Origin of the sequence: Paenibacillus sp. PvR098, assembly GCF_017833255.1 — a bacterium.
GTDB lineage: Bacteria > Bacillota > Bacilli > Paenibacillales > NBRC-103111 > Paenibacillus_G.
In genome coordinates, this window is the sequence record NZ_JAFIBU010000001.1 from 3,767,843 (window position 1) to 3,883,185 (window position 115,343).

The following is a 115,343-nucleotide window of genomic DNA, read 5'->3' on the forward strand; positions in this document are numbered from 1 at the left end:
ATAACCGAACAGGAGGAGAGTGTGTATGCGGTGATTCCTCTGTCGGCTGCCCCTGAGATCACATGGTTTGCAAACCGCAGAGACGATGATGCCATGGTCTCTGCCGCTGAATTGTGCCGGGAGCTGCCGGTTGTTCAGCATCAGCACTATGTCCGGTCACAGAGGGTCAGGGAGTATCCGATGCTGATCCGGATGAATGAAGTGTCCTTGCTGGACTCGCCTCACTCGTTTCGGCGGATCGTGGGGGAGAAGAAAGCTGCCGAAGCAGGCCCAGTCCAGGCGGTGATTCTACCTTCAGTCAACCGGCTCTCGTATGATCTGGCACCGGTCTGTAGAAAGCGCTATTCACCGGAAATGGATTTCGTGATGGGCCGGATAAGTGAGCCGAACTTGGCCGCGCTGCTGCAGGAGGCGGCGAAATCCTTTCTGTATCGCAACGATTTGGATGGAGCCTGTGAGAACCCTGTGCCCCGCGTCCGGCTGTATTGCTGCCTGCGTGGGGTCGAAGGAATTCCGGACGGCGCATACCGCTATGACAGTACTCATCATTTGCTCAGGCAGGTACGTCCCGGGGACCATCGGCTCAGGCTGCAGCAGGGGATGTCCCTGGACAATGTGAATCTGTACCAAGTTCCGCTCAGCCTGCATGTGGCGGGGGATAAGGACCATCTTCTTACGTTACTAGGGTACAGAGGCTATCGTATTCAACAAATGGAAGCGGGTATGCTCGTCCAGCGTCTGCTGCTGGCGGCATTCGCCATGGGGATGGGGGGGCATCCGCTTCTCGGATATGATGTGAACTTGTGTGATGAGATCTACCATATGGCCCGGCATGGACAAACGAGCCTGATTCAAGTCCCGGTCGGTCCTTATCGTGATCGCCCCCGATTGTCGGGAGGATTGCATGGTTAAGGTCGGCAAGAAAGCAAAGAGCGGCCCGAATGTGGACTACATTCGAGCTGCTCTTTGTGTACCGATTTTTTTCTACACCCTATTAATAATGAACCGGATAAGGGTAATGGTGGTGATGCGGCCATGGATGGTGATAGAACCAGGGATCATAGTGACCGTGGTGGTGGTGCCATGGATTGTACCAGGCAGGATGGAAGCCATCACAATAGTCTTGATGATAATGGACATGATGATAGTAGTCATGGTGAGGGTCATCGTGATGATGGTAGTCATGATGAGGGGTATAAGTATACGTATGAGTCTGAAACTGCTGCGCGGGTCGGTCAAACTCGGCTGCATCCGCCGGCTCTTGTATGAATGGGTTTTCCTGAATCATATTGTGTCCTCCTTTGTGAACATACTCTACAATATGCTGAAATGAAAAAAAGGGCACTCGTCTACATCAATTGGGCTTGCCCAAAGTCGGTTTTTTCTAAACTGGGGTGCATTCAAGTCGTCGAAGCGCAAAGCTTGAACCCGATATTTTTCTACCCTGTTCCTGATGATTCTCCCCTTACTGAATATGGATCAGGTTATTCTGAATCCGCAAGTAGCTTGGTATTCGGAAGAATCGGAGCGGAATTAAAGGGGAAGGTTGCCCAGAACATCGTTGATGTTCTCCCCGGGTTTTATCCTGCCTACCTTGCCAATCCTGATGCAAAAGGGTTAGTTGACCTTAGAAACAAACTGTTAATTCCATAACCGGCTGCCGTTACATGTAATAAACAAACAGACCTTCCCCGTTGGAAGGTCTGTTTGTTTTGTTCCATCTTGAAATCATACAATGTTTCAGCATGACGGCTATGGTTTATTTATTATGAAGTGCAATAGCTGCGTTTAATTGCGTACCGGAGGTCGTCCAATTGACATAGGCCCCGATGATCTCTCTGACCGCTTTTACTGGAACCATGGTTTTTTCATTAATAATCAGTGGCATGCCCTCGTGATATACTGCTTTTCCGTCAATGGTATAAATGGTGGAGTCGTTCTTTACCGTTATGCTTTTGCCTTGTAGAGTGGCGATAGCTGATCTTGTTGTGCTGTCCCACTCTATCATTCCGCCTAAACCTTCGACAATGTCGCGAAGGGGCACATAGAACTTGTCGTTAATTACAGAAGGCGAAATGTGCGTTCCATTGACATTCACATGGACTTTGAGCGATTCCAGGAAATCGATTTTACGAATGAGGCCGTGTACTCCCTTGGTTCGATCCACGACCTGAGATACTTCATAATCTGTTGCGGCGCTGAGATAAGCATAAGCCACTGCGCGGTTCATTCCCAGTTTGTCTGATAAGAAAGTGATAGATTCACGAACCGCTTCTTTCATCGCTTCATCCAGATCGGGATCCAGACCGATCGGAATCCAGTAATCTTCCGTTTCGGCAAAAGGTTGTGTAAACTCGCCGTTACGAGGAATGGATGGATCGCCATTTTTGAGTACGGTTAAACGTAAGGTTCCACGCAGCGATGCTTCCAATGCGGTTAAAGCGACCTCGCCGTCGCCTTGTGCAAAGTGCGGGTCTCCGGTATAGAAAAGAGCTCCGCTGATTTTAACAGGAAGATAAAGCGTTGATCCTACCCCTAATTCATTAATATCGATATTACCTCCGGTTTCGGTTGGAGGAACCGAATGTATTCTTTCGCTCGAATCTGGTGCTACTCCCATAACACCGAGGAATGGATGGATCGGAAATCTTACCTTCTGATTGTTCTCCGTGGGAAGAATACCGTACCATTTTCCATTGATTTCCTCAATAGGGGTGAAGACGGATACGTTATTATATAATTCGGGATGTTCAGCACTGGCGCCTTCTTGAGGCCCCTTATTTTCCGGGAATTCCCCGGGTAATGCTCCTTTATAGTGTCGGTTCGAAATAACGCCATAAGGCACCCTTGTTTGCAACGACAGAACCTCAACCTTTAATACATCGCCTGGCTCCGCGCCTTCGATCGCAACGGGTCCTGTAACGACGTGAGGACCGTCTTTGTCAAAATCATGCGCGATGGGAGAGGCGGCAATCGCTTTGGCATCCTCCAACACTTGATCTGCTGGAATACCGTGAGATCCAAAATATTGAACCGGATTCCGTCCCTGGTCTTCGACAATACCTTCATGAGAGACCGTGTCGAAGGTTACAGCACTTCCGGAAGGAACGGTCAGTACAGCTTTGCTGTCTCGATTGGGCAGGTGTCCCCAACGAATATTTTCTATGGTTGATGGAACATAATATTGTCCTTCGACTTTTTCCAGTGTAGTGGGTTGAAGCGGCATACTGTTCGCGCTGGCAAAACCAAATGATGGTACGATAAGAATTGTTACCACACCTAACATCATACCTATCCTTGAAGCCTTGTTCACTCTGTTCTTCACACTTTTCCCTCCATTTATGTAATTATTTCTAACACTCATGAAAGGATTATATCGGACAACCTCAAAAATAACAATAAATATTTTAATTCATGTAATAAAACATGACATTTTGATAGAGGGGTATGCTAGGGCGGTAGCATAATCAAATCTTTAATGAATAAATCTACTTAAATGTTGTCAACAGTAATCATGACGAAACGAACTTTTCCTTTGATTGAACATTCAGGCAGCCTGCTTTACGATAAAATCATAAACCCCTGCCCGTATATGTGTAGGCAGAGGCAATTATAAATCAAAGGGGGAAATCCTAGTGAATACAGAGGCAGCGCAGCAGCCTTCTTCCGGAGGTATTCGGGTGGCCGTACAACGCTTCGGTCGATTCCTGAGCGGTATGGTGATGCCGAATATCGGCGCTTTCATCGCATGGGGATTGATCACGGCTTTATTTATTCCAACGGGTTGGATTCCAAACGAATATTTGGCTAAGCTGGTAGGCCCTATGATCACTTATTTGCTTCCCGTTCTTATAGGGTATACCGGGGGACAAATGATTCACGGTTCCCGCGGTGGAGTGATCGGTGCTGTAGTAACCATGGGAGTCGTGGTAGGTGCGACGATCCCAATGTTTCTGGGGGCTATGATCGTCGGACCGGCTTCGGCGTGGGTTTTGAAGCAGTTTGACAAAGCAGTGGAAGGCAAGATCCGTTCCGGCTTTGAAATGCTCGTCAATAACTTTTCGGCTGGTATTATCGGGGCCGGGTTGGCTCTGGTAGCGTATACGGGAGTGGGCCCGGTCGTTCAAGTCATCAGTAATATCTTGGCAGCGGGTGTTCAATTCTTGGTCAATGCGGGACTGCTTCCGCTGGCGAACGTCCTGATCGAGCCGGGTAAAATTCTTTTCTTGAACAACGCGATCAATCATGGTGTGTTGGGTCCCATTGCTTTGGATCAAGCGGCCAAAACAGGACAATCGATTATTTTCATGCTGGAATCGAATCCCGGACCAGGACTGGGTATCCTGCTGGCTTACTGGTTGGTAGGTCGCGGTACGGCGAAGCAATCCGCTCCCGGCGCAGCGATCATCCACTTCTTTGGCGGAATCCACGAGATTTACTTCCCTTACATTTTGATGAATCCGCGGTTGATTTTGGCTGCAATTACAGGTGGTGTAGTCGGAACGTTCACCTTCGCTTTATTTAATGCAGGTCTGGTCGCCACAGCATCGCCGGGGAGTATTTTCGCTTACATCGCTATGGCGCCAAGAGGCGGTTTGTTCCCTGTACTGGCCGGCGTGGTGACGGCAACGGTTGCTTCGTTCCTGGTAGCTGCTCTTCTGCTCAAAACGAGCCGTAAAGATGAGCAGGAAGAAGATTTGGAGCAAGCGGCTGAAAAAATGAAGCAAATGAAAAATGCAGGCAAAGCCGAAGCTGCAGTTGCCGAAGCTCCAGTTGTTGAGAACAAGAAGTCTGAAGTGAACAAAATTGTATTTTCTTGTGATGCCGGGATGGGTTCCAGCGCAATGGGGGCTTCCATTTTGAGAAAGAAAATGAAAGCAGCCGACGTAGATGTAACCGTCATTAATACGGCGATCAGTGAGATTCCACAGGATGCGGATATCGTGATCACGCATAAAACCCTGACGGATCGCGCCAAAGGGCAAGCGCCGAATGCTGAGCATATATCGATCGACAATTTCCTGAAAAGCCCGGAATACGATGAACTCGTCAAACGGTTGAGCTAATTAAAGCGAAGTATTGTAACGCTGGCATTCTGCCGGCGTTATCTCCATTTTGTTAAATAGGGGAGCTGTCCGTGATGAACGTTTCCAACAGACAACGACAAATCCTGGAGCTGCTGCTGAACCGGAAGGATGAAATCACGGCTGGAGAAATTGCCGCTGATATCAAGGTCAGCACGCGGACGGTTCACAGAGAGCTGCTGGAGTTGGAGAACGTTCTGGCGGCCTATGATGTTTCCCTGCACAAAAAATCCGGTATCGGCATCCAAATTCAAGCAGAGTCGGAACAGCTGGATGCGCTCAAACGGAGTCTCTCCAATATGAATACAGTGGAATATTCGGCAGATGAACGAAAAGCGCTGATGCTTTGTACGCTTTTAGAAGCCGATGAACCGGTGAAGCTGTTTTCCTTGGCGCACAATCTGCAAGTTACCGTACCGACGATCAGCAGTGATTTGGACGACCTTGAAGAATGGATTCAGAAAAGCGGCTTGACGTTGGTTCGGCGAAGAGGGTATGGCGTACAGCTAAACGGTCCTGAAGCCAATAAGAGAAATGCCATATGCCTGCTGGCACGAAAGCATCTGGATGATTCCGACTTGTTCGGGAAAATCGCTATCGGACCGCATCATCCGCTGACCGGACGGCTCCTTGCTATGGTAGGTAAAGACCATTGGATGAATGTGGAGCATGCGCTGTGGCAGCTGGAAGAAAAATGGCCCATCGAGCTTTCGGAGGGGGCTTATACTGACCTCTTGATCCGATTGTCTGTAGCGATCACAAGAATCCGGCAGGGCAAGGAGATCGAACCGGCTTGGGAGCTGCATTCCGGCCAAGAGACGGCAGTCGATAGCATGACGGCCAAGGCTCCAATGGTCTTGCAATTATCCGAAGCGCTGCATCTTTCTTTGCCTCCGGAGGAAGCCTCTTATATAGCAGAATTATTGGATTGGGATGGAGAGGTCCATCCCAACCGACTGCTCCCGCAAGATGATATAAGCTTGATGGAGACGGTTCAACGACTCATACGCTACATAGAGAATCAAGTCGGCGTACCGCTAAGTGAAGATCGTTCCTTGAGGGAAGGGCTGCTCAAGCACATTGAGCCGGCCTTCCAGCGGATTAGGGGAGGCGCACACATTCGTAATCCGCTCCTCTCCCAAATTAAAAAGGATTATGAGCTTCTATTTGGCTTTATCCGGCAAGGGGCAGATGAAATCATCACTGGATTCGTTGTCCCTGATGAAGAAATCGGATTTCTCGTCTTGCATTTCGGCGCATCCATGGAACGTCTGAAGCAGTTTTCCCGTAACGTCAAGGCGATTGTGGTATGCACCAGCGGTATTGGGTCCTCGAAGCTGTTGGCCATCCGATTGGAGAAGGAGCTGCCTCAAATCGAGATTGTCGGGAATGTGTCTTGGTACGAAGCTGCCAGAACTCCAGAACAGGCATATGATTTAATCATTTCCACCGTGGACCTTCCTTTGGAGCCGGGGAAATACTTCAAGCTAAGCCCTCTGCTCACGAAAGAAGAGACGGAAAAACTGCGTCAATATGTTCAAACCATCACCTTAAAGCGGGCTCCCGTGGACCTTCCCGGGCCTAGGCAGGGGACTCCGTCATTAGAGCGTTTACGCGGTCTTAAAGCCTATTTAGACGAAATGGTATCCCTGATGGACGATTTTAAGGTGTTTCACTTGGCGAACCATTCGGACCTGCAGTCAACGCTACAGCAGGCTTGTGATGCGGTTAGCAGGGATGGGGCTTGGGAGAGAACCGAACCGATCGTCGAGCAGCTGCTGGAGAGAGAACGATACGGGACTCAGGTGATCCCGGAAACCGGGTTGGCTCTGTTTCATACAAGAAGTGAGCTTGTCCGAAGACCGATGCTGTCTTTGTTTCGGCTAACCGAAGCATTGACCTTGGACTCTGAGCATCCCACGCAGGTCCGCGAGCTGCTGCTCATGCTTGGGCCGCGGGAGCTTTCCAAGGAAGGTCTGGAAGTCCTAAGTGAGATCAGCGCTTTGCTGCTCCGGCCGGATATGATCCGGATGCTAGAGAGCGGGACCACGGAGCAGATTAAGCAATTTATATCGAATGAGCTGGCAGTTTTTTTTGAAAATAAAACCGAAATGGGGAGAGTTACCTAAATGAGTATCTTATCGAAGGACAAAGTGAAACTGAATGCCAAAGCCCAGGACAAATTTGAAGCGATTCGCATGGCCGGACAGCTTCTCGTCGATGCGGGCCACGCTTCTGCCGGATATATTGACTTAATGATTGAAAGAGAGCAAACCCTGTCTACCTATATGGGTGGAGGGCTGGCTATTCCTCACGGCACCAAGGATTCCAAAGAACTCATACGTTCCACGGGGCTGTCGATCATACAATTTCCCGAAGGTGTCGATTTCGGTGATGGAGAGAAGGCTCATTTGGTAGTGGGTATTGCCGCGGCAGGAGACGATCATTTGGAAATTTTGACGAATGTGGCGATGATTTGCTCGGATGACGATAACCTGGAGCGCATCCTTAAAGCATCTTCGGCTGAAGAGATGATCGGTATTTTCGAAAGCGGGATGGAATCATGAAGGCCGTTCATTTCGGAGCGGGTAATATCGGCAGAGGCTTTATCGGACTGCTGCTATCGAGGTCAGGCTATGAAGTTTGCTTTATAGACGTCAATGACACGCTGGTCTCCCAATTGCAGCAAAGAGGCGAATATACAGTGACCTTGGCCAACGAAGCCCATGACTCTGCGGTAGTGAGCGGTGTTACGGCGATCAATGGAAAAGACCTGGATCAAGTAGCAGAAGCTGTTGCAAATGCGGACCTTGTCACTACGGCTGTCGGAGTGACGATACTAAAGCACATTGCCGGAGGGATTGCCAAAGGCATTGAACAACGGCTTTCGCGCTCCAGCGCCCCTCTGCATGTTATTGCATGTGAGAATGCGATCGGCGGAAGCTCGCAGCTGAAAGAGCATGTCTATTCCCAATTGAGCGAAGAAATCCGCGGTAAAGTGGATCAATACGTAGCGTTCCCGGATGCTGCGGTGGATCGGATCGTTCCTATCCAGCATCACGAGGATCCGCTTAAAGTAACGGTGGAGCCATTCTATGAATGGGTGGTTGACCGTTCAAGAATGATTGAGGGTTTTAACGAAGTCAAAGGAATTCACTATGTGGATGAATTGACGCCTTATATTGAACGGAAGCTCTTTACCGTCAATACGGGGCACAGCACTGCTGCTTATCTTGGATACCTGCACGGCTTCTCCACGATTCAGGAATCGATGGCGGATGTGGGGATTACATCGCGGGTCCAGCAGGTGATGGAAGAAACTGGCGAAATGCTTGTAAAAAAGTACGGTTTTGATCCGGAAGAGCATATGGGGTATATCCATAAAATTTTGGACCGCTTCCGCAATCCTTATTTGACGGACGAGGTCGAACGCGTGGGACGTTCTCCTATTCGTAAGCTATCTCCGAACGACAGGTTAGTTCGTCCGGCTCTCCAAGCGTTTGAGCTAGGGATACAGCCGAATCATTTGGCGCTGGCTATGGCGGCTGCCCTGTTGTTCGATAACGCAGAAGATCCGGAAGCCGTTGAACTGCAGTCGGCTATTCAAGCCTTAGGGATAAACCAGGCTGTGACTCAATATACAAGCATCCCGGAAGAGCATCCAGTACATGCGCTGATCCTGAATCATGTTCATCAATTGAAGCAAAAAGCTCATTCGTAGGGAAAGGACTGTTCACCATGTCGAATTTGTTAACGGGTATTGCTGCTTCTCCCGGCTTCGCTATTGCCAAAGCTTACCGGCTGAAGGCCTCGACTTATGTTCCTGTCCGAAGCGAAGTGACAGATACCAAGCAGGAAGCACAACGCTTTCGGGAAGCCGTCGAGCAGGCTAAACAGGAATTGGAATCGATTCGAGAGCTGACGGAAGCGAGACTCGGTTCCCAGAAGGCTGAAATTTTTGAATCGCATTTACTTTCGCTCGAGGATCCGGATTTCATAGATGTCATTCTTGATAACATCGTGCAGGAAGCAATCAATGCAGAGTACGCGCTTCATGAGGTTTCACAAGCTTTTATTGAGGCGCTGCTGGCGATGGATAATGAGCTGTTAAGAGAACGCGCCGCCGATGTACGCGATGTATCCGGGCGCTTAATGAGCGGATTGCGCGGGGAGAAGTATACCACCGTCTCGGATATTGCAGAGGAGTCTATTATTATAGCCGAGGATCTCTCCCCCTCGGATACGGCACAGCTCAATTTGGATGTGGTGCGGGGTTTTATTACGGAAATCGGAAGCCGTACGTCCCACTCCGCGATCATGGCCCGTTCGTTGGGTATCCCGGCCATCGTCGGTGTCGGAGCGAGCGCAGGAGAGATTACAGCGGGTGTCACCGTCATTATGGATGCCGTAGAAGGCCGTATGGTGGTTGATCCGAGCGAAGAGGAATTGGAAGCTTACCGTCAGAAGAAGGAACAATACGAAATCCGTCAGGCCGAGCTGAGCAAGCTCAAGGATCAGCCCACGATTTCCAAAGACGGCCGACAGGTAGAGCTCGCAGCCAATATCGGCAGTGTGGAGGACATGCAGAAGGTGCTCGATAACGGCGCTGAAGGCATCGGATTGTTCCGGACGGAATTTTTATATATGGGACGGAGTTCATTTCCTACGGAAGAGGAGCAATTCAAGGTCTATAAGTATGTGCTTGAAAAAATGGAGGGCAAGCCGGTCGTTATCCGTACACTGGATATCGGTGGCGACAAGGAGCTTCCATATCTGGAGCTTCCTAAAGAGAGCAATCCTTTTCTTGGCCTGCGTGCCGTTCGTCTTTGCCTCGATCGGCAGGATTTATTCCGCACGCAGCTGCGCGCACTTCTACGGGCAAGCCGTCACGGCCAACTGAAGATCATGTTCCCGATGATTGCTGTTCTCGAAGAGCTTTTGGAAGCCAAGCGTCTGCTTCAAGAAGAGAGAGACAAGCTTGTCCAAGAAGGCCAAGCGGTAGCTGACCACATCGAAGTAGGAATGATGATCGAAGTGCCTGCAGCGGCGCTTGCGGCAGATAGCTTTGCCCAAGAGGTCGATTTCTTCAGTATCGGGACGAACGATCTGATTCAATATACAATGGCTGCAGACCGGATGAACGAAACCGTATCGTACCTGTATCAACCGTGTCATCCTTCCATTCTCAGACTCATTCAAATGGTTATTCGCGCGGCTGAGCGAGAGGGCAAGTGGGTCGGCATGTGCGGGGAGATGGCCGGCGATGAAACGGCGATTCCTCTGCTGCTGGGACTAGGGCTGCATGAGTTTAGTATGAGCGCCAGTTCCATTCTACCTGCCAGAGCGCTGATTCGTGAGCTTGTTCAAGAAGAATGGGTCGCTCACGCTGATCGTGCGCTCGCGATGAGAAGCCAGAATGAAATCAAAGAGTATGTTCATATGCTGACAAGGAGTGATTCTAAGTGACATCCCAAACCTTTACTGTGCTCAATCCTTCCGGATTTCATGCACGCCCTACGAAAATGTTCGTTCAGACCGCCAGCACGTTCCCGTGTAAAGTGAATGTGATTAAAAATGGTAAGAAAGTGAACGGAAAAAGCTCGTTAAGCATGCTTACGCTAGGGATTGCCCTGAATGACGAGGTTACGCTGGAGACCGACGGAGAACAAGAAGAGCAGGCGCTTCAAGAATTGGGCGAGCTGTTGGTCAAGATTTACGAGGAATAGCAGTGACATAACTGCACCTAGGATTACAAAGTACAAGCCACTGTGAAGTAATTCTTACCTGGCTAAGGACACCATTATTCGATGGTGTTCTTTTTTATTGCTGATTTTTTGTCCGTTTGTTACTATTTACCTATGTGTCAATTTAACAATAGGAGAAGAGAACGGCGGAAGGGGAATTTCAGCATGAAGGGCAGATCCATACTTTGGTTTATTGTATTAACCGTATTCGCTTTACTTACTGCGTGTACTCCAGGAGAAAAGGCTCCTAAAGCGGCAGAAGAGGAGCCGGCCATATGGATGTTTAAAAAGGGAGAGAAGGATTCGAAGACAGGAGAATTATATGTAAAGCGCATGAATCAGGAGCCGGAGAAAGTGGCCAATGAGGTTGCAATTGGGAATTTTGTACCGTATCCTGACGCGAAAAGAGTCCTATTTTTGGATGGCGAAAATAATCTATATGCTTGGGAGACCGGGAAAGAAAAGGAGAAAGTGGATAGCGACGTCCAATTCCATTCCATCGAAATTTCGGCGGATGGACAAAAAATATATTATTTAAATTCGGATCAAGCTTTATATGTCCTTGAGAAGGGAAAAGAAAAATCTAAGCTCGGCAGCGAGGTATCCAGCTATCGGTTAGCCGGTGACGGCGGTACAGTCTATTATTTGGACGATGCAAGCAGCTTGTACCGAATTCCGCCTGCAGGTGATAAGGAGAAGCTTGCCTCCGATGTAAATTTCTTTGAAGTATCAAGAGACACCAAATCGGTTGTCTATCAGTCGGAGGAGAGCATGATTTATGTTCTCCGTGACCAGGGCGTAAAGTATAAGCTGTCCAATAGCAATGCCGGCGATGCGTATATTTCATCGGATGGCGGCTTTGTCACTTTGACGGATGAATTTAACACGGACAAAGGGTATGGAGAGCTGTATTTGTCGCAGTGGGGTAAAAATGAGTACGCTCGGGAGAAAATCGCTTCCGATATTCGGAATCATTTTATTTCATGGGACGAGAAGTCGGTCTATTACCTCAATAGCGAGAACCATTTATATCAATTCGATATTAAATCGAAGCAAAAAACAAAGGTGGCTTCCGAAATAAATGAATTGGAATTCAGTAAAGACCACCAGCTTTTTGCCTATTTAAATAAGGACGAGGATTTGTATGTTTGGGAAGCAGGTAAAGAAGCTGAAAAAGTAGCTTCTGAAATTAGAACGGTACAGGTCATGGACAATAAAGCCGTATATTATGATGATAAAGACGGCAATATTTATGTAAAATTGTACGGCAAAGAAAAAGCTAAGATCGAGCTTAATGCAGAGGAATACAGTATATCGAACGAGATTTTATATTATGCGACTAAGGATCATAAAATCGGCGTTGTTCTACCGGGAAAAACGGAGGGAACGTTCCTCTTGGAGCAGGTAGAGCCCTATCAATCTATTTATAGCTCAAGGCAATTATTGTATCAAAAATTAGCCAAAATTGAAGACGTATCCGGATATTGGTACAGCGAAGAGGAAAAGGGTTATGTTTTCTTTGAAAAATCCGGGGACCAAGAGATGAAGATGTCTTACTATCATTTGGATGAGGAAGAAATCTTGAAGCTTCAAGTCGACCATAGCGAAGAGGATAAGCTCTATGTTACCGATTTGGAAAATGATGAGCACAGTGCAGTTATTATCATTAACGGCAAGGATCAAATTACTTTAAGCGATGACGACTCGGAGAACATTATTTTTAAACGAAGCTCCAAAGAAGAGCTGGATAAGATGAAAGCTAATGTAGAGGCAGAAAATAAACAAATCTTATCTACATTTGAGAAGAGCATTCGTGCATTAGAGCAAGAAGATCTCGAAGGTTATTTAGCAACGATTGATCAGGATTCTTATGTTTATGAGGAAACTCAAGAGACGATGGCTTTTCTATTTGAAACTTATGATGGTATTAAGTATGAGATCGAAAGCTCAAAGATGATTGAACGCTCTGAGGACGAAGCCGTTGTAGAAGTGGTGCAAATTACGCGAGGCAGCGGCCCAGATTTTGCGGATAATAAGACGGTCACGGAGCATACTTTGATCAAAAGTAGTGACGGCACATGGAAAGTAAGTAATTCTAATGTGATTGATATGGAGTATTTGGAATAGCGGCAAACAAAACCAGCTGTCCCCAAGCAGAATATCCTACAAGGGGACAGCTATGGGATTCCCGGAAATAGGAATACCTTCCGCCTTTGGGCAAGTAACCTATCATGGGCGTGGGGTATGGAAGAGCTTGAAATGGGGTCTGGTTATTACGGTTCTGGGCGATATTCTTGTGATCCTGTTCCGTGAGCCTCTGATCTAGCTATCGCAGCGGATGAATGGACACGCGGCATCATCATGTTCTTTCGTTGGAGAAGCAGAGCGTGGGGGAAAAAGTCTCTGGTGGATCACTCCGGTAAGCCTGAGTCTGAGCCTATGGCAGCCGTCTCCGGTACTTAATAAATAATAGGGCTGACCCTGTTGTGGTCAGCCCTATCTATCATCTTACTGTATTAAATGACGCCTTGCGCGATCATAGCGTCTGCTACTTTGGTAAATCCGGCGATATTCGCCCCCACCACCAGGTTTCCAGGGTGACCGTATTCTTCAGCGGCTTGTACGCTGCTTCTGTAAATGTCTTTCATAATGGCGTGAAGTTTATCATCGACTTCGTGGAAACTCCAAGAATATCTCATGCTGTTTTGGGCCATTTCCAATGCGGACACGGCAACACCTCCGGCATTAGCTGCTTTTGCAGGTCCGAACAGGACGTTATTCTCTAAGAACACATCGATGGCTTCCAATGTGGAAGGCATATTCGCGCCTTCGCCTACGGCTTTGACGCCATTGGCAACCAGAAGCCTAGCAGAAGCTTCGTTGATTTCGTTCTGAGTAGCGCACGGGAGGGCGATGTCACATGGGATTGTCCAAATTCCGTCGCAACCTTCATGATATTGCGCATGAGGATGCTCTTTTACATATTCGCTGATACGTTTTCTCTCAACTTCTTTAAGACGTTTAACCGTTTCAAATTTAATGCCGTCCGGATCATATACATATCCGTTAGAATCGCTGCAAGCGACTACTTTTGCGCCAAACTGGATTGCTTTTTGAATGGCATAAATGGAGACGTTACCGGAACCGGAGATCACAACAGTACTTCCCTCGAAGCCCAAGCCTATGGATTTCAACATTTCTTCCACGAAATAGACCGTACCGTATCCAGTGGCTTCTGTACGCGCCAAGCTGCCGCCGTAACCGATTCCTTTGCCTGTAAGTACTCCGGCTTCGTTACCCCCGCGGATTCTTCTATATTGACCGAACATATAACCGATTTCTCTTGCGCCTACGCCAATATCACCGGCAGGTACGTCGACGTCCGGACCGATATATTTGAATAACTCCGTCATAAAGCTTTGGGTAAATCTCATGACCTCTCCGTCGGACTTGCCTTTAGGGTCGAAGTCGGATCCTCCCTTGCCTCCGCCGATAGGTTGACCTGTCAAAGAGTTCTTGAAAATCTGCTCAAATCCTAGAAACTTAATAATGCTGGCGTTAACGGATGGGTGGAATCTTAATCCTCCCTTGTAAGGGCCCAGGACGCTGTTGAACTGAACGCGGAAACCGCGGTTGACTTGAACCTTCCCTTGATCGTCTACCCAAGGAACTCTGAAGGTAATGATTCTTTCGGGCTCGACAATCCTTTCAAGGATACCGGCTTTCATGTACTTAGGGTGTTTTGCAAATACGGGGACAAGGGAGAATAAAATTTCCTTAATCGCTTGATGGAACTCGTTTTCGTAAGCATTGCGCTTGATTACGGTCTCATAAACTTCGTTCACATACTTTCTTGCTTCTAATTCGTTGTGCTGTGTTGTTTCCAAAGTTGCCATGCTATAACCTCCGTTATTTTATTATCTTCAGGTCAAAAGATTTTACCCCATTCAGATTATTTTTGCATATTTATTTAAAGAAAACAATATGTTTTAACTCAAAAATGTAAGTGGTTAATTAAGGAAAGCTGAGAGGCATATTTTCTAACATCATATGTTATGAACTGTAAAAAATATGTGGATATTTTTTACATGTAGTGTATAATTTATATAGGTACACTATATATGTGCCGAATAGCGTTTGGATACAGGTTGGAGGCTGCTGCATTATGCGAAATGTGATGTCGTTTTTAAAGCCATACCGAATAGCGATCATCATTGCTCTGTTTTTAATGCTTGTCGAGTTAATGGTGGAGCTGCTGCATCCGCTGCTGATGGCCAAAATCATCAATGAAGGCATTATGAAAAAAGAACTCTCCGTTGTGCTGCGATGGGGAGGAATCATGGTAGGCATTTCATTGCTCGGGTTTGCCTCAGGCATTATCAATTCGTTCTTTGCGGCCCATGTCAGCCAAAGCTTCGGGCTCGACATTCGAAAAAGCTTATTTGCGAAGGTTCAGTCGTTTTCGTATGCCCGTTTTCACCAGTTTGCCACCTCTACTTTAATTACGAGAGTCACAAGCGATGTAACCCAGCTGCAAAATATTGTGTTTGCGGGCCTGCGTATTATGATGCGCGCTCCTTTGTTTATGATATTGGGTATGGTCATGGCTTTAACGGTGCACTTTCAATTGGCTTTTATTTTAGTGGTCGTCATTCCTCTCCTGCTCGTTTTTATGGCAGTTATGATGAAGAAGGGATTTACGTTGTTCCGTTCCGTGCAGGAACGCCTAGACCATGCTAATGGAATTGTCCGCGAAAATTTAATGGGAATCCGATTGATTAAAGCTTTCGTGAGAGACGGTCACGAAATGAAGCGCTTCTCGAATGCCAATGAGGATTTGATGGACCGCACAGCCTCGGCTTTGAGGCTGATTGAGCTGACGATCCCGATGCTGCTCTTGGTAATGAATTCGAGTATATTATTCATCCTTTGGTACGGCAGTTTGGAAGTGAATGCGAATCATGCAAATCTTGGCGAAATCGTTGCGATTGTCAATTATGCGACTCGGATTACAGGCTCGTTTTCGGTGGTTTCGATGATTATGATGATCCTATCTCGGGGTAAAGCTTCGGCAAATCGAATTTCGGAAGTACTCGCAGCCAAGGTAGACGAGAAGGATTCCGGCCCTAGGGAGTCGGCTCATCGTGTAACGGAAGGCAAGCTTGTTTTTAAGGAGGTTTCGTTTCAATATCCGGGGACTTCAGAACCGGTCCTCAAGTCCGTCTCGTTTACTGCCCAGCCCGGCGAAACCGTCGCTATTCTAGGAGCTACAGGCTCGGGGAAAACTTCCTTGTTTCAGCTCATACCACGTCTGTACGAGGCGAGCGGCGGAACCCTCCTCATCGACGGCACCGATATCCGAACCATGAAGCCGGAAGAATTGCGCGAGGAGATCGGGCTGGTTCCTCAAGAGGCCATACTGTTTACAGGGACGATAAGAGACAATATCCTGTGGGGAAAAGAGGATGCTTCGATGGAACAGGTTATCCAAGCGGCTCAAGCGGCTCAAATTCATGAAACCATTATGAAGCTGTCGCATCAATATGAGACTGTCGTGGGGCAGAAAGGGGTTAATTTGTCGGGAGGGCAAAAGCAGCGTCTTTCGATTGCAAGGGCGTTGATACGCAAACCGAAGCTTTTATTATTGGATGACAGTACGAGCGCATTGGATTTAAATACAGAAGCCAGGCTGCTCGCCGCTTTGAGTACCTTTCCATGCACGAGGCTGATCATTACCCAAAAAATCGGCACGGCCATGAGAGCGGACCAAATCCTGCTTCTGGATGATGGACGTCTGCTGGCCGCGGGAAAACATGAAGCGTTAATGCGGCAATCCGAGCTCTACCGCCAAATCGTTCGATCACAGTTCATTGAGGAGGATACAGCCCATGTTTAACCCTCCCACTCCATTTCAACCGGCGGGAGGCAGGGGGCCATCTGCCGCGCGAATAGGCGCACCGGTCCCCAAAGGAAAGCCCTTCGCCAAACACGGACTGCGTACTCTCAGAAATATATGGACTTATCTTTCCGTTCATCGGAGATTTCTGGTGCTTATTTTCATGATGGTGATCATAAGCTCTTTGCTCGGTCTTCTCGGGCCATATTTGCTCGGCGTAACGATCGATACCTACATGGGAACTGAGCAAAACCAAGGTCTGTTTACCCTTATGATGATCTTGGGGGGAGTGTACCTGCTTCATTCGATATCGACCTGGCTGCAAAATTATTGGATGATCGGCGTTGCCCAACAAACCGTGTATGCCATGCGGTCGGACCTGTTTCGTCATCTGCATAAGCTTCCGGTGTCTTTTTTTGCCAAGCGGCAGCATGGCGAGGTCATGAGCCGGCTCACCAATGATATAGATAATGTGAGTCAGACGCTCAACAGTTCCTTTATCCAATTGGTTTCCAGTGTGCTTACCTTCATTGGAATGATCGGCCTGATGATTTGGCTCAGCATGCCGCTGACCTTGATTACGTTATCGATGATTCCCATCATGGTTCTGGGCATGAAGTGGATTACGGCGCGTACGGGAAAATATTTTAAAGAGCAGCAGCGGAACATGGGAGAGTTGAACGGTTTTGTGGAGGAGGCGCTTTCCGGTCAAAGTGTCGTCAAAGCCTTTTCGCGGGAAGAGAATATGATTTCGGAATTTAATGCGAAAGCGGAAAAATTAAAAGCAGCCGGTTATTGGGCCCAAACCTACTCGGGATTTATCACTAAGTTAATGAACGTATTAAATAACCTGAGCTTTGCGGTGATTGCCGGAGCGGGAGGGGTTCTTGCGCTGCATGATATGGTTTCGATCGGGGTAATCGTTACGTTCGCCGAATATTCCAGACAATTCACGCGGCCGCTGAATGATTTGGCCAACCAATGGAATACGTTTCTTTCCGCGGTGGCCGGGGCCGAAAGGGTGTTTGAAGTGCTGGAGGAGGATGAGGAAGAGAAAGACGAGAAGAAAGCCATATCGCTGTCGGGATTGCGGGGAGACATCGAGTTCGCGGACGTGTCATTCTCATACAATCAGGAAACTCAAACGTTAAAGGGTATGGATTTTCATATTTCTTCAGGGGAGACAGTAGCGTTGGTCGGCCCGACAGGAGCGGGAAAATCGACCGTTGTGCAGCTTCTCACCCGTTTTTATGATGCGGACCACGGTCAAATCTTTATTGACGGGTATGACATCCGTAATATCAAACGGGCGAGTCTTCGCGGGCATATGGGCTTTGTGCTGCAGGACGCTTTTCTCTTTCAGGGGACGATTCGGGACAACATCCGTTACGGCAGACTGGAGGCGACTGATCAAGAAGTGGAGCAAGCCGCCAAGCTAGCTAATGCGCATTCGTTTATCATGAAGCTGCCTGAGCGGTACGATACGGCTGTGCATCATGACGGAAGCGGAATCAGTCAAGGCCAGAAGCAGCTGCTGTCCATTGCCCGGGCCGTCTTGGCCGATCCGTCCATATTGATATTAGATGAGGCGACAAGCAGTATCGATACGATTACGGAGATCAAAATCCAAGAAGCATTATCCCGTTTGATGAAGGGCAGAACCAATGTGGTCATCGCTCATCGGTTGAATACGATCCAAAAAGCGGATCAAATCTTGGTAATTGATGAGGGAAGGCTGATCGAGAGAGGGACCCACGGCTCTCTTTTGAAGGAAAAGGGTTATTATTACGGACTGTTTCACAGCCAATCTCAAAACGAACCGGTGTCTTGAATATCGAATCGCCTTCAAGGCAGTTCGGTACGAAGTCGGCTGCTGCAAGGTAAAACCCCTCATTATTACAAAGGGGTGTTACCTTGCGAGAGGTTTTCCCGGCGCAATACCGAGAGAATGGCCTTCTTGATTTCCTGATAGCCCGTACACCGGCAAATGTTGGACTGCAGCCAATCTTGGATGATTTCATCACTGGCTTGGGGGTGTTTTTGAATTAAGGCATGACAATTCATAATGAACCCTGGGGTGCAGTAACCGCATTGAAAGGCCCCATGGTCGATAAAAGCTCTTTGAATGGGAGTATCCGTCAGCCCTTCAATCGTGGTGACCGGTTTTCCCGAGGCCTCTACGGCAAGCATGAGGCATGATTTCATCGGCCAGCCGTCGACCAGAACCGTGCAGGCGCCGCAGTCTCCATTGAGACAGCCGGGCTTGGCGCCGGTCAGCCCCAGTCCTTCCCTCAGCACGTCCAAAAGAATATCCGCCGGTCTGACGACCACATTCTTTTGTTCCTTATTCACGCTAAGCTCCACCATGACCTTATAAGCATCGATATCCCGCATGCTATTCTCCCCCCAGCGAACGGATCGTTTCCAGCAGTGTGTTTTTCAGGACCCATTCCCGGTAAGCCGCCGATCCGTTGATATCGTCGAGTGTAGGTGCAGGCAAATGGACAAGGGCCTGCTCGATTCTCAGCTTAAGCGGAATCTCCCGCCGGTTTAACAGGTCTTCCATTATCGGTGACCGAAAAGGGAATGCGCATACACCGCTGAAGGCCACCCGAATCATAGAGTTCGTTTGGATGGCGGCTATGGTAACCAACGGATAACCGATAGCGGACACTTTCCGCTTTTTCACCGAAGCATAAGGCATACGGATATAGCTTGAATCGGTGATCGACTGAACCAGAAATTCTCCCTTTTCCAGCCGGAGCTGTCCATTGAACACCTGATGGATCGACACCTGTTTCCACCCTGCGGGACCGGCGACCCGTACTTCACTATCGGTCAATAATAAGGGCAGAACCACTTCCCTATACATCAGGTTGCTGCAAATGTTTCCGCCCAGCGTAATTTTATTTCGGGAGGTCCGGTCGGCAACGCCGGCTGCGGCTTCTCCCAGCAGGGGAAAGGCGCGCACGTCATGCAGCTGAGACAAGCTTAATGCTGATCCGAGAACCAGCTTTTGATCATGGACGGCAAGCGTATTGCATTCGGGAATTCTTTTGATATCAATTACTGCACGAGGTTGAAGAAGATGGATTCTACCCATCGTGATGATTTCTGTTCCTCCGGCATAATAAAGCGGTTCTTTGCCCTGAAGAGCAAGATCATGAAACAGGCGAACAGCTTCAAGCGCGGTGACCGGCTGATAATATTCGAAATTATACGGAATCATGCTGCGCCTCCATAACCGTTTTCCAAACGCACTCGGGAAAAAGGGGAAGCCGGTTGAGAGGGACTCCGGCGGCTCTGGAGAGCGCGCTTGCAAGTGCCGCAGGCATTCCGATCAGCCCATGCTCACCCAGTGCCCGCGCTCCGAAAGGCGCTTCCAAACAAGGATTCTCCACAAATTCGACGACATATTCGGGCTGCTCCCCATAGCGGATAAGATGGTAATTGCGAAGCGAAGGGTTATAAATGATCCCTTCGTTGTCGAAGTGGAAGGTTTCCCGATTGGCGAAACTCAGACCCATACTCATCGCACCTATGACCTGACCTTCGGCAGTCTTCGGATTCAACACTTTACCGGCATCAATCACGGAGACGGCCTTGATCATTTTGTAGGTATACTCTCTGGTATCCAGCTCAATCTCCACCGCCTGCGCCGCCACATTCCATTCCGGTCCGGGATTGCCTTCCCCTGTTTCCGGATTCAGATAGGTCATTTGTCTTTGAATATAATGGCCTTCTCCGATAATTTGTCCTCCGATAGAATTCCCGTTAGGGTACTTGTAGCCGTAACAGATATCTTTGACTGCGATTTGCACGGAAGGATCGGCTTTCACAAAAATATTTCCCCGTCCGAGCTCCAAATCTTCCGGGTCGACCCTGAGCACGCAGGCGGCAATATCCAGCAGCTGGCGTATAGCATCGTCCGCCGCCTTCAAAACCGCGCGTCCGGCCATAAACGTTCCGCGGCTTGCCACGGTTTTCCAATGCTCGGGGGTGATCTGAGTATGGATGGGAAAACGGACATGAATTTGCTCCGGATCCATCCGCATGCGTTCGGCGAGCATCTGCGCGAGCACCGTCTTCGTTCCTGTCCCGATTTCCACAACCCCGGATTCCAAATTCAGGCTGCCGTCGGCATTGAAAGAAACAATAGCTCCTGAGCTGGCGTCCGGATCCATGGAGGAATTTTTCCAGCAGCAGCTGATGCCTTTAGCCCGGACTTTATGAGCGTCCACCCGCCGGACGGTCCAGTCGTCCCATTCGATCAGTATCCGCATTCTTTGCATGCATTCCTGCAAATGGCCGAGATTGCTGGAATTCAGAACATTCCGCGTCGGGCTGGTATCGCCCGGGGCTACGATGTTCTTCATGCGAAGCTCCATAGGGTCCATCTTCAGCTTGTCGGCCAAGGCGTCCATGGCTCGTTCTATGGCAAACGTCAGCTCCGAATGGCCGTATCCGCGGTAAGCGGAAGCATAAGGATGGTTGGTATATAGGGTCAAACAATCGCAGTACAGATTGTCGATCGCATAAGGTCCCGTACAATCTCCTGCCGCTGCTCTGGATACGTCGCTCGATTTGTCGCAATAGGCGCCTCCGTCAAACTGATAGATGATCTCTGCAGCTGTAATTTTGCCTTCTCGCGTACTTCCCAGTTTGACTCTGGCCTCAAGGCCGATATGTGCAGGGGAGGTCACCATATCCTCTTCTCTGGTGTTGACGATTTTGACCTTGCGGCCCCCGACCGCCTTGGAAGCGATATAGGCGATAAGCTCGAGCTGTATGGCCGCTTTCCCACCATAACCTCCTCCAACGAAAGGCGTTTTGACAATAATTTTGCCCGAATCCATGTGGAAATAGAGACCCATGTATTTTTTGACTGCAAAAGGGGCTTGAGAGGAGGTTTCTATGATGATATGGCCGTCCGGCCTTATTTCCGCCAGGGCGCTTCGCGTTTCCATCGCGGCATGATCGGACGGGGGGAATGCCACGCTATTTTCGATGATCGTTTCGCAATCCTTCCAGCCTCTCTCCAGATCTCCCTTACGAATTTTGATGATGCTCGCGATGTTGGTGCCTGGACGGGAGATAACGCCGGGTGCTTTGTCATATTCCCCGAGCTTTTCGTGGACTAAAGGAGCATCAAACCGCATGGCTTCCGTGGGGGAATTCACTACAGGCAGGATTTTATACTGCACTTTGATTAAATAGACGGCTTGAAGTGCGCTAGCTTCGCTGTCTGCCACAACAACGGCAACGGTTTCACCAAAATATCTGACCTTGTCTTTGGCTATAATGGGCCGATCCCGAATTTCCTCGCCTGTCAGCATATCGCAGGCTTCTCCGGTCAATATGGCGCGGACGCCTTTAATCTGCCAGGCTTGGGACGTATCGATCTTTACTATGGCGGCATGGGCATAAGGACTGGTCATCATTCTTGCGTGAAGCATCCCGGCTTCCACGCGATCTCCGGTGTATTTGGCCGCTCCCGTTACCTTATCAAGCGACTCCTTCTTGGGGATACTCTTGCCGATGACCTTCAGGTGATCCATGCTTTCCCTCCCGATTCATTGACTTTACCTTGGGCAGATACCCTGAACATCAGTAAATTATATGAATCCGGAGTCTCTTTAGTACGTTATTTGAATTCACGGGAAGGAAGCGGGAAAAGGGACTCCTTTTATGGAGTAGTTGTGTCATGTTAGTAAAGATGATGCGGGGAGTATTCGACTCGTTGGTTATGCAACGCTCAGATGGACATGACCTTAAATTAATCTAAAACGTTCCAATTGATCCCACAAGCGTTCTTTTTGCAGAATCTCTATTTGCTTCGAACCGATCAAATCAAAGTGGGGAAAAGGATCGCGGTTATGAATATATCTGGGATCTAATCCGTTGGTTGCGCACCATTCAGATAAGCGTTCCAGGTTCGTGCAGCCTACTTTGGTTACCGTATTGATGCCCGGAAAACGCGGCTCCAGCCAAAAGTGGGTTATAAAAGCGATCTCCCCCCTGGTCACAGCTTCTTTCCACTGAGTCAGTTCTTCTCTGGTGATCCCGAATGCCACGGTGCTTCCTCCTTAACCTATCCGGGTCTTCATGATAGATAATGATTCATTATAGCAAGGATCAATGTTGATTGCGATTCGATTCATTGTCATCTGATCGGGACATCGATATGATATGTGCCACCAATATTGTAGCTGTCGGTTCATGGAGTCACTTCCTTCCACAACGTATGCCAGATCAATTGACTCTAAAGGACCAACGCGGCTGCATATTGGACAAATAACGAACAACTTTCGCTAATTGCCGAGATGAAATTGTATAAAATTTCCTTTAGAATAATTGTAGTACTAAGTCCATTGACCTAAAATTAAAGATATCGATATATAATAATGAATAGGGGGGTTAAAATATGGTAAAAAAATGGATGCCGGTATTATTATGTTTCGTGTTGTTGTTTTCTTTTGCGGGTATAGGTGCTGCGGCATCGATTCCTCAAGACTGTGATTCCATTCAAGGTCAAGGCGAATTGTTGTTCTGCTCTTACTCGGCAAAGTACGAGAACGACAACACCCTACTGGTGCAAGGTATGTTCGTTAATGTGGGATCTTCCGTTGTGACGCAGGTAGATAAGTTGAATATTAAGGTTACCGATAAGAATGGCACATTAATTGCTGATGCCGTATGGGAGAAGGACCCGGCCATGATGCAGTTGAACCTGAAGCCAGGTCAAACCCATCTGATCGATCTTCCTTTTGACGGCGCGCTGAAAGGCGACGTTACCACTGTAGATACAAGCTATGAAATGGACATTACCTTAGAGCAGCCAGCCATTCAAGCCAAAGGCAGCATCAACATCTACGTCGATGACAGTCCGGTGAAATCCGAAGTGGCCCCTTTCGTTAAGGATGGCAGTACGCTTGTTCCGCTGCGCGCGATCTTCGAGGCTATGGGCGTTAATGTAGCTTGGGATGGACCGACGCAAACCGTAACGGCAACGGATGACACGAACAAGCTGGTTCTAAAAATCGGGGAGAAGAAGCTGACGATCAATGGAGAAACGGTGACGTTCGATGTGCCTGCCCAAATCGTCGAAGGTTCCACCTTCGTACCGCTTCGTGCTGTGGCCGAGTCCTTGAACTCGTATGTATTTTACGGAAAGTTCGATGATGCCGTAACGATTGCGATTATAAGCAAATAGTAATCATCCTCTTCCATAACATGAAAAAAAGCATCGACCGCACTCTGAAGCGGCCGGTGCTTTTTGCTATGTATTTCGTCCTGTTCCAGACGCTAAGTCCCATTCCTCCGCAAGTATCCCGTAAACGGCGAGATCGATGTAGCGACCATATAACCGCTGGCCTCCGCGGGCGACTCCTTCGAACGTAAAACCCAGCCGCTCCGGCACAGCACGGCTTTTCAGATTGTCTACGCCGGCTCTAATCTCAACCCGATGCAGCCCAAGCCCAAGCTCGTCAAACGCATAAGAGACCATCGCGCGGCAGGCGCGGGTCATGATGCCGCGGCCTTGGTAGGATTCGCCAAGCCAATACCCAATGGACGTGTGCCGGTTCAGTCGGCTGAGTGCATGATGATCGATCGTACCGCACAATTCACCACGAAACAAGATTCCTGCGGTAATGCCTTCCCCTTTGGACCAACGGGTTCGGGCGGACTCGATGAAGGATCGGCTGTCCTGCGAGCTTTTTGTGCTGTCGATCCAAGCCATCCATTCCCTCAGATAGCTGCGGTTCGCATTCGTAAGCCGGAACATCACTTCCGCGTCACCGGGCTCCAACAGCTTTAACTGTACTTCGTGATCGACGATGTACTTAAACATGCACCAGACCTCCTTTGGACGAAGATATCATGCGCAGCCTAGTTTTTTGTGCTACCAACCAAGAGATATGATTCAATATCGAGAAAAACAATGGACCAAAACATTGAAGGAGGAGATAAATGAACAAAGAATTCATTGTAATAAAAAACATAGCGATCCTTGCACCGACTTCAAGAGTATAGGTAATATTCATTAGCGGTGGGATGATTTACCTGAAGGTTGCGATGAAGAAAGACGGGTACACGTAGATCATAAGATATATTCAATGATATCATAGAAGAGAACGGCGAGCCATGATAGCGGGTTACCCGTTGTCACAACGCTCGCCATTTATATAATAGCTGTCCTCCCGATAGGCGATAAAAGCTATCTCCACCTCAGGGATTCCGAGCGAGCGGACATGCATCGTTATCGTCTGCGCTACGCGGTCTCTTATGCTTTGTCCCCGTTCAAACCAAGCGACCTCGATGAAGGGATAGGATTCAACAATCTCCCCATCGAATACAGATGTCGTGTGAATACACTCGATCATAAAATTGTCCGTCCCGCATTCGCAAACGACAGCCAAATCCTCAACTAGGGTTTTGCTGATCAAGCACATTTGCTCCACGGGTACGCCTCTAACGATAATGTGCGGCATGAGTTAGACTCCTTTCGTTATGAAAAAACTCACCCCCTTAGGAGGAGTGAGTTCGAATGATCGGCTGGCCTTTGGACCGCTTTAGTGTCCGCTTGTTGCGGCTAGCCCTACTTTTTCAATCAGGACTTTGCTTTCTTCGTTGAGCCCGATGATGTTCACCTGTTTGTTTAAGTTTTTATATTTGGAGATGACCTTGGAAATAGCGGTCACCGCTGAATGATCCCATACATGAGAATTGCTGAAATCAATGACAATATGGTCGGGATCTTGGGAATAATCAAATTGATCGATAAAATGAGTCATCGTTCCGAAAAATAGTTGGCCGGAAATGCGGTACAGCTTGCTTCCATCCGGCTGCGCTTCTTTTTGCATCCTAATTTTCGCCACTTTCCAAGCAAAAATCACGGCGCTGAGCACGACGCCGGCCATCACGCCTTTGGACAGGTCGTGGGTAACGACTACGATAGCTACGGTGACAATCATCACCAAGGCATCGCTCAGTGGTATTCTCCTCAGACCTGTTAACGACTGCCAATCAAAGGTGCCGATCGATACCATAATCATGACGCCTACCAAAGCAGCCATCGGGATTTGCTTCACGATATCTCCAAGAACGAGAATCAGAAACAATAAGAATACTCCGGCTACGAAGGTCGACAGACGGGTCCGTCCGCCGGACTTCACGTTAATGACGGATTGGCCGATCATGGCGCATCCCGCCATCCCGCCGAAAAATCCAGTAACGAAATTCGCAATTCCCTGACCTTTGACTTCCTTGTTTTTATCGCTCTTCGTGTCTGTCATCTCATCCACGATGGTCGCGGTAAGCAGGGATTCCAGAATACCGACCAAAGCCAGCGACAAGGAGTACGGAAGGATAATCCACAGCGTTTCAAGGGAGAATATCACTTGAGGCAGGTGGAACAGCGGGAAAGAGCTCGTAATTTGGCCCATATCTCCGACTGTTTTAACATTCATCCCAAAGCCGATCACGATCGAAGATACAATAATAATGGCGGCTAAGGCCGAAGGAATGACCTTCGTTAAACGCGGGAGCGTGTAAATGATGATCAACGTCAGGGCCACGAGCGCATACATCAGCCAGCCTTCCCCGACAAAGTGAGGAAGCTGCGCCATGAAAATCAGAATCGCCAATGCATTGACGAAGCCGGTCATGACGGAATGGGGAACGAACGTAATGAAACGCCCGAGCTTAAGCAGACCCATCAGATACTGGATCACTCCGGTCAATATCGTCGCAGCAAACAAGTACTCGACACCATGCTCTTTAACCAGCGTGACCATGAGTAGTGCCATTGCACCTGTAGCGGCGGAGATCATGGCAGGCCTTCCGCCAATGAACGAAATAATGACGGCGATACAGAAAGAAGCATACAAGCCTACCATAGGATCCACACCCGCGATGATAGAGAACGCGATCGCTTCGGGAATCAAGGCTAAAGCTACGGTCATTCCGGAAAGAATGTCCGCACGGGTATTGGAGAACCACGACGTATTCAGTTGTTGGAAATTCAAAGATATATCCTCCTGTATTTAAAATGTGGTTGACTTTTCACTCTCAGAAAAGTCGGGGCCGATGTTCACAAGTCTTCATTATACACATTTTTGTCACATGCCACTAGTCAGTAAATGCCCAAGTAAGCGGTTAATTAGTGAATATTCTTTTACAATCATTGTTTATCTCGCAAAAGTTTATCCAAGATGGAGGAGGCTATTTCACCATGATTTCAAAAATTGCAACCGTAGCCGTATATGTAGAAGACCAGCAGAAAGCAAAAGCCTTTTGGACGGAAAAGGTAGGCTTTGAACTTGTTCAGGAAACTCCGATGGGCCCTGCCGGCAGTTGGATTGAAGTCGCTCCCCAAGGAGCGGAGAGCGCTCTGGTGATCTATCCCAAAAGCATGATGAAAAATTGGGAGGAACAAAAGGCTTCTATTGTATTTACATGCGACGATATTCAAGCGACCTATGACCAAATGAAAGCAAACGGAGTACAGTTTGAAGGCGAACTGCAAAAAATGCAGTGGGGAACCTACGCTACATTCAGGGACGAGGACGGAAATTCGTTTCTACTAAAGGGATGATTTATTACCTCAAACTAAAAGAGGTCCTTTCTCCCGGACAAATTGCCAAGTATGACGAATGGCGTGGTTATACTGGACATAAAGCCAATCTCCAGGATACACCAAATTCTCATCAACATTAGTTGCTTAACGGTATAGAGCCCTCTGGTGCCTCCTTTCCGGAAAGAAGGAGGCACCAGAGGGCTCTTGCTTTTGCCAAGAATAACTTTTAAACCGCCTCTTTCGCGAAACTTAATCCGCCTCTTGCTTCTTTCAAATATTGAAGTGCGGTCTCGTCATCCCATTCAAACACATCCCTCATAAAGTGAACGGTAGGCTCCAGCCAACGCTCAGCGTTCTTGTGGTCGAAGTTGACGGCCCCTGTACGGCGGTTGAGGAAATCGAGAGGGCGGGTGACCATTTCTTCTTCCATGCTGTATACGAGCGACGCCAGTACGTCGATCTCCATTCCATACGTTACTGACGCTTCGCGAAGAGTATCGAATTTACCATACACTGACGGCACGTTGCTGCCATAACGTCGGACAAGGACAGTCGCCTGCTTCTCAGACAAGCCTTGCTGAATGCCATGCTGCGTCCATTTGGCGGCAAATGCATCGAAGCCTTCCGGGAAATCACCGCCGGACAGCTTGACTTGATCGGTGCTGCAGCCCGGGTACGTATGGTCGCTTTCTTTACCGATCTGCTCGGTCACCAGATCGACGACCCGTTCGGCCATTTTGCGGTACCCGGTCAATTTGCCTCCTGCTATAGTGATGAGGCCCGATGGCGAGAGAAAGATTTCGTCCTTACGGGACAACTCGGACGGCGATTTGCCGTCTTCATGAATGAGCGGCCGCAGACCGGCCCAGCTGGCCTCGACGTCTTCTTCCGTAAGTCCGATGGTAGGAAACATATAATTCGCCGCAGCGAGCAAATAAGTCAAATCCGCTTTCGTCATCCGCGGATGCTCCAGATTGTCTTCGTAATTGGTGTCTGTCGTCCCGATATAGGTTTTGCCGTCCCGAGTTACCGCAAACACCATACGACCGTCCGGTGTATCGAAATAAATCGTCTGCCTCAGCGGGAAGCGGCTTTGATCTACAACGATATGCACTCCTTTCGTTAAGTGCAGACGCTTGCCTTGTTTCGATTTGTCCAGCTCGCGCAGCGTGTCCACCCAAGGGCCGGCCGCGTTCACGATCCTGCTTGCCCGAATCTTGAAGGAGCGTCCCGAATTCTGGTCCTCCGCCTGCACACCGGTAACCTTGCCGTTCTCATACAAGAATTGCGTCACTTTCGTGTAATTGACGGCTTTGGCCCCGCGGTCCACGGCAGCTTTCATGATTTCAATCGTGAGCCGCGCATCATCTGTGCGGTATTCGACATAGTAGCCGCCAGCAAGCAGCTTATCCTGCCACAGCAGCGGTTCTTTGGCGATCGTTTCGCTTTTGGACAGCATTTTGCGGCGTTCCTCCCGCTTGACTCCGGCAAGCCAATCGTACACGTAAAGACCGACGGATGTGGCCAGCTTCCCGTACGTGCCCCCTTTTATAATCGGCATCAGCATCCACTCCGGGATGACGACATGCTGGGCATTTTCATGGACGATAGCGCGTTCGCGTCCGACTTCCCGCACAAGCTTGACCTCTCCTTGTTTCAAATATCTCAATCCGCCGTGAACGAGCTTTGTCGATCGGCTGCTGGTACCTGCCGCGAAGTCCTGCATCTCAATCAGCGCGACCTTGAGCCCGCGCACCGCGCCGTCCAGCGCAATGCCAGCACCTGTAATCCCGCCTCCGATCACCAGCATATCGTAAGTTTCCTGTTCTAGCTCACGCTGAATGTCATCCCGTTTCAAGCTGGAGAACGCTTGTGTCATGGGGTGCTCCTTTCTGGAGACAGACAAATATGCAAAAAAGGAAAAAGACGCACAACAGCATCATTGACTTAACTCAATGAAGGGTTGTGGTCTTTTTCCTCGTCTCCGACCCAGTGGTTATTATATTGCCTTCATCATAAACTTTTTTTCCGTGGGTTGCAAGAGGTAAAGCACGGATTTTCGCCGTAGGCCGGGCCAATTTTCATTCCGATGGAACTTTACAGAAACCGTGATTTCTTGTATCGTAGTGCTGCGAAAGAGATAGACGGACTCATACGTTTATGAATGCTGGAATAGGTTTATTTACAGGAGAGGGAGCGATGTCTTTGTACGTGTTGGCGCTTGATCAAGGTACAACGAGCTCTAGAGCGATTTTGTTCGATAAAGCAGGGCATATCGTCGCTGACGCACAAAAGGAATTCCGGCAAATTTATCCTAATCCCGGTTGGGTGGAGCATGATCCGGAGGAAATATGGGATGTTCAGCTGGACGTGATTCGCGGAGCGTTAGCTGAGGCAAGCATTCAACCGCAGCAGGTTGCGGCCGTCGGTATTACGAACCAGCGGGAAACGACGGTCGTGTGGAATCGGCGTACAGGCCGGCCACTGTATAACGCCATTGTATGGCAAAGCCGGCAGACCAGCGACATTTGCCACGAGCTTCAGCAGCAGGGGTATGAGGATCTGGTGCGGCGCAAAACCGGACTTTTGATCGATGCCTATTTCTCGGGGACGAAGCTAAAGTGGATTTTGGATCATGTCGAAGGGGCCCGTGATCAAGCGGAACGGGGAGAGCTTGCGTTCGGCACGATTGATACCTGGCTCGCTTGGAAGCTGAGCGGAGGAAAGCTGCATGTGACCGACTATTCGAACGCTTCGCGAACGCTGATGTTCAATATTCATTCTCTGGAGTGGGACGATGAGCTCTTGAGCATGCTGGATGTGCCGCGCTCGATGCTTCCGGAGGTGCGTTCCTCCAGCGAAGTATACGGGCAAGCGGACGAAAGTCTGCTGGGTATCGGTCTCCCGATTGCGGGCATTGCCGGTGACCAGCATGCCGCCTTATTCGGGCAAGCCTGCTTCGATGAGGGAATGGTTAAAAATACGTATGGTACCGGCTGCTTCATGCTGATGAACACCGGGAATAAAGCGGTTCCCTCCACGCATGGCTTATTGACGACGATCGCTTGGGGATTGGACGGAAAAGTGGAGTATGCCCTGGAAGGCAGCATCTTTATAGCCGGGGCGGCGGTTCAGTGGCTAAGGGACGGGCTTAAGCTGATCAGCTCCGCGTCCGAATCGGAAGCGAGAGCGGCGGAGGTAGCCGGCACGGATGGCGTTTATTTCGTTCCGGCATTTGTCGGACTTGGCGCGCCTTATTGGGATATGGAAGCCCGGGGCGCTATATTCGGGCTAACCCGGGGAACAACGGATAACCACTTGATCCGTGCCGCGATTGAATCGCTGGCGTATCAAACCCGAGACGTTCTGGAGGCGATGGAAGCGGATTCGGGCATAAAGGTGCAAAAGCTCGCAGTTGATGGTGGTGCTGCCGCAAATAATTTTTTGATTCAATTCCAAGCGGATTTGCTTGGTACGAAAGTGGAACGTCCGACGATTAAGGAAACGACGGCCCTAGGCGCCGCCTACTTGGCCGGTCTAGCCGTTGGTTATTGGCATGGAAAAGAGGACATTGTTCATAACCGCGTGATTGAGCGGACATTCACGTCTGCAACGGAAGCGGCAGAACGCGATCACATCTATGCCGGCTGGAAGCGAGCCGTACAGGCGACCATGGGCTACAAAGAAAACGTGCGAGGCTAAAGCAAGAGGAGTGATGATTTGAAACCTGTAATTACCCAATCCATCGTGCCAGCGATTCGGAATATGAAAGATTTCGACCAGTTGTTAAAGACAGATTACGAGTTTCTCGTCCTCCTGAACGCGCATATCGCCCAAGTGAAGCCGCTGGTGCGCCGCGCCTCGGAGCAGGGCAAGAAAATGTTTCTTCACGCCGATCTCATCGAGGGGTTAAAGTCGGATGAGTACGCCACCGAATTTTTGGCGCAGGAAATCAGGCCTGCCGGCATTATATCCACCCGTAACAATGTCGTGCTCACGGCAAAGAAAAAAGGGCTGATTGCGATTCAACGCTTATTCATGCTGGATACCTTGGCGCTGGAGAACAGCTACATGCAGCTTGAGAAGACGAAGCCCGATTACGTCGAGGTGCTGCCCGGCATTATGCCGCATATTATCCGGGAGTTTCTGGAGGAAACGAAAATCCCTGTGCTAGCAGGCGGCCTGATCCGTACCGAGGAAGATGTGCGGTTGGCGCTTGAAGCGGGAGCGACAGCGGTCACGACCTCAAGAAAAGCGCTTTGGCAGAAAAAAGAAGCCTGAGGGGTTAAATGAATCACCTTTACAAGAAATTCATTTGAATACGGCAATTTTATATTTTATACTGGGAACCAAGTTAATAATAGCGGTGACTTGAATTGGAGAAGACCTTCAACGGCTCGTATCTGTAAACCGGGTACGTGAAATTGAAGGTTATTCTTTTTTAAGATTGGTTAATGAGACGTGCTGAGATGCTGTTTTTCTTATTGAAAAGAAAAAGTTGAGGTGTTCGATATGCTCATTATTGCGCATAGGGGAGCTTCCGGATATGCTCCGGAAAATACGATGAAGGCGTTTCAATTAGCTGTAGATATGAAGGCGGACGGCATGGAGCTGGACCTGCATCTTACCAAGGATGGCGAAGTAGTCATTTGCCATGACGATGATGTCAAAAGGACGACGAACGGCCAAGGACTGATCAAGGAGCTGACGCTTGAGCAGCTGCGGCGTTTGGATGCGGGCGCATGGCATAGCGAGCCATATGCAGGGGAAACGATTCCGACACTGCAGGAATTTATGGCTGTTGCTTCCGGCACGAACATGCTGATCAACTTCGAGATCAAAAATTTGCCTTACTACCATAAGGGCATTGAGGAGAAACTGATTCGCTCCGTTCGTGATCATGACATGCTGGATCGGGTCATCGTATCCTCCTTCGATCATTACGCGCTGGCGGAGACGGCGCGTCTGGAGCCGTCGATGAAGCTGGGCGCGCTGTTCTCCACCAACATTATCAAACCTTGGGATTACGTACGACAGCTGCCGTTTGCCGTATACAGTTTGCATCCGCATTATTCGTTCGTTGACGAAGCTTATATTCGCCAAAGTCATGCTCATGGATTCAAGGTCTATCCGTATACCGTTAACGAGGGGGAATGGGCAGCTCCTTTAGCCCAAGCCGGGTTGGACGGCGTGATCACCGATGTTCCGGACCAGTTGAAAATCATCTTATAACCTAGTACATTTGGCAGAACCAATCTTGGTACCCTATCATACACTGTTATCATCTCACAAAGAAGAGGTGATAGATTTGGTGAAGAGGGATATTAGTCTCAGGATGTTCTCGGGCTTTAACTTTACAGGGCGAAGCATTCATTTTAAACGTAGAGGCGTCGCGGTTCGCGATATGGGGGCCATACGATTTAACAACATCCTCTCCAGCTTCCGGCTTAGAGGGGGCGTTTTTACTGGAGTAACCCTGGTTTTGTTTTCCGGGACGAACTTCCAAGGCTCCTTCCGCATATTCCGAGGAAACCGGGACGTTGCGGATTTGAGAAATTTCAATTTTAACAATGTTACGTCTTCGTTCATTCTGGTAAGCCGTCCGCTTACAACCGCTCAAATTAATGAAATTCAACGCACGGGTAACCCCCCGAGGGACATTTTGGTCATCAAACGGTGATGATCTGAATCCGAAATCATCCAAAAAACCTTAGTCGATGAATCATCGAACTAAGGTTTTTTGGCATTTTCAGCAAACGCTCAGGAAATGCTCATCGTTTCTTCAGTTGCCGCTCAGATGCAATTCAGCTAAGGGGTCTATACTTCAATTTGTAAGCAAAAATAAAACAAAAAGGTGGAAAAAGGATATGAAAAAAATCGGCAAAAAAATGATTACAGGTACGTTGATCGCATCTTTCGTTCTTGGTGTTGGCTTTGTTGGGACGCTACATAATCAAGTTTTCGCGAATGAAGCGACATCGACGAATGCTTCGATTCAGAAACCGGACGGCGGGTCCGCATGGGGAGACAAGGGACGCGGAAAAATGCATCATGGCGAGCGCGGCGGCGGCTTCCGCGGGAACAATGTAGTTGAGCAGACCGCAACCTTGCTGGGTGTGGAGCAGAGCGTAATCATGGAAGCATTGAAGGAAGATAAAACGCTGCTGCAAATTGCTCAAGAAAAAGGCTTGAGCGAGGAAGATTACCTGCAAAAGCTGACCGATGCTCAGACGGCAGCCATCGACGCCCAACTGACAGCTGGAACATTGACTCAAGAGAAGGCGGATCAAATCAAGTCCGGCTTGTCCGATCGTCTTAAGCAGCAAATCGAGAAGAAAGGCTTCGGTGGAAAGGGTCCGGGCCGCGGCAAGATGCCTTTTGGCCATTTAGGAAACCCTGAGGAGTTAACGGAGATTCTGGGAGTGACACAAGAGGAGCTAACTGCGGGTCTGCAAGCTGGTAAATCGCTAGCGGAAATCGCAGAAGCAAAAGGCATCACGAAAGAGGAACTTGTTAGTAAGTTAAAGGACGGTATGACCGATCAATTGAACCAATTTGTCGATCAGAAGGGAGTTTGGAACGCCAAACCAAAGGCTCCTTCCGATGCTGACGCGTCGAGTGCGGAAGCCGTAAACTAACCGAAGAAAAAGTACAGTCCGTGTCTGCGGACTGCACTTTTTTACGTCCCGGCATTCAGCAGATTTTCAGCATTCATTCAATTAACTTTCAGCTTGCGTTCAGATTGGATTCAGCAATCCATATTAGAATTATTATGGAAGTGAGATGATGGAAAGGGGAAAGAGGTATGGAATTAAGCCGCAGCAGAAAGTGGATCATTGTGGTCTTAGCCGCGCTATTATGCGGAGCGGGCACTTATTATTATGTACAACATTCAGCAGCGAAGCCTGCAGCGTCCACATCCCAGCAGCAAACAACGATGAAAGTAACCAAAGGGGCGATTACCTCTATGGTGTCGGGGACAACCCAATTCAAAGCACAGGATATGCAGAACATGGTTGTTCCGGTAGACGGATTGATCAAGACGATGAATTTGACTCAAAATCAGGCTGTCAAGAAGGGGGACGTGCTTGTGGAGATCTCCGTCCCTTCGACGGAATCCACGTTAAAGGAAGCACAGGTTTCTCTGCAGCAAATGGAAAAGGAACTGGCTAACCTTAAGGAAGAGAAAAACCACATGAGCATTTCCGCAACGCTCACCGGAAAACTTACCTTAGCTGCCAATTTGGATGTGGGAAGTTCAATCAATAAGCTGATGAAAGTGGCGACGATTTCTGATCCGTCAGAGTTCAAAGTGAAGCTGCCTTTTTATTTGCAGGATGCCGTTCAGTTCAAAAAAGGCGATGCGGTGGAGCTGACTGTGGATGGCTTTATGCTGACGAAGATGGGATCGGTTGAAACGATCAGCAGGGATATCAAAGCCGATGCATTTGGCAACAAGCTTATCTACGTTGAAGTGACCGTGAATAATGACGGGACGCTCTCTGCGGGAACGATGGTGAAAGGAAGCGTCGCTTCATTAGAGCAAACAAAGGAATCCACAGCGCAGGGAGCTTTGGATTATATCCATACAGCCGCAGTTTATGCCGGAGCGAGCGGAAATATCCAGAAGCTGAACTTTAAAGATGGGGAGACGGTGAACCAGGGTGATTTGATCGGGACCATTTATAACGATTCGCTCCAGGACGAGATCATCAGTAAAGAAGCGGCAATTGAGAGTCAGAAGATCAGGGTGTTCGATGCGGAGCAAAGGGTAAAGCAGCTGACCATTACGGCTCCGTTCGATGGTGTTTTTTCCGCTGATTTCGCGAACAGTCAAAGCAACGTGCTGAACAGCTATCCCGCAGGCGCACAAATCGAGGCAAATACGGCGCTGGGAGCGGTTGTCAGCTTAAGCACCATGCAGCTGCCCATTGCCGTGGATGAGCTGGATTTGACCAGCATCAAGGTGGGTCAGAAAGCGCAAGTGAAGGTGGATGCTTTGTCCGGCCGGACGTTTGAGGGAGAAGTGACCTCCGTTTCTAACGTAGGGACAACGAGTAATGGCGTTACGACTTATGTTGTGGTGGTATCGGTGCAGAACACAGAACAGAACGATTTGAAGTACGCGATGACCGCGACAGCGGAGATTTATATTCAGGACAAGAAAGATATTGTAATCATGCCGATCGAGGCGGTACAGACCCAAAGAGGAAAGACCTACGTTTCGCTTCAAAAAGCAGATGGTACAGTGGAGGAACAGCACGAGATACAAATTGGCATTCGGAGTGAAACGCACGTTGAAATCGTGAGCGGTCTGAACGAAGGCGAACAGGTCGTCATGCCGACAAGGAGAGCGACGACCAATCAGCAGTTCCCTGGCGGAGGTGGCGGATTCCCCGGTGCTGGCGGTGGGGGATTCTCTGGCGGCGGTATGGGCGGAGGAGGAAATTTTAGCGGCGGCGGACGCAACTAATGGTTTACTTGGGCGGAAGGAGTCGTTTTTATTGAATATCATCGAATTGAATCAGATTACCAAAAGCTATACCCGTGGAGAAGAACAGCTTCACATCTTGAAGGGAATCTCGTTACATATTGCTGAGGGCGATTTTGTTGCCATTATCGGACCCAGCGGCTCGGGTAAATCGACACTGATGAATACGATCGGACTTCTCGATTCACCCACGTCAGGAACGTATACCTTAGATGGTGTATCGACGGAAAACCTGTCGGATAACGGACTTGCCGAGCTTAGAAATCGCAAGATCGGGTTTATTTTTCAACAGTTCAATTTACTTCCGAGGCTGACCGCCCTTGAAAATGTGGAACTGCCCATGATTTATGCAGGTATGGGGGTAAAAGTCAGGAAAGAAAGAGCCCAGACGATGCTGGTAGCTCTCGGAATGGGGCAGCGCGGTCACCATAAACCGAGCGAGCTTTCGGGAGGACAGCAGCAGCGGGTAGCCATTGCCAGAGCGCTGGCTATCTCCCCATCGTTGATTCTGGCCGATGAGCCTACAGGCGCGCTCGATTCAAAGACAGGCATTGAGGTGCTTGAACTGATTACAAAGCTTAACGAAGAAGGCAATACCATCGTATTGATCACCCATGACAATCATATCGCGGATAACGCCAAGCGGGTGGTTACTTTGCGGGATGGAGAAATCATTAGAGACGTACGGAATGCTCCTATGCCTGTATCGTCACAGGAGGCGGCGGGATGAGACCTTGGGAATTGGTTCGAATGGCGCTCGCAACGGTACGGGCCAACCCGCTTCGTACCGTGCTGACCATGCTGGGAGTCATTATTGGAGTCGCCTCGGTTCTTACGCTGGTCTCGATTGGCCGGGGATCCTCGGAGGCTATCGCTAAGCAATATGAGAGTCTGGGAACGAATCTGCTCGTGGTTAATTTGATGGGCAATGGGCGGGCGACGCAGCTGAATTACGACGAACTGATGGAGATGGAAAGTCTGCCCGGGTTTAAGGCGATTGCCCCGACCATGACGAAGAACAATTCGAATGTCAAATATGATCGTGAAACGGAAACGTATAACGTGATCGGCACGAATGATCGCTATTTGGAAATGCAGCAGGGAGAGGTGGCCGGCGGACGATTTCTTGCCCAAGCGGATATTGACTTTCGGAATCATGTGGCTGTGATCGGCAGCGAAGTCGCAACGGCATTTTTTGGTACCAGCGATCCGCTGGGCGAGAAGATCAATATCGACGGATTCGTATATACCGTGATCGGAAAGCTGAAAAGCAAAGGCTCCAATACGAGCGGAACCTCGCTCGACAGTTCCATTTATGTGCCGCTTTATACGCTGAGCCGGGATTTCAAATTAGGCAATATCCGGACCACGTATGTCGAAGCGTCCACAAGTGAGAATGTGGCTAGGGTTCAGACAATCGTGGAACGGTATCTCCAAAATAAATTTAACAGCACATCGGGCTACAATATCTTTAACTCATCCCAGCTTATCAGCGCGAGGCAGTCGGCTTCCAGTACGATGACCAGCCAGCTCGTCAGTGTTGCGGCCATTTCACTTATGGTAGGCGGAATCGGCATCATGAATATTATGTTAGTCACCGTGAGCGAACGAACGAGGGAAATCGGCATTCGCAAATCAATTGGAGCTAAGAGGCGCAACATTCTGCTGCAATTTCTGGTAGAAGCGGTTCTCATCAGCGGCATGGGCGGCTTGATCGGCTTCGTATTAGGGATCGCGCTTTCCCTGGTTTGGCCTTATCTCAATCCGAGTCAGACAACGAGTCTTTCCCTAGATGTCGGACTGTACGCTTTCTTGTTCTCCGTTCTGGTGGGCGTTGTTTTCGGTCTTTATCCCGCGAACAAAGCTTCCAAGCTTAAGCCGATCGATGCGCTTCGTACCGATTAAACTTATACATCAGTATTTACTACCCCGGGAGGTTATTGGAATTGATACGTAAATTACCGTCTATATCATGGAAGCACACCAGCATGGCGCTCTTATTGTCCAGTTCTTTAGTTGTGATGCCACCGCTGCCGCCAGCGGCTCACGCAGCATCGGAAGGGGTATATATTTCAAGTCAATCCTACTTTACTTTGGCGCAAGCCGTTCTTTCATCTACCTCCTTGCAGTTTTCTGTCATCCTGCACAATAGGGAGAGCAGAGTGATGGATTTTAACGCTTACGGAGTTCGCGTGACGGATCATTCCGGGCGCAGTTACACGGCCCGCCTCAGCGAAAAGAAAAGCGCTATCGTACTTCCAGGTCAGGAACAACGTTTCCGCTTTTATTCCGATATTAATTCAGGTACAACAGCAGAGCAGCTCCAGGTGGAAATATTTCGTTGGGACAGCAGTCAAGCGGATTTCATGAAGCATATGGGGATGTTCTCTGTAGCTTCTGTTGCGCAGGAGGGTCAAGCCTCGATTTCAGAGGAGATCATGAACTTACATACGGTGGACAATACCTTAGCGAATGATGCTTCCATCACATATCAATTAGGACAAAGTGTTCGCGTGGTGGAGGAAGGCAAGTGGTATCTCTACACCCAGTTGTCGGTGAAGAATCTTGGGGCTGGCAGTGTGAAACTCCCCGCGGCGCTTCAAGTACGGCTCAAAGAGGCGGGAGGCTTGAAATATGCCTCTGCGATCACCGATGGAAAGGATCAAACGTTCCTTCCGAACCAATCGGACAGCATTACATTGAAAACGGCCATTTCAAAGGATCTATCGGAGCATGACCTGGGGTTGGAGTTTTATTACATGAATCAAATTCAAGAAGTCTCGCTTAGCAGCATGGACATCAGTTCTTCTCTACAAACGGTCACGTTGGGCGATACGCTGGACTATATGAGACAGCTTGAAGGAGAGCATCTGACCGTTCAGGCGGAGAAAGCCACTTATTCCAATCAAGCGGACGGTGTGCATGTTCAAACGGTAGTTACGTTACGTAATGAAGGGGATTCGATGGCTTCCCTGCCATCCCTACTTGCTTCTTATCAGTTCGGGGGCTCCAGGGCATCCATTACCTCTACGGATCATACGTCTCGTCTTTCCTATCTGTCACCAAAGGAAACGGCGTCATTCTACTTTAATGCGGTACTTCCTGAAGGAATTGATCCGAATACGGTGCAGCTGGTGCTGTGGGAGAAGACGACAGGCTCTTCCGCCAATTCTTCTGCATCCGGCACTTCGTCGAGCGGCGTATCGGGTACGACCACATCTAACGGGACGCCCAGCTCCGCATCCGCAGCGACTGCCGATTCAACAGCACAAGTACCCGTGACGGTTTTCCTCTTGAAAGGGGCTAGCGAAGCCCGCAGCGCCTTCTTATCTGCTCCAGCATACACGCTGGGGGAAAAGCTAATGCTCAGCAGCAGCGGCGTTGTCGATAAAAATCTGGATGTTTCCTTAGTAGAGCTTCACACTCACGTGAATGAAGATTTTGGTTACCAGACAGCGATCGGCAAGTATAAAATTACGAACAAAGGTACAAGCACCATTGCGCTTCCGGAGCTTCAAAACGAGCTGATAGACAGCCAAGGAAAGTCATACACAGGCAGTAGACAAAGCTCAGTACCCGAGTTGATCATGCCGGGCACCTCCTATGTAATTAGCTATTCGTACTTGCTGCCGAGCTCACTTGAAGAGGATAGATTTGCACTGAATGTTTATGATGATCAAGCCGTATCGCAAGGGAAAGTTTCACTTGGGGCCTATCAGGTAGGAATCCAGGAGGAATCAGACAGTGATACGATTTCGTTCTATCCTTTTTTGGTTCAGTTTAAAGACTTTGCACTAGGCTGGTCTTACAGCAGTGGGTCTTATACGTATTATTTGAATCTCACCATGGCTATAGATCGCCCGGATCCCGTCATTGTCGACTCGAATTTCTCAAGAGTGCAGTTTGAATTGGTCGATGCGCTGGATCGTATCATAGGCATGAAGACGATGACCTTTACGGGAACCGATAAGCTCATTAACGGTAAGCAAAAAATTACGTTCTCCGGCTTGAGTGATGAGCAGGGAAGCAGCGGAAATCGAGTGAAGATCTATGAAATCGTCGAGACGGCCAATGGAACGGCCAAGCGTCTGGTTAAGGAATTAAAATATTAAGCCGAATAACAGCTTTTCATGCTCTTTAGGGCGATTGCACATGTGTCATGTGTGCATTCGCCCTATTGGCGTGCCGAAACAGCTTCTTTGTCAAAATAAATTTCCAGCAAGAAAAATCAAATATTGGAAGAGAACAATGCTATATAATGAGCATAGAAGGAAGAATGAACTCTACCTTGAAACGATTGCTCAATATACAGCGATCTCGAAATATCATTTTCACCGATTATTTCACTCTAATGTGGGTATGACACTGACGAGCTACATCCGCAGAAGGAGACTATCGAATGCGGCTAGTGAACTCATCACCACCGAGCGGCGTATTCTGGAAATCGCGTTGGATTATCAATTTGAATCTCAGGAGGCATTTACCCGTGCCTTTAAAAAATTGTTTCATATGACGCCTGGTCAATATCAGTGTAACGGAGAGTGCATGAACCACACGACATCAACGTGTGGTTTCTTACTTTTATTGCAGTGCGATTGTACCATTTATCGAATATTACTTTGACACACATAGTAATATGCAGTACATTGTAGATAAGAGGTGAACCCAATGCAGGAGAACAGCATTAGTCGGGATTTCATTCGCGGCAATATCGATACGATCATTCTTCGTGTATTGATTGAAGGCGATAACTACGGCTATGAAATTATAAAAGCGATATCCAAAAACAGTCATGGAAAGTATGAATTGAAAGAACCTTCTCTTTATACCAGCTTAAAGAGGCTTGAATCTCAACAATTGATCGAGTCTTACTGGGGGGATGAAAGTCAAGGAGGCAGGCGTAAGTATTATAAGGTGACCGCAGCAGGCATTGAAGCCTATAAACATCATCTTGCCGCTTGGAAAACCGCCAAAGTGTTAATAGATCAGCTTATTGAATAACAGGAGGTATTCTTATGAATCGTTTGAAAGACCATGTTGACCGATTATTTTCCGGGTACGAGGAAAGCAACCAAATTAGAGAGCTAAAGGAAGAGATTTTAAGTAACCTGGAAGCTAAAGTAGCCGACCTGACCTCCCGAGGTATGGAGTATCATCAGGCGGTAAGTATAGCTGAGGAACAGTTCGATCATATCGATGGTTTAATTGATGACAACAAACAAGTTTATACGAATAAAGTCCGATTGGAGCTGCTGCAGCTCACCTTATTGTACACACTGATCGCTTGGATTTTAACCATACCACTCCGTATTGTAGGCATGGGAATCCTGCTGAACTACGTTCTCCTGATTGTAGCTTTCGTATCCGGCATCGGTTTCTTATTTTTAAATATGAAGATGAAACGCGGTCATTGGAATAAAATATCCGTATGGAATATGAAATCAGCCTTACAGTACAATCGATGGGTCTGGATCCTTTGGGGACTATTTATTACGGTGGTGACGCTTGTTACCACAGCAGCCCGATTTGGAAGTAATATTTGGTACTTCAGACCTGTTAGTATCACGGGACCGTATCAATGGACCGTGCTGGCCATCGAATATGCGCTGCCCTTCATTTCGGTCATCATCCCCTTACTGTTCAGTACATCAATAAAGCTTGTTCAAAAATATGAGGCTGGTGAGTCATATGAAGGCAAGAAATAAATTCATCATGGGTTTGATTGTTGTTGGGATTGCCTTATTCGGAATGGTTCAGGGAATCATCATACCTCAAATCGCACAAAACGAGCAGCAGTATGCGGCTGCGCAGCAAGACCCGTTAACACACGACTTTGAAAACATATTGAAATATAAAAATAAGTACATGGGTAACGCCGGTAATGTATCGAATCTTTTTCGCTCACTGCCATTAAATAACGTGGATAGATCCTTTCAGCTCTATCCGGATACCTATACAGTACAGGTAAACTACAAAGAATCCATTGGGGACATCGGTGAAGATCAGCTGGATCGGGGGCTCATATACAATTCCACAGCGGCGTTTGCTTTAATTGATAACCTTGAAGCTATCCATTTTCATTTTAGCGGAGCATCTGCTAAGGTGCTGCGAAGCGATGTTGAACGTTGGTATGGCGTGAAAGCCTCTACCTTAGCAGAACAAGGGAATTGGCGGAATAGGGTTCAAAGCAAGCTGGTTGATGAGGAGTATGTACGTCAGTGTAAAGAAGCGATACTTCAAATAGGTTAGAGCTACATCCTCTCCAGCCTTTCAATTCTTGAAGCCATGGAAGGGTGTGTGCTGAACCAGCTCGTTCCTTGCTTTTTTCGTTCCTTGCTAAAAGGATTAGAAATATACATGGAAGCTGTAGTCTTATTGGCACGCAGTACATTAAGATCGCTTCCGCTTATTTTGATTAAGGCATTTTTGAGGCCTGTCGCGTTTCGCGTCATTTCAATAGCCGTCGCATCGGCCAAGTATTCCCGGTTACGGGAAACGGCAAAGTGAACAAACCTGGCCGCAATAGGGGATAAAATGATAAAAGCCAAAGCTATAACATAAACAGCCGGGTGCGTTTTCTTATTGCTGTTGCCTCGCCGTTGGTGGAACAGCATCCGTGTTCCCATATCAGCTAAAATGGCAATCACCGAAATCAATGCAATACTGATCGTCATCAGACGAATATCATAATTTCGGATGTGGGCAATCTCATGAGCGGCGACAGCTTCCAGTTCCTCCCGGTTGAGCCGCTCCAGCAAGCCTGTTGTGAAGGCAACCGCTCCTTTTTCCGGCTTGATTCCCGTTGCGAATGCATTTGGAGATGGATCTTCTACAATGTATATTTTGGGCATAGGGATGCGAGCCGGGATACATAGCTCTTCAATAATATGGTAAAGCTGCGGGTGCTCCTCCCGTGTGGCTGGTCTCGCCCCTGACACACGGAGCACCTGAGAGTTTGCTGACATATAGGTAATCGGGACATAAAAAACAAGCACTGCTGCCGCCCATCCCAAGCCTAACCAAATATTTTCATAACCCAGATAACCCACTGCGCAGCCTGCCCCAATGACCAAAATACTAAAAAGCAAAACAAGCAGAATGGTTTTTCGTTTATTTTGCTCAATTTGTTGATACAGCACGGTCATCACCCTTTACTTTAACGAACCAGCGTGAAACATGGTTAGAATGAAACTTTAGGCACCGCTTTTTCCGCTTCCGGAATGGTCAGCAGCTGCTCTTCTTTGAAACTAAACATGCCGGCAATGATATTCGAAGGAAATGACTCGCGCTTAATGTTATACTCCGCTACCGTTTTGTTGTAGAGCTGACGGGAATAGGCCACTTTATTCTCGGAATTTGTTAATTCCTCCTGCAGACGGAGAAAATTTTGGTTTGCCTTCAAATCAGGGTAGGCTTCCCCTAATGCAAAAATGGACTTTAACGCGCTTTGGAGCTGGTTGTCAGCCTCAATTCGTTCATTCGGCGTGCCGTTCAGCATTTGATTTCGAGCCTGAATGATCTTTTCCAATGTCTCTTGCTCATGCTTGGCGTAACCCTTCACTGTTTCCACAAGGTTTGGGATCAAATCATGACGACGTTTCAATTGGACATCAATCTGGCTCCACGATTCTTTAACCCAATTCCTTAATTTAACTAATCCGTTATATGTAGCGATTACATATAATACAACGATGACTACGATACCCAATCCTACCCATGCCATTCTCATCAGTCCTTTTATTTTAGTATAGGTGGTACTACGTTTTATACTTAAAACCGTTACAAAATGGCGAACTAGCGATGTATTCGTTTTATCGGAATATGAAGTCAGTCTTTTTATTATCTGAGCAAAAAAAATCCTTTACAATGAAATGGCAGGTAGTTCCTGTCCATAATCCACTGAAAAGGATGCGGCTTGACCGGATGAAGTCCGGATATCCGATCGTCTGAGCTGCCATTTTATTGAGGAGTAGCGGCTCGAAAAGGATTTAGAAACGTCTTTGGTACCTTGGTTTCGAATCTCATGAGTTCTCCCGTTGCAGGGTGCATAAAAGCTAACACTCGTGCGTGGAGTCCGAGTCGCCCAATCGGTTTGGCTTTGGAGCCGTATTTTTTATCACCCACGATGGGATGCCCTATGTCCTGCATATGGACGCGAATTTGGTTTTTTCGCCCTGTTTCGAGATGAACCTCCAATAAGGAGAAATTTCGATTGGATTGAACGACCTTGTAGTGGGTCACGGCCCAAAGTCCGTCGTTGGGATAGGGGCTGGAATACATTTTTAAGGTGCTGCTTTCTTTTAACCAAGACGAAACCGTACCTTCCGTTTTCTTGACCGAACCTTCAACAAGGGCGATATAGGTACGTTCCTTGACCATATCCTGCCATGAGTTCTGCAGGGTTTGCTGCACCTTCTCGCTTTTGGCGAACATCATGACCCCGGAGGTATCCCGGTCCAGCCGATGCACGACAAAAATCCGGTTGTTGGGATTGTTCCTGCGCACGTGGGCTGTTAGCTGCCGATACGCCGTCATCTCGTTCTCTTGTGGAGAAGCAATGGATAGCAGACCGGCGTCCTTCTGAATCACGATGATGTCCTCATCCTCGTGCAGAATCGTGAGCCCGATGAGGGGGGGAGCTTCTGCAGCCTTTTCTTTTTGAATGGTAACCGTTTGTCCGGGTTGAAGCGGATAATTGTACGCTGTAACGACCTGGTCGTTAACCGATACTTGTCCGCGAGCCAGAACAGATTTAACGGAGTTGCGGCCAAGATTAGATAAATGATGTAATAAAAAAGGCAGCAGCTCCATCGGCTCTTTAACCGTATAGAGTTTGGCTTTGGCCTGCCCCCCCTCAGGATGGTTCTGTTTCTTTTTGGTGTTGATAACATTCGCCTTTGTCTTCCTGCTCTTGAACTCTTTTGCCATGGTCGTTTCTCTCCGTTTCATCTTCTGTTGCTATTACTATACCATGTCCGCAGGAAATAGGCGAAATGCAAGCATACCGCAAGGAGGAAGGATTAGGCATCCGCGTATTCCGGGTGATATACTCAAAGTGGAATGAGTACTGAGCCCCAAAGGAGCTGAACACGTTGGCGCAGACGGAAACGATGATCCAAGCAAACGGCTTGGTCAAGAGATACGGCGAGTTTACGGCTGTCAAAGGCGTCAACTTCGAAGTATACAAAGGCGAGGTCTTCGGGCTGCTAGGTCCCAACGGCGCCGGTAAGACGACGACGATGGAGATGATCGAGGGTCTTCGCCGACCCGATGACGGATATGCCTTAGTAGCAGGCTATGATACCCGAACCGAGCTGAAAAAAGTGAAGGAGGTGATCGGCGTTCAGCTGCAATCCACCTCTTTGTTCGATTTGCTCAAGGTACATGAAATTGTAAGGATGTATGCGAGCTTTTATCCGGAATCCGTGCCGATCGACCCGCTCTTGGAAGATATGATTCTCCAAGAAAAACGGAACGACCGTGTGAAAAACTTGTCCGGAGGCCAGAAACAGCGGCTGGCGATCGCGCTCGCGCTGGTGAACGATCCGCAGGTGGTGTTCCTGGATGAGCCGACCACAGGGCTTGATCCGCAAGCCCGAAGGACGCTATGGGACATTGTGCTGCGGCTGAAGGACCAGGGCAAGACCATTGTCCTGTCCACGCATTATATGGAAGAGGCGCATGTGCTTTGTGACCGGATATGCCTGATGGACAGCGGTCAGGTGATTGCGCTCGACACGCCTAGGAATCTTGTGCGAAGCCTGCAGTCGGACAGCGCCATCGAGTTCCGGCTGGAGGGGGCGGAGGAATGGGACAAGGAGCGCATGAGCCAGGTGCTTGAGCTTCTCGGGAAGGTCAATGAAGTGAAGCAGGCGGATCAGCGCAATGAGCTGTTTGTGCTGTATACGGACCATTTGCAGACCTCCTTGGTCGAACTGATCGGCTTGGCTTCTCAGGAGCAGTGGAAGGTGCAGGATTTGCAAACGCGTACGGCGACCTTGGAGGATGTGTTCATTCATATGACGGGAAGGAGCTTGAGAGAGCAGTGAAAGCCTATATTCAATTAACGCTAGCTCAGCTTAGACTGTTTGGGCGTAACCGTCAGGTGCTGTTTTGGACGCTCTTTTTCCCGGTCTTTTTCATGGTTATGCTGGGTTCGTTCCTTGGCAAAGATACCCCGGTCACCGTATCGGGAGTGGTCATCGATCTGGACCAAACTGCGGCGTCGCAGGCTTTGATCGGAGCCTTAGAGGAGAATCCGGTCCTGCAGTTAAAGTCCGCTCAAGAGCTCAATGCTGAATTAGAGGTGCTCAAGCGCGGCGATCATCAGCTGGTGGTCGTCATACCTCAAGGCTTTGCGAAACAAATGGAGGCAAGAACTAGAGCCACCATGCCGAATCCAAGCAGCCAAGCATCCGCGGCCTTGAAGGTATATTATGACGAGACGAACGCCGCCGTATCGCAGATTGGACTGCAGCTCCTCACGCCCATCGTAGACGGCATTGACAAAGAACTGTCGGGCTACTCGCCAGCCATCAAGATCGAGCCGGAAGGCGTGCAGTCGCTGAAGCTCCGCTACATTGATTTTCTTGTGCCGGGTATTCTGGCGATGATGATCATGTCCAACAATTTGAACGGCGTCACCGCCCAAATTGCATCGTGGAGGGAGCGGGGCATCCTGCGGCGCATGCAGAGCACGACATTGCACGCTTCCACTTTCATTGGGGCGCAAATTACGGCACGGCTCGCATTAAACGGGCTTCAGGCCGTTATTGTCCTGCTCGTGGGATATTTGTTCTTCGGTACGCAGGTGAACGGATCCTGGCTGACCCTGTTGTTCTTTATCATGCTCGGCACGCTTGCCTTCATGGCGACCGGGTTCATCGTGGCCGGTCTGGCGAAGACGCCGGAAAGTGCAGCGCCGATCGCAGGGTTCATTTCGTTTCCGATGTTGTTTGTCGGCGGCGTCTTTTTCCCGATCCAAAATATGCCCGAGTTTCTGCAGCCGGTTGTGAAGCTTATTCCTATCAGCCATCTCACCACTGCGCTGCGGCAGGTGATGAATGTCGGCGCGACGATGGGAACGATGTGGGTGGAAGCCGTATTCCTCGGCATATGGCTGGTGCTTGCGTTTATCATTGCCAGTCTGACCTTCAAATGGGAATGATACGGACACATGTTTTTTTTCACCATAATGGGAAATGCTAAATAACGTAAAGACGCATAAGGTATAGAGGGGCATTTTTTTTAACAGTGAGTTGATGTTCCCTTAATCTTGCATTCATGTTGGCAAGGTAACATGAATGCAAGAACTTAAAAGCGAAAGGACGATGTTTAGCATGATCCTGTATCAAATGGCTAAAAGACTGGAAGAAAGAAACCGGCTCCAGCATACGATCAACAATCGGACTGAAGGCGATGTTACGGAGCTTATGACGCAGAAAGAGCAGGTTCAAGCTCAATTGACGACACAAGCCAACATATGGTCCGAAGACGGTCAGGACGAATTTATGCTGGCCGCGTTGAATCCGGATGCGGAATGGATGCAGCAGAACCCCTATATGCAGTAACAGCAAAATGGATCCTTATGGTTCCATTTTTTTTGTTTTCTGAGTAAAATTGCTTTGACGTGCCTGTTACTATAGTCGGCGCAAATTTTAGTAGGTCATAGGGGTTAGAGATTATGAGTACCAATACGTCTGTTTTAGAGGCAAAAGGAGATTTTCTTCAAGGGGTTAAAGATTGTATTCCTACGTTACTGGGGTATTTAAGCATTGGCTTTGCTGCAGGCATTATTGGAAAGACGGCGGGTCTCAGTGCGGCTGAAATCGCTCTAATGTCCATCCTCTTATATGCCGGTTCGGCTCAATTTATTATGGCGGGGATGGTCGCCGCGGGCCATTCGGCTCCAGCCATTATTTTTACCGTATTCTTTGTTAACCTGCGTCATTTATTGCTTAGTGCGGCGTTATCGCCTTTTTTTCGCCATCTCTCACCGTTCAAAAACATGCTGATCGGGTCCCTGCTTACGGATGAAACCTTTGGTGTGGCGATGGGTCAGACATCGAACCGGGAAGCGATCAGTGAAAAATGGATGCACGGTCTTAATTTGGCGGCTTATGTGAACTGGATTATTGCCAATATGGCCGGGGCATTCTTGGGACAATGGATTGCTCAGCCGGAGCAATATGGCTTGGATTTTGCTCTGCCGGCTATGTTTATAGGGCTTCTGGTACTGCAGATGACAAGCCGCGGCCAATTTGTGGTAGATATGAGCGTTGCGGTATTCGCTGTTCTCGTGGTTATAGGAGTCGGATGGGTATCGTCGGGAAGTATTGGTATTATTGTAGCCACTATAGCAGGGGCTACCTTGGGGATGGTGATCGAACGATGGAAGTGAGATGGCATATTTTATTGGTCATTATTGGCGCATCGCTGGTTACGTTCCTTCCCAGAGTTATTCCCCTTATGGTGTTAAGCCGTATACCCTTGCCGGATTGGGCGCTGCAGTGGTTAAAGCATGTGCCGATAGCCGTCATGGCCGCTTTGGTTGGACAAGAGCTGTTCGTATCGGACGGAAAGCTCCTGCTGCTTAAGAATGTGGATCTGGCAGCCGGCTTGTTCACGTTTATCATTGCCATCAAGACCCGCAGCCTGTTATGGACGGTCCTTGCCGGTACCGCTTGTGCTATGGTGCTTCGTATGGTTTTTCATTAATGTACGGAACGGGGCCGTGCGCACCTGATTCTTTTGTGTTCCCCTCGTTTTCCGTGTAAAATAGGGGTACAAATCGAGTAAGGCCAATCGCAAACAAAGAAGGTTTAAACCCAAATGAAAAGCATTGTATTATCTACACTTAACGCCAAATATATTCATACCTCCCTGGCTCTTAGGTATTTGAAGGCTTACAGCCAAAATGACTTTCCCGATATTCGTATTGCCGAATATACGATCAAGGATCCCGCGATGAACATCGTATCGGATTTGTATCAGCGAAAGCCGGATGTGGTGGGATTCTCCTGCTATATATGGAACATCGAAGAGACGATCGTCGTGATCGGCATGCTCAAAAAAATTATGCCCGAGCTGGTCGTGGTGCTCGGCGGTCCGGAAGTGTCTTACGATACGGATTATTGGATGAACCGTCTCCCCGAGGTGGACTTTATCGTCATGGGTGAAGGGGAAGAGACCTTTCATCATCTGCTATCGGAGCTGCAGGGTGACCGCGCCTTCTACAGCGTGTTCGGCGTTGCTTACCGCAAGGAGGACCGCGTGATTATCAACCCGCCGCGTTCGAAGCTGGCGCTCGATGCCATTCCGTCGCCTCATCGTTTTGCGGAGGATATCCCGAGCCTTGCGAACCGTGTCGTTTATTTTGAAACGAGCCGGGGGTGTCCTTTTAGCTGCCAATTCTGTCTTTCTTCTATCGAAGTGGGCGTCCGGTATTATGATATGGAGCGGACGAAGAGCGATTTGCTGTATTTGATCGATTCCGGCGCGAAGCTGATCAAGTTCGTGGACCGGACCTTCAACATCAAGCGCGATTATGCGCTGGAGATTTTTGATTTTCTCATCCAAAATCACCGGGGCTGCGTGTTCCAATTCGAGATTACCGCCGACATCATGCGTCCGGAAGTGCTGGATTACTTGGCAGAGCAGGCACCGCCCGGGATATTCCGGTTTGAGATCGGCGTACAGTCAACGAATGATCTAACCAACACGCTTGTAAAAAGGCGGCAAAACTTTGCCAAGCTGACCCGTACGGTCAAGAAGGTCAAGGAAAGCGGCAAGATCGACCAGCATCTCGATTTGATCGCCGGCCTGCCGGAGGAGGACTACGGCTCCTTCCGCCGGACGTTTAACGATGTGTTCGAGCTGGGTCCCGAAGAGCTGCAGCTCGGGTTCCTGAAGATGCTGCGCGGCACGGGGATGCGCCACGATGCAGAGAAATACGGCTACATTTATATGGATCATGCACCTTATGAAATTCTTGGCAACAACATTCTCCCGTTCAGTGATCTGGTGAGGATCAAGAGAGTCGAGGATGTGCTCGAAAAATATTGGAATGCTCATCGCATGGATCATACGGTCAAGTATTTGATTAAGCATGAGTTTCCGTCGGCGTTTGATTTCTTCCAAGAGTTTGGAGATTATTGGGAAGGACGGGGCTGGCAGAAGATCGGCCATCAGCTGGAGGATTTGTTTACGCGGCTGCATGCTTTCTTACAGTATCGCGGGACGGCTGAGCTTGAGGTCATCGAAGGCTTCATGAAGCTCGATTATTTCCTCGGACATAAGTACAAGCCGCGCAAAATATGGTGGGACTTCACGCTGGACAAGTCCCGGCAATCGGAATTTATGCGCATGCTGGCAGACCGTCCGCAAGCCGTATCGGCCTCTTTCGCTCAGCTTGCGATCGGCGAGAAGGATTTGCATAAGCATGCGATGATCGAGATGCTTCCGTTCCGTCTAGACCATTACTTGGAAACGGGAGAGCTTGACCGTTCTGCGGAGCAGCTGCTGATAGTCCATTTCCCGCCGGCTGCGACCGCCCGTACGCAGTATTTTACTATGGATGTAGAGAAGTCCGCTGTCTTGTAATCGCTAGCGGAAAAAATAACACCACCTCCCGAGGCTCGAGAGGTGGTGTTATTTTATTTATGGCAAGTAGCTGCGAAGCACGGTTAGGCTGCCGGTAAGCGAGTAATCTCCGAGATTGGCCGGAAGCAGGTAGCATTCGCCCGGTTTAACGGGGAGCTCGCCGTCTGCCCAGCGGATGGAGCCTGTGCCGTCGCAAATGATATGGATGATGAAGCTGTCCGGTGTAGTTTGCAAGCCCCAATCACCATCGACCTGACCTTTTTCCGTTACGAAGAATGGGGAACGGGCTAGTGTCAACCATTGATTGACAGCGGGAAGCTCCGTCTTCATATAAGTAGCGCCCGAGCCTTCATAGGCGATGACGTTCAGGGAATCTTCGATATGCAGCTCTCTAGGCTTGCCGTCCAAGCCCAGACGATCGTAATCGTACAGACGATACGTGCTGTCGGAATTTTGTTGGATCTCTGCTACCAGAACGCCTGCGCCCAGTGCATGGACCGTCCCGGACGGAATATAGAAGGAATCGCCGGCCTCGACCGTAATTTCATTCAAGCAATCCATAATGCGGTTTTCTTCGATGGCCGTGGCAAGCTGTTCACGGTTTACGCCGTTCTTCAGGCCATAAATGATTTTAGCGCCCGGCTTGGCATCCAAGATATACCACATCTCGGTTTTCCCAAGTTCTCCTCGCGGAAGACGATCATAATGGTCATTAGGGTGCACCTGCACGGAAAGATCGTCCTGACAATCGAGCAGCTTAATCAGCAGCGGGAAGCGGCCGTTTATCTTGGAGAAACCTTTGCTGCCGAATAGAATCTTGCCGTATTGCTCGCGAATTTGATCCAGCCCCATACCGGCCAGTTCGCCGTTCACCACGGTGGTTGTCCCATGCAGATGATCTCCGATCATCCACCCTTCGCCGATGTGCCCCTCTGGAAGCTCAAGTCCGAACTGTTCCAGAGCGCGTCCACCCCATACTCTTTCTTTGAATTCCGGTTTGCATTGAAGCGGATATGGTTTCATGGGCTTCTCTACTCTCTATGATTTGTTTAACTAGAATTATATCAATCCGAGTATTCAATGGCTATAGGCAGGAGAGGAGGATAAAGGGTACTCATTCATCGTTTCTCGATCGCAATCAGATACGGAGGACGGTTAATTTGATTCATGAAACGATATTGCAGCACTTGAAATTGCCCCTGTGGAAGCTCAGCAGCCCACTGTTCGACAGCAGCGGCTTCTTCTTCACCGCCTGGATGGCCAGTGTACAGGACTGTCGTAATGATGCCTCCACGGCGGAGCAGCTTGGCGGCAGCTTCCAATGCCGTGATTGTTGTATGGGGCTGTGTGATCGTGTCGTGATTGGCCCCCGGCAGGTAGCCAAGGTTGAACATGATCGACGCCACAAGCCCATGCTGATGCTGAGGAATGACTCGCAGCAGCTCGGCATGGCTGCAGTGGTGCAGCTGAACACTCGTGTCTGGGTGCTCTTTGGCTACCCGCGCAGCCGTAAGATCTAATGCCTGCCGCTGGATATCGAAGGCATGGACGGTTCCTTGTGGTCCAACTAGACGGGCCAGGAAGGCGGTGTCGACTCCATTGCCTGCTGTGGCGTCAACAGCCGTATCACCGGCTCTCACGCGTTCTTCAATTAATTTGTGGGCAAAACTGAGAATCGAAACAAACCCCACTTTAGGTCAAACCTCCTTGTAGCGATAACATTCTCTATGGACTCTATTGGTGGCCGATCTGACGGTATCCGCAGCCGGTTCTTTGGCTTCGAAGGCAGGCACCAGGATGCCTGCCTTTTGTTAATTTGGAGCGTCTTTATCATCTTCTATACGAACCGGTTCACTTATGTTAGCCGGGGCCCATAAATCCCTCTCTACGTTTTCGACAGCTGGCTCGGCCGCATCATCGGGCTCGGACCTCACCGTCGGTGGAGCTACCGGCTCCGGCAGCATGGGTGCAGCTCTTTCGCCATCAGACATCGCAGGACCTGCTCCAACTGTGGGGGGATCCACGATGTTCATCACGGGGGCCTTTGGCTTCGATTCCGGCTCTTTCGGCGAAGCAGGTGTTCTGCCGCCCTCTTGCAGCACGGAGGATGCAGGGAGCTCTGGGACAGAAGGTGACTTTGGAGCCTTGGGAGCCGGTTTTGCTGCTTCTGGAGGGGCTTCTGTATCTCCTCTCACGCTGTCCGTGGGGGAGTCAACCGCCGCGGGAGCGTCAGGCTCCGCTTTCGGAGCAAGGGCTTCCGTGGAAGGTGTTGTATCGGTAGAAGAAGTTCCGGTCGGCGCGGGGGGATGCGCAGGGGGTTCATTCGCGCATCCAGCCGCTAGCAGCATCACAGCACCCAACGTTGAGTATAGGAGTTCCTTAGTACCCCGGAGCATATGTGAACCACTCCTTTCAAGAAATACATATTGTCTTTTATTTATTGACGTCATCTAGGCATGAACTGTTGCAGTCGCCAAGCTTTGCAGCCGCTTTTTGCCCTGCCAGGTATCACGGCGCCGAAGCTCCTCGTCGAAAGCATTGAGCACTTCCCATTTTTTGAGGCTCCACATCGGTCCGATGAGCAGATCGCGCGGCGCATCGCCCGTCAAGCGGTGCACAATCATTTCTGGGGGCAAAATTTCTAGCGTATCGACTACCAAACGGACATATTCATCCTTCTCCAGGAACCGCAGCAGTCCGGCTTCATACTGCTTGACCATCGGCGTCTTACGCATCAGGTGGAGCAGGTGGATTTTGATGCCTTGCACATCCATGTCGGCCACCGCGCGTCCTGTTTCCAGCATCATCTCATGAGTTTCCTGAGGAAGACCGTAAATAATGTGCGCACAAACGCGAATGCCCCGTGCCCGGAGCTTCGCGACCGCATCAAGATAGCACTGTGTATCGTGTGCGCGGTTAATGAGCTGCGATGTAGATTCATGGACCGTTTGCAGCCCCATTTCGACCCATAAGTAAGTCCGTTCGTTCAGCTCCGCCAAATAATCGATCACATCGTCCGGCAAGCAGTCCGGCCGCGTAGCGACGGACAAGCCGACAACACCCGGCTGCTGCAGGATCGCTTCATAATATTCTCTCAGCTCCTCTACGGGAGCATAAGTGTTTGTGTAAGCTTGAAAATAACCGATATATTGCGCCTCTGGCCATTTTTGATGCTGGAGATCGCGGATTTTGCAGAATTGTGTCACCAGGTCATCGCGGCGGCTCCCTGCAAAATCGCCCGAGCCTCGCGCGCTGCAGAAGGTACATCCGCCTGTCGCGATCGTGCCATCCCGGTTCGGACAGGTGAAGCCGGCATCCAGCATGACTTTAAACACCTTGGTTCCGAATTGCTCACGCATCTCGTAATTCCATGTATGAAAACGTTTATCGCCCCATAGGAGCGGCTCGATCGTTGGGCTATGATTCATGAGTGTACTCCCTTTCTAGTAAAGCTTACCTTTCTATTTTATCAAAATTGGGCTCAAAAGCGAATTGTTTCATATTGTTTCCTTTACAAAACACTCCTGTTCTGCTGAAGGATAAGAATGTTTCGCTCAGCTCATGCTATGTTTGCAAGGCGGCATAACAACTCAGCTTCAGAAGGGAGAATTACACATTATGAACAAGCTTGGTAAAACAGTTCTTGCTCTCGCGTTAACTGCTTCCTTGGGATTTAGCGGCCAAGCCTTCGCTAACGCCGCTTCAACCGGAACAGGAACGTCCTCCACTTACGGGACCAGCGCAAGCACCGCACCTGGCGGAATGACAACAACCGGAACCAGTACGACAACGAACACAGGTACCACCGGTATGCCGACAACAGGAACAGGTACGACAGGTACGACAGGTGCGGCAGGAACTACAGGTACGACAGGTGCGGGCAATTATACTCATCCCATCACCGGCACCCGCGCGAATAACTACAACGATAACATGTTGGACCGGATGAACACCAACACGAACGCTAATGATCGTACAGGCTACGGTTATGGCGGCAATTACCATACGGCCAATTACCGGACTAATGCAGCAACAACCGATAGAGATATGGATTGGGGCTGGTTAGGTCTGCTGGGCTTACTCGGGTTAGCCGGAATGCGCGGACGTAACCGGGATGAGGGCGAGACTCGTAACCGATAATTTCGGTCATTCATATGAAAGAGATGTATGCTCCATGAGCGACACTCATATTCCCAACGGAGAACGAAAAGTAACACTGACGCTCTCACTGAAGGAAGCCATGGCATTAGCGGCGGGGGTCCGCTTTCATCAGCAGCCGTCCATCGAGGCCGAAGCGAGAAGGAAAGTGCTTGCAACGCTGGAACGGGAGCTGCTTCCGGAAACCAATAAGCTTTATTATCATCAGCTTGAAGCTTAGCCGCTCTATGGCAATCAGCGCATGACCGGTTCAGACTGCGGAAGCGCGGGTATGAACCGGTCTTTTCATTCCCGTCGTTTCAGAGTATAATCGTTCAAAGACATAAGGCAGGCTTGCGATAAGCTGCCTGAAGCGAAAATGCAAGCAGTTGGAGGACGGTACGATGCGTTTAAGAGGACGTAAGGGAATCAGGGAAGCGATTGAAGCACAGCCGGAGCTGGTGGTGCTGAATCCGGAGCCGTACAAAGGAAAATGGGCTGAGGTTTTTGGCAATGACAGGCCGATTCATGTGGAGCTTGGCATGGGGAAGGGGCGTTTTATCAGTCAGCTCAGCGCTTTAAACCCGCAGATCAATTACATAGGTGTAGATATGTATGATGAGCTGATTCGCCGCGGAAGCGAGAAGGCCCGGGAATCCCGTGAAGAGCACGGAGGGGATTTGTCCAACCTTCGATTGGTGCGGTTTAACATAGAATATATCGAAAACATGTTCGAAGCTGGAGAGATCGAGCGTATTTATCTGAATTTTAGCGATCCCTGGCCCAAAAAAAAGCATGCTCGCAGAAGGTTAACCCACGCAAATTTTGTAAATAAATACGGAAGCCTGTTGAATAAGCGGGGGGAAATTCATTTTAAAACAGATTCCCGCTCTCTGTTCGAATTCTCGCTGAATTCGTTCGCTGATTTGGGGCTTCGGATGCGCAATATCTCATTGGACCTACATGCGGAAGGGCCTCGCACAGACCTTGTCATGACGGAATATGAGACTAAATTTTATGAGAAGGGCATGCCCATACACCGGCTCGAGGTCGTTATAGGGGAAGAGTCGCTTTCGGAGCATCTTCGGCAGCTTGAGGTCAGCACGGAAGAGCAAGAGTAGCTTAATAAGGGTAGTCTACATGCATTAGCAGCTTTATAATAAATAACAACCTGGAGGGCGCTTGCCTCCAGGTTGTTTGTCATCCGTTTTTTAGACAGCCTGTCTTATTTTTGTAAAATATCTATAATGGCACGAGAGCAATCGGTCGGATCATAGGTATTTCTCTTTCGTGTCATGCATCTCCGGCGCTTCTCCAAATCCGGGTAATGGTCAACGAGCAGTCTGAACCACTGGTCAACCGTTTCTACCGATTTGATGGGCTCTCCGAACCCATGCTCGGTAAAGTATTGCAAATTTTCTTCCTCTTGTCCCGGAATAGGTTTATAGAACAGCATAGGGATGCCCTTCGCCAGCCCCTCCGTACAGGTCATTCCTCCGGGCTTGGTGATCAACAGATCGGATACTTCCATCCATTTATCGATTTCTTTCGTAAAGCCAAGCAGCCGAATGTTAGGATGCTGGAACCGCTCGTCTTCCTGCAGCTCGGTAAGAGCCCTCGTATTACTACCGAGGCAGACAACCAGCTGAATCCTGTCCCGCCACCGGATCAAATCCGTTAAGAAATCCTCATTCCTCACAAGACCCCAGCCCCCGCCCATAACCAGCACGGTCGGCAGCCGATTCAGTCCGAAGCGCGAGCGCAGTTCCTCGAGGTTATGCTGCTCCCAGAAGTTCGGATGAATCGGGATCCCCGTTACTTGAATGCGATCAGACGGTATGCCGCGTCCTAGCAGCTTTTGCTTTACATCAGGGGTCGAGACCAGGTATGTGGTGACTTCCTTACTGACCCAAGTTCCATGGGCATCATAATCGGTAATGACGGTGCACAGCGGAACGTTCAGGCCGAACCGCTTCAGCCTGGAAATGACGACATTCGGGAATGGGTGGGTGCATACGATCGTATCCGGCTGCAGCTGGTTGATGACTTCCGCGGCATGCGCATAAAAGATCCGGTGGAGAGCAAGCTGCGAGAGACGGTTCAGCGATTTTTTATATTGCGATTTATACATGAGACCGTAAAGCTTCGGTTGGTTTGATACGGTTTTGCGGTAGGCATTCAAAATCCATGGAGCCAGCGTCGGATGCAGAAACGTGCCCAGCTCGAGAACATGTGTCTGGATGTCGGGAGAGAGCATGCGAAGGCTGTCGGATAGGGCGTAGGCGGCCTGCGTATGGCCTGCTCCGAAGCCTTCGGATAATAATAAGACCCTCTTATTACGCATTGCGGTTCACCATACCCTTGTATCAGTTGAATGTATATCGAATTAACACTACTGCTTTTATCCAAAAAAAGCAACGGTCGTCAAGGCCGTCATCGTCCCGATCAGCGAGCCGGCTAGAACGTCGGAGGGGTAGTGCAGTCCCAAATAAATACGCGACATGCCGACCAGTGAGGCTAATGGAATCAAAATCGCCGCAAGCCAAGGAGTAATGAACATCAGCGGGACAGTTACCGAGAAAATGGCTGTCGTATGCCCGGAAGGGAACGAATGGTCCCTAAGTGGGTTTTTGCATGTATTGGTACCTTCAAGTACAAGATAAGGACGCAGACGCGGATATTTCTTCTTTATTATAGCGACAGGCACATGACTAAGTCCCAGTGCGATACAGCTCACTATCCCGGCGGACTTCCATACCCCTTCGGCGAACAGGGCAATGCAAAGTGCCGTGGCAATCGATGCCGTAGCGCCCCCCAGATGAGTGATGATGTTAAAAAAGAAATCCAGCACTTGATGCCGAATCCGCTGGTTGACAAAACAAAACATTCGGTTTTCATGATGCTGAAGCCATGTGATAATCCGGCTCATGTTATCACCATACCTCCCTACAGTGGGGTAAGCTTTAGATAAGCTCATGTATTATTATAAAACACAATTGTTAATGGAGTATCAACGCTATATTAAAGAATCTTCCATTGACGAGGGTCTAACCGTCACCGTATGATATGAAACGGCAGGTTTGAAGGGTTCCTCTAACATAAATTATGAACGATGTGTGAGGCTTTGTCCAACATGAGAGTAGGCAAGTTTTTGGACAGGACCATGGGTCTTGATTTACAAAATATACGGGGGTTATAGGAGTTTGGTTCTATCTAATTAGAAGCAGCAACTTTTTCGCAAACAAGTTCGTCTGTATGATATTGGAAAATTGCTGCCTAAATGTACTCTTCAAGCAAAGTCAAAACTTATACAATGATGCTATTTATTCCAGGTAGCCATTTAGTTTGTGCAAGCTTGGGTTTCGATTTTTGTGCAATGGTTTAAACATGTAATGAGCAGTAGTGTATCGGCTAAGATGGCGAAGAACAAGCAGTTGGGATTGCGAAATCATCGCCTCTGTAAATTTAGACAAGAAAGTTTTTCCAAGCGGTACTTATAAAATAAATGAAAAACGATGAAAATAAGACGTAAAAAGATGGATAGCAAAGAGTCTGACCGAAACTGCTGCTGTTTTTCCCGAAAATGATAAAGAACTGACTTAATCAAGCGATGTGGAGCTTTTGACAAATCATAGCAAAGAGAGGAAAATCATATTCGGCGACCCTCCCAATTGGAGTGGCATTATCGAATCCGTTTTTTAAAAGAGAAAAAAATAGGGGTACATACAAAAAAAAGGGGGATGTATCATGCTGGACAGTATTTTGTTAGGCCTTCAGTTTACGCTGATCGTAGTCGGGGCTTATCAACTGGGTCTGACGTTTTTTGGCTGGTATCGCCGTAAGAACAAAGCACAGCACGCACCGCAAAAAACTTTTGCCGTCCTGGTGGCGGCGCATAACGAGGAACAAGTCGTCGGGGCGTTGATTGAGAATTTGAAAAATTTGGATTATCCGAAAGAGTTGTACGATATATTCGTGATTGCCGACAACTGTACCGATAACACGGCGCAAATTGCCCGCGATATGGGAGTATATGCCTGCGAACGCCATAATCCGAACCTGAGAGGCAAAGGGTACGCGATTGAGTGGATGCTCAAGGAGCTTTGGAAGATGCCTCGCGAATACGACGCGGTGGTCATGTTCGATGCCGATAACCTGTCAAGCTCGGATTATCTAAGACACATGAATAACGACTTGTGCGAAGGCGCCAAAGTCATTCAGGCTTATCTGGATACCAAAAATCCTAACGATTCCTGGATTACCGCTTCGTATGCCATTTCTTATTTTTTCAGCAACCGATTCTGGCAGCTGCCTCGTACCAATTTGAAGTTGGCCAACTTTCTAGGCGGAACAGGCATGTGCTTTGAAACGGGGCTGCTCAAGCAGATCGGCTGGGGTGCGACAAGTCTTGTTGAGGACTTGGAATTCTCCATGCGATGCGTCAAATTAGGCGTGAAGCCCACCTTTAATCAGGATGCGAAGGTATACGACGAGAAGCCTCTTACGTTTAGAGCTTCGGCGAAGCAAAGGCTGCGTTGGATGCAAGGACATTTTGACGTTTGCCGCCGTTACTTTTTCGTATTGCTTTGGCAGGGGATTAAAGAACGCAGCTGGACGAAAATTGATGCCGCGATTTACTCGGCCAATGTATATAATTTTTTCTTGGGTTCGATTGTAACGATGGCAGTTTGGTTCGACAATGTCATACTTGGTGGAGCACAGCTTACTAAGCTGTACGAAATGTCTCCTATCTTGTTTAACGTGGTTACGATCTCGATCTATGTATTGCTTCCGATCTCCATGATCATGGATAAGGCATCTCTGAAAACATATAAGTATTTGATCCTGTATCCTATTTTTATGTTTTCTTGGTGGCCGATCACGATTTATGCGTTCTTCACGCAAAACAATAAGCAGTGGAGCCATACGGAGCATACCCGCGTGATTCGTCTCGAGGATATGCACAGCAAACAGGCTAGTTAAATTACTTTGAGAAAATCGACATACTCCGTTGACTTCCATAAACGGAGTGTGGTATAGTATTTGAGTGCGAAAGAAGAAGCGCCCGCTTCTCACCTGTCCGACGTAGGTTGGCTGGTTATGAATGAGAGTGACCTTACTTGAATATCTGATGTTTTATCGGATAGATCAATCACTTGAAACAAACCGCGTGGGCGTTTTTATCGCCCACGTATTTTTTTTTAATAAACCCTTTGGAGGTGGCAGGTTATCAGTACAGAACACATCATCAATGATGAAATTCGTGCAAGAGAAGTTCGTTTGATTGGCGCAGATGGAGAGCAGCTCGGCATCAAGCCGTTCCGGGAAGCGATGCAGATTGCACTGGATCAGAACTTGGACTTGGTTAACGTGGCTCCAACGGCGAAACCGCCGGTCTGTCGGATCATGGATTACGGTAAATACCGCTATGAGATGCAGAAGAAAGAGAAGGAAGCCCGTAAGAACCAGAAGATCGTTGAGCTTAAAGAAGTTCGTTTGAGTGCGACGATTGACGAGCACGACTTCCAAACGAAGCTTCGCAATGTAACGAAATTTCTGAACGACGGCGATAAAGTAAAGCTGTCGGTACGCTTCCGCGGCCGGGAGATCGCTCACGCCCAAATCGGACAGCGCGTTCTGGAACGGATGGCTGCCGAGGTAGAAGAGTTATGCGTCATTGAACGCAGGCCGAAGCTGGAAGGTCGGAGCATGATCATGATCTTGGCCCCGAAACAACAGCAATAATTTTATTTTTAAGGAGGAACCCCCCCATGCCAAAAATGAAAACACACAGCAGCCTGAAAGGCCGTTTCAAAATTACAGGTACAGGTAAAGTGAAACGTTATAAATCAGGTAAGAACCACCTGCTGTCCGGTAAATCCGCTCGTCAGAAGCGCGTTCTGGGCACGAACCCGGTTATGGCTCCAGGCGATGTAAAACGCCTGAAACAACAGCTCGGCAACATCAAGTAATTTCGTTTGTATACTTAACAATCCTTGGAGGTAGATCATCATGGCAAGAGTGAAAGGCGGATTCATCCGCACTCGTCGTCGCAAGAAAATTTTGAAGCTTGCTAAAGGTTACTTCGGTTCCAAACATAGATTATTTAAAACAGCTAAAGAGCAAGTTATGAAATCCTTGGTGTACGCATACCGTGACCGCCGTCAGAACAAGCGTGTTTTCCGCAAACTGTGGATTACGCGGATCAACGCGGCAGCTCGTCAAAACGGTTTGTCCTACAGCAAGCTAATGCACGGCCTGAAGCTGTCTGGTGTAGAAGTGAACCGCAAGATGCTCGCGGAGCTTGCTGTTAACGACATCAATGCGTTTAACTCCTTAGCCGAAACTGCGAAGCAAAAAGTTAACGCGTAATTCATCGGATCAACATAACAGCACCTCCTGCAAAAGATGCGTTCTAACGTATCTTCTACAGGAGGTGCTTTTTGGTATGGTTTTCATCTATTTAATATGAAAGAAACGATTCGCGGTCCCTGGATGATGTTAAGTGGATTGTAATTGATCAAGATCGGCCGTTACTTTCTCGATCATCTGAACGAACGAGGATAATTCTTCAGCGCTGGCTGCCTGCGTCTGGGCCTGGGTGGTAGTTTGCTTCGACTCATGTTCTACTTCTTTAAGCAGTCGTGAGATCGTCCCCAGCTTCGCCTGTATTTGTCCAAGGGCTCCCTTGGAGCCGCTTGCTAATTTGCGAACTTCGTTTGCGACTACCTCAAAACCGCGTCCATGTTCACCTGCTCTAGCCGCTTCGATCGCCGCGTTGAGACCGAGTAAGTGAGTTTGATCGGAGATCTCTTGTATGAGTGATCCCATAGTTTGAATTTGCTTTACTTCTGTAGTGAGCTCCTGCACCATGTCATGGGACTTCTCCTGCGATTCTGCTGAACGAATAGCCGAGTTTGCGACCGACTGGCTGCTTCTGCTCAGCTCCACCATCATCGAAACCAGCTCCTGCACGGCCGAGCTGATCCCCTGCAGCAAACGCCCTTGTTCATCCACTAGCCCTTGAATTTTTTGCTTTTCATGATATTCATAGGCTTCTAGTACAAGCTGAGAGTCCAGGTTGAACATTTTGGTGAGTGCATTGATTACCGGCAGCCATCCATCCGGTAAAATACGTTTGAAGTGGCTTGTTGCCAAATCAAGATACAGCATATACGTTCCCAGGTACCATTGCGTCGTCAAGCCGATCCGCGAGTGCACCTGGCCTATAAAAATCCTTCTTTCTATAAATGCATCATCTATTGTACCTGAGGTTAGCGAAAGGAAATACCATCGCTGGGATTCCTTTAATCGATCAATCGTACTGTGGGTTTCAATGATTCGCCTAAGTTCCGGACGCTGCATAATCCGTTCATAAAGCTCGTCAACTAATGCATAAACTACATCTTTGAAGGCTTTTTCTCTGCTATGCAAGAGCTGTAAATCATCATTTGTGATGCCAATGTAATCCAGCTGCTGCTTGCGTACCTCTGATAGATTATTCATGATGATCCCCTCTACATAATGTGATATATTAGAATAGGATTCGATATCCGAATCTAATTTCCTTCCACTAAAATATGAAAAAAATGATCAGCTCGCACGATGGCGTTACAGCCCCATATCAAGTCATCTCGCTTAGATGGAGCGGGACCCTCATTTCCGCTTGACTAAAGCAAAGGTTCGGCATATAATAAACAAAAAGTACAACAGAGTTATCGGCTATGAAGAGGACGAAGTTATAAGGGCTCTTATGTTCAGAGAGCGGCGGAGATGCTGAGACCAATGCCATTAATCCCTTATGTACGAGCTCACCTCGGAGCTGTTTTCCTGAAAAGCGCGGCGCCTTTAAAGCGTCATGGGTACTAGGGAGAATCGGAGTGGCACACGTTACCGTGCCGAGGGTAAGCGACGCGCCTGCTAGCGGCGTGCATTACCTGCTAAGGTTATTTGCTGTGAGGCATTTGACAAATCTGGGTGGTACCACGGAAGATCAACCCCTTTCGTCCCGTCAGACGCTATTGTTGCGTTTGGGGCGAGAGGGGTTTTTTAGTTGTTGTCGGACTTTTTGAGAGGAGGGCTATACATGATCGTTCAAACCAAACAAAAGTCGAAGGAGCAGCTGCACGAAGAGCTGCTGAAGCCAGATACCATTACAGGATCGGAGATGCTGCTGCGCAGCTTGCTGCTGGAGGACGTGGATTGCGTCTTTGGCTATCCGGGTGGAGCGGTTTTATATATTTACGATGCGATGCACGGCAATTCGGATTTCAACCATTTGCTGACGCGTCATGAACAGGGTGCGATTCACGCGGCAGACGGCTATGCCCGTTCAACCGGGAAGGTAGGCGTATGTATCGCTACTTCCGGGCCGGGAGCGACGAATCTTGTCACCGGTATTGCTACAGCATACATGGACTCGGTTCCGCTTGTTGTCATCACAGGCAACGTAGCGACGACAGTGATCGGTACGGATGCCTTCCAAGAAGCGGATATTACCGGCATCACGATGCCGATCACGAAGCACAGCTATTTGGTGCGCGATGTGAAGGATTTGCCTCGTATTATTAAAGAAGCGTTCCATATTGCTTCGACCGGCCGTAAAGGACCGGTGCTGATCGACATTCCGAAGGATGTATCGAACGACACGGCGGCGTTCTATTATCCGGAAAATGTGGAGATCCGCGGGTACCACCCGACATTGCATCCTAACAAGCTTCAGGTGGACCGCATGCTGGAGGCGATTGCAGAAAGTGAGCGCCCCGTCATTATCGCCGGCGGCGGTATCGTCTACGCCGATGCGTCCAAAGAACTGATTGAGTTCGTGGAAAAAACCCGTATTCCCGTTACCACTACCCTGCTTGGCTTGGGGGGCTTCCCAAGTGCGCATGACCTTTGGCTTGGGATGCCGGGGATGCACGGGACGTACGCAGCCAATCATGCGCTGCAGAATTGCGATCTGCTGATCGGCATTGGCGCAAGGTTTGATGACCGCGTGACGATGAAGGTGAACGGCTTTGCTCCTAAAGCAAAGAAAATCGTCCACATTGACGTCGATCCGGCGGAAATAGGCAAAATCGTTGAAACGGCGATTCCGGTTGTTGGAGACGTGAAAACGGTGCTCCAGCTGGCTAACCTGAAAGCGAAACCGTCCAAATCGGAACAGTGGATCGGGTGGAATCAAGAAAACAAGAAGAACTTCCCGCTGAGCTATCAAGATTCGGATACGGAGCTGAAGCCGCAGTATGTGATCGAAATGATCAATGATACGACCAAGGGCGAAGCGATTGTGACGACCGATGTAGGGCAGCACCAAATGTGGACGGCACAGTACTACAAGTTCAATCATCCGCGTTCTTGGATCACTTCCGGAGGTCTGGGAACAATGGGCTTTGGCTTCCCTTCGGCGATCGGTGCGCAGGTGGCTCATCCGGATCGGCTGGTCGTTTCCATCAACGGCGATGGCGGCATGCAAATGTGCTCGCAGGAGTTAGCGATTTGCGCGATTAACAAGATCCCGGTCAAGATTGTCGTTATCAACAATCAGGTGTTGGGTATGGTTCGCCAGTGGCAGGAGCTTATCTACGATAATCGTTACAGTCATATCGATCTTGCCGGCAGCCCGGACTTTGTGAAATTGGCCGAAGCTTACGGCGTGAAGGGTCTTAGAGCTTCGAATAAAGAAGATGCCCGCCGTGTATGGCAGGAAGCGCTGGACACCCCGGGTCCGGTGCTCGTCGAATTTGTCGTGCGCAAAGAGGAGAACGTGTTTCCGATGGTAACGCAGGGCTCGACGATAGACCAAATGATAATGGGGGATTCGTAAATGACTCGCAAACACACCATATCCGTTCTAGTGAATAATCAGCCCGGTGTGCTGCAGCGTGTATCTGGTCTGTTCGGCCGCCGGGGCTTCAATATCGAGAGCATCACTGTCGGCGAGTCCGAGGAAAAGGGCCTGTCTCGAATGATTATCGTTACTACTGGTGATGATAATACGCTGGAGCAAGTATCGAAACAGCTTTACAAGCTGGTCGATGTCATCAAAGTCGTCGATCTGAGTTCGAATCCCATGGTTGCGCGTGAGCTCGCCTTGATCAAGGTCAATGCGGAGCCTGGCATCCGTCCTGAGATTCTCGGCGTGGTTGAGACATTCCGTGCAGCCATCGTTGACATCGGTCCGAACACGCTGGTCGTGCAGGTGGTTGGCGATTCAGAGAAAATCGACGCGATGACCGAGCTGCTGAAGCCTTACGGCATTAAGGAGCTGTCCCGGACAGGCGTAACGGCGATGATTCGAGGCATGGTGAAATAACCGTTTGAAGATATTCAAGTAATCGTAGTACAATGTTCTGTGAGCGGGGGCTCAAGCGGATGACAATAGCAGGAAGGTCAATGTGGTCCGCTTCAGCACCCGCTCACAGGGTTTTATATTAAAGGAGGAGCTATTATCCATGGCTGTAACAATGTATTATGAAAAAGATGCTGATTTAAACGTATTAAAGGGTAAAACAATCGCCATTATCGGCTACGGAAGCCAAGGCCACGCGCAAGCGCAAAACCTGCGTGACAGCGGTCTTAAAGTTATTATCGGTCTTCGTCAAGGTCGTTCCTTCGACCAGGCGAAAAACGACGGCTTCGAAGTATTCTCCGTTGCGGAAGCGACCAAGCTTGCAGACGTGGTTCAAATCCTGATGCCGGATGAAACTCAAGCGAGCGTTTACAAGAATGAAATCGAACCGAACCTGAAGCAAGGAGCAACAATCTTGTTCTCCCACGGCTTTAACGTTCATTTCGGTCAGATCAATCCGTCTGCGGACAAAGACGTTCTGCTTGTAGCACCAAAATCCCCGGGTCACATGGTACGCCGTGTATACGTGGAAGGCTTCGGTGTTCCTGGTCTGATCGCAGTGCACCAGAATGCTACAGGTCAAGCTCAAGCTATCGGCTTGGCTTATGCTAAAGGTATCGGTTGTACACGTGCAGGCGTGATTGAAACCTCTTTCCGTGAAGAAACGGAAACTGACCTGTTCGGTGAGCAAGCTGTTCTTTGCGGCGGCGCATCTGAGCTGGTTAAAGCCGGATTTGAAACGCTGGTAGAAGCTGGGTATGCTCCTGAGATGGCTTACTTCGAGTGCTTGCACGAGCTGAAGTTGATCGTGGATCTGATGTACGAAGGTGGTCTGGCTGGTATGAGACATTCCATCTCCAACACAGCAGAGTACGGTGACTATGTAACCGGACCTCGCATCATCACTGACGAGACGAAGCAAGAAATGAAGCGCGTTCTTTCCGATATCCAACAAGGCAAGTTTGCTCGCGACTTTATTCTCGAGAACCAATCCGGTCGTGCGTTCCTCACGGCTACTCGCCGTCTGGAATCCGAGCATCCGCTGGAGCAAGTCGGTTCCCAACTGCGTGAACTGATGCACTGGATTAAGAAGTAATTAACAAACAACGAATGTTGAGCGGCTTAAGGTCGGCTTGGGAACAGCGTGGGGAACGGACGGCAGGGCATGTTCGTTCCCGGACGGTTCCCTGGCTGTACCTTTTTCTGCTTTAATAAAGTAGTTAAATTATGATAAAGCGCAGGTGAGACGGCATGAGAAAAATTTATATTTTCGATACGACGCTGCGCGACGGCGAGCAATCGCCGGGCGTGAATCTGAACATGCAAGAGAAGGTGGAAATCGCCCTTCAGCTGGAGAAGCTAGGCGTAGACCGGATTGAAGCCGGATTTCCGGCGGCCTCTCCAGGAGACTTGGCGGGCGTGAACGCCGTAGCTAGAGCGGTGAAGAATGCTACAATCGTGGGCCTTTCGCGCTCTCGTGAGCAGGACATTGATGCAGTACGCGAAGCGCTTAAAGATGCGCAGGACCCGTGCTTGCATTTGTTCCTTGCCAGCTCTCCGATTCACCGGAAGCATAAGCTGAAGATGGAGAAGTATCAGGTGCTGGAGACGGCAGAAGCGGCCATCCGGTATGCCAAGAAATACTTTAATAAAATTGAGTTTTCTCCTGAGGATGCCGGACGTACTGAGCTGGACTTCTTGTGCGAAGTGACGGAGATGGCCATTCGTGCAGGCGCTACGGTCGTGAATATTCCGGATACCGTAGGGTATATGACGCCTTACGAGTTCGGTAATATCTTCAAGACGCTGAAGGAAAACGTGCCGGGTATCGAGAAGATTCAGCTCAGCGCACACTGTCACGATGACCTCGGCATGGCTACGGCTAATGCGCTCGCGGCCATCTTGAATGGAGCCGATCAAATCGAGGGAACGATTAACGGTATCGGGGAGCGGGCCGGCAATACGGCGATCGAGGAAGTGGCGCTGGCGCTGGAGACGCGTCAGGAGTTCTACCAGGCGAAGACATCGCTTACGCTGTCCGAAATCGCCCGTACGAGCCGTTTGGTCAGCAAACTGACAGGTATGATTGTGCCGGGTAATAAAGCTATTGTTGGAGCTAATGCGTTTGCACACGAATCGGGTATTCACCAAGACGGGATGCTTAAGGAAAAGACGACGTACGAAATCATGTCGCCTGAGACTATCGGTCTGAAGGAAAGCAAGCTGACGCTCGGGAAGCTGTCCGGCCGCCATGCGTTCCGTGAGAAGCTGGTAGATCTCGGCTATGACCTGAGCGATGAGCAGCTCAATGCGGCGTTCGCCAAATTCAAGGATTTGGCCGATAAGAAGAAGAACGTGACGGACGAGGATATCTTGGCCTTGATCGAGGAGAAGCTGATCGAAACGCCGGAAGTGTTCGCACTCGAGACGATTCAAGTCTCTTACGGCAACCAATCGACACCGACAGCAACGATTCGCTTGAAGACAATTGAAGGCGAAATGCTGGAAGAAGTAGCGTTAGGCAACGGTTCCGTCGACGCTATCCTCAATGCGATCGATAAAGCAACGAAGGAAGAGGTCGAGCTTGAAGATTACTCGATCCAATCGGTCACGCAAGGCAAGGATGCGCTCGGTGAGGTACACGTGGTACTGAAACAAGGCGATTACTCCGTACAGGGGCGCGGCGTAAGCACCGATATTCTCGAAGCAAGCGCGCGTGCGTACGTGGATGCGATCAACCGGTTGATCGAGAAACGGAAATCACCGGCACGCAGCCGCGATAATGTTTCTTTGATCTAAACGATGTTCGTAACGCAGCAGAACCTCCATTTCTTCAGGAGCAAGCTTGAAGAAATGGAGGTTTTCTTGTAAGTTCGCGGCCACGAATCACTGCCTTAGGGGCGTAAAATCACTGTATAAGGCGTATGGGGGAAGATAAGGCGTGAGAGGTCGTTAACAGGAACCGAAAGAACAGGCTATGCAATGCGGCGGCGCTGCAATAACGAAAAAGCCCGTCCGGTTTCAGATGCTTTCCGGACGGGCATTCATTATCAGTGTGCGGCGGCGGTCTTCATGCGCTGCAGCGCATGGTCAAGCCGGTCGAAAGCAAGGGTCATATCCTCGCTGTTGGTGTGAGTAAAGTTCAGGCGCATTGTGTTCGTTTGCGGATTGTCCGCAAAGAAGCTGATTCCCGGCACGAAGGCGACGCCTTCCTCGACGGCCAGCTTGAGCAGCTCCTGCGTATCGACCCCTTGCGGCATCTCCACCCAGATAAACATGCCGCCCTTCGGCTCGTTCCAGTGTACACCCTCCCAGTTTTTGGCCTGCAGCAAGCTGACCATTTTGCGCATCTGGGACTCATACTGCGTCCGAATCAGGTCAATGTGCGCGTATAAGTCAAACTGCTGGAATAGCTCGTGCAGTGCCTGCTGGTCCATGGTGCTGGAGTGCAGATCCGCAGCCTGCTTCGCGCGGGTCATATGGAGGATCACGTTCTCGTCGCCGACAACCCATCCGGTGCGGAGTGCCGGAGCCACGATCTTGGAGAAGGTGCTCGTGTACATGACCGCTCCTCCGCTCGGACCGTCGTCTAGCGAATAGATGGACGGGAAGGCTTCGGCGTCACCGAAACGCAGCTCTCCGTAAGGGTCGTCTTCCAGAATGAGCACGCCGTTTGATTTGCAGAGGTTCAGCGTGCCTTGACGGCGCTCCAAGCTCCACGCTTTGCCTGTCGGATTCGCGAACGTTGGAATAACATACACCATCTTGGGTTGGTGTTCCTTAATTTTGCGCTCCAGATCCTCCAAATTCATTCCGTCGTCATCGCAATCTACGGAAACGAGCTTGGCTTTGTGAGATTGAAACACTTGAATGGCAGCAAGATAAGTCGGTTTTTCGACCAGAATAACGTCACCCGGGTCGATATAGATTCGAGTCAGTAAATCGATCGCCTGCTGAGAGCCCGTGGTCAGCAGCATGTTCTCTATACCGGCTTTGATGCCTTTGCGCTCCAGATGTTTCGAAATGCTCTCACGAAGCGGCGTGTAGCCCTCGGTAAGACCGTACTGCAAAACGGATTTTCCGCCTTGCTCAAACACGCGCGAGAATGCATCGCGCACCGCTTCAAGCGGGAAATACTGCTCGTTGGGGAGTCCTCCGGCGAGCGAAATGATCGAGCGTCCCTGCGTCAGCTTGAGAATTTCACGCACGGCTGAAGATTTAAAGCTGTCAATCGTATCTGAAAAATGATAGTTCATAAGCGTAAGGCTCCTTCATATTAAAAAGAAGTAAAGTCACAGTATAAGCTTCATTTTAATCCTTTCCAAGCCCTGTGACAACTGTGAAAATGAACAAATGACACGCGACCGCCCTCATGCCTCAGTGCAGCGAGCAAGGGAACGGAAGGACTATAGTTAATACCTATCAATATGATAGATTTTATATCTTTGTAAAACAGAGGAAAGTATGCTACAAAAGATATAATGAACTAGATTGGGAGTGAATGTAACCGATGGCAGACGTGAAAAAAATTGCCGTAATCGGCGGGGACGGTATTGGCCCCGAGGTTGTGGCGGAAGCAATTAAGGTTATGAACAAAACAGAGGAAGTGTTCGGCTACCGTTTTGAGTTTGAACACGGTTTGTTCGGAGGAATCGCGATTGATGAGAAAGGAACGCCGCTGCCTGAAGATACGCTCGAGATGTGCAAAAAGTCCGATGCTGTACTGCTAGGTGCTGTCGGCGGTCCAAAATGGGATAACAATCCGAAGGAGCTTCGTCCTGAAACGGGACTTTTGGGCATCCGCAAAGCACTCGGATTGTTCTCGAATATTCGTCCTGCGGTCATTTTTGACTGTTTAAAGGATGCTTCCACGCTGAAGCCTGAGGTGCTCGAAGGTACGGACCTGATCGTTGTCCGCGAGCTGACCGGCGGCATCTATTTTGGCGAGAAGTTTCGCCGCGAGGGTCAGAACGGCCAAGAAGCGGTGGACACTTGCGTATATAATGTAACCGAAGTGGAACGCATTGTCCGACAAGCATTCGAGATCGCACGGACCCGCAGCAAGAGACTTGCGTCTGTTGACAAGGCGAATGTACTCGAAACATCCCGTCTGTGGAGAGAGACGGTAAACCGCATCGCTCCGGACTATCCGGATGTAGAGCTTGAGCATGTGCTTGTAGATAACTGTGCTATGCAGCTTCTGCGCCGTCCATCAAGCTTCGACGTCATCGTGACGGAGAACATGTTTGGAGACATCCTGAGTGATGAAGCGGCAATGCTGACTGGCTCTATCGGGATGCTGTCCTCTGCCTCTCTGGGCGAAGGTGCATTCGGTCTGTACGAGCCTGTACACGGCTCTGCGCCGGACATTGCAGGTCAAGGAATTTCCAACCCGATTGCGACCATCCTGTCTGTCGCTTTGATGTTCCGACTGACGTTCGGTTATCATGATGCAGCGGAAGCCATCGAGCGCGCCGTGAAGGAAGTGTTGGACGCTGGCCACCGCACGGGCGACATTGCTGTGGACAAGAGCAAAGCGATCGGCACAACTGCGATGGGTGAATTGATTGTAAACGCGATCCGCAAGTAAAATATACAGCTTGTCAGCCAGATAAACTCTTGAGAAACTTGATTTCTTAAGAGTTTTTCTGTACATGGAGAAAAATATGTATAATATGTGATACTTTATAATCATTATAATAAAACAATGATTTCAATCTTGACTTTATGTAGGGCAAGATGTTACGATTTATAACGTGATAACTATTATCAATTAATAATTTCCAAGGAGGATTATTCAGATATGACAGAACGTTTAGTAGGCAAACCGGCACCAGATTTTACAATGGCAACAGTATCGGGCGACGGCCAAGAATTTGGTAAAGTTTCTTTGTCCGATTACAATGGCAAATGGCTCGTACTGTTCTTCTACCCACTCGATTTCACATTTGTTTGTCCGACTGAAATTACGGCAATTAGCGATGCAGCTGATCAATTTAAAGCTGTTGATGCTGAAATTCTGGGCGTATCTACAGATAGCATTCACTCCCACCGCGCATGGATCAACACACCAGTTGACCAAAACGGCTTGGGCAAGCTGAATTTCCCACTCGGTTCCGACCTTACGAAGAAAGTCGCTCGCGACTATGGCGTATTGATCGAAGAAGAAGGCATCGCGCTCCGCGGCCTGTTCATCATCAGCCCAGAAGGCGAATTGATGTATCAAGTAGTACATCATAACAACGTTGGCCGCAGCGTTGAAGAAACTTACCGTGTGCTCGAAGCGCTGCAATCCGGCGGTTTGTGCCCAGTAGGTTGGAAAAAAGGCGACAAGCATCTGACTGCGAAGTAATCGTCTTTTAGATTGAAATAGATCCCTCAGCTGCCTCCCCGGCGGGTCTGAGGGTTTTCTACTACATATGCGTAAAGGGGATTGGGATCAGGAATGGAAGTTTTGCAGGGACTCAAATATAGCGAGAACCATGAATGGGTACGGGTAGAAGGTAAGCGTGCGATCATCGGCATGACGGATTTTGCTCAAGAGGAATTCGGTATGATCGTGTTTGTGGAGCTGCCGGAAGCAGGGGACGACCTGCAGGCGGGGGAACCGTTCGGGAGCATGGAATCCGTGAAGACAGTGACGGAGCTCTACGCGCCGGTATCCGGCAAAGTCATCGAGGTGAATCGCAAGCTGGCGGATAATCCGGGACTGATCAACATGTCGCCTTACGGCGAGGGATGGATGATCGTAGTGGAGTTGAAAGACCCGTCTGATCTGGAACGGTTGTGGGATGCAGACAAGTACGAAAAGACCTACGTGCATGAGTAAAAAGCAACCTGCCTAAAGGTGGGTTGCTTTTTTTATTTCTATGTGAATTTGTTACTGCTGGAGTGAATGGGAACTTACCATGAAACAATGAAAACCGGATTCTTGGGGATGCCCTTCGAATCCGGTTTTTATCGTTAGGTCTTTGGCGAGGCCTTCAGCTTTTTATACTTCTCGATATATTTCACCACGGCCAGCACGTAGGTTGCGTGGGACCAGGTGAGCGGGGCGACGGATACCGGACCTCCGTCAATGGGATCGAGCTGCTCCGGCAGGACGCCGCTTTCCATCGCGTGCCGGACGACCCACTCGAGCGTGCGGCGGGGCGATTCCAAACCCTTCATCGTCTTGGCGTATTCGATTTCCCATTCTGCGATCCACAGCGTACAGATGATCCAAGGGTTACCCGGGATGTTCTCGATATCGGAAGAACGTTGGAAGTAATAATCATGATGGTAGCGGGCGACGCCGCCGACTTCGGTTTTGATCGTCAGCCCGGCGCGGTTCGCTTCCATCGTTTTGACTACACGCGGGTCGTCGGCCGGTAGAACTCCAAACTCAAAGATGCCGTAGACGCTGCTCTCGAGCGTTTTGTCCTTGACCCATTCGCCGTTATCCAGAACCAAACCGCGCACGAAACGACCTTCTTCCTCATCGTACAAGTGCTTCAGGATGCCGGATTTGATTTTTTCAGCCGTATGGCGGTAACGGCTCGCTCGTTCTTCGTCGCCGAACAAGCTGCAGAAATTGGCCGCAGCGATGAGTCCGCCGTATACGGCGGATGCGGTGAACGTGAAGATCCCGTAACGTTCCTCCCACAAGTCATAGCTCGGCTTCGGCAGATTCAGGTCGTGCTCGATGTAGCTTGACATGAACCTGGCGCTGCGGCGAATCAGCGTGCGGTACAGCGATTGCGGAAGCTCGATATCGCCGTGCCTTACATAATCCTGCCACAGCGCGAACAGCACGAGGGCCGTTTCGTCCTCTTGAATCGGCAGCTGCAATTTGCTGCCGTTCAGATAAGGGTGCCAGCTGGAGCCAACCGTTCCATCCGGGTTGTATTTGTGATGCAAGTAGCCGTCAGGCGATAGACCGTTCGCGCAAAAGTGGAAGAACGGGGTAATCATTCCTTGATAGCCTGCCATGGTCATGGCGTAGGCGATCAGTGCGCCGTCTCTTGGCCACATATAGCTGTAATGGTCGCGGTTGGACTGCATGATATCGGAGTCGTTAGCCGCGATAATGGCGCCGTTCACGTCGGTTTGGGTCCGGACGATCAGCAGGCTTTGCTTGTAGAGGCGAATACAGGCTTCGCTCAGGTTGCCATAATCGAGCTCCGATTTGTTCACCCAACGCTGCCAGTAAATTTTGGTCCGGTCTAGGAGCTTGCCGGGATGGCTTTCTTTGACATAAGCGTCGAGCTTCTTGACCTCTTCCAGGTTTTTGCCCGCGGTCATCCAATAATATAGGGATTCCTCTGAATTCGGGGGAACATGCAGTCGGAAGCTAATCGTGCTGTCAACGGAGCCTTGGGCAATCGCGTTGCCCATCAGATGGCCATCCTCCGCATCCCGCCAAGTCCCTTCGGCGTTGTAAAACCGTTTGACCCCTGTCGTATATTGAAACAGGCCTTCACTGCCCGTCTGCCCGTTAAACATGAAATAGCGGTCCTTTTTATAATGAAACACCGTATTGTTCTGCGGATAATAGGCTGCCGTATCGCCGACTTCGGTCTCGTTAATGACCAAATCCTGATTAAAGAACATGCGGACTTCGCGCACTTTGTCCCAATGATTATGAATTTGCACACGCTTCAAATAAATATCTTCACGCTGGTGAACACCGTCATTGATCAGCAGGGTAATTCCCAGATGATAATGGGAGGCTTTGACCTCGGTGACCAGCGAATCCTCTGCATACGAAAGTTCAATATTCCACTCCGGGTCGGCGAGCCAACTGAATGCGCCGTCTACCCACAGACCGACTCTGCACTGATAGCCGCTGACGTGGTTTAATTGGCCTACATAAGGATAGTATAAATCGCGCATATACGTATGACGATCCAAGTTGATCAAAAACTTGCCGTTCCCGATGACTAAATGTCTTGGCAATCTACCCACATCCTTCTCTATCCAGAATGCAATCTATCTTTTTAGAGTACCTTTTTATGGCAATCCGGTCAATCCATGAAAAAACGATGATAACGGATACCGGCGCACTTTATGCAAAATTTCAGGGTGTGATCGGACTTCGAACCTATCAACCTATTATTTCCGGTTTTCTAGAGCGTATACAGGCAAAATAAAATCTCCAACCCGAAGCTGCAGCCGGGGCACATCTATTTCGATGTCCGGAGCCAGCCAAGTGGAGATTGGGTGAAGTCTTGATTGGTTATGTTATGCCGTATGCGTCTGCTATGTGTGTGGGGGAAAAAATCTTTTATCACCTGTCAGCTTCATGATCATATCGTACCGGTTAGGGGACTGCAGCAGCGATTGATATTGATCCGGCTTAATGCCACTGCAAGTGAGCGTTTGACCCGTATGATACTGAATGTGCATTTGTGAGGCTTGGTCATCATATCTCACGAATGCGATCTGCTTCGAGCCGATCGGAAGCAGCTTCATATGCTCATCTCTCCTTTCATGGCTAAGAACGAAAAATCCGTCTGCTTGCAGCGTGCCGGCAGCGGATTTATCGTTGTAGAAATCGATACATTACTTTATGCTGACTGCCCAGCATTTAGAATGCATTTTGATACGTATTTAACATCCCCACGGAAAGTCGTCAGCGGAAAGCAAAAGACTTGGTCTGCCCACGTTATAACATAAATGTTCGGTCTCCTGTCATACAGTTGGAATAAGTACTCATTACTTCGCGCTTAGCCAAATCCTGGAACACGAGTGCTTGAATGAATGAGATAGGTAACAATTAACTGGCTTTCATCTAAAAGAAAAAAGAGGATTTTTGTATCCTTTGGTCGAATACAACTTAGGATACCCACATGTGTATTTTGTCTTTTAACGAATATGACGCGAATTGATATAGGTTGAGATAACTTCGGATAGGGATCAGGGGGCGAACACGATGAGCTTTTGCTGCGGTGCCAGCATGTTGGGAACGAAAGGGACGTTAAAGCATATAAGAACGCATATTCACAATGTGCCTCTACTATTCTGCCCAGTGTGCCACCGTGTGGAAGTGCACCATCTCGTAGAGAACGAATATGAAATTTTAGCCGAGTACGCGCACGGCGACGGTGCTCCTGAAGTTGATTTTGGGGAATACGTAGACGGCCAAGATCCGTCCAATCTTTTTGAGAATTGCGTAAACAACGACGATGAGGAACCGCTTGAGGTCGTACGGAGTCAGATCGACATGGCTCTGGACCTTCTTATGGTGGCCAAAGAAATCGGGGACGCCGAATGGGAACGACAGCTGAAGAAGCGGCTGAACGTACTTAGCCAGCGGCAGCATAAGCTAAAGAGCAAAAAAACCATGCGAGGCCTGTCCTAGGCCGTATTAAACATAACGTCCCTTCATTAGCCCGCTTCCTCCCGGCAGGGGCATAAGGCCGCTTGTCGGCCTGTGCTCCTATGCCTGGAGCGGCGCTTACGGCCGCATAGTGAATGCAGCCCAAGCCATCGGGGCCGAACCGCAGTAATATGCGGCTCGAGAAGGGACGTTTTTTTGTTTTCGGGGTGCCTGAAGGTCCAAAACTTCAGTATTCAAATGATTGTGAAAATTTAGGAGGGGAAGCGCGGAGCTTACCCCCGTAATCGTTAGAAAATCAGCGAAAAATCTATAGTGTGAGGTGGAACGATTGCTGCTCGTTTTATTTAAGAAATTTTTAGGAAAACGCCAGTCTCCCCACCCGGAAACCGCGGAAAAGCAAGCGCCGGAACAAATCGTAATTCGTATTCAAGAGGGTGATTTACGCCTTCGCAACCAATTTATTACGGATTATCAGCCGTATGTTGCCAAGGTGACGAGCAGATTTTGTAAAAGATATGTGGATCCGTCCCGGGACGATGAGTTCAGCATTGCGCTCGGAGCTTTTAATGAGGCGATCAATCAATTTTCTCCTCAGGCAGGACGTTCGTTTCTCGGTTTTGCTGAACAGGTGATCCGCCGTCGGCTTATCGATTATGTCCGCAAGGAGCAGCGGTTCTCACAGCAGATTCCTTACAGCACGTTCGAGGTGGAGGACGAGGAAGACAATATCGTCAATCCCATCGAGATTCACCAGGCCATTGAACAATATGAGAAGCAGCAAGGAAGCCTTGAGCGACGTAGTGAAATCATCGAGTTAAACCGCTCCTTGTCCGATTTCGGAATCGGGTTTGCCGATCTGGTCGACGCTTCACCAAAGCATGACGATTCACGTCAGGCGCTCTTTGGGATCGCGAAGAAGCTGTCCGAGGATGCGGGGCTGATGCAGACCATGCTGTCAAAGCGAATGCTTCCCATTAAGGAATTGCTGGATCAAGTGCAGGTGTCGCGCAAGACGTTGGAACGCAACCGCAAGTTTATTATTGCTGTAGCTCTGATCTATATCGGGCCATATCCATATCTCAGAGATTATTTACAAATCAGAGGCGACTCGGAAGAAGGGGGGGACACGAATGAATAAAGGAATCGTGATGGAAATCACGGATAAAAACATCATAGTGATGCGTTCGGACGGACGGTTTCAGCGGGTAGCCCGAAAGAAAAGAAGCTGCGAAATCGGCGATGAAATCACCTATGCCGATGAAGGCCTTAATTGGAGGAGCCCGTCTGTTGCCGGGCGTTCGGCCATCGTGGCAGCCGTGGTGTTCTGTTTGGTGCTGTTCGCGAGCTTTCAGGGCAAACTCGGAAGCCCGGAGGTGGTCGCTTATATATCGATCGACATTAACCCAAGCGTGGAGATGGGCATCGATATACGGGAGCGAGTGCTTGAGCTTCGAGGTTTGAATGAAGATGGCGAGCAGCTGATACAAGCGGTCGATTATAAGCAAAAGCCGCTGGAGACGGTGACGGCTGGTATTTTGAGCAGTGCTGAACAAACGGCGTTCTCCAAAGGGGAGGCCGAAATCGTTATAGCCAGCACCGTAATTGATCCTAGCGGTAAGGTCAGCGACACGCAGATTGCAGAGAAGCTGCGCATCCAGGTGACGGAATACATACAAACATCGCATCCGACGCAAGTAGAATCCTACCAGATAGCCTCTTTTGCCGCACCTCAGGAAGTTCGTGAAGCCGCCGCTCAGAACGGCGTGTCCATGGGTAAATATACGGTGTACCTGAATGCAAAAAGCAGCGGTGCTGTTGTTACCCTTGACGAGCTGAAGACAAAATCTGTGCTTAACATTTCAAAAGAAAACCCGGAAGTGGCTCAAATCATGGCACCCGACCGTGTTCCGACCAAGGAAGCCATCAAACAGTTGGTTGAGGAAGAAAAATCGGGGGAGCTGGATAAGAGGCTCCAGGAGTGGCTGAAAAATCGGGAACAGGCCGATAAGAACAGGAACAACACGGAAAACCGACAGGGCAATAATGACTTCAAGACCGATGAGAAGAAGTCGACGGTTCCGTCTATCGAAGGGAAAACCAACAGAGATAAAGATGATGACAACGATGACGATGATCGTGATGACGACAGAGAGAACAATAGAAATAATGGCAGAGATCATGACCGGGATGATGATAAAGATGACGATGATTCAAAGAACTCCGGATCGGTCAATGTCAGGCCAGGTTCAATTAATCCGTCTGTAACACAACCTGGCTCCAGAGGAACAGGCACCGGGCATCAAGGAGATAATAGGGACGACCGTGACGACGACGGTAAGTGGAGTTCCGGCAGCAACAATGATAGCAGAAAGAGCCAAGAGGAGCGCCGCCGTGAGGCTGAAGAGAAGCGCTTAAAAGAGCAGAAGAAAAAAGAAGAAGAGGCGCGCAAGAAGCAAGAAGAGCAGCGCGAGAAGGACGAGGAGAGAAAGAAGAAGCAGGAAGAAGACCTTCGCAAACGGCTTGAAGATGAGAAAAAGAAGGCCGAGGAGAAGCGAAAAAAGGAAGAGGAGAAGCGGGAAAAAGCAGAGGACAAGCGTAAGGAAAATGAGAAGGACAGGGAAGACGATCGCAAGAATCGGGACGATGAACGAGACTCGAGAGAAGATTCAAATTCTGAACGTCAAGCGCTGCGAAACGACAACGGGGAATGGACGAAAACTTGGCATCGCTCGCTCACCCTACCCCTCTTTAATGAACGCCAATAGAATGAAGAGCACGGATACGGATGCCTTTAACGCTGGACCGTAGCCTTCGTAACAGCCGGTGCAGCGCGCGCCGGCTGTTATGTTTTTTCCCGGATGACCGATATAAATGGGGGTTGGCCCCTTAATTACTCACATCCTAGTATGATATGGAAAAGTACAAGTCAATGGGATGACAAATGGTGGTAGCGTATAAGAGAAGGCATGCCAAGGCTTCGGAAGCGCTAACGGGACTGAAGGGAGATAGGAGATAAAATGATTCTGTGGGTACGTATGAGTCTGTTGGAATGAGATTTCCTGCAGACTGTTTTTTTACCGGGTGTCGTAATATAATGGCATAAAGAGCATGGCTCAAGGTGTCGATGCAAGGATAGAGGGGGAATCTGCGATGCGTTATACGATGTTCGGCCATACGGGCCACCGCGTATCCTCGCTCGGGTTTGGGGCGATGAATCTACCCGGAGTGCCTTTCGAGCAAGCCAAGGCGGCACTGAATTACGCGCTGGATGAAGGGATTAATTATATCGATACAGCGGCAGGCTATCGAAACAGTGAAGAGATTATCGGGGAGAGCATTTCACACCGCCGCTCGGAATACTTTCTGGCGACGAAGACGAAGAACCGGGATTACGCCAGTGCGATGGAAGATATGGAGCGCAGCTTGAAACGAATGAAGACCGACGTTATTGACTTGGTTCAGATTCATTACGTTAATACGGTTCAGGAGTTTAAATCGGCGATGAACGAAGGCGGGTCGTATGAAGCGGCGCTGGAGATGAAACGTAAAGGACATGTGCGTTACATCGGCATCACCGGACACCGGCCGGATTTGCTTGCGAAGTGGATCGTCAAAGGACAGTTCGATCAAGTGCTGTTTCATTTGAATTTGGCGCAGCCCTTTTCGCTGAATGAGCTTATCCCCGAGGCAACCAAACTGCATATGGGCAAAACAGCGATGAAACCGCTGTCAGGAGGATTTATTCAGCCTGTATCTAAGGCGATGCGTTTCCCGCACAGTCAAGATGTGAACGTTGTGCTTTCGGGTATGGTGAGTGTGGATGAGGTCAAGGAGAACCTGGCTGCCATCCGCGAGGAAATTGGAGACGACGAGCGACGGGAGTTGGAAGACCTGGCTGCGGAGCTGGGGAGCCATAACTGTCGGCGCTGCAACTACTGTTCCTGTCCGCTAGATATTAAGATTCCTGATGTGATGATCTCCAGTCAGATCCGCAAGACGTTGGGGTTATTGCCGAAGGGTGACGAATTTTACCAGACGAATAAGGATAACATATTATCTTGTGCCGATTACGAGCCTTGTAAGGACAAGCCGCTTTGTGAGCAGCAGTGTCCATATCAATTGCCTATGCGGCAAATGGTGATGGAGGCGGCCGGGTATTACGGTTAAGCGGCTGAGAATAGGAGTAAACCGCGGATTGCGGGAATAAGTGCCCGTGGGGATGGAGGAATGAACCAATTGGAACCGCTTGATCGATATGTGACACAAGAGATCAGCCTGAGGATTTATCCCGTATGGGATGGGCCGGGGGTCGAGAACGAAGCAGATGCGTACGGCGAAGAGGTCGAGGGTGCCCCAGAGGCACTCGCTGTGTTTATCACGCGGGAGGCGCTGGAGTCGGACGCGTGGACGACCTCTGCCGGTACGCAGGTGCCGGCGGAGGTTGTCCGCGCAGTCCGCGAGCTTGCGGCGCGAGGGCGGTTTACGGGCCGCCTCGGGGAGACCGAGGCGCTGCCCACACTGGGCCTGATGCCAGGCTATCAGGCCCTGCTCTTGTGCGGGCTGGGCGAAGCCGCCCGCGCCGAAGGCACAGACGCCTGGCGCGATGCCGGCGTCTATGCGGCCCGCGCCGCGCTCGGCCACGGGCTCGAGCGCCTTGCGGCGCCGCTGCCGCGCGCCGGGCGCGCGGCCGTTCGCGAGCTAGCGTTTGCGCTCGCGGAGGGGCTCTGGCTCGGCTGCTACCGCATGCCGAGCTTCGCCGCTTCGCGCGGTGCGGCGCCGCCCGCGCTCAAGGAGGTCGCCCTGCTGTGCGGCAGGGCGACTGTGGACGAGCGCGCCGGGCTGCGCCGCTCGTTGGAATCCGCGTACGCCATGGCTCTGGCGACGCATTACGCGCGCGATCTCACGAACCTGCCCGGCAACTATCTGTTGCCGGATACGCTCGCTCGCGAAGCGCAAACCTTAGCCGCCCGCTACGGGCTCGAATGTACGGTGCTCGATGAGCACGGCATTCGCGAGCAGGGGATGGGCGGCCTGGCCGCTGTTGGCGGGGGAAGCATCAACCCGCCGCGGATGATCGCTGTCCGCTACCGTGGGACGGATGATGAGAACGCCGATGTCATCGGCCTCGTCGGCAAAGGGATTACGTTCGATACGGGCGGGATCTCCCTGAAGAAGCCGGAGGGGATGGAGGAGATGATCAGCGATATGGGCGGCGCCGCGGTGCTGCTAGGTCTCATTCATGCTCTGGGACGGCTGAAGCCGCCGATTCACGCGCTTATTGTCATTCCCGCCGCGGAGAACATGCCATCCGGTTCTGCATTCAAGCCGGGCGATGTCATCACCGCCATGAACGGACAGACGGTGGAAATTTTGAACACGGACGCGGAAGGACGCGTTGTGCTTGCGGACGGCGTGCTGTACGCCAAAGCGCTGGGAGCTACCCGGCTAATCGACGTGGCCACGCTGACCGGCGCGGTGCTCGTAAGCTTCGCCGATGTAGCCACCGGCGCGGTGTCCAACGACGAGCCGTTCCTGCAGGAGCTGCTGTCCTATGCGCGGCAGGCGGGAGAGAAGGTATGGCCGTTTCCTAATTATCCGGAATACCATGACATGCTGAGAAGCCGGGTAGCGGATATCAAGAATGCCGCGTCCAAGGATCGTTGGGCCGGCAGCATTACCGCCGGCTTGTTCATCGGCTTCTTCGCGGGAACGACCCCTTGGGTGCATCTGGATACGGGGGGCACGGCGTGGCTGTGGAGCGAACGGGGTCCGGAGCCGCAGGGCGGCACGGGAGCGATGGTACGGACATTGGGGCACTATCTGTGCGGCTTTTCAAAGGTAGAAGAGATATAGGATTAAAGAGCGAATGGCTACAAAAAATAGCGGATTCAATAAGCGCTTCATCAGCTGTAATCCCGTCTTTCCGGGGGTCAAAGCACGAGGGTGAAGTCTTCTTGCAATCCGCTATTTCTGACTTTCGGCACGGTTACCGGGTGAGTCCTACGCTTGCTGCTGCTTGTCTGCGCCAGAGGGTAATCCGGACGAGGACAACAGCTGCATAGCTACGGCTTCCAAGTCGCTCATGCGAATCAGGAGCCGCGTCACTTCACTTGTAGTACATGGCAAGCTGCCCGTACGTTGCGCGAGCTGGCATAGATCAATACCGACCCAGCCCTGCTTGCGGGGATGCAGGGACAAATCAAAAGGGAGTACGGTTAATGAGGCTTCCTTGGTTCCCTGATGGCGATCGGGAATTCCGGTAAGCTCCGGTATCTCGCTCATTTGATTCAAATGAAAAAACAGCTTGCCGGTTCCACGGTTCCAACGGATAAAACCGGGAGTGAACGAAATGGCCAGTATCGGATCGCCGCCGACCGTCAGCTTGACGAACCGTACGCTTTTCTTGGGGACTGCGTCCGCATATTGGTTCTTGATCATATCAGGCAGCAGAGGAACGATCACAACTGGAAGTGCACTTGCTGCGTATAAATATATAGCTGATTCATAATAAATCGCAAAGCCCAGCAACCCGGCAAAAGCTATAATGGATAAGCAGAGCCAACCCATTTTGGACTTAGACGTCACACGGAATTCCCCCAGAATGATGAAATGATGAATGGCAAAAAAGGCATTCCTATCTTATCATAATGCTATTCGCCTTTGAAATGGTATAACAGCTTCATAAATGTAAAATTTTTGTAATGAACATTGATTGTCGGGTTAGGATTGGGGGTAATGGCTATAGAATCACTTCTTTGGATCAAGCCAAGCTTGCGAAGAAAAACGGTTGCATTCTTTTCCAGACCGAAATTTTAATTTACAGGAATGGGATATCCCATTAGCCTTCGATAGATGGAATGCGATTTAATTCCTTTAGAGAGCTCTTCGGATGGATAGAGCTTGTTCTCACCTCGTTTAGAAGTCACGGAAGCCGGGTGGTTTACGCTAACCGGGCACTTCATGAACATCGTAAGATAAAGCAGCTGTACCCGTAATTTTAACATGATGTCGCATTCACGGGGTTCATTTGTGGAGGAGGGATCTTATCCATGGAGCAGAACAAATGGTTTGAACACAGTTTTGCTTTTGCACCGATCGGTATGGCGGTGATTTCATTAAACGGAAGCTTTATCAGAGTGAATCAAGCCTTCACCCGATTGTTAGGCTACACGGATGAAGAGCTGCTGAAGATGCAGGAACCCGACATTACATTTCACGGTGATCGGCCCGTTACGGATGCTTCTGTCCTTTCTCTGCTGTCGGGTTCGATGCATTCTCAGCCATTCGAGAAACGGTATATTCATAAGCTTGGTCATTCCCTGAGAGTCTCCATCGAGGTTTCACTGATTCCTGGTGAGCCGGAGGGGAAGCGCTATGTACACGTGTTCGTAAGCGAAACGCCAAGGGATCAAGTAGTCAAGGCTCCCCATCCGGAGATTGCCGAACTGCTTGAACTGATATCGGAGCATAGTAAAGACATTATCGGCTACGGTGTGGACAGGATATTCCGCTATGTTTCTCCTGCAGCGCTGTGGAAGCTTCTTGGTTACAAACCAGAGGATATCCTGGGAAGGCATGTGAGAGAATTCTTGCACCCTGAGGATGTTTGGTTGCTGAGCAGGGAAAAAACGTTGGACGAGGAACGCTTTAATTGCCGCATCTGTAGAAAAGACGGAAGGTATGCCTGGTTTGAAGTGACGGTAAAGAGCATTTGGGATGCAAACGGAACTGGGCAAAAAGCGATATACGTCGCACGTGATATCACGGTACGCGAACAGATGCTGTCAGCGCTGAGGAACAGCCAACGCAGCTTGGCGGAGGCGCAGCGTATTGCAGGCCTCGGCAGTTGGGAATGGGACATCGCCGCAGACAGGTTTACGCTCTCGGATGAAACGTATCGTATTTTTGAATCGAATTCGCTTTCATTTGACGGGACTTGCGGGAATTTTCTGGAGCTGATCCATACGGAAGACCGGGAAGCGGTCTATACGGCTATCCAAGGGGCCTTGGCTGGAAGCCCTTTTAATCTGGAATGCTTGGTCACTCTGAAGAATAACAGAGTAAAACATATTCGGATGCAAGGAGTCGCCACGAGGAACGAGAAACGCCAAGAGGGCAAGCTTCATGGAACGGTCCAGGATATTACGAACCAGAAGCTGATGCTTCAAATGCTGGAAGAAAGCGTGGACAGATACATATCGCTAAAAAAATACAACTTAGATGGGGTCATTTCCCTGAACATGCACGGGATTATTACTTCCGTCAATCCGGCTGCAGAACAAATATCCGGTTATACGGCACTGGATTTGATCGGTATGCATTATACGGATCTGACCACCAAAGAAGAAGCTGATTGGGCGAAGCAGCTGATTCAGCGAATCAAGTCCGAGGGCTATTTCAACAGCGCCGAGATCCAAATTCGCCACAGGCAGGGGGGCATCATTGATCTGTTGGTGACGCCTGCTCCAATCTTTGTAAGCCGCAAGCAGGTGGGATGTTACATTATTGCCAAGGACATTACGGATCAGAAGCGTAAAGACGAGCTGCTGCTCAAATCGGAGAAACTTACGATTGCCGGCCAGCTCGCTGCCGGTGTCGCTCACGAAATTCGTAACCCGCTGACGGCTTTGAAGGGCTTCGTTCAGCTCATGAGTCGTTCGGTGGAATATCATAGCAAATATTTGCCCATCATGTTAGAGGAGCTGGAACGTATTGAGCTGATCATCAACGAGCTGTTGATGCTGGCCAAGCCGCAAGCGATTCAAATGAAAAGGGCGGACTTGTCCGCCATTTTACATGATGTGGTGCTCCTCCTTGGAGCCCAAGCGATGCTCCAAGACATTGAAATCGGTTTGAATAAGCCCGCCGGGAAGCTAATGATTCTCTGCGATCGGAGTCAGATCAAACAGGTATTCATTAATTTTTTGAAGAATTCAATGGAGTCGATGACAGAGGGCGGCCGAATCGACGTTGAGCTGAAATCGGGGGGCGACTCACAAGGCATCGTTCGCATTAGCGATCAAGGGTGCGGCATACCCAAGGAACAGCTACGACTGATCGGCGAGCCCTTCTATTCTACCAAAGAATCCGGGACTGGACTTGGGCTCTTGGTCAGTCACAAAATCATCGAACATCACGGAGGAAAAATTACTATCGAAAGCGAAATCAATGTAGGAACGACGATTGAAGTTACCTTGCCCACTGCGTCAGGTGATATGGCGCCAATTAATGAAAAGGAGTGAAACAAATGAGCTTCGAACAACCATCACAAGGAAGAGCTTCGGAGGCGGACCGAATCCCTCCCGGCCAAACGCTGACCGCCGGCTTTCCGGTGCTTCATTATGGCAGCGTACCTTATTATAGGGATATGAGTAAGTGGGATTTGCGCATTTTCGGATTGGTGGAGGAAGAGGCCGCCATCAGCTACAGCGAGTTTATGGCTTTGCCGCGGCAGGAGTTCAAGAACGATATCCATTGCGTAACCACTTGGTCTAAGCTGGATAACGTATGGGAAGGCCTTGCTGTATCCACGATCATGGAGCGGGTGAAGCTGAAGCCGGAGGCGCAGTACGTGATGCTGCACGCTGAGCAGGGCTGGACGACGAATCTGCCGATAGCTGACTTCCTGCGCGAAACCAGCTTCTTCGGCATCAAGCACGGCGGAGAACTCTTGACTCCGGAGCATGGATATCCGGTTCGGATGGTCGTTCCGCACCTCTACTTCTGGAAGAGCGCCAAATGGCTTCGCGGAATTGAGTTTATGGAGAAGGATAAGCCAGGTTTCTGGGAGCGTAATGGGTACCATATGTACGGAGATCCGTTCAAAGAACAAAGGTATGATTTTGATTGAAAGGTGCATAAGAAGAACTCACTCAGCGATAGATCTGAGTGAGTTCTTTTTGTTGATTAGTGGGAGACTGAGAAGAACTGAATACACGATACGCACACGAACTAATGAAGTTTTGGACGGATAATAATGTTTCCGCATACGGCACATGTGGAGTGTTGTGTGCCGCTCGTAAGGAAGTAGTATTTCAGATTAGCTTTTACCTTTCATTATAATTGATAGAGCCTAAGTGGAGTCAGCGCTTAGGCTTTCCTTATGTACAGATACTGTAGGGCAGAAGTGAAAGATATTAATATTCAGGAAATGGAAGGGGATTGAAGAAACTTGTCGAAAATAGATTTGGTGAACGGTACAAGCAGCAATATGCTGAGGGAATTTGATTTTTATAGGTTCAGTGAAATAAGTTCTTTCTAGAGATCGTTGAGGAGAGATAGGAATGATATTTTCAAATCCTGAAAGATTTAACTTTTACAAAGCAGAGAATGAAGCAAAAAAAGGATACGATAACTTAATAAAGTTCATAGAGAACCAATTAGAATCTCACGGTATCGAAGTAGTCATTGGAATCTTAAAGGCTTCTGGTATTGCTGTGAACCTTTACGGCAGCAAAAAACATGGGAAAATATTTAATGATTTGATTAAGCAGCTACTATCTAAAGTTACTATTGAAGAAAAAGAAAAAATAGATGCTTTAATTACTGAATCTTCCAATCTTGAAGACATAATAGGTATCTTTAATCAAATGCGAACAGACTTCTTTAATAAATTTGAAAAAATGGACTATAAGTATCAAGTTGTTTCTTATTTGTTATCTTTAGAGGGCTATCTAAGTTTATTAAATAGTGATGCGCATGAAAGTTATAATCTTAATCAGAAAACTGCATTATGGGATACTGCAATTGAGTCTTCAGGTATGATTTTAAAATACTTTATGTTTAAAGATTACGAATTTAGCGGAAGTAAGAAATCTATTAATCCATTATTTCTAGAGGTATCAAAAAGTCATATTTTCTTTAGCTCTTATTGGAATGAGATAAATGATCTTCTAGAGTATTGGAAATACTCAAATTTAGATATCACATTAAACTCGAACGGGCGGACCTCTTTAGAAATACTAGATACTGAGTTCGAACTAAATAATTTAATATCAAATGATAGATTTAATAATCTACGAGAAGGTTGGCAAATGAGTGCCCTAGGTGAAATAGTATCTAAAATAAAAAAGGAGGATCAACGACAAGATATTCTTTCTGAGACAACTGATCGATTGACATATCTATTTGCAGCTTTGTATTTTGGATCACCAACTTTAGAAGAAAAAGTGGAGAATATAAAACTATCGAAATGGATTGATGCATACCAATTATTAATAAAAGAGAGTAAAAACTTTTTAAACAGAAACATGAAAAAAAATAGTCATAAATTAAAGGAGGTTTGCATAAGCAAAACAAAAAAAATGTGGAAAGAGCTTTACAAAAATAATGGATTTTCTAGTGTTGAATTTAGTGTCATAATGGATTTTTTCACCTTTAATAATAAATCACAAGATCTAGTAGATTGTCCGTTTATTCCCGTTGATGACCAATTAGTAGTTCTGCCATCACTCACTGCGAATGTTGATGTAGCAAGGGCCCTTGCTTCTAATTTTCTTAACAGCAATGTTAATTTGGATTTTAAAGGTGAAGGTTTTGAAAATAGAGTAAAAGCAGGTTTTAACATAAATAAGATAAGAAACTCTAGACTATATAAAAAAACTGATGAGACAGAGTATGAATGTGATGTAGCCTTTATGATCGAGAATGATATTTTTTTCGTAGAGTGTAAGGCTCATGTGCAGCCATTTACAACACGACAGCATGCAAATCATATATATAAATTATATAAGGAAACTTTCCAATTAAACAGAATAGCTGATTTTTTCAGTAGTAATATTAGTCTAGTTAAGGAACAACTCAAATTAAACGATGATTTTATTATAAAGAATACCCATCGTATTTTATTAACTACCTCCATGATTGGAACACCAATGCATATTAATGGAGTCCATATAATTGATGAATCTGCTTTTACAATGTTTATAGATAGGAAACCTCCTTCATTAATGTTGATTAATAACGGAGATTATAAAAGGGAGTATACAGATAAATTTGACATCTATAATGGAGAGATAACAGTTGAAAATACAATTCAGTTTTTAAATTCCCCTCCTCAGATACAAATTCTTAAGGAGTTTTATACAAAGAGGAATTTGAATTTGAATCTATTTGATATTAATAGGTATATTAAGGTTAACAAAACAATTCATATCGGAGATGAAATAAATAGTGTAGATGAAGTTCTAATCAATAAATTTTATACTGGAAAGATTGAAGTATAAATATTATCAGCGGCGGCATTGTGTTGGAATTTACCATGTTCTGAGAAATTATTATTATGTGCGGCGGAGATCATGGTTGCGGTGTACCGAACTGTATAAATGATAAGCGAATACTGCCACATCGATAGGTTGTCAATTTTGCGCAAACCACACATGTGGAGGTGACAGTGTTACTTAAATGGAAAGGGGCTTCCGACTAAGCCCCCTGCAATAATTCACCCATTCCCTGAGGGTGGGCAATATTGTAGTGAATCTTGATAGAGCCATCTTGATGGACTTCTATCTTATGAATGACCTGATGAAGCAATTGTTTTAGAACTTGCTCATCATCAATGTCAAGCTGTGCAAACAACGCAATTTGCTTCTGAAAGGCACGGAATTGCTCTTCCGTGTCTTTTTGTGTTTCGAGAATGGATTCCAGTTCCGCTTTACGTTTGGCAAGGGCTTGTTGTTCTGCCTGAATACGTTGATTTTGGGCGGTAACCAGTTCAAGGGTAAGAGCCTGATTAGAGAAGAGGGTGATAAGTCCCTGTACATTCTTCTCTAACTGTTCTTGTTGCTTATTCAGCTTGTGTAACTCTTTGATTAGAGCGGATTGTTTTAGACCAACATTCCCTTTCACAGCATCGAATAGCCTGTCCAATCTGACGTTACTGCCAATCAGTTCCTTTAGGTCATTCTTCACCGCCGCGAGTAACGTATTATAGCCGATGATGTGGGAAGAACAGAACGCCTTCCCTCGTTTCACGTAACCACAACAGACGTAAGCCCCATCCTGCTTCTTTAGCCTATCAAGCTTATACCACTACAAGGGGGAACAGGATATGAAAGAAATATTGAGTCGTAAAGAAGCCGCCAAATTTGCAGGAGTAAGCCCAAGAACGATTCTGAGAGCGATACAAGCACGTCAGCTTGACAACTGTTAAGATTGGCGAGGGTAAGACCTGCTCTTACATGATAAGCCGCTCAGCCGTTACAGAATACATTCACAGAAGGGGGCGAAGGTAATGACAGGTAGATTCATACTATACCACAACGGATTCTACTCCCTTCCGAATGAAGTAGCATGTTGTAGCCGCCTAACAGGGGATTCATTGAAGTTGCTTGGACTTATTATGAATCGGGTTAATACCGCCCATTCCCAAGTTCCAACAAAAGTTGCCATGTCGAGACTCCTTCTAAAGAGGTTATTCGGGAACAAAGATGACAAAACAGTAAAGAACTACGCCGAACGCTTGAAGCAGTATGGATTCATTGAAGCCTTCTCTATGCAGAGAGGGGACAGCGGCGAGTTCGTTTTCAGTATCGCTGACCGTCCTGAAAATAATCCGTTCGTGCTACTCAGTTATATTGAAAATGAAGTGATTGCCAACACTGAGTTACAGGTAGGACAGGAAGCGGATAGCTTGCTAGTAGCCTTTACAGCCGCCGTACAAGCCGTAGAACATGTTATGCTCCTAGGCTAAAGAACGCCGCTGAGAGCCAACGCGAGACGATTCTAACAGCCTATCGCAGTTACCTTAGTGATGCACTTCAAGCCGATGGGAGGGCTTGCATAGGGACTAGACAAGCTAAGCCTAAGACTAACAAAACCGTCAAGTCTTCACCGACTGTGACCGCTTTACCCGATGATGTTCAGTCATGGTCATTAGCTGACTTCGTGTCTTGCTTCCTCCAAGAATACAGGAAGGTTACTGGAAAGAATCATAGCACTAGACAGAGCCAAAAGACTGGTAAAAGTGTTGAGGATTGCATCAAGGAATTACAGCATCATTATAGAGACGATGAAAGAGCCATGCAAAAGCCAACGATGAAGAAGCACATCGAAGCGTTCTTTGTGAACTATCCGCCGACTGATAAAATCACCCCAACCGCATTTCTAATGGCTGATTGTGATGCGCTTTATAATGTCCAACGCTACCTAGAGACGGGAAGCAAACATACCCCGTATGAAGAACGGTCATTCAAAGACAAAAAGAGTCAGGCAGAATTGAAAGTGCAGCAAGCTAGGGAAGATAACGTGCAGAGTTCGCAAAGAGAAGAAAAGCAAGAGCGTCAGTTCAAGAGTTTTGATTAGTTCCTTGAACGAATCAAGGCAATGTAATAACAAGGCGAAAGGAAAATAAATTCCTTCCACAAGGAAAAATATTTCCCTGTACATGGAATTTATTTTCCCTCCAATCAGATATTCATGGAAATATTTTTCCTTCTTATGCTCATTTTCCCTAGATAAAACCTAGAGATTTTGCTTCCCTAAGAACTTACCTTAAAGAAGAGAGAAGAACTGAGAACAAGTAGTACAGCACCACGGGGTAAAGTTCTCCCTTAATGTATGGCGGCTAATTAAGTTCGGACAGCTTTACTATCATAACTTCCAGTTCCCCAACCTCCCCTAATTTCCGATTGTACCAAGTGTGGCACAGCCGCCTTTATCATAGCTTTTACTGAGCCGAAGCGTTTACCAGTAAAAGGATATACGGAGTTTGGCTTTACCTGTTCACTCAATTCACAAATGGACAGTCTGAAAGCCATTATGGGGCTGTATAAGGTCTTATAAAGGCAGAGCCACCCACAAAGAGGGAGGCTCTTTTGCTATGCCCTACAGGGCTTATACGGCTTCTTATTTGACCCCCACCCAGTGCCGAATGAAATGCAATTTGTTGTCGCGGCATAGTTTACCTTCGTCTGCTCCATACAAAATTTTGATGAATTCTTGGTACGTACAGTAACTTAAGAGCCTATACTTTTATACCTCGGAATCTAAAATTTCCATAATCAATTACAACAATCTCTCCATCTTGCTTCAAACGCACATTTTGATAATTTGGTCTGCCCTGACGAGTCAGAATCTCATATGGAATAATTCCATTTTTCCTAAACTTTGCTCTTAGTCCGTAAAGTTTCTTTCTATATTCTTTGGATTTCGGAAGGTCCCGATTAAATCTCGTCATTATTATCCATTTATATCCATTTTCAAAGTCAATAATATTGGCAAGATGCTTTCTTACAGAAGGTGAAGACGAACGATATGTGATTACTTCCCTCTTATTGCTCTTTATCCCATACTTTGATTTCGCAACTTTCTTTACATTACCGTTACCAAGGTCATATACAATTCGTCTCGCACCTATCCCAATGACTCTTTTACCTTTGATATGGCTTCCTATTTTTTCCATAGTTCTAGCTACTGTCACCCCCAAAATGAAAAAAATCTAATAGTTCCCTCATTTTATGACGCTATTGAGCGGTATGATTGGACAAAACAACAAAAGCCCCATAATCGGGGCGTTATAAGTTCATGTTCATGTACTTTCACCAAGGTTTACTTACCGCATCAGTAGTCTTATGTCACACCCCAAAAATGTACTTGAGCAAACACCATTACAGCGGACACTAAAATTTGTTTTCACTGTCTACTCGGCACATGTGGAAACGGTAATATTGATGGTTCGAAAATGAGATGTAGCAGGTTGTTGTTCTGTTTATTCCTAATGGAATGAACAGGACAGCGATTTAACGATGTAGACAAGGCTTCGTGATCACTCATTAAAGGGGGAGATGCGAGGACTTAAAGGAACAAGGTGTATACATCAAATGAAAATTACCAAAATAAATCCGTTTGTCGCGTACTTGGAAGGAAAAAACTTGCTGATTTATTAAGCGAGACTTATTCACGTTAAAATTCCTATAGAACAGATAATATTTGCACGTACAAGACGTGGAACAAATCCGTGATTGACCTGTGCGTGATACTTTCTTTTTTTCATGAGTCTGATGGAGGATAAACATATAGAGGTAGATCACCGGTTATAACAATATACCTCTATCCCTATTTCTTTTGAAATAAAGCAACATAATTTGATAATTCACGTCTAATTTAACATGAAGAATTTTAATTAGAGAGGCGAGAAGGTGGAGAGAATACCAAAGATCCTTCTTGGTACGATGGTTGTCGCTTGTATAGCCTGCATTGGTATATCAATAAACATAAAAGAGGTTTACGCATACAAACCTTTGTCTAAGCAAGAACTAGGGAAACATATGACGCAGGAACAGAAGACGATGATGGAGTTTCAAAAAAACTATTTGAGCGTCATTGACCAAAAATTTGGTGCATTTAGTCAGGACACTCGTCTAGCTAACTACGGTTCAATTCATATCGAAAGAGAGAATGGCAAACCAAAAATAGTTCTTAGTATTAGTAAAGATGATGATGTATCAAAAAGCCTGGTTCAAGAAATAAAACAAATCGTACCTTCAGATGTTCTGAAAATAAGAAAAGTTAAACATTCAAAAAGTGACCTGAAGGGCAACAATCACGATTGGAAAATTATGTGCATTTAATAAGGGCCGACGGAGCGAAATCAATCAGTAATGCCATCAACGAAATAGATAATACGGTTGAGCTTACAGTTGATTATATATCTCCGGAAACAAAGCAAAAGATTCAACAAGAACTTGGTGGAGATGTAAAATTTATTATAGATCCCAACGCAGTAAACTAAGTTTAACACGGCAAAGCAATTACAATTATTATGGCGTATCGATATATACACTTCATCCCCAAAAGAGGAGCAGCCATGGATGTGAAAAAAATAATTGTAGCTATTTTAATAATACTTACCTTAAGCGCTTGTAGTAACCAGTCTCCACAGCAGTGGAATGTAGATTCTGCTATAAAGGCGTTAAATTCAAATGGTTTACAAGCCGAGAGGCTTCCTTCCACTTTAGTTGCAATAGAGAAAGAAACATTTAATAGCTTAACCCCCAGTGCAACATTGAAAACGAAGGAGCAGCGTTACATTAACGTGTATATATACGCTTCAAATGAACAAGCAACACAGGCTTTAAATGAAATGCTAGTAAAGAGAAAAGATGATGGAACACAGGGGCATATTTCAAAAAATGCTTTATTTGTACATTTTGATGGGGGTTTTTCTCAGAGTGAGAAGAAAGCAATTGAGAAGCTGTGAGAAAACCAGCATCGGCGAAGCTATAGGATAAAAGCACTGTCATTACCGTTGGGAGGATCAGCGGAATATTGGCCTGATCGCTGGGAAGATTCCGCTTTCAGAAAAGAAACAGAGCCTTTAGAGAGAAATGTGAAAAGCTGATGACTTCGTATCAAAGGACGGTCAGACTCAAGAGAGTGACTTTGTGAAGTGAGGCATTGCTTGGTGGGTCTTCTGTACGGCGTGGGATTTATGGACAATTTCATAAAAACGGATTTGGAAGAAGCGAAGATCGGAGGGGGGTGTTGTAACCGTCACGACACGCAGCGCGCTTGTGAAGCGGTTCATGGAAACCGAGGCTTCAATGGTTTTTGTTGGAGAGGAGCTTGTCGGCGAAGAGGGAACGGATGAAGAATGGGAGCGCATCATCGAAGAGTTGAGGCGCATTAGCCTTCAGATTCGGATTGTTTACTTTTGTCATCGACCGGCCGATGATCTATTCCTAACGAAGCTGACCACCCTCGCTGTGCATGCAAATCTGCGAGCATGCAACAGAGCAATATATTGACGCGTCTTCTTTGCACTAACGGGACACGATAGCATAACGACACTAGGCTGCCAACATTTTCGGCAGCCTGTTCAAGTGTACCAATTAAAGTATGTTAACATAACCAGTAAAACAGGGTATCCCTCTGTGATATGTTAGCAGACATGCCTAATAACCCTCTAAAGTTGCCAACGCGAAAGGTTATTCAACTGGAATTATGCTATGCGAAAATTTTTTACTAGTTATAATATCGCGTATATCCAGTGGATAAGCTTATTCGCACATGTGATCAGAGGCACTTTATGAGGCTTTCTTACCTTCCAACGGGTACTTTAACTAATGCTCGGTGATCCGTTTAAGGAGCAAAGGTACGATTTTGATTGAAAGGTGCATAAGAAGAACTCACTTGGCAACAAATCTGAGTGAGTTCATTTTTTTTCGACAAGCACTTTATAAAAGTCTATCAATGGTTTTTAACATTATCATTATACCTTTTTATTGTAGCCAAGCTGATTAAGGCCGCCAATTTAAGTAAGTATCCGTAGCTGGGTGGTAAAACATAAAAGTGCCTGTTGAGCCCGCATTACCCCACACATTATATTTTTTCGGCATGAATATGGGAACGATTTTAAAATTCATTAGTCCATAGCCATAATCTATACCCATAAAAAACTACGCCCAATCCTTCATCTTTTCAAAAGTCTCTTCTTTCAGAATCTCGTGTTGAGCCAATGCTTTCATAAACTTAAGCCGGTCCGCTGTAGTAGAAACAATACCACCCCCGGCAAACATAATGCTCAGACTCCGGTATTGTGTAATATCAGTATTTCCTCCATATAACCGGCCTAGAGGGTATTCGCTTTTTACCATGAGTTCGGAGTAATGAGCAATCGAAGGCTGGCCAAGCCCATATCATGCAATGGATTTCCTGTGTTTATTTCCGCTAACATATAGGTATGTAAACCTGATCATATTACGGAAGGAATAAATTATAAAACATACGGAGACGGAGAATAAGCGATAATTGGAAAAGGATTTACAAAGGAATTGTGCTCCAATAACTCGAATTATGTTCGTTAGCAGAGAGGTGTTTCTGAGGAGAGTCAGTGTGGAAAAGCATTGGATTACGAAGATCGTCAGTTTATTATTAGTCATCATTGTCCCCGTCTGCTGGTATATCCAGAACATGGATTCCCTGCACGACAGCCCGCGGGCATCCGCAGGAACCATTGATTTATCGGACTGGGACTTTGCGGCAAACGGTACTGTTCTTCTGCGCGGAGAGTGGGAGTTTTACCCGAATCAGTGGATTGCCCCGGGGGAGCCAGGCACATCACGCCCGCAGCAGAAGGGGGGCCGGCATGAGTCTTCAGGTTTCATATCTGTACCGGGAAAATGGGACAAGAACATATCGGAGGATGGGAAGCGGGGCCCGTTCGGCTTTGGCACTTATCGGCTGCTGATCCATCTAAATAACGATCAAGAGAAGGTTTACGGAATCCGTACCACCAATATCCGGATGGCAAACCGGTTGTTTCTTAACGGGCAGGAAGTCGGATCCAGCGGCAATCCTGGCTCATCGCCGAACCAGGAGAGGGCCGATAACGTTCCATACACCGTGTTTGCCGCCCTTTCAGGCAGTACGGTGGAAGTGGTGGTACAGGTCTCTAATTTCACCTATTCATCGGGTGGGGGAATGGTTTTTCCTATCGAATTTGGGGACCAGCAATCGGTGATGAGAAGCCGGGAGTTCGCGTTGTTTTATGATGTGCTGACCTCCGCGGGTTTTTTACTCCCCGCTATTTACTTTTACCTGCTTTACCGGATGCGCAGGCAGGACCAAGCCTTATTTCATCTTGCCTTTTTTTGTCTTTTTGCCTTGATTTATGTGCTTACCCATGGGGAAAAGCTGGGCGCGGCCATATGGCCCGGGCTACCGTATGAAATCGTGCTGCGGCTTCAGCTGATTTCGTCGACATTTGCCTATTTTTTTCTTCTTCGCTATGTGGCAGCCACCGTTCCGCTGCCTGCGCATCGCAGGGTGCTTCCACTGTTTACGATTGCCGCATCGTTTTTGGTGCTGTCGGGTTCGGTTCTCCCGACAGAGATTTTCACACAATGGGAGGTGCAGGCCCTCGGTTTCGGATTTGCGAGTGTAACGTACGTGCTATATGTCATATTGATCGTAAGCTGGCGGCAGACGGGGGGGAGCGGATTTTGGGTGTTGGTCAGCCTTCAGAGCATTCTAGTCATTATCCTGGTCAATATCCTGTATTTGCTGGGTGTAGATTCCGGTCCCATGGTGATGATGTACGAGCTGCTTCTCTTTGTTTTAGCACAGGCTCTGATACAGGCCAAGCGGTCCGCTCAATCCTTCAAGGAAGTTGAGCAGCTGTCGCAGAAGCTGCTAACGCTCGACGGATTAAAGGATGAATTTATGGCGAATACCTCTCATGAACTTCGAACGCCGCTGCACGGGATCGTAAATATGGCACAATCGATGATTGAAGGCGCGGCGGGAAAGCTCAATCCCGAACAAAAAAAGCAATTATCAGTGATCGTCTCCACCGGTAAACGATTGTCTTCGTTAATTAACGATATCATCGATTTTGCCAAGCTGAAGAACGGAGACATTGTCTTGAAACGCGATGCGGTAGATTTCCATTCTGTCGCCCACTCCGTGCTCGAGATCACCCAACACCTGATAGGGAAGAAGGATATTCGCTTCGTGAAGGAATGGCCGGCCGATTTGCCGCGGATTGATACCGATGAGGAGCGGCTGCAGCAAATTTTGTATAATTTGCTGGGTAATGCCGTGAAATTTACCCGGCAAGGGGAAATACGGATTAAGGCGGAAGCGTTCGGGGGACAAGTCAAGGTATCCGTTGCGGATACGGGGATCGGGATTGCGAAGGAGCGATTTGAGGACATATTCAAGTCCTTCGATCAAGGCGGCTCTGCGGTTCACCGCGAGTATAGCGGAACGGGTCTGGGTTTGAGCATTACGAAGAAGCTGGTTGAACTTAATGGCGGCAGACTGTGGGTAGATTCGGAGCTGGGGCGCGGCTCCACGTTTTATTTTACTCTGCCGGCTGCGAAGGACCGCATGCTGGAGCGTAGGCAAATACACGTTCCGGTTAAGGAAGAAGCCCCGCTTGAGCTTGCCCCCGTTGGGGCGCCGCCTCTGATGGAAAGCAGGGGAACTGGCGCAGGCTGTGTGTTGATCGTGGATGACGATCCAGTCAACCTGCAGGTGCTGAATAGCTTATTATCCGTGGAAAATTATGAGATTATGGCCATCGACAATGGGGCTGACGCCCTTGAGGCGCTTATTCGGGGCCACAACGTTGATGTGGTTATCGCCGACTGGATGATGCCGGGGATGACCGGAATTGAGCTCTGCAAGGGAATTCGCGATCGGTTTTCATTATCCGATCTGCCGATCCTTATGCTGACGGCAAGAAGCCGCCCGCAGGATCTCGAGCTGGGCTTTCAAGCCGGGGTTAACGATTTTTTAAGCAAGCCGGTAGATGCCATAGAGCTGCGGGCCCGCGTTCGGACTCTGCTGGAGCTTCGCAGGTCGGTGCAGACTTCGATCAGGACAGAGATGGCCTTCCTGCAGGCGCAAATTAAACCTCATTTCTTATATAACGCATTAAATACAATTATTGCGACCTGTCCGATAAATCCGGATCAAGCGGTACATCTGCTGTTGGAGTTGAGCCAGTATTTACGAAGCAGCTTTGACTTTCAGAATCGGGATCAGCTGACGCCGCTGCAGAACGAACTGGAGCTGGTCAAATCATATCTGTTTCTGGAGAAGGCCCGTTTCGATGATCGGCTTCAAATCGAATTTGAAGTCGATGAATCGCTCCAAGCCCTCATTCCACCTCTCAGCATCCAGCCGATCGTGGAGAATGCAGTAAAGCATGGCGTGATGCAAAGGGCGAAAGGAGGTTTAATCGAGATAAAGGTGCAAGGGACGGAGGACGGGTTTACGGTGCTTGTCCAAGACGATGGAATCGGAATCCCGCAGCATAAGCTGGACTCTATTTTGTCGGACGGCAATAAAAGCGGTTCTGTCGGCTTGATGAATATTCATAAGCGGCTGTTGACGTTATATGGGAAAGGGTTAGTGATTGAGAGCGAATGGGAGCACGGTACAACGGTCAGCTTCAGTGTCCCCCGTAAGGTCTCCTGGAGCGAAAAATGATTTGGGGTGAATGCTTGTGAGGGCCATCTTGATAGATGATGAAAAACCGGCGCTGCTTCAGCTGGAACGGCTGCTGGAAGCAGACGGCCGCATTCAGGTCGAAGGGAAATTTATTTCCGCGCAAGCTGGGTTGGAGCATCTAGAGCGGCATGGGGCGAGCATCGTCTTTCTTGACATCGATATGCCTGAAATGAACGGCTTGGAGGCGGCGGAAAGGATTCAGCAGATCAACGGCGACATCCGTATTGTGTATGTGACGGCTTACGCCCATTACGCGGTCGAGGCCTTCGAGCTGTACGCGCTGGATTATTTGTTAAAGCCGGTTAATCCGAGCCGCTTCGCCAAAACGGTGGAGCGGCTCGCCGCTGCAATCCGTCACCGGAATGTCGAGGCCGAGACACCGCCTCAGCCTGTAAAGGAAAAGCGAGTAGGCTGCTTTAAGCGGCTGACGCTTTACGATGACGTAGACACGGCCAAGCATTATAAATGGAGAACGACAAAATCACAGGAGCTGTTTGCTTTCTTAATCCATCACAAAGGGCAGTGGGTATCTAAGGATCGGCTTCTAGAGGCACTATGGCCCAACTCCCTTCAGGATAAGGCGATGACTCATTTGCACACCTCTATCTATCAAATCCGCAAATTGATGAAGGAGTGGGGAGTACGGGCGACGGTGGAGTATGCGCTCGACAGCTACCGTTTGTCTGCCGAAGAGATCGTGACCGATGTGCAGCTGCTTGAAGCGATCCCGGTGGAAGAAGCAATAACGGAACATAACAGGGAACGCCGCGAAAGTATTTTGGATTTGTACAGCGGAGATTACTTGGAGGAGCATGATTTTTCGTGGGCGGCGACAAAAAGGCAGGAGCTCCTTAATCGCTATCTCAGTCTGTCGCTTACTATGGCGCAGTATGAGCTGGATACGGGGCGGGAGAGGCTGGCGGTGCAGAGACTGCTAAGGCTGCAGGACAAAGAACCTTATTCGGAAGAAATTTGCGAAATGCTGCTAACCGCGTACGCGAAGAACAACAATTTCAATGCTCTGCGCAGCCATTATGAATTTTTTGTCCGCCTCATACGAATGGAATTAGATAAGAAGCCGGAAAAACTAACAAAAGATTGGTTAGAGAGGCTGGTCCATGCTAAAAAATTTCAGAAATAACCGAAAGAGGAGCTTCCCCGGGCTGGGAGGCTCCTCTTTTTCTAAACCTGACATGATGTTCAGAATCGGTTCAGTGAAGGCAGGTATAGTACATTTATAAGACATAAATCTCTAAATGATGACAAATGAGAGGGTGATGAATGACGAGTGAGGTAGAACCGTGTAAAAAGGATTTTTGGGTGGAAATTTTTGGTTGTATGATTCTTTGAAACCAGACGGAGGGAAATACTTTGGTGCGAAAACGATGGAAATCTGTACTGGCCAAGCTGTTGATTGTTACGCTTTTGACACAGCTTATGCCGCTCCTGCAGGGAGGGCTGGTCACCGCTTTTGCGGAGGAGCAAAACGGCAGTACGGTGATGGAACAAGTATATGGCGGCGAACCGGTGCAGCCGGCAGAACCTGCTGCCGGAGCGGGTACGGCTCCGCAGCAAATGCAGTTCACTTCTGCAAGCGTGCCCAGTGACAAGATAACAGACTATACCTGGGAGCGAATAACGCTTAATTTAGCTCCTGATGCCAGACAAGCCGCGGCTATGGCTTACGACGAGAACGCAGGCAATGCGGTCATGTTCGGGGGTCAGGGCAATACCAGTCTGCTGGATGATACATGGATTTGGGTCGGAGACCAGAAAACCTGGCATGAAGAACTGCTCAATGCCGCTCCCAAGCCATCTAAACGTAAGGGGGCGGTAATGGCTTATGATACGGTCAGCCAAAAAGTACTTCTTTTTGGAGGCGAAGGTGAATCCGGCGTGCTTAACGACACGTGGCTGTGGAACGGCCAGGCTGCCCAATGGGAGCAAGTAACCGGGCTCACGGCCTCTCCTCCTGCCCGCGCCGGAGCGCAGCTTGCCTTTGATGGCCGGCAGCTTGTATTGTTCGGCGGTTATACGGGCAGTGGAAACGCGAAGTTGCCGCTCGGAGATACGTGGCTGTGGGATGGAACGGCTTGGACACAGGTACAGCCGGCCCAGTCTCCTCCGGCTGCCTACGGCGGCCAGATGGCTTATGACGGGAATACTGCGGTGCTGTATGGCGGCAACACGGGATCCGTAACGATAACCTACCAAAGCACCGGTACGAACGAAACCAAAACGCATACCCATGACGACAGTTCTCCGTTGCTGTGGAGGTGGGATCATGCTGCCCAAACATGGAGCTCGGTGAATGGACCTGAAGGTTATGGCCGCTCGGGACAGGTCATGGCTTACGACGGACGCCGCATCGTGGTTTTTAGCGGGGCACGGGACTATGTCCATATGTACAATGCGGTCTTGGTGCCGGGCTTGAAATTGCCTTCGAGCATGTATCCCCCAATGTTCGGAAGTATGGCATACGGATGGACCGGAAGTTCATGGGAGTTCTATCCGCGCACAGTGTCCATGGAAACCGTATATCAAAGCAATAAGGATAATGACGGGAAGGTCTATGATGTCCAAACCGTTCCCAATCGGCTGCCTTTTCCAATCAGTTATGCCAGCATGGCTTTTGACGGCAAAAATTTCGTCGTGTTTGGCGGAAACCGCAGTCAAATCAGTATTATGGACAAGGTTTTCGGTTCCGTAGTCGGTGCTATGCCCGCGGGCAATGTGAACGAAACATGGGTGTTCGGCTATTCGCCGCCGACAGCGCCAGGCCTGAAGTTTGATGTGGATCCGGTAATCAATTATGATCCGCAGCATATCAATGATACCGTCAGCGTCATCACGAATGTTTATGACGACGGCACCCGAACCATCACCTCGCGAGGGTTGGAGTACCGCCTGTTTACGGAGACGGGAGATGGCCCCTGGACTCAAGTGCCTTATACGGATTCAGCTTCAACGGGGACGGGCACCTTTACTGTTACACTAGAGGGTCTTACCTGGCAGCAGGAGTACGAGATAAGGGGCTATGCCGTCAATGAAATCGGAACAAGCTATACCGTAACGAAACGTTTTGTGATGAAGGACGATCCGAATATGACACCACCGGATGTCCAGTATGACCGCGTCGGTGCGTCGGTCCTGCACGTTAAGGACAAGAAGCGGCTGGTCGCAGTCGGCACAAGCGTCGTTAATTTACTGCGTAAACCTTTGAACGGCATTCATTACTACCTGCAGAGCCAGAGCGGTACGACATATGCGTTGTCCTACAATATTTTGAATGATCGCCAGCTGGAGCTGACATGGACGGGTGAATTGCCGCCGGGTAAGTATAATGTACACCTGGAGCATGATTTCTACGACGATCATGTATTCCCGGAAGGGCTGTTGGTAACGGCGCTTGACTTCTATAAGCCGCGCAATTTTGCCAGAGTCGAAGTGCCGAGCACGTCTGCAAGCAATGAAGTGAACAGCTTGGTGCTGCAAGGGCCGTTTACGGAGGACCCGTCGGCACCGAATGTTTATGTCCTTAATGACGCGTCCGAAACGGTGACGATCAATGGGTCGCTGATGTTCAAGGGCAGCAGTCTTGTCGTGGACAAGAACGGTGAGAACGGTAAAGCCGCGATTAGCGGAGAGGGACGCTTATACGTTAATGGCGGCGGAGCGCTGGGTTCGAATTTGTCCTACACCATTCAGGACGGTCCGTTCACCATCTCATCTGATAATTTTTCCATTGCCTTGAACAGCAGCGAGGCCGCCGATTATTTGAATATCGATATGCCTGTAAAGGCGAGCTCGCTTGTTTTTGCCAAGGATGGTTTGCGCCTGACGGGAGATCTGCAGATCGGCTTGCAGGCAGGAAGTCAGAAGGTTACGGATTCCGTACCGGTTAATGATATGACATTCCGCAATAACCGCTTTGATCTGTCCGGTACGTTTACAATGAATAACAGCTTTAAGGTTGGGCCGTTTAACGCGAGCGAAACCAAATTTGTCGTGGACACCCGGTTTCCTTATATGGCTGTTAGCGGTAAGGGCAGCTTGCCTAACACGGATCTGAGCTTTGATATGTATATGAAGACCAAGCAGGGACGTTTGGATGGCGTAAGTTTCGGCATGTTCCGCAAAATGAAACTGGCATCTACCGGTCTTCAGGTCAATTATTTGTACGGCAGCATCGACAAGCTCGCCGAACAAACGCAAATTCCCCAAAAGTTCAGCGTTACCGGCTCAGTGAATGATGTTATTGTGCCTGAGCTGAAGCACCCGCAGGTCGATTATAAGTTTAACCTGATCGGAACCGATTCGATAAACATGGATGTATCCTCCTACGGCTTTAAGGCCAGTGGAACTGAGTATTATTACTGGCTGCCTGTGAATAACATGAGCATGCAGTCGGTGGTTAACCCGGCAGCTGCCGGAATGAAAGGCTTTTCCGCCCCGGGCTTTACTTCGAAGGGCGAGGTCAATATATACGAAGTAGTTAAGGGAGCCATCGGCACTTATTCCTTCAATAATAAGGGCTTCAATGGGGTGATTAAAGGAACCGTCTATGTTCCAAAAGGGATCCCGCGTATCGGCGGTGCGACCGTTCGCGATGTTGTGCTTAGTGTGAAGGAAACCGGCATTTACGGCACGTTCAGACATAACGGGGTTGGCGCGAATCTGAAGTATACCTTCAGCAACAATACGATTTTGTTTGAGGTGGAGGCCGAGCCTCCGAAGAAAAAGTGGTGGGAAAAAGGTCTGGACTTCATGAACAGTGTCTCCGACTTTATGGACGCGGCCGAGCCGTGGCTGGATTTGGCGGAAGAACTGCTCCTGGTGAATCCGGATTCCCCCAAGCGGGTAACCATCGCCTCGGCGGATACGTTCAAGCGGGTATTTACTTTAGAGCCGATCAGCTTGTCCTTCCAGCCGGAGGATACAACGCAAACAGACGTCAAGGCACGGATTGTCGATGGACAGCTTACGGCGCTTGATCAGACGCCGCTGATGACAACGGAAGCAAACGGTTCGAACGGACGGTTGACCGCCGGTATTGCGGTGACACGTTCTTACAACGCGCTTATCGCCTTGACGGGCGATCAGAGATCTGCCGTTCTAACGGCTCCCGCAGCTTCAGGCCAACGGGAGCAAATCGTGCAGCCGGAAGTATTCTATGATGCCGCCGGCGATACAACATTCATGCGCTTGTCGCTTTATCCGGGTAACTGGAAGCTTGTATTTAGCGGCAGCAGCCGTATCAGTGTAAATGAACTATTGTTTGCGAACGAATCGCTGACGCTGGCTAAGTTGGCGGAGCTATGGAAGCAAACCCCTGAGCGGTCGGTTACATCGCTTACAATGGAGGAGCGCGGAGCCTATGTACTGAAGATTGGTGCTGCGCAGGGCGAAGTTATTGTTTACAAACCGGACGGACGGCCTTACAGCCTGCAAACGGCGCAGAATCAGCCGGATTGGAACGCCTATCGAGATGCAAACGGCAATCTGTACGCGCTGCTCAATGCGGTGGAGGCGGGAACCTGGATCATCAGCGCAGGCACCAGCCCTACGGTGGCTTTGAACAGCGTGCCGTCGCAGGCGACGATCGGCGAAGTCGCGCAATGGGTGCAAACCCAAGCCTACCCTACGGCATTTCAAATGAGCAGCACATTCAATAAACAGGCCATCGTTGAGATTTACGGGGCAGACGCGCAGACTAGGCTATATGCGCCAAGCGGCGAGCTGTATAGCCTGCAGTTTGATCCGAATCAGTCCGGCATGAATGCCATTTATGACGAAGTGCAGCAGAAACTGACCATTCTGCTTAACGGGGACGATCTGAGCGGGCAGTGGAAGGCGGTAGGCAGCAGCTTTACGAGTGTCGTTGCCTACAAGTCCAGCAGGAAGCTCAAATCGATTAAGCCGCTGCTGATGGAAGGGCGCTTTACCAAATTCTTTGAATTGGCGGAAAACGGAAACTATATGCTGACGGTCAGCGGTGGAGATGCTAACACGGTGATTACCGCCCCGGATGGCACTCCGTATGCCTTGAGCTTTGATGCTCCAAACGGCAATGCCTACCTACAGCCGGCGGCAGACCGGGTGCCGAGTACAGGCTTGAGCGGAGATCCGTTCCAGCAGACGCAGATTGACACGCCAAACCCGGCGAATGACGGGCGGGATACGCTCTACGTCTCGCTGTTGAACGCGCCTGCGGGCAAATGGACGATCCAAAACGCGAAAAAGGTGGATCTACAAATCCAGAAGCTTATCCCGTTGCCTGCGCTCAAGGCGTCTGTATCGCATGTTCCCGGAGCGGAAAACCGTATTCAAGTGACTTGGTCGATGGAGAATGCGGCGCCTGATGCGGAAGTGACGGTGATGCTTACGGACAGCGCGGATCAGTATATCGGAGAAGTGATCGCCGATGGTTTGTCTGCTTCCGGCAGCGCAACTATCGACATTCCCGCTTCGAAGATGCCCGGGACTTATGATGTGTCCGTGGCGAGCGTAAGCGCCGATAATGCCCCAGTGTACGCGATTGCGGAAGGAACGGTTGAGGTGACCGCTCCGTATACGCTCCATGCGCCGGAGCAGCCGGAGGTGCTTTCTACAGGCAACGGAGAAGTGTCGCTGCGTTTTTCTTCCCTATCGGGAAATGTAACGGCGTATCGGATATGGGTCAGCGGAGGCGCTGACGGCGAAGCTGCCGCTCCGATCATGGACTTTGCCCCGCAGTCGGGGAATTCGCAGTATGCGGTTGTTTCCGGATTGTCTTCCGGGGCTTCCTATACCTTTGCCGTATCGGCTATCGGACAAGAGCAGGGACGTTTGGTATTGAGTCCTGTATCCGCGAGCGTGACAACGGAGCTTCCTGTTCCTCAGCCGGCTGTTTTGGCGATGTCGCTTGACGCGGGCTCGCATGCGGTCATTGAACGCGCCTATACGGCATTGGACGGAAGTGAGGAAACGCTGCTGCTTACTGCGGCTGAGCAGGCTTCCCTGCAGGTAACCTCAGATCAAGGCGCAACGCTTGTACTGTCTGTTAATGGGCAGCAGCTTAGCAATCAACAAGTATCGACGGGCGGGACTTACGCATTTAAGCTGCATGAGCTGCTTAACGTAAGTGCGATGAAAGAGCGGGAGTACAATCTGCTGATCGAAGCGGTCAATGCTCGCGGTGACCGCAGCCTGGCGTACCGCAAGCTGTTTATTGATCGCACCGGCCCGCTGCTGATCGCGTCCGGCGGCGATGATCCGCAAGGTAATCCCCTTTCCTTGAACGGTACGGTTACAGGTGACAGCAAGGTTTATATTACCGGTCAAACGGACGCCGGAGCGAAGCTTGACATCAATGGAGCAAATGTCCCTATCGATGACGAAGGACGCTTCGTATATTACGCTCCACTCGATTGGGGAGCGCAAGCGGATCGGAGTCGGATTACGATTACGGCATCCGATGAGATTGGCAATAAGACGGAATATGGCTTTGAGGTGCTGCGAGATACGGCAGGAATGATCCCGACGTACCCTAGCGATCTTGCGGCACTGACGACAAGAAGCGCGAAGATGAGCGCGCCTTATGAATTCGGCACGACCTCGCATCAGGCGTTGGCATACTCGGATAAGGTTCGCGTCTACGCGGTTCCGATGGTTGTGTCCTCCGTGGTGACTGTAGACGGACAAGAGCTTCCAGCAAGCGGTTATGTGGATGTCGAGGTGCCGGCGGCAGGACGTACCGTGCAAATACGGGTTCATTCTGACAACGCGGCAGATAAGCTGTACACGCTGCAAATTGACGGAATGCGCTCCAGCGTGGCGGCCTTGCGTACGTTGAAGCTGAATAACGCCTCGGTTACGCAAACGGGTGAAGAACTGGCTGCACAGCCCTTTACAGGAGCAGAAGAGACCTATGCCGTTTATGTGGACAATGCGGTGGACACCGTTACCCTGACGCCAGGCGCGTTGAAGGCGGGATCAGGTATTCAGGTGAAGGGGCAAACCATCCAGAGTGGGCAAGCTTCCCAAACGATTCAACTGCAAGTTGGAGAGAATCCAATTCCTGTGGAGGTTACCTCGCCGGATGGCTCGGAAACGCGCAGCTACCAGATCACCGTATGGCGGGAACAAAGCAGTAACGCGCAGCTGCAGCAGCTGGGACTGGCTGCGGACGGAGCGAAGCTGGTACCCTCCTTTAATCCGGCTGCATTGAATTATCAAGTGCTCGTGCCTTATGCGACAGAAGCCTTTACGCTTTTGCCTGTTACGGAACAATCCGATGCAACGATTCGCATCGATGGTCAAGCCGTGACGAAAGGTTCTGCTCTATCCATTCCGTTTAACAAGGATGCACAAACATTTGCGGTCGAGGTAAGTGCGCAGGACGGCACAACACTCACGTATACCGTTTCCGTGCTGCGTCAGCAGGTGTTGCCTATACAGCCGCCTTTACTGGCGAGCTTGCAGGTGAATCCAGTTTTGAATAGCCCCTTTACACCTTATAAGCTTAACTACAGTGCCCTTGGAACAACTCCTTACAGTAATGCGACGGTAACGGCGATCGCTAATGACCCGCAAGCCATTGTGACGGTCCAAGGGGTATCTTTGAAGGGCGGCGGCAGATTCACGCCTGATCTCGATTTGGGAGATAATACGATTATCGTGAGTGTCGAATCCGCTGATCTAACCGCCTCTCAGACTTACTCCATCGATGTGGAGTATGTAGAGGAGAATTATTCTCAAGAGCCGGCCCAGAACGTGCGTCAAACGACGATTTCAGGCGGTACCGGAGCCTGGACGGATCAAACCTCAATCGTTCGGACCCGTACGGAAGATGGAAGGACACTCGATACGGTGACGCTGAATGCCGAAAAAGCGCGCATCCTACTGGAAAAAGCGGTTCAGAACCAGGACGGCATCGCTCGTATCTATGTGACTGACGTGCCTGATGCACCTGCGGATGAGCGGATTGTAAGCTTAAACGCCGATACCGTGACCTTGCTTGCAAACGGCGGTATGTCGCTGCAAATCGTACTTCCTGAAGCGCAGCTCGCTCTATCGGCAGCTTCGCTGCAGCAGCTAAGTAAAGATGGAAAAGATGCTTATTTCCGGGTTGTTCCGAGTCGCTCCGACGCCGAGCGCAGCGAGGTTACATCGCGCGTTCAGGCCGCTGAGCTGGTGCAAAACGCGGCAGGAGGTCAACCGGTCGCCATTATCGGACAACCGGTCAAGATTGAAACGAATTACTCGGGATACACGACAGAGCTCATATTACCGCTGAATAACTTGACGCTGCCTGAGAATGAAGCTGCAGCCCAAAAAATATTATCGGAGCTGGCAGTTTATATCGAGCACAGCGATGGCGACAAGGCGCTTTCGCAAGGAGAAATCCGTTATGATGCCGAAGGCAAGCTGGTCGGTATTGCTATTGAAATCAACAAGTTCAGTACATTTACAATCATTCAGAAGAATGGAACAGAGGCGTCTGAGGCCATTGAGCCTTACCTCTCGGGCTATCCGGATGGGACCTTCCGTCCTTCGCAAGCGATCACGCGTGCGGAGCTGGCAATGATTCTAAATCGCGTACTGACCCAGAAGGCGTCCGGGGACAGCGCTTCGTTATCGACACAGGAAGAACAGGCAGCTGCAGCCGGTTACCCTGATGTCCCTGCGTCGCACTGGGCGGCGGATGCGATCGCCCATATTCAGCGTTCCGGGCTCATGGTCGGCGACACAAACGGTATGTTCCGTCCGGATGACGCTGTCAGCCGCGGGGAAATAGCTACTATTGCAAGCAGACTGCTGTCTGCGGCCAAGGCAGGCGATACCCCGGTAAGCAGCTATCGCGATATGGATGGTCATTGGGCATTCCAGTCCGTTACGCGAGCCAGTGCATCCGGGATTTTGCAGGGCTACCCGGATGGTGCCTTTCTCCCGGATCAGGAGCTGAACCGCGCAGAAGCCGTGAAGGTGCTAAACCGCTTGTTTGAACGTCCGGTATCCGAAGTTCTGTTGTCATCCAGCTGGCCGGATGTGCCGGAAGGACACTGGGCCTTGCAGGAAATCGAATCGGCTTCAAGCAGAGTGATTTTACTGCCGGATGGTAGGGTAAATACGGTGCCTATTCGATAAGAGGACGTATGGCAGTTCAGCCTTTAATCATGATATTCAGATAAAAAGGAAGGGGCTGTCTCATAAGTAGTATCAAAACTACTGAGAAACAACCATAGTTTACAAATAAGCCAACGATTGAGTGAAAAAGAGCGAGTTTGGTGGTCAGATTCCCACCCATACTCGCTCTTTTTCCTTCGTTGTTGCCCATGTGAGTAGATTATGGGCAAGGGAAAGCCACCCGACCTCCAGGCTCACTTTAGGCAAGCCGCGAAGCAGGAAACGCCGGAAGCTCCGGTTGCTTTTCATTTGTCCAAACACACTCTCGGGTTCAATCATACGACGAACGGAAAGCTTGTATCCTTCTTCACTTTGGAGCAGCTCTCGTGCTTGCTGCTTCTGACGAAGATACTTCATGCTGACCCGCATTTCCCTAGCTTCATACTGTATCGACTTATCCGGTTATCCATATATTCGACGCTTCGGTTTGAATGGCTTCAGCCTTCGTTCTGCCGAATCTACCTGTACTCCATACCCCATAGCCTGTCAGCCATGACGCATGCAGGAGTATTGGCGGGATGGCAAGTCTTAAGGATTCGATCCTCTCGCGTAAATCCGTTTCGTCTAACAACTTTGCATACCGTAAGGTCATTTCAGGAGAGGCATGGGCTAAAACTGAATCGGTAGGAGTTAGCAGTTCAGGTTCCAAAGTGACCTGATTGAACAAAAAATGAGTTTGACATTTTCAGATTACAAATGTAGTATTGGATTACACTTGTAATATGTGATTATACAAGTAATCAATTAAAGAATGGAGGATAGATTTGTTTTCTAAAAAGTAGCGCATTTGTATTTTGAAGATCAGAAATGAGGATTGGACTTTGAAAACAAAACATGGATTTATATTTCGAGTAAACAAGCTAAAAATGGCCGCATCGATGTTTTTGATCGCTCTTCTGCCGCTGATCGGCTGCGCAAAGACTGAAGTGCCTACGGCTGCTGTCAAGAATGAAGAGACATTGCCATCGGCTAAACCGGCCGTCACGGATCAATCGTTTTTACAACTAGAGAACGAATATAATGCTAGGCTCGGCGTTTACGCAATCGATACCGGAACGGGACGCACGATTGCTTACCGGCCAGATGAGCGGTTCGCTTATGCGTCTACATACAAAGCTCTGGCGGCAGGTGCAGTTCTGCTGAAGAGCTCGATCGAGGAACTTGATGAAATCATCACCTATTCCAGTGATGAGTTGGTTACCTATTCGCCCATTACGGAAAAGCATGTATCGACTGGAATGACTCTAAGGGAAATAAGCGATGCTGCCGTTCGCTATAGCGATAATACGGCGGGAAATCTCTTGTTCAAGCGGCTAGGAGGTCCCGCCGGCTTCGAAGCGATTCTTAAGCAAATCGGCGATAATGTCACACAAGCGGACCGCTACGAAACCGAGCTGAACGAAGCCGCCCCTGGAGACGACCGTGATACAAGCACGCCAAGGGCTCTTGCCACCTCACTTCACGCTTTTACAGTCGGTGACGCGCTTCCGGCAAATAAACGTACGATCCTTACGGATTGGCTGCGAGGAAACACGACAGGAGACGAACTGATTCGCGCGGGTGTACCTGAGGGCTGGACGGTCGGAGATAAAACCGGCGCAGGGAATTATGGAACGCGAAACGACATTGGTATTGTTTGGCCTCAGAACGGCGATCCCATCGTCATTGCGATACTGTCAAGCCGCGATAAGAAGGATGCCGGCTATGACAACTCACTCATCGCACAGGCTTCCAAGGCTGCATTGGACGCTTTGATGCGAAACGCTAAGGACCCGTCACAATAATCACAATGAAAGGCTTGCAAATTGCTTATAAGGCAGTTAGCGAGCCTTTCATATGATTCCTTAATTATTGTTCAAAGGAGAGTGCCTTATGAAGAACGCTCGTTTTTTATTCTGCATGTTCCTATTCCTATGCGTTCTGACGGGCTGCAAAGAGAAGATTCAACCGGAAGATGTGTTTACAAGCTATATCGGGTATTGGCAGCATGGACAATATGAACAAATGTACGAACTGATCAAACCGGCCCAAGACATGATGACGAAGGATGAGTTCGTCACTCGCTATCATTCCATCTACGAAGGGATCGAAATGAGCAATCTTAGCGTTACCCCCGTTATTCATGCCGACGAAGCGGGAAAAGACGCATTGGACATCAAGACGTTCCCTTATCAACTTAAGATGGACACCGCGGCAGGACCGATCGCTATCGACGGTGCCATGCAAATCATTAGAAACAAAGAAACGAATCAGGAATGGAAAGTGGCATGGAAGGAATCCTTACTATTCCCGTCGATGGAAAAAGGAGATAAGGTGAACGTTCGTACGCTGAAGGCGGAAAGGGGGGACATCTATGACCGGTTTGGCCGGAAGCTTGCTGCAAACGGAAGCATCGAAGTGCTAGGGATCGTTCCGGGTCAGCTTGGGGATGCGAAGAAGGAAATAATCGCCAAGCTCGCGGAGAGGATTGCGGTTCCGGAATCGTTTATTCAGCAAAAACTCGCGGCTTCATGGGTCAAAGATGATGCTTTCGTACCCATCGTCAATGTGACGGGAGATCGGGGTAAACTTGATTTTAGCGATTTGCAGGGGGTAACCAAAAGAGAGAAAAGTGCAAGGATATACCCATACGGAGAAGCTGCCGCTCATTTGACCGGGTATATCCGACAAGTCACTTCCGAAGATATCGAAAAGCATCCGGAAAAACGGTTCGGTCCTACCGACGTTGTCGGGAAAGCGGGAATGGAGATGCTTTACGAGGATCGACTAAGGGGACGGGACGGTATCCAAATCACAATCGTCAAAGCGGAAGGACAGGTAAAAGAAACGCTTGCCAAGGTCGAGCCTGTGAACGGAGAGAATATCCATACGACGATCGATGCGCTGCTGCAGGATTCGATTTATCGATCGTTGAAGGCAGACGCGGGAACGGGGGCCGCCATTCACCCCCGGACGGGTGAGATTTTGGCGTTGGTCAGCAGTCCGGCTTACGATCCGAATCTTTTTATTCAAGGGTTATCTTCGGAACAATGGAATTTGTGGAACGAAGACCCCAAGAAGCCGCTTTTAAATCGATTTACAAAACTGTACGCACCGGGTTCCGTATTTAAACCGATCACTGCTTCTATCGGATTAAAGCTTGGGGTAAGCGCGGTCAATGAGATCAAGACCATCACTGGATTACGGTGGGCGAAAGATGAAAGCTGGGGCAGCTATTATGTGAAACGGGTAAGAGATGTTCCCGTCGAGAGCCTTACGGACGCTATCGTAAACTCAGACAATATATACTTGGCCCAAGAGGCAATCGAAATCGGTGTGGACAATTTCAGCAAGGAGGCCAAAAAATTCGGGTTTGGAAGGCCCTTGCCGATTTCGTACCCGTTTCCCCAAGCGAGTTTATCGAACAACGGTTTAACCAGTGAGATCCTGTTGGCCGATTCCTCCTACGGACAAGGAGAAGTCGCGATGAGTCCGCTGCACCTGGCCTTATCCTATACCCCATTTATCAATGGAGGGGAGCTGATAACGCCAGTACTGGAGCTTATGGAAGGCGAGGAGCCTCGGGGCAAACCATGGGGAGAGCCGGTTCTGGCTCCGGAAACGGCCACAGCGGTAAATCGCATGCTGCTTGAGGTTGTCGAAAATCCTAAGGGTACAGGACACGGATCGTATGTAAAAGGTCGTCGGATTGCGGGGAAAACCGGTACAGCGGAGTTAAAAAGAAGCAAAGAGGAGAAAGGTCAAGAAAACGGTTGGTTCGTGGCTTATGATGCGGAACGAACCGATATATTGATGGCGGTCATGATCGAAGATGTGCAGAATCGCGGCGGGAGCGCTTATGTCGTAAGAAAAACGGCACCTGTTCTCCGAGAGTACCTAGAGGGTCGGCATTGAGAAGTTAGTTTGATAAACCGATATAGAAATGCGATATTTTTAGTAGGTACCTTTGTAAAGGTTGAAGGAGGGAGACAGGCAGCATGTTTTTTTCGATGTTTGTGATAAGTATCGTCGTTTCTTTTTTTTCCACCGCTGGTATTATGCTGATTAAAGCAATCTTTCAAAAGCAGCTTACTGCAAAATGGCACTATAATTTATGGTTTTTATTGATGGTTGCATTAACGATTCCGTTGATCCCGAGTCATTTTTTTCAATTCGGAACGGTTTTTGCCGGCTTCGATGGGAGTCTATACAATGGAATAGGTTTTTCTGCAACCGGCTCAGGAACTCAAAACCCTGGAAATGCGAATGGGCTGCAGGAATTTACGATTTCCGTAAATCGTTCCGCTCCGGCATTTCTTCAGATCATTACACCCGCAGTTTGGTTTGCCGGGATGTTCGCCTTTGCTATGTTAACCATGCATTCTTGGCTCAAAATCAGGAATATGAAAAAGAGGTCCCGTCGCGTATCCAATCAAGAGGTTTTAGACTTATTAGAGCGGTGCAAACAACATCTGCATATGGATAGAGATTTGATCGTCTTGGAATCGCCGCTTGTAAAATCTCCGATGTTGGTTGGTTTGTTTAAGACGTATCTTGTGTTTCCAGTCCAATTCACCGAATGGCTTTCTCTAGACGAAATAAAATATATTTTTCTGCACGAATTGAATCACTTGAAACAAAAGGATAACATAACGAATTATGGGATCGTCGTGTTTCAACTCATCTATTGGTTCAACCCCCTTGTTTGGATCGCATTTAAAAAAATGAGATTGGATCGTGAAATCGCCTGCGATATCGCTGTGCTGCAATCATTGGACGACCATTGCCATGCCGAATACGGCCATACGATTATCAACTTTGCGGACAAAGCGTCACAGCCTATGAATTTCGCTTTGGCAAGTCAACTCGTCAGTCCAAAAAGCCAAATCAAAAAACGCATCGAAACGATTGCAAGATTTCAGGCTGAATCAAAGGGGTTGAAAATAAAAAGCCTCGCTGTTTTTTTGCTTGCGGGCGTCTTCGTTTCAAGTCAAATTCCGCTCGTTTCCGCGATGGCCCGCGATGACGATCAACGCTATTCCTTTACAGGCGAACGTACCGTTTACGAGGATCTAAGTTCCTATTTTTCCGGTTATGAAGGAGCTTTTGTATTGTACGATCTGCATGCCGATCAATATCGTATTTACAACGAACGGAAAAGCACATGGCGGGTTTCCCCGGATTCCACTTACAAAATGTATAGCGCTTTGATTGGTCTGGAGTCCAACGTCATTTCGGACAAAAATTCCAAAATCGAATGGAATGGCGATATGTATCCATATGAGGCATGGAACAAGGATCAAAATTTGTCTACGGCGATGAAGAACTCCGTAAATTGGTATTTCCAAGCTATGGAGAGCAGGATGGATCGGACGAAGCTGCAGGCATATATAAAACAATTAGGCTATGGGAATGCTGACATTTCCGGTGGAACGGAGCCGTTTTGGCTGGAATCTTCATTAAAAATTTCTCCGGTTGAACAGGTACAACTTTTGAAGGCATTGTATACAAACCAATTTGGATTCCAGGAGAAACATATCCAGACCGTGAAAGATGCGATAAAATTGGAAGAAAAGGATGGCGCGCATCTTTCCGGCAAGACAGGTACGGGCGCTGTCAATCATAAAAATATAAACGGATGGTTTATTGGGTATGTAGAGAACAATGGCAATACCTACTTCTTTGCAACGAACATTCAAAATGAAGATCACTCGAACGGGAGTAAGGCGGCGGAAATCACATTAAAAATTTTGAGGGATAAAGGCATATATTCATGACATCTTGGTGGATCCGCCGAACATTGCAACGGCAGATTTCCCAAGGTAGCATGTAAACTACACATGTAATTTATGAGGGGTGACGGGGATGTCCAAACAAGTGCCAGGAATTTCTGAAGCAGAATGGGAAGTCATGAATGTGCTTTGGGAAAAGGCTCCACAAACCGCTAACGAGGTCATCCACTCCTTGCAGGAAAAAACGGATTGGAAGCCTAAGACGATTCGTACTCTATTGGATCGTCTGGTCAAAAAAGAGGTAATCGGCGTCAAACAGGATCAAAGGGTTTATACCTTTATTCCTCTATACACGCAAAGCGAATGTCAACGCGCCGAGACACAATCTTTTCTTAAACGAATTTATGGCGGGACGATGAAATCGATGCTGGTTCAGTTTATCGAAGAACAATCTATGACCGAGGAGGAGATCAAAGAGCTGCGCTCCATTTTGCATGAGAAATCCGAAAAGCGTAAAACATGAGCAATAGACATTGAAAGTCAGTCAAGCTTCTTCGGAAGTTTGGCTGGCTTTTTCTTTTTTTGATATGGATGCGATACGATCATTAAAAGTACACATTGTTAAAGAAAATCAGTTATAATGGATAAAAAATAAAAACAAGAAAGCGGGAACAGCATGGGCCGTAAGTGGAACAATATTAAAGAGAAAAAAGCGTCAAAGGATGCCAATACCAGTCGTATTTATGCAAAGTTTGGGCTCGAAATCTATGTGGCTGCAAAGAAGGGCGAACCCGATCCAGAATCGAATCAAGCCTTGAGATTCGTACTGGAGCGAGCAAAAACGTACAATGTGCCGAGAGCGATCATTGACCGCGCGATTGAAAAGGCAAAAGGCAGCTCTGATGAAAACTATGAAGAACTTCGATATGAAGGCTTTGGACCGAATGGATCCATGGTCATTGTGGATGCTTTGACTAACAACGTCAACCGTACCGCTTCGTCTGTGCGTGCTGCATTTACCAAAAACGGTGGGAACATGGGAGTAAGCGGTTCGGTAAGCTATATGTTTGATGAAACGGCTGTCATTGGCGTAGCGGGTAAAACAGCTGATGAAGTAATGGAGATATTAGTGGAAGCCGATGTAGACGTACGCGATATTCTTGAGGAAGATGAAGATGTTGTCGTTTATGCTGAACCTGACGCATTCCATGCAGTACAAGAAGCATTCAAAAAGGTTGGCATAACGGATTATACAGTTGCAGAATTAACAATGCTTGCACAAAATTACGTAACACTTCCAGAAGGCACTGAGGCACAATTTGAAAAATTGATAGATGCATTAGAGGATCTGGAGGACGTTCAACAAGTATACCACAATGTGGATTTCGTTGAATAATCCGACAATTCTAACGTATCTTTATTAAAAGAAGTGGGGACTTAGCAGTTTTCGGTATCGACAACGGAAGCCAAACCTCAGGTGGTTGAGGCTGGCTTATTTCGTCGGGACAGTCGCTGCATGCGGCTTGATCTGTTAGTCGGGTATGATCTCTGTTCGAGTTTTAGTGGTGGAGACAATGGCTGCTTGGGGTCATGCTCAGCGATCCGTTGCGTGTATGATTTTGATTGAAAGGTATGCATAGAAAGAACTCACTCTGTACTATGAGATGTGGGTTCTTTTTTTTCCTGATCCGACTCCGAAACGAAATCCCGCTTTAACGATGGAAATCCGTTGTTATCTCGTTATCCCCATCCAGTCATGACTATTCACGTTCCATAATATCACCTGGCATCCAAGTGTCTGACATAATTTGGCAGGGTAAAGACAGACAGGGAGGGAGCTCTTATGTTAAGCCGTTATTCTATTTGAAATGGGCAGCCGTACTTCTGCGATCGTTCCGATTCCGACTTTACTGCGGAACGTGATGTTGCCGTTATGGTCTTTAATAATTTTTTTACAGACGGTCAGCCCTAGGCCTGTGCCCTTTTCTTTCAAAGTGAAAAACGGTTCCCCCAGCTTCGCAACGCGATCTTCCGGAATTCCGATTCCCTGATCTTCAACAGAAATTAATAGCGTTTCTTGATCTTCCTGCTTCGTTTTTATGAAAATTTGACCGCCCTCAGGCATTGCTTCAAGAGCATTCTTTAACAAGTTGATAAATACTTGTTTCAAATGGTTATCGACACACGTGATCAGGGGAAGCTTATCTTCGGCCCGAAAGGTTACCAACGTATTATGCAATAACGCTTGCGGGTGCATAAATGCAATGATTTGCTCTAAAAGCTCCTTGATATTGGTTTCCTTGA

Annotated in this window: 95 protein-coding genes, 1 pseudogene and 1 other annotated feature (2 of these 97 running past the window's edge); of the genes and pseudogenes, 68 read left to right on the top strand and 28 right to left on the bottom strand. The window is 48.8% G+C overall.

The genetic code is table 11. From position 1 onward, the window contains the following. The 3 genes from JOE45_RS18695 to JOE45_RS18705 all read left to right on the top strand — a co-directional run. Positions 1-912, top strand: the 3' portion of a protein-coding gene (locus JOE45_RS18695) for a SagB family peptide dehydrogenase (RefSeq protein WP_210022902.1). Its footprint begins 675 nt before the window's first position; 912 of the gene's 1,587 nt are visible here — the last part of the coding sequence; its start codon lies off the left edge, out of view; it ends in the stop codon at positions 910-912. After that, a complete protein-coding gene (locus tag JOE45_RS18700; protein ID WP_210022901.1) occupies positions 905-1,333 on the top strand; it encodes a hypothetical protein in 429 nt (142 codons plus the stop codon). The genes JOE45_RS18695 and JOE45_RS18700 overlap by 8 nt, the downstream gene beginning before the upstream one ends. A gap of 89 nt (positions 1,334-1,422) precedes the next feature. Beyond that, entirely contained in the window at positions 1,423-1,653 is a 231-nt protein-coding gene (locus JOE45_RS18705; RefSeq protein WP_210022900.1) for a hypothetical protein, read from the top strand. 106 nt (positions 1,654-1,759) lie between these two features. Here JOE45_RS18705 and JOE45_RS18710 read toward each other — a convergent pair whose 3' ends face one another. Next, positions 1,760-3,325: an acetamidase/formamidase family protein gene (locus JOE45_RS18710; protein WP_348632558.1), complete on the bottom strand. Its 1,566-nt coding sequence runs from the start codon at positions 3,323-3,325 to the stop codon at positions 1,760-1,762. A 310-nt stretch (positions 3,326-3,635) separates the two neighbouring features. Here JOE45_RS18710 and JOE45_RS18715 point away from each other — a divergent pair, with 310 nt between their 5' ends. From JOE45_RS18715 to JOE45_RS18750, 8 genes are all read left to right on the top strand, one after another. Next, positions 3,636-5,066, top strand: a complete 1,431-nt coding sequence (locus JOE45_RS18715; protein ID WP_210022899.1) for a PTS mannitol transporter subunit IIBC — start codon at positions 3,636-3,638, stop codon at positions 5,064-5,066. A 74-nt stretch (positions 5,067-5,140) separates the two neighbouring features. Beyond that, on the top strand, positions 5,141-7,213 hold the full coding sequence (locus JOE45_RS18720; protein WP_210022898.1) for a BglG family transcription antiterminator: 2,073 nt from the start codon (positions 5,141-5,143) through the stop codon (positions 7,211-7,213). Then, positions 7,214-7,651, top strand: coding sequence for a PTS mannitol transporter subunit IIA (locus tag JOE45_RS18725; RefSeq protein WP_210022897.1), 438 nt, complete (start codon positions 7,214-7,216; stop codon positions 7,649-7,651). Further along, positions 7,648-8,805, top strand: a complete 1,158-nt coding sequence (locus JOE45_RS18730) for a mannitol-1-phosphate 5-dehydrogenase (RefSeq protein WP_210022896.1) — start codon at positions 7,648-7,650, stop codon at positions 8,803-8,805. The genes JOE45_RS18725 and JOE45_RS18730 overlap by 4 nt, the downstream gene beginning before the upstream one ends. 17 nt (positions 8,806-8,822) lie before the next feature. Beyond that, a complete protein-coding gene (ptsP, locus tag JOE45_RS18735; protein WP_210022895.1) occupies positions 8,823-10,550 on the top strand; it encodes a phosphoenolpyruvate--protein phosphotransferase in 1,728 nt (575 codons plus the stop codon). Continuing rightward, positions 10,547-10,810, top strand: a complete 264-nt coding sequence (locus JOE45_RS18740) for an HPr family phosphocarrier protein (protein ID WP_210022894.1) — start codon at positions 10,547-10,549, stop codon at positions 10,808-10,810. Before ptsP ends, JOE45_RS18740 begins: the two co-directional genes overlap by 4 nt. Before the next feature lie 183 nt (positions 10,811-10,993). Continuing rightward, positions 10,994-12,955: a hypothetical protein gene (locus JOE45_RS18745; protein WP_210022893.1), complete on the top strand. Its 1,962-nt coding sequence runs from the start codon at positions 10,994-10,996 to the stop codon at positions 12,953-12,955. A 52-nt stretch (positions 12,956-13,007) separates the two neighbouring features. After that, positions 13,008-13,154, top strand: a complete 147-nt coding sequence (locus JOE45_RS18750) for a hypothetical protein (protein WP_210022892.1) — start codon at positions 13,008-13,010, stop codon at positions 13,152-13,154. Between the two features lie 190 nt (positions 13,155-13,344). Here JOE45_RS18750 and gdhA read toward each other — a convergent pair whose 3' ends face one another. Continuing rightward, entirely contained in the window at positions 13,345-14,724 is a 1,380-nt protein-coding gene (gdhA, locus tag JOE45_RS18755; RefSeq protein ID WP_210022891.1) for an NADP-specific glutamate dehydrogenase, read from the bottom strand. A 269-nt stretch (positions 14,725-14,993) separates the two neighbouring features. Here gdhA and JOE45_RS18760 point away from each other — a divergent pair, with 269 nt between their 5' ends. After that, on the top strand, positions 14,994-16,724 hold the full coding sequence (locus tag JOE45_RS18760) for an ABC transporter ATP-binding protein (protein WP_210022890.1): 1,731 nt from the start codon (positions 14,994-14,996) through the stop codon (positions 16,722-16,724). Next, positions 16,717-18,555 carry an ABC transporter ATP-binding protein gene (locus tag JOE45_RS18765; RefSeq protein ID WP_210022889.1) on the top strand — a complete coding sequence of 613 codons (1,839 nt, stop codon included), beginning with the start codon at positions 16,717-16,719 and terminating at the stop codon, positions 18,553-18,555. The genes JOE45_RS18760 and JOE45_RS18765 overlap by 8 nt, the downstream gene beginning before the upstream one ends. A gap of 65 nt (positions 18,556-18,620) precedes the next feature. On the opposite strand, the gene JOE45_RS18770 is transcribed toward JOE45_RS18765, so the two are convergent. The 4 genes from JOE45_RS18770 to JOE45_RS18785 all read right to left on the bottom strand — a co-directional run bounded on the left by JOE45_RS18770 (position 18,621) and on the right by JOE45_RS18785 (position 22,798). Continuing rightward, positions 18,621-19,118 (bottom strand): (2Fe-2S)-binding protein, encoded by a 498-nt coding sequence (locus JOE45_RS18770; protein ID WP_245247070.1) that lies wholly within the window; start codon positions 19,116-19,118, stop codon positions 18,621-18,623. 1 nt (position 19,119) lies between these two features. Continuing rightward, positions 19,120-19,953, bottom strand: a complete 834-nt coding sequence (locus tag JOE45_RS18775; protein WP_210022888.1) for an FAD binding domain-containing protein — start codon at positions 19,951-19,953, stop codon at positions 19,120-19,122. Then, the gene (locus tag JOE45_RS18780) at positions 19,940-22,282 is read right to left on the bottom strand and encodes a xanthine dehydrogenase family protein molybdopterin-binding subunit (RefSeq protein ID WP_210022887.1); all 2,343 of its coding nucleotides are present in this window, start codon (positions 22,280-22,282) and stop codon (positions 19,940-19,942) included. The genes JOE45_RS18775 and JOE45_RS18780 overlap by 14 nt, the downstream gene beginning before the upstream one ends. A 213-nt stretch (positions 22,283-22,495) precedes the next feature. Next, the gene (locus JOE45_RS18785) at positions 22,496-22,798 is read right to left on the bottom strand and encodes a hypothetical protein (RefSeq protein ID WP_210022886.1); all 303 of its coding nucleotides are present in this window, start codon (positions 22,796-22,798) and stop codon (positions 22,496-22,498) included. 350 nt (positions 22,799-23,148) lie between these two features. Between JOE45_RS18785 and JOE45_RS18790 the strand changes: the two genes are divergently transcribed. Beyond that, positions 23,149-23,937: a copper amine oxidase N-terminal domain-containing protein gene (locus JOE45_RS18790; RefSeq protein WP_210022885.1), complete on the top strand. Its 789-nt coding sequence runs from the start codon at positions 23,149-23,151 to the stop codon at positions 23,935-23,937. Positions 23,938-24,003: 66 nt separating this feature from the next. Here JOE45_RS18790 and JOE45_RS18795 read toward each other — a convergent pair whose 3' ends face one another. From JOE45_RS18795 to JOE45_RS18805, 3 genes are all read right to left on the bottom strand, one after another. Continuing rightward, entirely contained in the window at positions 24,004-24,576 is a 573-nt protein-coding gene (locus JOE45_RS18795) for a GNAT family N-acetyltransferase (RefSeq protein WP_210022884.1), read from the bottom strand. Between the two features lie 304 nt (positions 24,577-24,880). Continuing rightward, positions 24,881-25,216: a DUF1904 family protein gene (locus tag JOE45_RS18800; protein WP_210022883.1), complete on the bottom strand. Its 336-nt coding sequence runs from the start codon at positions 25,214-25,216 to the stop codon at positions 24,881-24,883. 81 nt (positions 25,217-25,297) lie between these two features. Then, positions 25,298-26,689 (bottom strand): SulP family inorganic anion transporter, encoded by a 1,392-nt coding sequence (locus JOE45_RS18805; RefSeq protein ID WP_245247386.1) that lies wholly within the window; start codon positions 26,687-26,689, stop codon positions 25,298-25,300. A 269-nt stretch (positions 26,690-26,958) separates the two neighbouring features. Between JOE45_RS18805 and JOE45_RS18810 the strand changes: the two genes are divergently transcribed. Then, positions 26,959-27,321 carry a VOC family protein gene (locus JOE45_RS18810; RefSeq protein WP_210022881.1) on the top strand — a complete coding sequence of 121 codons (363 nt, stop codon included), beginning with the start codon at positions 26,959-26,961 and terminating at the stop codon, positions 27,319-27,321. A gap of 208 nt (positions 27,322-27,529) precedes the next feature. On the opposite strand, the gene JOE45_RS18815 is transcribed toward JOE45_RS18810, so the two are convergent. After that, complete coding sequence (locus JOE45_RS18815) at positions 27,530-29,182, bottom strand: glycerol-3-phosphate dehydrogenase/oxidase (protein ID WP_210022880.1); 1,653 nt, start codon at positions 29,180-29,182, stop codon at positions 27,530-27,532. A gap of 320 nt (positions 29,183-29,502) precedes the next feature. Here JOE45_RS18815 and glpK point away from each other — a divergent pair, with 320 nt between their 5' ends. From glpK to JOE45_RS18875, 12 genes are all read left to right on the top strand, one after another. Then, positions 29,503-31,005 (top strand): glycerol kinase GlpK, encoded by a 1,503-nt coding sequence (gene glpK, locus JOE45_RS18820; RefSeq protein ID WP_210022879.1) that lies wholly within the window; start codon positions 29,503-29,505, stop codon positions 31,003-31,005. Between the two features lie 18 nt (positions 31,006-31,023). Beyond that, positions 31,024-31,584, top strand: a complete 561-nt coding sequence (locus tag JOE45_RS18825; protein ID WP_210022878.1) for a glycerol-3-phosphate responsive antiterminator — start codon at positions 31,024-31,026, stop codon at positions 31,582-31,584. A gap of 231 nt (positions 31,585-31,815) precedes the next feature. Continuing rightward, the gene (locus JOE45_RS18830; protein ID WP_210022877.1) at positions 31,816-32,535 is read left to right on the top strand and encodes a glycerophosphodiester phosphodiesterase; all 720 of its coding nucleotides are present in this window, start codon (positions 31,816-31,818) and stop codon (positions 32,533-32,535) included. A 635-nt stretch (positions 32,536-33,170) separates the two neighbouring features. Then, positions 33,171-33,941, top strand: coding sequence for a hypothetical protein (locus tag JOE45_RS18835; protein ID WP_210022876.1), 771 nt, complete (start codon positions 33,171-33,173; stop codon positions 33,939-33,941). Between the two features lie 167 nt (positions 33,942-34,108). Continuing rightward, on the top strand, positions 34,109-35,776 hold the full coding sequence (locus JOE45_RS18840; protein WP_210022875.1) for a permuted SH3 domain-containing protein: 1,668 nt from the start codon (positions 34,109-34,111) through the stop codon (positions 35,774-35,776). Positions 35,777-35,807: 31 nt separating this feature from the next. Then, on the top strand, positions 35,808-36,524 hold the full coding sequence (locus tag JOE45_RS18845; RefSeq protein WP_245247388.1) for an ABC transporter ATP-binding protein: 717 nt from the start codon (positions 35,808-35,810) through the stop codon (positions 36,522-36,524). Continuing rightward, positions 36,521-37,699, top strand: coding sequence for an ABC transporter permease (locus tag JOE45_RS18850; RefSeq protein WP_210022874.1), 1,179 nt, complete (start codon positions 36,521-36,523; stop codon positions 37,697-37,699). The genes JOE45_RS18845 and JOE45_RS18850 overlap by 4 nt, the downstream gene beginning before the upstream one ends. Positions 37,700-37,740: 41 nt before the next feature. Beyond that, positions 37,741-39,906, top strand: a complete 2,166-nt coding sequence (locus JOE45_RS18855; protein ID WP_210022873.1) for a hypothetical protein — start codon at positions 37,741-37,743, stop codon at positions 39,904-39,906. 136 nt (positions 39,907-40,042) lie between these two features. Further along, positions 40,043-40,417 carry a helix-turn-helix transcriptional regulator gene (locus tag JOE45_RS18860; protein ID WP_210022872.1) on the top strand — a complete coding sequence of 125 codons (375 nt, stop codon included), beginning with the start codon at positions 40,043-40,045 and terminating at the stop codon, positions 40,415-40,417. A 45-nt stretch (positions 40,418-40,462) separates the two neighbouring features. Beyond that, positions 40,463-40,795, top strand: coding sequence for a PadR family transcriptional regulator (locus tag JOE45_RS18865; protein WP_210022871.1), 333 nt, complete (start codon positions 40,463-40,465; stop codon positions 40,793-40,795). A 14-nt stretch (positions 40,796-40,809) separates the two neighbouring features. Beyond that, positions 40,810-41,499, top strand: a complete 690-nt coding sequence (locus JOE45_RS18870) for a permease prefix domain 1-containing protein (RefSeq protein WP_210022870.1) — start codon at positions 40,810-40,812, stop codon at positions 41,497-41,499. After that, positions 41,483-42,043 carry a DUF4825 domain-containing protein gene (locus JOE45_RS18875; RefSeq protein ID WP_210022869.1) on the top strand — a complete coding sequence of 187 codons (561 nt, stop codon included), beginning with the start codon at positions 41,483-41,485 and terminating at the stop codon, positions 42,041-42,043. Before JOE45_RS18870 ends, JOE45_RS18875 begins: the two co-directional genes overlap by 17 nt. A 2-nt stretch (positions 42,044-42,045) precedes the next feature. On the opposite strand, the gene htpX is transcribed toward JOE45_RS18875, so the two are convergent. The 3 genes from htpX to JOE45_RS18890 all read right to left on the bottom strand — a co-directional run bounded on the left by htpX (position 42,046) and on the right by JOE45_RS18890 (position 44,722). Beyond that, positions 42,046-42,933 carry a zinc metalloprotease HtpX gene (htpX, locus tag JOE45_RS18880; protein ID WP_210022868.1) on the bottom strand — a complete coding sequence of 296 codons (888 nt, stop codon included), beginning with the start codon at positions 42,931-42,933 and terminating at the stop codon, positions 42,046-42,048. Positions 42,934-42,974: 41 nt separating this feature from the next. Next, positions 42,975-43,517, bottom strand: coding sequence for a LemA family protein (locus tag JOE45_RS18885; RefSeq protein ID WP_210022867.1), 543 nt, complete (start codon positions 43,515-43,517; stop codon positions 42,975-42,977). A gap of 236 nt (positions 43,518-43,753) precedes the next feature. Further along, positions 43,754-44,722, bottom strand: a complete 969-nt coding sequence (locus JOE45_RS18890; protein ID WP_245247071.1) for an RluA family pseudouridine synthase — start codon at positions 44,720-44,722, stop codon at positions 43,754-43,756. Positions 44,723-44,904: 182 nt separating this feature from the next. On the opposite strand from JOE45_RS18890, the gene JOE45_RS18895 reads away from it, so the two are divergent. The 6 genes from JOE45_RS18895 (at position 44,905) to JOE45_RS18920 (ending at position 50,395) form a co-directional block, all read left to right on the top strand. Beyond that, positions 44,905-45,843, top strand: a complete 939-nt coding sequence (locus JOE45_RS18895) for an ABC transporter ATP-binding protein (RefSeq protein ID WP_210023574.1) — start codon at positions 44,905-44,907, stop codon at positions 45,841-45,843. Further along, a complete protein-coding gene (locus JOE45_RS18900) occupies positions 45,840-46,961 on the top strand; it encodes an ABC transporter permease (protein WP_210022865.1) in 1,122 nt (373 codons plus the stop codon). The genes JOE45_RS18895 and JOE45_RS18900 overlap by 4 nt, the downstream gene beginning before the upstream one ends. A gap of 172 nt (positions 46,962-47,133) precedes the next feature. Next, positions 47,134-47,364 carry a hypothetical protein gene (locus tag JOE45_RS18905; RefSeq protein WP_210022864.1) on the top strand — a complete coding sequence of 77 codons (231 nt, stop codon included), beginning with the start codon at positions 47,134-47,136 and terminating at the stop codon, positions 47,362-47,364. Between the two features lie 113 nt (positions 47,365-47,477). Further along, positions 47,478-48,194 carry an AzlC family ABC transporter permease gene (locus tag JOE45_RS18910; RefSeq protein ID WP_210022863.1) on the top strand — a complete coding sequence of 239 codons (717 nt, stop codon included), beginning with the start codon at positions 47,478-47,480 and terminating at the stop codon, positions 48,192-48,194. Next, on the top strand, positions 48,185-48,511 hold the full coding sequence (locus JOE45_RS18915; protein WP_210022862.1) for an AzlD domain-containing protein: 327 nt from the start codon (positions 48,185-48,187) through the stop codon (positions 48,509-48,511). Before JOE45_RS18910 ends, JOE45_RS18915 begins: the two co-directional genes overlap by 10 nt. 114 nt (positions 48,512-48,625) lie before the next feature. Then, positions 48,626-50,395, top strand: coding sequence for a B12-binding domain-containing radical SAM protein (locus JOE45_RS18920; RefSeq protein WP_210022861.1), 1,770 nt, complete (start codon positions 48,626-48,628; stop codon positions 50,393-50,395). Positions 50,396-50,452: 57 nt separating this feature from the next. On the opposite strand, the gene JOE45_RS18925 is transcribed toward JOE45_RS18920, so the two are convergent. The 4 genes from JOE45_RS18925 to mnmL form a co-directional block, all read right to left on the bottom strand. Continuing rightward, on the bottom strand, positions 50,453-51,418 hold the full coding sequence (locus JOE45_RS18925) for a type I phosphomannose isomerase catalytic subunit (RefSeq protein WP_210022860.1): 966 nt from the start codon (positions 51,416-51,418) through the stop codon (positions 50,453-50,455). A 95-nt stretch (positions 51,419-51,513) separates the two neighbouring features. Next, complete coding sequence (mnmM, locus tag JOE45_RS18930) at positions 51,514-52,086, bottom strand: tRNA 5-(aminomethyl)-2-thiouridylate-methyltransferase MnmM (protein WP_210022859.1); 573 nt, start codon at positions 52,084-52,086, stop codon at positions 51,514-51,516. Between the two features lie 120 nt (positions 52,087-52,206). Further along, positions 52,207-52,791 carry a hypothetical protein gene (locus JOE45_RS18935; protein WP_210022858.1) on the bottom strand — a complete coding sequence of 195 codons (585 nt, stop codon included), beginning with the start codon at positions 52,789-52,791 and terminating at the stop codon, positions 52,207-52,209. Positions 52,792-52,845: 54 nt separating this feature from the next. Next, a complete protein-coding gene (gene mnmL / locus JOE45_RS18940) occupies positions 52,846-53,823 on the bottom strand; it encodes a tRNA modification radical SAM protein MnmL/YtqA (RefSeq protein WP_210022857.1) in 978 nt (325 codons plus the stop codon). Positions 53,824-54,013: 190 nt separating this feature from the next. Between mnmL and JOE45_RS23640 the strand changes: the two genes are divergently transcribed. The 3 genes from JOE45_RS23640 (at position 54,014) to trmB (ending at position 55,653) form a co-directional block, all read left to right on the top strand. After that, entirely contained in the window at positions 54,014-54,535 is a 522-nt protein-coding gene (locus JOE45_RS23640; protein WP_245247072.1) for a WGxxGxxG-CTERM domain-containing protein, read from the top strand. A 34-nt stretch (positions 54,536-54,569) separates the two neighbouring features. After that, the gene (locus JOE45_RS18950; RefSeq protein WP_210022856.1) at positions 54,570-54,773 is read left to right on the top strand and encodes a hypothetical protein; all 204 of its coding nucleotides are present in this window, start codon (positions 54,570-54,572) and stop codon (positions 54,771-54,773) included. A 163-nt stretch (positions 54,774-54,936) separates the two neighbouring features. Continuing rightward, positions 54,937-55,653, top strand: a complete 717-nt coding sequence (trmB, locus tag JOE45_RS18955; protein WP_210022855.1) for a tRNA (guanosine(46)-N7)-methyltransferase TrmB — start codon at positions 54,937-54,939, stop codon at positions 55,651-55,653. Between the two features lie 104 nt (positions 55,654-55,757). Here trmB and JOE45_RS18960 read toward each other — a convergent pair whose 3' ends face one another. Both JOE45_RS18960 and JOE45_RS18965 read right to left on the bottom strand, forming a co-directional pair. Beyond that, positions 55,758-56,876 carry an MGDG synthase family glycosyltransferase gene (locus JOE45_RS18960; RefSeq protein WP_210022854.1) on the bottom strand — a complete coding sequence of 373 codons (1,119 nt, stop codon included), beginning with the start codon at positions 56,874-56,876 and terminating at the stop codon, positions 55,758-55,760. 57 nt (positions 56,877-56,933) lie between these two features. Then, positions 56,934-57,461, bottom strand: a complete 528-nt coding sequence (locus JOE45_RS18965) for a phosphatase PAP2 family protein (protein ID WP_210022853.1) — start codon at positions 57,459-57,461, stop codon at positions 56,934-56,936. Between the two features lie 818 nt (positions 57,462-58,279). On the opposite strand from JOE45_RS18965, the gene JOE45_RS18970 reads away from it, so the two are divergent. The 4 genes from JOE45_RS18970 to rplT all read left to right on the top strand — a co-directional run bounded on the left by JOE45_RS18970 (position 58,280) and on the right by rplT (position 60,904). Beyond that, on the top strand, positions 58,280-59,515 hold the full coding sequence (locus JOE45_RS18970) for a glycosyltransferase family 2 protein (RefSeq protein ID WP_210022852.1): 1,236 nt from the start codon (positions 58,280-58,282) through the stop codon (positions 59,513-59,515). Between the two features lie 64 nt (positions 59,516-59,579). Beyond that, positions 59,580-59,737, top strand: a sequence feature (ribosomal protein L20 leader region). Positions 59,738-59,776: 39 nt separating this feature from the next. Beyond that, on the top strand, positions 59,777-60,277 hold the full coding sequence (gene infC, locus JOE45_RS18975) for a translation initiation factor IF-3 (protein WP_210023572.1): 501 nt from the start codon (positions 59,777-59,779) through the stop codon (positions 60,275-60,277). 26 nt (positions 60,278-60,303) lie between these two features. After that, positions 60,304-60,504, top strand: a complete 201-nt coding sequence (rpmI, locus tag JOE45_RS18980) for a 50S ribosomal protein L35 (RefSeq protein ID WP_210022851.1) — start codon at positions 60,304-60,306, stop codon at positions 60,502-60,504. 40 nt (positions 60,505-60,544) lie between these two features. Then, positions 60,545-60,904, top strand: a complete 360-nt coding sequence (gene rplT / locus JOE45_RS18985) for a 50S ribosomal protein L20 (RefSeq protein ID WP_210022850.1) — start codon at positions 60,545-60,547, stop codon at positions 60,902-60,904. A gap of 129 nt (positions 60,905-61,033) precedes the next feature. On the opposite strand, the gene JOE45_RS18990 is transcribed toward rplT, so the two are convergent. Then, positions 61,034-62,038, bottom strand: coding sequence for a globin-coupled sensor protein (locus JOE45_RS18990; RefSeq protein ID WP_210022849.1), 1,005 nt, complete (start codon positions 62,036-62,038; stop codon positions 61,034-61,036). 580 nt (positions 62,039-62,618) lie between these two features. Here JOE45_RS18990 and ilvB point away from each other — a divergent pair. The 4 genes from ilvB to JOE45_RS19010 all read left to right on the top strand — a co-directional run bounded on the left by ilvB (position 62,619) and on the right by JOE45_RS19010 (position 67,682). Beyond that, positions 62,619-64,358: a biosynthetic-type acetolactate synthase large subunit gene (ilvB, locus tag JOE45_RS18995; protein ID WP_210022848.1), complete on the top strand. Its 1,740-nt coding sequence runs from the start codon at positions 62,619-62,621 to the stop codon at positions 64,356-64,358. After that, on the top strand, positions 64,359-64,847 hold the full coding sequence (gene ilvN, locus JOE45_RS19000) for an acetolactate synthase small subunit (protein ID WP_210022847.1): 489 nt from the start codon (positions 64,359-64,361) through the stop codon (positions 64,845-64,847). It begins immediately after the preceding gene. Between the two features lie 139 nt (positions 64,848-64,986). After that, entirely contained in the window at positions 64,987-65,979 is a 993-nt protein-coding gene (gene ilvC / locus JOE45_RS19005; RefSeq protein WP_210022846.1) for a ketol-acid reductoisomerase, read from the top strand. Between the two features lie 155 nt (positions 65,980-66,134). Further along, positions 66,135-67,682 (top strand): 2-isopropylmalate synthase, encoded by a 1,548-nt coding sequence (locus JOE45_RS19010; RefSeq protein WP_210022845.1) that lies wholly within the window; start codon positions 66,135-66,137, stop codon positions 67,680-67,682. Positions 67,683-67,933: 251 nt separating this feature from the next. Here JOE45_RS19010 and JOE45_RS19015 read toward each other — a convergent pair whose 3' ends face one another. Continuing rightward, positions 67,934-69,139 (bottom strand): aminotransferase-like domain-containing protein, encoded by a 1,206-nt coding sequence (locus JOE45_RS19015; protein WP_210022844.1) that lies wholly within the window; start codon positions 69,137-69,139, stop codon positions 67,934-67,936. Between the two features lie 254 nt (positions 69,140-69,393). On the opposite strand from JOE45_RS19015, the gene leuB reads away from it, so the two are divergent. From leuB to gcvH, 3 genes are all read left to right on the top strand, one after another. Next, the gene (gene leuB, locus JOE45_RS19020) at positions 69,394-70,473 is read left to right on the top strand and encodes a 3-isopropylmalate dehydrogenase (RefSeq protein WP_210022843.1); all 1,080 of its coding nucleotides are present in this window, start codon (positions 69,394-69,396) and stop codon (positions 70,471-70,473) included. 213 nt (positions 70,474-70,686) lie between these two features. Then, entirely contained in the window at positions 70,687-71,235 is a 549-nt protein-coding gene (locus tag JOE45_RS19025) for a peroxiredoxin (RefSeq protein WP_210022842.1), read from the top strand. Between the two features lie 93 nt (positions 71,236-71,328). Next, positions 71,329-71,712, top strand: a complete 384-nt coding sequence (gene gcvH / locus JOE45_RS19030; protein ID WP_210022841.1) for a glycine cleavage system protein GcvH — start codon at positions 71,329-71,331, stop codon at positions 71,710-71,712. A 134-nt stretch (positions 71,713-71,846) separates the two neighbouring features. Here the strand turns inward: gcvH and JOE45_RS19035 are convergent, their stop codons facing one another. Continuing rightward, a complete protein-coding gene (locus JOE45_RS19035; protein WP_245247074.1) occupies positions 71,847-73,820 on the bottom strand; it encodes a glycoside hydrolase family 15 protein in 1,974 nt (657 codons plus the stop codon). Between the two features lie 303 nt (positions 73,821-74,123). Then, on the bottom strand, positions 74,124-74,336 hold the full coding sequence (locus tag JOE45_RS19040) for a KTSC domain-containing protein (protein WP_210022840.1): 213 nt from the start codon (positions 74,334-74,336) through the stop codon (positions 74,124-74,126). Between the two features lie 460 nt (positions 74,337-74,796). Between JOE45_RS19040 and JOE45_RS19045 the strand changes: the two genes are divergently transcribed. The 5 genes from JOE45_RS19045 (at position 74,797) to JOE45_RS19065 (ending at position 81,057) form a co-directional block, all read left to right on the top strand. Next, entirely contained in the window at positions 74,797-75,225 is a 429-nt protein-coding gene (locus JOE45_RS19045; RefSeq protein ID WP_210022839.1) for a hypothetical protein, read from the top strand. Positions 75,226-75,532: 307 nt separating this feature from the next. Continuing rightward, positions 75,533-76,342 carry an RNA polymerase sigma factor SigI gene (gene sigI / locus JOE45_RS19050; RefSeq protein ID WP_210022838.1) on the top strand — a complete coding sequence of 270 codons (810 nt, stop codon included), beginning with the start codon at positions 75,533-75,535 and terminating at the stop codon, positions 76,340-76,342. Next, positions 76,335-77,969: an anti-sigma factor domain-containing protein gene (locus JOE45_RS19055; RefSeq protein ID WP_210022837.1), complete on the top strand. Its 1,635-nt coding sequence runs from the start codon at positions 76,335-76,337 to the stop codon at positions 77,967-77,969. The genes sigI and JOE45_RS19055 overlap by 8 nt, the downstream gene beginning before the upstream one ends. Positions 77,970-78,354: 385 nt before the next feature. Beyond that, positions 78,355-79,371, top strand: coding sequence for an aldo/keto reductase (locus JOE45_RS19060; protein WP_210022836.1), 1,017 nt, complete (start codon positions 78,355-78,357; stop codon positions 79,369-79,371). A 60-nt stretch (positions 79,372-79,431) separates the two neighbouring features. Further along, on the top strand, positions 79,432-81,057 hold the full coding sequence (locus tag JOE45_RS19065; protein ID WP_210022835.1) for a leucyl aminopeptidase: 1,626 nt from the start codon (positions 79,432-79,434) through the stop codon (positions 81,055-81,057). A gap of 147 nt (positions 81,058-81,204) precedes the next feature. Here the strand turns inward: JOE45_RS19065 and JOE45_RS19070 are convergent, their stop codons facing one another. Further along, positions 81,205-81,789, bottom strand: a complete 585-nt coding sequence (locus JOE45_RS19070) for a hypothetical protein (RefSeq protein ID WP_348632559.1) — start codon at positions 81,787-81,789, stop codon at positions 81,205-81,207. A gap of 464 nt (positions 81,790-82,253) precedes the next feature. Between JOE45_RS19070 and JOE45_RS19075 the strand changes: the two genes are divergently transcribed. From JOE45_RS19075 to JOE45_RS19085, 3 genes are all read left to right on the top strand, one after another. Next, positions 82,254-84,446, top strand: coding sequence for a PAS domain S-box protein (locus JOE45_RS19075; protein ID WP_210022834.1), 2,193 nt, complete (start codon positions 82,254-82,256; stop codon positions 84,444-84,446). A 5-nt stretch (positions 84,447-84,451) separates the two neighbouring features. Continuing rightward, the gene (locus JOE45_RS19080; protein WP_210022833.1) at positions 84,452-85,054 is read left to right on the top strand and encodes a sulfite oxidase-like oxidoreductase; all 603 of its coding nucleotides are present in this window, start codon (positions 84,452-84,454) and stop codon (positions 85,052-85,054) included. 433 nt (positions 85,055-85,487) lie between these two features. Beyond that, positions 85,488-87,428: a hypothetical protein gene (locus JOE45_RS19085; RefSeq protein WP_210022832.1), complete on the top strand. Its 1,941-nt coding sequence runs from the start codon at positions 85,488-85,490 to the stop codon at positions 87,426-87,428. 196 nt (positions 87,429-87,624) lie between these two features. On the opposite strand, the gene JOE45_RS19090 is transcribed toward JOE45_RS19085, so the two are convergent. Then, entirely contained in the window at positions 87,625-88,071 is a 447-nt protein-coding gene (locus JOE45_RS19090) for a lipocalin-like domain-containing protein (RefSeq protein WP_210022831.1), read from the bottom strand. Between the two features lie 364 nt (positions 88,072-88,435). Here JOE45_RS19090 and JOE45_RS19095 point away from each other — a divergent pair, with 364 nt between their 5' ends. After that, positions 88,436-88,894, top strand: a complete 459-nt coding sequence (locus tag JOE45_RS19095) for a hypothetical protein (RefSeq protein ID WP_210022830.1) — start codon at positions 88,436-88,438, stop codon at positions 88,892-88,894. 329 nt (positions 88,895-89,223) lie between these two features. Further along, on the top strand, positions 89,224-89,505 hold the full coding sequence (locus JOE45_RS19100; RefSeq protein WP_210022829.1) for a hypothetical protein: 282 nt from the start codon (positions 89,224-89,226) through the stop codon (positions 89,503-89,505). A gap of 661 nt (positions 89,506-90,166) precedes the next feature. Here the strand turns inward: JOE45_RS19100 and JOE45_RS19105 are convergent. Beyond that, positions 90,167-90,604, bottom strand: a complete 438-nt coding sequence (locus JOE45_RS19105) for a hypothetical protein (protein ID WP_210022828.1) — start codon at positions 90,602-90,604, stop codon at positions 90,167-90,169. Between the two features lie 736 nt (positions 90,605-91,340). On the opposite strand from JOE45_RS19105, the gene JOE45_RS19110 reads away from it, so the two are divergent. The 5 genes from JOE45_RS19110 to JOE45_RS19130 all read left to right on the top strand — a co-directional run bounded on the left by JOE45_RS19110 (position 91,341) and on the right by JOE45_RS19130 (position 107,289). Next, positions 91,341-91,772: a hypothetical protein gene (locus JOE45_RS19110; protein WP_210022827.1), complete on the top strand. Its 432-nt coding sequence runs from the start codon at positions 91,341-91,343 to the stop codon at positions 91,770-91,772. A gap of 236 nt (positions 91,773-92,008) precedes the next feature. Beyond that, the gene (locus JOE45_RS19115; protein ID WP_210022826.1) at positions 92,009-92,401 is read left to right on the top strand and encodes a hypothetical protein; all 393 of its coding nucleotides are present in this window, start codon (positions 92,009-92,011) and stop codon (positions 92,399-92,401) included. Positions 92,402-94,035: 1,634 nt separating this feature from the next. Further along, positions 94,036-97,140, top strand: a complete 3,105-nt coding sequence (locus JOE45_RS19120; RefSeq protein WP_348632560.1) for a hybrid sensor histidine kinase/response regulator — start codon at positions 94,036-94,038, stop codon at positions 97,138-97,140. 28 nt (positions 97,141-97,168) lie between these two features. After that, positions 97,169-98,302: a response regulator gene (locus tag JOE45_RS19125; RefSeq protein ID WP_245247075.1), complete on the top strand. Its 1,134-nt coding sequence runs from the start codon at positions 97,169-97,171 to the stop codon at positions 98,300-98,302. A 233-nt stretch (positions 98,303-98,535) separates the two neighbouring features. Beyond that, complete coding sequence (locus JOE45_RS19130; RefSeq protein ID WP_210022824.1) at positions 98,536-107,289, top strand: cadherin-like beta sandwich domain-containing protein; 8,754 nt, start codon at positions 98,536-98,538, stop codon at positions 107,287-107,289. 144 nt (positions 107,290-107,433) lie between these two features. Here the strand turns inward: JOE45_RS19130 and JOE45_RS19135 are convergent. Continuing rightward, positions 107,434-107,703 (bottom strand): annotated as a pseudogene (locus JOE45_RS19135) (transposase); the annotation flags it as partial. 143 nt (positions 107,704-107,846) lie between these two features. On the opposite strand from JOE45_RS19135, the gene JOE45_RS19140 reads away from it, so the two are divergent. The 6 genes from JOE45_RS19140 to JOE45_RS19165 all read left to right on the top strand — a co-directional run bounded on the left by JOE45_RS19140 (position 107,847) and on the right by JOE45_RS19165 (position 114,435). Then, on the top strand, positions 107,847-107,987 hold the full coding sequence (locus JOE45_RS19140; RefSeq protein ID WP_210022823.1) for a hypothetical protein: 141 nt from the start codon (positions 107,847-107,849) through the stop codon (positions 107,985-107,987). 207 nt (positions 107,988-108,194) lie between these two features. Then, entirely contained in the window at positions 108,195-109,112 is a 918-nt protein-coding gene (gene bla / locus JOE45_RS19145; protein WP_210023568.1) for a class A beta-lactamase, read from the top strand. 88 nt (positions 109,113-109,200) lie between these two features. Next, the gene (locus JOE45_RS19150) at positions 109,201-111,222 is read left to right on the top strand and encodes a penicillin-binding transpeptidase domain-containing protein (protein WP_210022822.1); all 2,022 of its coding nucleotides are present in this window, start codon (positions 109,201-109,203) and stop codon (positions 111,220-111,222) included. Positions 111,223-111,305: 83 nt separating this feature from the next. Beyond that, positions 111,306-113,084, top strand: a complete 1,779-nt coding sequence (locus tag JOE45_RS19155) for a BlaR1 family beta-lactam sensor/signal transducer (RefSeq protein WP_210022821.1) — start codon at positions 111,306-111,308, stop codon at positions 113,082-113,084. 88 nt (positions 113,085-113,172) lie between these two features. Continuing rightward, entirely contained in the window at positions 113,173-113,562 is a 390-nt protein-coding gene (blaI, locus tag JOE45_RS19160; RefSeq protein ID WP_210022820.1) for a penicillinase repressor BlaI, read from the top strand. 153 nt (positions 113,563-113,715) lie between these two features. Next, positions 113,716-114,435, top strand: coding sequence for a YebC/PmpR family DNA-binding transcriptional regulator (locus JOE45_RS19165; RefSeq protein WP_210022819.1), 720 nt, complete (start codon positions 113,716-113,718; stop codon positions 114,433-114,435). Between the two features lie 450 nt (positions 114,436-114,885). Here the strand turns inward: JOE45_RS19165 and JOE45_RS19170 are convergent, their stop codons facing one another. Then, positions 114,886-115,343: the end of an ATP-binding protein gene (locus JOE45_RS19170; protein ID WP_210022818.1), read on the bottom strand. The gene runs 1,189 nt beyond the window's last position; the window shows 458 of its 1,647 coding nt (coding positions 1,190-1,647); its start codon lies beyond the right edge, outside the window; the stop codon is at positions 114,886-114,888.

Bases quoted from the DNA above. Each gene is read 5' to 3' on its own strand.
- JOE45_RS18830 (WP_210022877.1), top strand. From the start codon at position 31,816: ATGCTCATTATTGCGCATAGGGGAGCTTCCGGATATGCTCCGGAAAAT.
- JOE45_RS18935 (WP_210022858.1), bottom strand. From the start codon at position 52,791: ATGCTCCGGGGTACTAAGGAACTCCTATACTCAACGTTGGGTGCTGTG.
- JOE45_RS19155 (WP_210022821.1), top strand. From the start codon at position 111,306: ATGTTTTTTTCGATGTTTGTGATAAGTATCGTCGTTTCTTTTTTTTCC.
- JOE45_RS18800 (WP_210022883.1), bottom strand. From the start codon at position 25,216: ATGCCGCACATTATCGTTAGAGGCGTACCCGTGGAGCAAATGTGCTTG.
- JOE45_RS18910 (WP_210022863.1), top strand. From the start codon at position 47,478: ATGAGTACCAATACGTCTGTTTTAGAGGCAAAAGGAGATTTTCTTCAA.
- bla (WP_210023568.1), top strand. From the start codon at position 108,195: ATGGCCGCATCGATGTTTTTGATCGCTCTTCTGCCGCTGATCGGCTGC.
- leuB (WP_210022843.1), top strand. From the start codon at position 69,394: ATGGCAGACGTGAAAAAAATTGCCGTAATCGGCGGGGACGGTATTGGC.
- JOE45_RS18950 (WP_210022856.1), top strand. From the start codon at position 54,570: ATGAGCGACACTCATATTCCCAACGGAGAACGAAAAGTAACACTGACG.
- JOE45_RS19165 (WP_210022819.1), top strand. From the start codon at position 113,716: ATGGGCCGTAAGTGGAACAATATTAAAGAGAAAAAAGCGTCAAAGGAT.
- JOE45_RS19045 (WP_210022839.1), top strand. From the start codon at position 74,797: ATGAGCTTTTGCTGCGGTGCCAGCATGTTGGGAACGAAAGGGACGTTA.
- blaI (WP_210022820.1), top strand. From the start codon at position 113,173: ATGTCCAAACAAGTGCCAGGAATTTCTGAAGCAGAATGGGAAGTCATG.
- mnmL (WP_210022857.1), bottom strand. From the start codon at position 53,823: ATGAATCATAGCCCAACGATCGAGCCGCTCCTATGGGGCGATAAACGT.
- gcvH (WP_210022841.1), top strand. From the start codon at position 71,329: ATGGAAGTTTTGCAGGGACTCAAATATAGCGAGAACCATGAATGGGTA.
- JOE45_RS18895 (WP_210023574.1), top strand. From the start codon at position 44,905: ATGATCCAAGCAAACGGCTTGGTCAAGAGATACGGCGAGTTTACGGCT.
- trmB (WP_210022855.1), top strand. From the start codon at position 54,937: ATGCGTTTAAGAGGACGTAAGGGAATCAGGGAAGCGATTGAAGCACAG.
- JOE45_RS18965 (WP_210022853.1), bottom strand. From the start codon at position 57,461: ATGAGCCGGATTATCACATGGCTTCAGCATCATGAAAACCGAATGTTT.
- rplT (WP_210022850.1), top strand. From the start codon at position 60,545: ATGGCAAGAGTGAAAGGCGGATTCATCCGCACTCGTCGTCGCAAGAAA.
- JOE45_RS18920 (WP_210022861.1), top strand. From the start codon at position 48,626: ATGAAAAGCATTGTATTATCTACACTTAACGCCAAATATATTCATACC.
- JOE45_RS19040 (WP_210022840.1), bottom strand. From the start codon at position 74,336: ATGAAGCTGCTTCCGATCGGCTCGAAGCAGATCGCATTCGTGAGATAT.
- JOE45_RS19105 (WP_210022828.1), bottom strand. From the start codon at position 90,604: ATGGAAAAAATAGGAAGCCATATCAAAGGTAAAAGAGTCATTGGGATA.
- JOE45_RS18915 (WP_210022862.1), top strand. From the start codon at position 48,185: ATGGAAGTGAGATGGCATATTTTATTGGTCATTATTGGCGCATCGCTG.
- JOE45_RS18960 (WP_210022854.1), bottom strand. From the start codon at position 56,876: ATGCGTAATAAGAGGGTCTTATTATTATCCGAAGGCTTCGGAGCAGGC.
- JOE45_RS18720 (WP_210022898.1), top strand. From the start codon at position 5,141: ATGAACGTTTCCAACAGACAACGACAAATCCTGGAGCTGCTGCTGAAC.
- JOE45_RS19055 (WP_210022837.1), top strand. From the start codon at position 76,335: ATGAATAAAGGAATCGTGATGGAAATCACGGATAAAAACATCATAGTG.
- ilvB (WP_210022848.1), top strand. From the start codon at position 62,619: ATGATCGTTCAAACCAAACAAAAGTCGAAGGAGCAGCTGCACGAAGAG.
- gdhA (WP_210022891.1), bottom strand. From the start codon at position 14,724: ATGGCAACTTTGGAAACAACACAGCACAACGAATTAGAAGCAAGAAAG.
- JOE45_RS19095 (WP_210022830.1), top strand. From the start codon at position 88,436: ATGACAGGTAGATTCATACTATACCACAACGGATTCTACTCCCTTCCG.
- JOE45_RS19085 (WP_210022832.1), top strand. From the start codon at position 85,488: ATGATATTTTCAAATCCTGAAAGATTTAACTTTTACAAAGCAGAGAAT.
- JOE45_RS18815 (WP_210022880.1), bottom strand. From the start codon at position 29,182: ATGACACAAGCGTTCTCCAGCTTGAAACGGGATGACATTCAGCGTGAG.
- JOE45_RS19150 (WP_210022822.1), top strand. From the start codon at position 109,201: ATGAAGAACGCTCGTTTTTTATTCTGCATGTTCCTATTCCTATGCGTT.
- JOE45_RS19015 (WP_210022844.1), bottom strand. From the start codon at position 69,139: ATGAACTATCATTTTTCAGATACGATTGACAGCTTTAAATCTTCAGCC.
- JOE45_RS18745 (WP_210022893.1), top strand. From the start codon at position 10,994: ATGAAGGGCAGATCCATACTTTGGTTTATTGTATTAACCGTATTCGCT.
- JOE45_RS19060 (WP_210022836.1), top strand. From the start codon at position 78,355: ATGCGTTATACGATGTTCGGCCATACGGGCCACCGCGTATCCTCGCTC.
- JOE45_RS18795 (WP_210022884.1), bottom strand. From the start codon at position 24,576: ATGTTTAAGTACATCGTCGATCACGAAGTACAGTTAAAGCTGTTGGAG.
- JOE45_RS18905 (WP_210022864.1), top strand. From the start codon at position 47,134: ATGATCCTGTATCAAATGGCTAAAAGACTGGAAGAAAGAAACCGGCTC.
- rpmI (WP_210022851.1), top strand. From the start codon at position 60,304: ATGCCAAAAATGAAAACACACAGCAGCCTGAAAGGCCGTTTCAAAATT.
- JOE45_RS18725 (WP_210022897.1), top strand. From the start codon at position 7,214: ATGAGTATCTTATCGAAGGACAAAGTGAAACTGAATGCCAAAGCCCAG.
- JOE45_RS18890 (WP_245247071.1), bottom strand. From the start codon at position 44,722: ATGGCAAAAGAGTTCAAGAGCAGGAAGACAAAGGCGAATGTTATCAAC.
- JOE45_RS18790 (WP_210022885.1), top strand. From the start codon at position 23,149: ATGGTAAAAAAATGGATGCCGGTATTATTATGTTTCGTGTTGTTGTTT.
- JOE45_RS19025 (WP_210022842.1), top strand. From the start codon at position 70,687: ATGACAGAACGTTTAGTAGGCAAACCGGCACCAGATTTTACAATGGCA.
- JOE45_RS18870 (WP_210022870.1), top strand. From the start codon at position 40,810: ATGAATCGTTTGAAAGACCATGTTGACCGATTATTTTCCGGGTACGAG.
- JOE45_RS18780 (WP_210022887.1), bottom strand. From the start codon at position 22,282: ATGGATCACCTGAAGGTCATCGGCAAGAGTATCCCCAAGAAGGAGTCG.
- ilvN (WP_210022847.1), top strand. From the start codon at position 64,359: ATGACTCGCAAACACACCATATCCGTTCTAGTGAATAATCAGCCCGGT.
- JOE45_RS18730 (WP_210022896.1), top strand. From the start codon at position 7,648: ATGAAGGCCGTTCATTTCGGAGCGGGTAATATCGGCAGAGGCTTTATC.
- JOE45_RS18775 (WP_210022888.1), bottom strand. From the start codon at position 19,953: ATGATTCCGTATAATTTCGAATATTATCAGCCGGTCACCGCGCTTGAA.
- JOE45_RS23640 (WP_245247072.1), top strand. From the start codon at position 54,014: ATGAACAAGCTTGGTAAAACAGTTCTTGCTCTCGCGTTAACTGCTTCC.
- JOE45_RS19100 (WP_210022829.1), top strand. From the start codon at position 89,224: ATGCAAAAGCCAACGATGAAGAAGCACATCGAAGCGTTCTTTGTGAAC.
- JOE45_RS19140 (WP_210022823.1), top strand. From the start codon at position 107,847: ATGGCAAGTCTTAAGGATTCGATCCTCTCGCGTAAATCCGTTTCGTCT.
- JOE45_RS18865 (WP_210022871.1), top strand. From the start codon at position 40,463: ATGCAGGAGAACAGCATTAGTCGGGATTTCATTCGCGGCAATATCGAT.
- glpK (WP_210022879.1), top strand. From the start codon at position 29,503: ATGTCTTTGTACGTGTTGGCGCTTGATCAAGGTACAACGAGCTCTAGA.
- JOE45_RS18990 (WP_210022849.1), bottom strand. From the start codon at position 62,038: ATGAATAATCTATCAGAGGTACGCAAGCAGCAGCTGGATTACATTGGC.
- JOE45_RS18925 (WP_210022860.1), bottom strand. From the start codon at position 51,418: ATGAAACCATATCCGCTTCAATGCAAACCGGAATTCAAAGAAAGAGTA.
- JOE45_RS18810 (WP_210022881.1), top strand. From the start codon at position 26,959: ATGATTTCAAAAATTGCAACCGTAGCCGTATATGTAGAAGACCAGCAG.
- JOE45_RS18770 (WP_245247070.1), bottom strand. From the start codon at position 19,118: ATGCGGGATATCGATGCTTATAAGGTCATGGTGGAGCTTAGCGTGAAT.
- JOE45_RS18750 (WP_210022892.1), top strand. From the start codon at position 13,008: ATGGGATTCCCGGAAATAGGAATACCTTCCGCCTTTGGGCAAGTAACC.
- JOE45_RS18875 (WP_210022869.1), top strand. From the start codon at position 41,483: ATGAAGGCAAGAAATAAATTCATCATGGGTTTGATTGTTGTTGGGATT.
- ilvC (WP_210022846.1), top strand. From the start codon at position 64,987: ATGGCTGTAACAATGTATTATGAAAAAGATGCTGATTTAAACGTATTA.
- JOE45_RS18835 (WP_210022876.1), top strand. From the start codon at position 33,171: ATGAAAAAAATCGGCAAAAAAATGATTACAGGTACGTTGATCGCATCT.
- JOE45_RS19075 (WP_210022834.1), top strand. From the start codon at position 82,254: ATGGAGCAGAACAAATGGTTTGAACACAGTTTTGCTTTTGCACCGATC.
- JOE45_RS18885 (WP_210022867.1), bottom strand. From the start codon at position 43,517: ATGGCATGGGTAGGATTGGGTATCGTAGTCATCGTTGTATTATATGTA.
- ptsP (WP_210022895.1), top strand. From the start codon at position 8,823: ATGTCGAATTTGTTAACGGGTATTGCTGCTTCTCCCGGCTTCGCTATT.
- JOE45_RS18970 (WP_210022852.1), top strand. From the start codon at position 58,280: ATGCTGGACAGTATTTTGTTAGGCCTTCAGTTTACGCTGATCGTAGTC.
- JOE45_RS19065 (WP_210022835.1), top strand. From the start codon at position 79,432: ATGAACCAATTGGAACCGCTTGATCGATATGTGACACAAGAGATCAGC.
- JOE45_RS18700 (WP_210022901.1), top strand. From the start codon at position 905: ATGGTTAAGGTCGGCAAGAAAGCAAAGAGCGGCCCGAATGTGGACTAC.
- JOE45_RS18850 (WP_210022874.1), top strand. From the start codon at position 36,521: ATGAGACCTTGGGAATTGGTTCGAATGGCGCTCGCAACGGTACGGGCC.
- JOE45_RS18765 (WP_210022889.1), top strand. From the start codon at position 16,717: ATGTTTAACCCTCCCACTCCATTTCAACCGGCGGGAGGCAGGGGGCCA.
- JOE45_RS18760 (WP_210022890.1), top strand. From the start codon at position 14,994: ATGCGAAATGTGATGTCGTTTTTAAAGCCATACCGAATAGCGATCATC.
- JOE45_RS18860 (WP_210022872.1), top strand. From the start codon at position 40,043: ATGCTATATAATGAGCATAGAAGGAAGAATGAACTCTACCTTGAAACG.
- JOE45_RS18840 (WP_210022875.1), top strand. From the start codon at position 34,109: ATGGAATTAAGCCGCAGCAGAAAGTGGATCATTGTGGTCTTAGCCGCG.
- JOE45_RS19080 (WP_210022833.1), top strand. From the start codon at position 84,452: ATGAGCTTCGAACAACCATCACAAGGAAGAGCTTCGGAGGCGGACCGA.
- JOE45_RS18805 (WP_245247386.1), bottom strand. From the start codon at position 26,689: ATGACCGTAGCTTTAGCCTTGATTCCCGAAGCGATCGCGTTCTCTATC.
- JOE45_RS19115 (WP_210022826.1), top strand. From the start codon at position 92,009: ATGGATGTGAAAAAAATAATTGTAGCTATTTTAATAATACTTACCTTA.
- JOE45_RS19010 (WP_210022845.1), top strand. From the start codon at position 66,135: ATGAGAAAAATTTATATTTTCGATACGACGCTGCGCGACGGCGAGCAA.